General features: G+C 67.6%; 107 protein-coding genes, 2 tRNA genes, 1 pseudogene and 2 riboswitches. Of the genes and pseudogenes, 46 read left to right on the plus strand and 64 right to left on the minus strand.

Annotated elements, in window-relative coordinates:
* Window positions 1-180: 180 nt before the first annotated feature.
* Together BMX93_RS02180 and BMX93_RS02185 are read right to left on the minus strand one after the other, a co-directional pair.
* Window positions 181-960 carry a dioxygenase family protein gene (locus BMX93_RS02180; protein ID WP_091967591.1) on the minus strand — a complete coding sequence of 260 codons (780 nt, stop codon included), beginning with the start codon at window positions 958-960 and terminating at the stop codon, window positions 181-183.
* A gap of 271 nt (window positions 961-1231) precedes the next feature.
* Window positions 1232-1699, minus strand: coding sequence for an HIT family protein (locus BMX93_RS02185; protein ID WP_091967287.1), 468 nt, complete (start codon window positions 1697-1699; stop codon window positions 1232-1234).
* A gap of 268 nt (window positions 1700-1967) precedes the next feature.
* Between BMX93_RS02185 and BMX93_RS02190 the strand changes: the two genes are divergently transcribed.
* Together BMX93_RS02190 and BMX93_RS02195 are read left to right on the plus strand one after the other, a co-directional pair.
* A complete protein-coding gene (locus BMX93_RS02190; RefSeq protein WP_091967289.1) occupies window positions 1968-2765 on the plus strand; it encodes a metallophosphoesterase in 798 nt (265 codons plus the stop codon).
* A 169-nt stretch (window positions 2766-2934) separates the two neighbouring features.
* Window positions 2935-4053 carry an ABC transporter ATP-binding protein gene (locus BMX93_RS02195; RefSeq protein WP_091967291.1) on the plus strand — a complete coding sequence of 373 codons (1119 nt, stop codon included), beginning with the start codon at window positions 2935-2937 and terminating at the stop codon, window positions 4051-4053.
* A 216-nt stretch (window positions 4054-4269) separates the two neighbouring features.
* Here BMX93_RS02195 and BMX93_RS02200 read toward each other — a convergent pair whose 3' ends face one another.
* Window positions 4270-4851: a hypothetical protein gene (locus BMX93_RS02200; RefSeq protein ID WP_091967293.1), complete on the minus strand. Its 582-nt coding sequence runs from the start codon at window positions 4849-4851 to the stop codon at window positions 4270-4272.
* A gap of 49 nt (window positions 4852-4900) precedes the next feature.
* Entirely contained in the window at window positions 4901-6205 is a 1305-nt protein-coding gene (locus BMX93_RS02205) for a MinD/ParA family ATP-binding protein (RefSeq protein ID WP_483878446.1), read from the minus strand.
* A 236-nt stretch (window positions 6206-6441) separates the two neighbouring features.
* On the opposite strand from BMX93_RS02205, the gene BMX93_RS02210 reads away from it, so the two are divergent.
* A complete protein-coding gene (locus tag BMX93_RS02210) occupies window positions 6442-7743 on the plus strand; it encodes a Mur ligase family protein (protein ID WP_177170023.1) in 1302 nt (433 codons plus the stop codon).
* Window positions 7740-8516 carry a type 1 glutamine amidotransferase gene (locus BMX93_RS02215; protein WP_177170033.1) on the plus strand — a complete coding sequence of 259 codons (777 nt, stop codon included), beginning with the start codon at window positions 7740-7742 and terminating at the stop codon, window positions 8514-8516. Before BMX93_RS02210 ends, BMX93_RS02215 begins: the two co-directional genes overlap by 4 nt.
* Window positions 8517-8771: 255 nt before the next feature.
* Here BMX93_RS02215 and BMX93_RS02220 read toward each other — a convergent pair whose 3' ends face one another.
* The 4 genes from BMX93_RS02220 to BMX93_RS02235 all read right to left on the minus strand — a co-directional run bounded on the left by BMX93_RS02220 (window position 8772) and on the right by BMX93_RS02235 (window position 13794).
* Window positions 8772-12746 (minus strand): bacterial Ig-like domain-containing protein, encoded by a 3975-nt coding sequence (locus BMX93_RS02220; protein WP_177170024.1) that lies wholly within the window; start codon window positions 12744-12746, stop codon window positions 8772-8774.
* A 197-nt stretch (window positions 12747-12943) separates the two neighbouring features.
* Window positions 12944-13016: transfer RNA gene (locus BMX93_RS02225), tRNA-Lys, on the minus strand.
* A 60-nt stretch (window positions 13017-13076) separates the two neighbouring features.
* Complete coding sequence (locus BMX93_RS02230) at window positions 13077-13442, minus strand: GroES family chaperonin (protein WP_425438731.1); 366 nt, start codon at window positions 13440-13442, stop codon at window positions 13077-13079.
* Window positions 13435-13794 carry a DUF3618 domain-containing protein gene (locus BMX93_RS02235; RefSeq protein ID WP_218139189.1) on the minus strand — a complete coding sequence of 120 codons (360 nt, stop codon included), beginning with the start codon at window positions 13792-13794 and terminating at the stop codon, window positions 13435-13437. Before BMX93_RS02235 ends, BMX93_RS02230 begins: the two co-directional genes overlap by 8 nt.
* Before the next feature lie 132 nt (window positions 13795-13926).
* Between BMX93_RS02235 and BMX93_RS02240 the strand changes: the two genes are divergently transcribed.
* The 5 genes from BMX93_RS02240 (at window position 13927) to BMX93_RS02260 (ending at window position 18239) form a co-directional block, all read left to right on the plus strand.
* Window positions 13927-14421 (plus strand): peroxiredoxin, encoded by a 495-nt coding sequence (locus BMX93_RS02240; protein ID WP_091967597.1) that lies wholly within the window; start codon window positions 13927-13929, stop codon window positions 14419-14421.
* 11 nt (window positions 14422-14432) lie between these two features.
* Window positions 14433-15434 carry a LacI family DNA-binding transcriptional regulator gene (locus tag BMX93_RS02245; protein WP_091967303.1) on the plus strand — a complete coding sequence of 334 codons (1002 nt, stop codon included), beginning with the start codon at window positions 14433-14435 and terminating at the stop codon, window positions 15432-15434.
* A gap of 309 nt (window positions 15435-15743) precedes the next feature.
* Complete coding sequence (locus BMX93_RS02250) at window positions 15744-16466, plus strand: L-ribulose-5-phosphate 4-epimerase (RefSeq protein WP_091967304.1); 723 nt, start codon at window positions 15744-15746, stop codon at window positions 16464-16466.
* A gap of 24 nt (window positions 16467-16490) precedes the next feature.
* Entirely contained in the window at window positions 16491-18005 is a 1515-nt protein-coding gene (araA, locus tag BMX93_RS02255) for an L-arabinose isomerase (RefSeq protein WP_218139199.1), read from the plus strand.
* 152 nt (window positions 18006-18157) lie between these two features.
* Window positions 18158-18239: transfer RNA gene (locus tag BMX93_RS02260), tRNA-Leu, on the plus strand.
* Between the two features lie 87 nt (window positions 18240-18326).
* Here BMX93_RS02260 and BMX93_RS02265 read toward each other — a convergent pair.
* Window positions 18327-19292, minus strand: coding sequence for a quinone oxidoreductase family protein (locus BMX93_RS02265; RefSeq protein WP_091967307.1), 966 nt, complete (start codon window positions 19290-19292; stop codon window positions 18327-18329).
* Between the two features lie 72 nt (window positions 19293-19364).
* Between BMX93_RS02265 and BMX93_RS02270 the strand changes: the two genes are divergently transcribed.
* The 4 genes from BMX93_RS02270 to BMX93_RS02285 all read left to right on the plus strand — a co-directional run bounded on the left by BMX93_RS02270 (window position 19365) and on the right by BMX93_RS02285 (window position 22005).
* Window positions 19365-19817: a MarR family winged helix-turn-helix transcriptional regulator gene (locus BMX93_RS02270; protein WP_091967309.1), complete on the plus strand. Its 453-nt coding sequence runs from the start codon at window positions 19365-19367 to the stop codon at window positions 19815-19817.
* Between the two features lie 64 nt (window positions 19818-19881).
* Window positions 19882-20706 (plus strand): cobalt-precorrin-6A reductase, encoded by an 825-nt coding sequence (locus tag BMX93_RS02275; protein ID WP_091967311.1) that lies wholly within the window; start codon window positions 19882-19884, stop codon window positions 20704-20706.
* 10 nt (window positions 20707-20716) lie between these two features.
* Window positions 20717-21355 (plus strand): precorrin-6Y C5,15-methyltransferase (decarboxylating) subunit CbiT, encoded by a 639-nt coding sequence (cbiT, locus tag BMX93_RS02280; RefSeq protein WP_091967313.1) that lies wholly within the window; start codon window positions 20717-20719, stop codon window positions 21353-21355.
* Complete coding sequence (locus tag BMX93_RS02285) at window positions 21352-22005, plus strand: precorrin-8X methylmutase (RefSeq protein WP_091967315.1); 654 nt, start codon at window positions 21352-21354, stop codon at window positions 22003-22005. Before cbiT ends, BMX93_RS02285 begins: the two co-directional genes overlap by 4 nt.
* Before the next feature lie 19 nt (window positions 22006-22024).
* Here BMX93_RS02285 and BMX93_RS02290 read toward each other — a convergent pair whose 3' ends face one another.
* From BMX93_RS02290 to cobI, 4 genes are read right to left on the minus strand one after another with little or no spacing between them, the layout of a single operon-like run.
* On the minus strand, window positions 22025-23266 hold the full coding sequence (locus tag BMX93_RS02290; protein ID WP_091967317.1) for a CbiX/SirB N-terminal domain-containing protein: 1242 nt from the start codon (window positions 23264-23266) through the stop codon (window positions 22025-22027).
* Window positions 23259-25709, minus strand: coding sequence for a precorrin-3B C(17)-methyltransferase (gene cobJ / locus BMX93_RS02295; RefSeq protein WP_091967319.1), 2451 nt, complete (start codon window positions 25707-25709; stop codon window positions 23259-23261). Before cobJ ends, BMX93_RS02290 begins: the two co-directional genes overlap by 8 nt.
* A complete protein-coding gene (cobM, locus tag BMX93_RS02300) occupies window positions 25706-26701 on the minus strand; it encodes a precorrin-4 C(11)-methyltransferase (protein ID WP_091967321.1) in 996 nt (331 codons plus the stop codon). The genes cobJ and cobM overlap by 4 nt, the downstream gene beginning before the upstream one ends.
* Window positions 26698-27462: a precorrin-2 C(20)-methyltransferase gene (gene cobI, locus BMX93_RS02305; protein ID WP_091967323.1), complete on the minus strand. Its 765-nt coding sequence runs from the start codon at window positions 27460-27462 to the stop codon at window positions 26698-26700. The genes cobM and cobI overlap by 4 nt, the downstream gene beginning before the upstream one ends.
* 23 nt (window positions 27463-27485) lie before the next feature.
* Window positions 27486-27653, minus strand: a riboswitch (cobalamin riboswitch).
* A gap of 83 nt (window positions 27654-27736) precedes the next feature.
* Window positions 27737-27944: riboswitch (cobalamin riboswitch) on the plus strand.
* A gap of 324 nt (window positions 27945-28268) precedes the next feature.
* On the opposite strand from cobI, the gene mutA reads away from it, so the two are divergent.
* From mutA to meaB, 3 genes are read left to right on the plus strand one after another with little or no spacing between them, the layout of a single operon-like run.
* Window positions 28269-30182: a methylmalonyl-CoA mutase small subunit gene (mutA, locus tag BMX93_RS02310; RefSeq protein WP_091967325.1), complete on the plus strand. Its 1914-nt coding sequence runs from the start codon at window positions 28269-28271 to the stop codon at window positions 30180-30182.
* On the plus strand, window positions 30179-32389 hold the full coding sequence (scpA, locus tag BMX93_RS02315; protein WP_091967327.1) for a methylmalonyl-CoA mutase: 2211 nt from the start codon (window positions 30179-30181) through the stop codon (window positions 32387-32389). Before mutA ends, scpA begins: the two co-directional genes overlap by 4 nt.
* Window positions 32382-33392, plus strand: coding sequence for a methylmalonyl Co-A mutase-associated GTPase MeaB (meaB, locus tag BMX93_RS02320; RefSeq protein ID WP_091967329.1), 1011 nt, complete (start codon window positions 32382-32384; stop codon window positions 33390-33392). The genes scpA and meaB overlap by 8 nt, the downstream gene beginning before the upstream one ends.
* Window positions 33393-33413: 21 nt before the next feature.
* On the opposite strand, the gene BMX93_RS02325 is transcribed toward meaB, so the two are convergent.
* From BMX93_RS02325 to rph, 6 genes and pseudogenes are all read right to left on the minus strand, one after another.
* Window positions 33414-34490, minus strand: coding sequence for a tocopherol cyclase family protein (locus BMX93_RS02325; protein WP_091967330.1), 1077 nt, complete (start codon window positions 34488-34490; stop codon window positions 33414-33416).
* Between the two features lie 172 nt (window positions 34491-34662).
* Entirely contained in the window at window positions 34663-36066 is a 1404-nt protein-coding gene (locus tag BMX93_RS02330) for a DNA polymerase IV (RefSeq protein ID WP_091967332.1), read from the minus strand.
* 5 nt (window positions 36067-36071) lie between these two features.
* Window positions 36072-36593 (minus strand): dihydrofolate reductase, encoded by a 522-nt coding sequence (locus tag BMX93_RS02335; protein ID WP_091967334.1) that lies wholly within the window; start codon window positions 36591-36593, stop codon window positions 36072-36074.
* Between the two features lie 13 nt (window positions 36594-36606).
* Window positions 36607-37419 carry a thymidylate synthase gene (locus BMX93_RS02340; protein WP_091967336.1) on the minus strand — a complete coding sequence of 271 codons (813 nt, stop codon included), beginning with the start codon at window positions 37417-37419 and terminating at the stop codon, window positions 36607-36609.
* Window positions 37420-37644: 225 nt separating this feature from the next.
* Window positions 37645-38247: pseudogene (locus tag BMX93_RS02345) on the minus strand (non-canonical purine NTP pyrophosphatase); the annotation flags it as partial.
* Window positions 38244-39005, minus strand: a complete 762-nt coding sequence (rph, locus tag BMX93_RS02350) for a ribonuclease PH (protein ID WP_425438732.1) — start codon at window positions 39003-39005, stop codon at window positions 38244-38246. The pseudogene BMX93_RS02345 and the gene rph, both read right to left, overlap by 4 nt.
* Before the next feature lie 327 nt (window positions 39006-39332).
* On the opposite strand from rph, the gene BMX93_RS02355 reads away from it, so the two are divergent.
* The 3 genes from BMX93_RS02355 to BMX93_RS02365 are packed head-to-tail and all read left to right on the plus strand — an operon-like array spanning window position 39333 to window position 43419.
* Window positions 39333-40031, plus strand: a complete 699-nt coding sequence (locus tag BMX93_RS02355) for an ATP-binding cassette domain-containing protein (protein ID WP_091967338.1) — start codon at window positions 39333-39335, stop codon at window positions 40029-40031.
* Entirely contained in the window at window positions 40032-42833 is a 2802-nt protein-coding gene (locus tag BMX93_RS02360) for a YhgE/Pip family protein (protein ID WP_091967340.1), read from the plus strand.
* A gap of 10 nt (window positions 42834-42843) precedes the next feature.
* Entirely contained in the window at window positions 42844-43419 is a 576-nt protein-coding gene (locus BMX93_RS02365) for a TetR/AcrR family transcriptional regulator (protein ID WP_091967342.1), read from the plus strand.
* Window positions 43420-43478: 59 nt separating this feature from the next.
* Here BMX93_RS02365 and murI read toward each other — a convergent pair whose 3' ends face one another.
* From murI to clpS, 3 genes are all read right to left on the minus strand, one after another.
* A complete protein-coding gene (gene murI / locus BMX93_RS02370; protein WP_091967344.1) occupies window positions 43479-44291 on the minus strand; it encodes a glutamate racemase in 813 nt (270 codons plus the stop codon).
* Window positions 44292-44376: 85 nt separating this feature from the next.
* Entirely contained in the window at window positions 44377-44982 is a 606-nt protein-coding gene (locus tag BMX93_RS02375; RefSeq protein WP_143052784.1) for a DUF2017 domain-containing protein, read from the minus strand.
* On the minus strand, window positions 44982-45293 hold the full coding sequence (gene clpS, locus BMX93_RS02380; RefSeq protein ID WP_091967348.1) for an ATP-dependent Clp protease adapter ClpS: 312 nt from the start codon (window positions 45291-45293) through the stop codon (window positions 44982-44984). Before clpS ends, BMX93_RS02375 begins: the two co-directional genes overlap by 1 nt.
* An 88-nt stretch (window positions 45294-45381) precedes the next feature.
* On the opposite strand from clpS, the gene BMX93_RS02385 reads away from it, so the two are divergent.
* On the plus strand, window positions 45382-46737 hold the full coding sequence (locus BMX93_RS02385; protein WP_091967350.1) for a nicotinate phosphoribosyltransferase: 1356 nt from the start codon (window positions 45382-45384) through the stop codon (window positions 46735-46737).
* Window position 46738: 1 nt separating this feature from the next.
* On the opposite strand, the gene BMX93_RS02390 is transcribed toward BMX93_RS02385, so the two are convergent.
* Together BMX93_RS02390 and BMX93_RS13500 are read right to left on the minus strand one after the other, a co-directional pair.
* A complete protein-coding gene (locus BMX93_RS02390) occupies window positions 46739-47035 on the minus strand; it encodes a DUF5808 domain-containing protein (protein ID WP_425438736.1) in 297 nt (98 codons plus the stop codon).
* On the minus strand, window positions 46920-47384 hold the full coding sequence (locus BMX93_RS13500) for a DUF1648 domain-containing protein (RefSeq protein ID WP_091967354.1): 465 nt from the start codon (window positions 47382-47384) through the stop codon (window positions 46920-46922). Before BMX93_RS13500 ends, BMX93_RS02390 begins: the two co-directional genes overlap by 116 nt.
* An 87-nt stretch (window positions 47385-47471) precedes the next feature.
* Between BMX93_RS13500 and BMX93_RS02400 the strand changes: the two genes are divergently transcribed.
* Genes BMX93_RS02400 through BMX93_RS02410 form a run of 3 tightly spaced genes read left to right on the plus strand, consistent with a single transcriptional unit; the run spans window position 47472 to window position 51025 of the window.
* Window positions 47472-48476: a 1,4-dihydroxy-2-naphthoyl-CoA synthase gene (locus tag BMX93_RS02400; RefSeq protein WP_091967603.1), complete on the plus strand. Its 1005-nt coding sequence runs from the start codon at window positions 47472-47474 to the stop codon at window positions 48474-48476.
* Window positions 48477-48487: 11 nt separating this feature from the next.
* Window positions 48488-49714 (plus strand): AMP-binding protein, encoded by a 1227-nt coding sequence (locus tag BMX93_RS02405; RefSeq protein ID WP_091967356.1) that lies wholly within the window; start codon window positions 48488-48490, stop codon window positions 49712-49714.
* A 51-nt stretch (window positions 49715-49765) separates the two neighbouring features.
* Window positions 49766-51025, plus strand: coding sequence for an isochorismate synthase (locus BMX93_RS02410; RefSeq protein ID WP_091967607.1), 1260 nt, complete (start codon window positions 49766-49768; stop codon window positions 51023-51025).
* A 35-nt stretch (window positions 51026-51060) separates the two neighbouring features.
* Here the strand turns inward: BMX93_RS02410 and menD are convergent, their stop codons facing one another.
* The 5 genes from menD to BMX93_RS02435 all read right to left on the minus strand — a co-directional run bounded on the left by menD (window position 51061) and on the right by BMX93_RS02435 (window position 58435).
* Window positions 51061-52746 carry a 2-succinyl-5-enolpyruvyl-6-hydroxy-3-cyclohexene-1-carboxylic-acid synthase gene (gene menD / locus BMX93_RS02415; RefSeq protein ID WP_091967358.1) on the minus strand — a complete coding sequence of 562 codons (1686 nt, stop codon included), beginning with the start codon at window positions 52744-52746 and terminating at the stop codon, window positions 51061-51063.
* On the minus strand, window positions 52743-53747 hold the full coding sequence (locus BMX93_RS02420) for an o-succinylbenzoate synthase (protein ID WP_281245631.1): 1005 nt from the start codon (window positions 53745-53747) through the stop codon (window positions 52743-52745). The genes menD and BMX93_RS02420 overlap by 4 nt, the downstream gene beginning before the upstream one ends.
* A 97-nt stretch (window positions 53748-53844) precedes the next feature.
* Window positions 53845-56022, minus strand: coding sequence for a 4-alpha-glucanotransferase (malQ, locus tag BMX93_RS02425; RefSeq protein ID WP_091967360.1), 2178 nt, complete (start codon window positions 56020-56022; stop codon window positions 53845-53847).
* Between the two features lie 66 nt (window positions 56023-56088).
* Window positions 56089-56979 (minus strand): RDD family protein, encoded by an 891-nt coding sequence (locus BMX93_RS02430; protein ID WP_091967362.1) that lies wholly within the window; start codon window positions 56977-56979, stop codon window positions 56089-56091.
* Between the two features lie 34 nt (window positions 56980-57013).
* Entirely contained in the window at window positions 57014-58435 is a 1422-nt protein-coding gene (locus tag BMX93_RS02435) for an MFS transporter (protein ID WP_091967365.1), read from the minus strand.
* A gap of 106 nt (window positions 58436-58541) precedes the next feature.
* Between BMX93_RS02435 and BMX93_RS02440 the strand changes: the two genes are divergently transcribed.
* A complete protein-coding gene (locus BMX93_RS02440; RefSeq protein WP_091967614.1) occupies window positions 58542-58805 on the plus strand; it encodes a DUF3039 domain-containing protein in 264 nt (87 codons plus the stop codon).
* A gap of 33 nt (window positions 58806-58838) precedes the next feature.
* Here BMX93_RS02440 and BMX93_RS02445 read toward each other — a convergent pair whose 3' ends face one another.
* The 5 genes from BMX93_RS02445 to BMX93_RS02465 are packed head-to-tail and all read right to left on the minus strand — an operon-like array spanning window position 58839 to window position 62360.
* Window positions 58839-59846 (minus strand): cation diffusion facilitator family transporter, encoded by a 1008-nt coding sequence (locus BMX93_RS02445; protein WP_091967368.1) that lies wholly within the window; start codon window positions 59844-59846, stop codon window positions 58839-58841.
* The gene (locus BMX93_RS02450) at window positions 59846-60877 is read right to left on the minus strand and encodes an SIS domain-containing protein (protein WP_091967370.1); all 1032 of its coding nucleotides are present in this window, start codon (window positions 60875-60877) and stop codon (window positions 59846-59848) included. The genes BMX93_RS02445 and BMX93_RS02450 overlap by 1 nt, the downstream gene beginning before the upstream one ends.
* Before the next feature lie 8 nt (window positions 60878-60885).
* Complete coding sequence (locus BMX93_RS02455) at window positions 60886-61086, minus strand: Trm112 family protein (RefSeq protein ID WP_091967372.1); 201 nt, start codon at window positions 61084-61086, stop codon at window positions 60886-60888.
* A gap of 27 nt (window positions 61087-61113) precedes the next feature.
* Window positions 61114-61926: an HAD-IIB family hydrolase gene (locus BMX93_RS02460; RefSeq protein ID WP_091967374.1), complete on the minus strand. Its 813-nt coding sequence runs from the start codon at window positions 61924-61926 to the stop codon at window positions 61114-61116.
* Between the two features lie 53 nt (window positions 61927-61979).
* Window positions 61980-62360, minus strand: a complete 381-nt coding sequence (locus BMX93_RS02465) for a DUF3499 domain-containing protein (RefSeq protein ID WP_091967376.1) — start codon at window positions 62358-62360, stop codon at window positions 61980-61982.
* Between the two features lie 70 nt (window positions 62361-62430).
* Here BMX93_RS02465 and BMX93_RS02470 point away from each other — a divergent pair, with 70 nt between their 5' ends.
* The gene (locus tag BMX93_RS02470; protein ID WP_091967378.1) at window positions 62431-62871 is read left to right on the plus strand and encodes a metallopeptidase family protein; all 441 of its coding nucleotides are present in this window, start codon (window positions 62431-62433) and stop codon (window positions 62869-62871) included.
* A gap of 35 nt (window positions 62872-62906) precedes the next feature.
* Here the strand turns inward: BMX93_RS02470 and BMX93_RS02475 are convergent, their stop codons facing one another.
* Window positions 62907-63983, minus strand: coding sequence for a LacI family DNA-binding transcriptional regulator (locus BMX93_RS02475; RefSeq protein WP_091967390.1), 1077 nt, complete (start codon window positions 63981-63983; stop codon window positions 62907-62909).
* A gap of 238 nt (window positions 63984-64221) precedes the next feature.
* Here BMX93_RS02475 and BMX93_RS02480 point away from each other — a divergent pair, with 238 nt between their 5' ends.
* Genes BMX93_RS02480 through BMX93_RS02500 form a run of 5 tightly spaced genes read left to right on the plus strand, consistent with a single transcriptional unit; the run spans window position 64222 to window position 69968 of the window.
* Entirely contained in the window at window positions 64222-65361 is a 1140-nt protein-coding gene (locus tag BMX93_RS02480) for an extracellular solute-binding protein (RefSeq protein ID WP_218139190.1), read from the plus strand.
* Complete coding sequence (locus BMX93_RS02485) at window positions 65358-66341, plus strand: ABC transporter permease (RefSeq protein ID WP_218139191.1); 984 nt, start codon at window positions 65358-65360, stop codon at window positions 66339-66341. The genes BMX93_RS02480 and BMX93_RS02485 overlap by 4 nt, the downstream gene beginning before the upstream one ends.
* Entirely contained in the window at window positions 66338-67243 is a 906-nt protein-coding gene (locus tag BMX93_RS02490; protein WP_218139192.1) for an ABC transporter permease, read from the plus strand. Before BMX93_RS02485 ends, BMX93_RS02490 begins: the two co-directional genes overlap by 4 nt.
* An 11-nt stretch (window positions 67244-67254) precedes the next feature.
* A complete protein-coding gene (locus tag BMX93_RS02495; RefSeq protein WP_218139193.1) occupies window positions 67255-68406 on the plus strand; it encodes an ABC transporter ATP-binding protein in 1152 nt (383 codons plus the stop codon).
* Window positions 68403-69968: an inositol monophosphatase family protein gene (locus BMX93_RS02500; RefSeq protein ID WP_091967398.1), complete on the plus strand. Its 1566-nt coding sequence runs from the start codon at window positions 68403-68405 to the stop codon at window positions 69966-69968. Before BMX93_RS02495 ends, BMX93_RS02500 begins: the two co-directional genes overlap by 4 nt.
* Window positions 69969-70031: 63 nt before the next feature.
* Here BMX93_RS02500 and BMX93_RS02505 read toward each other — a convergent pair whose 3' ends face one another.
* From BMX93_RS02505 to BMX93_RS02515, 3 genes are all read right to left on the minus strand, one after another.
* Window positions 70032-70292: a WhiB family transcriptional regulator gene (locus BMX93_RS02505; protein ID WP_091967399.1), complete on the minus strand. Its 261-nt coding sequence runs from the start codon at window positions 70290-70292 to the stop codon at window positions 70032-70034.
* Between the two features lie 216 nt (window positions 70293-70508).
* Window positions 70509-71432 (minus strand): hypothetical protein, encoded by a 924-nt coding sequence (locus BMX93_RS02510; RefSeq protein ID WP_091967401.1) that lies wholly within the window; start codon window positions 71430-71432, stop codon window positions 70509-70511.
* A 69-nt stretch (window positions 71433-71501) separates the two neighbouring features.
* Window positions 71502-72581 (minus strand): mannose-1-phosphate guanylyltransferase, encoded by a 1080-nt coding sequence (locus BMX93_RS02515; RefSeq protein ID WP_091967620.1) that lies wholly within the window; start codon window positions 72579-72581, stop codon window positions 71502-71504.
* A gap of 79 nt (window positions 72582-72660) precedes the next feature.
* Between BMX93_RS02515 and BMX93_RS02520 the strand changes: the two genes are divergently transcribed.
* Window positions 72661-73905 carry an LCP family protein gene (locus BMX93_RS02520; protein WP_091967403.1) on the plus strand — a complete coding sequence of 415 codons (1245 nt, stop codon included), beginning with the start codon at window positions 72661-72663 and terminating at the stop codon, window positions 73903-73905.
* 82 nt (window positions 73906-73987) lie between these two features.
* On the opposite strand, the gene purE is transcribed toward BMX93_RS02520, so the two are convergent.
* Both purE and BMX93_RS02530 read right to left on the minus strand, forming a co-directional pair.
* Complete coding sequence (gene purE / locus BMX93_RS02525; protein WP_091967623.1) at window positions 73988-74491, minus strand: 5-(carboxyamino)imidazole ribonucleotide mutase; 504 nt, start codon at window positions 74489-74491, stop codon at window positions 73988-73990.
* 128 nt (window positions 74492-74619) lie between these two features.
* Window positions 74620-75780 (minus strand): 5-(carboxyamino)imidazole ribonucleotide synthase, encoded by a 1161-nt coding sequence (locus BMX93_RS02530; protein WP_091967405.1) that lies wholly within the window; start codon window positions 75778-75780, stop codon window positions 74620-74622.
* Between the two features lie 37 nt (window positions 75781-75817).
* On the opposite strand from BMX93_RS02530, the gene BMX93_RS02535 reads away from it, so the two are divergent.
* Window positions 75818-76534, plus strand: coding sequence for a Type 1 glutamine amidotransferase-like domain-containing protein (locus BMX93_RS02535; RefSeq protein ID WP_091967407.1), 717 nt, complete (start codon window positions 75818-75820; stop codon window positions 76532-76534).
* A gap of 84 nt (window positions 76535-76618) precedes the next feature.
* Here BMX93_RS02535 and BMX93_RS02540 read toward each other — a convergent pair whose 3' ends face one another.
* From BMX93_RS02540 to BMX93_RS02555, 4 genes are all read right to left on the minus strand, one after another.
* The gene (locus BMX93_RS02540; RefSeq protein ID WP_091967409.1) at window positions 76619-77215 is read right to left on the minus strand and encodes a TetR/AcrR family transcriptional regulator; all 597 of its coding nucleotides are present in this window, start codon (window positions 77213-77215) and stop codon (window positions 76619-76621) included.
* Between the two features lie 87 nt (window positions 77216-77302).
* A complete protein-coding gene (locus BMX93_RS02545) occupies window positions 77303-77803 on the minus strand; it encodes a PH domain-containing protein (protein WP_091967410.1) in 501 nt (166 codons plus the stop codon).
* A gap of 56 nt (window positions 77804-77859) precedes the next feature.
* On the minus strand, window positions 77860-78648 hold the full coding sequence (locus BMX93_RS02550; RefSeq protein WP_245725682.1) for a biotin--[acetyl-CoA-carboxylase] ligase: 789 nt from the start codon (window positions 78646-78648) through the stop codon (window positions 77860-77862).
* 225 nt (window positions 78649-78873) lie between these two features.
* The gene (locus BMX93_RS02555) at window positions 78874-80214 is read right to left on the minus strand and encodes a threonine/serine exporter family protein (RefSeq protein WP_281245632.1); all 1341 of its coding nucleotides are present in this window, start codon (window positions 80212-80214) and stop codon (window positions 78874-78876) included.
* A 71-nt stretch (window positions 80215-80285) separates the two neighbouring features.
* Between BMX93_RS02555 and BMX93_RS02560 the strand changes: the two genes are divergently transcribed.
* Together BMX93_RS02560 and BMX93_RS02565 are read left to right on the plus strand one after the other, a co-directional pair.
* Complete coding sequence (locus BMX93_RS02560) at window positions 80286-81863, plus strand: acyl-CoA carboxylase subunit beta (RefSeq protein ID WP_091967414.1); 1578 nt, start codon at window positions 80286-80288, stop codon at window positions 81861-81863.
* Window positions 81860-82093, plus strand: coding sequence for an acyl-CoA carboxylase subunit epsilon (locus BMX93_RS02565; protein ID WP_245725683.1), 234 nt, complete (start codon window positions 81860-81862; stop codon window positions 82091-82093). The genes BMX93_RS02560 and BMX93_RS02565 overlap by 4 nt, the downstream gene beginning before the upstream one ends.
* A 187-nt stretch (window positions 82094-82280) precedes the next feature.
* On the opposite strand, the gene BMX93_RS02570 is transcribed toward BMX93_RS02565, so the two are convergent.
* Window positions 82281-83378, minus strand: a complete 1098-nt coding sequence (locus tag BMX93_RS02570) for an MFS transporter (protein WP_091967416.1) — start codon at window positions 83376-83378, stop codon at window positions 82281-82283.
* 336 nt (window positions 83379-83714) lie between these two features.
* Here BMX93_RS02570 and BMX93_RS12645 point away from each other — a divergent pair, with 336 nt between their 5' ends.
* Entirely contained in the window at window positions 83715-83879 is a 165-nt protein-coding gene (locus tag BMX93_RS12645) for a hypothetical protein (RefSeq protein WP_177170022.1), read from the plus strand.
* A 60-nt stretch (window positions 83880-83939) separates the two neighbouring features.
* Complete coding sequence (locus tag BMX93_RS13390) at window positions 83940-84074, plus strand: hypothetical protein (RefSeq protein ID WP_281245633.1); 135 nt, start codon at window positions 83940-83942, stop codon at window positions 84072-84074.
* Window positions 84075-84092: 18 nt separating this feature from the next.
* Here the strand turns inward: BMX93_RS13390 and BMX93_RS02575 are convergent, their stop codons facing one another.
* The 8 genes from BMX93_RS02575 to BMX93_RS12835 all read right to left on the minus strand — a co-directional run bounded on the left by BMX93_RS02575 (window position 84093) and on the right by BMX93_RS12835 (window position 90639).
* Window positions 84093-84674 carry a response regulator gene (locus tag BMX93_RS02575; RefSeq protein ID WP_245725684.1) on the minus strand — a complete coding sequence of 194 codons (582 nt, stop codon included), beginning with the start codon at window positions 84672-84674 and terminating at the stop codon, window positions 84093-84095.
* A complete protein-coding gene (locus BMX93_RS13210; RefSeq protein ID WP_143052788.1) occupies window positions 84601-85860 on the minus strand; it encodes a sensor histidine kinase in 1260 nt (419 codons plus the stop codon). The genes BMX93_RS02575 and BMX93_RS13210 overlap by 74 nt, the downstream gene beginning before the upstream one ends.
* A 96-nt stretch (window positions 85861-85956) precedes the next feature.
* Window positions 85957-86784, minus strand: coding sequence for a hypothetical protein (locus BMX93_RS02585; RefSeq protein WP_091967422.1), 828 nt, complete (start codon window positions 86782-86784; stop codon window positions 85957-85959).
* Window positions 86762-87739, minus strand: a complete 978-nt coding sequence (locus tag BMX93_RS02590) for an ABC transporter ATP-binding protein (protein ID WP_091967424.1) — start codon at window positions 87737-87739, stop codon at window positions 86762-86764. The genes BMX93_RS02585 and BMX93_RS02590 overlap by 23 nt, the downstream gene beginning before the upstream one ends.
* A gap of 4 nt (window positions 87740-87743) precedes the next feature.
* Entirely contained in the window at window positions 87744-88400 is a 657-nt protein-coding gene (locus tag BMX93_RS02595; RefSeq protein ID WP_143052789.1) for a hypothetical protein, read from the minus strand.
* Window positions 88397-89005 (minus strand): ATP-binding cassette domain-containing protein, encoded by a 609-nt coding sequence (locus tag BMX93_RS02600; protein WP_177170027.1) that lies wholly within the window; start codon window positions 89003-89005, stop codon window positions 88397-88399. The genes BMX93_RS02595 and BMX93_RS02600 overlap by 4 nt, the downstream gene beginning before the upstream one ends.
* Window positions 89002-90423: a hypothetical protein gene (locus BMX93_RS12830; protein WP_177170028.1), complete on the minus strand. Its 1422-nt coding sequence runs from the start codon at window positions 90421-90423 to the stop codon at window positions 89002-89004. Before BMX93_RS12830 ends, BMX93_RS02600 begins: the two co-directional genes overlap by 4 nt.
* Window positions 90424-90468: 45 nt before the next feature.
* Window positions 90469-90639, minus strand: a complete 171-nt coding sequence (locus BMX93_RS12835) for a hypothetical protein (protein ID WP_177170029.1) — start codon at window positions 90637-90639, stop codon at window positions 90469-90471.
* Between the two features lie 163 nt (window positions 90640-90802).
* On the opposite strand from BMX93_RS12835, the gene BMX93_RS02605 reads away from it, so the two are divergent.
* The gene (locus BMX93_RS02605) at window positions 90803-91456 is read left to right on the plus strand and encodes a Maf family protein (protein WP_143052790.1); all 654 of its coding nucleotides are present in this window, start codon (window positions 90803-90805) and stop codon (window positions 91454-91456) included.
* An 86-nt stretch (window positions 91457-91542) separates the two neighbouring features.
* Here the strand turns inward: BMX93_RS02605 and BMX93_RS12650 are convergent, their stop codons facing one another.
* Together BMX93_RS12650 and BMX93_RS02615 are read right to left on the minus strand one after the other, a co-directional pair.
* The gene (locus BMX93_RS12650; RefSeq protein ID WP_143052791.1) at window positions 91543-92076 is read right to left on the minus strand and encodes a hypothetical protein; all 534 of its coding nucleotides are present in this window, start codon (window positions 92074-92076) and stop codon (window positions 91543-91545) included.
* 61 nt (window positions 92077-92137) lie between these two features.
* Entirely contained in the window at window positions 92138-93133 is a 996-nt protein-coding gene (locus BMX93_RS02615; protein ID WP_091967432.1) for a magnesium transporter CorA family protein, read from the minus strand.
* A gap of 75 nt (window positions 93134-93208) precedes the next feature.
* On the opposite strand from BMX93_RS02615, the gene BMX93_RS02620 reads away from it, so the two are divergent.
* From BMX93_RS02620 to BMX93_RS02640, 5 genes are all read left to right on the plus strand, one after another.
* On the plus strand, window positions 93209-93715 hold the full coding sequence (locus BMX93_RS02620) for an NUDIX hydrolase (protein WP_091967434.1): 507 nt from the start codon (window positions 93209-93211) through the stop codon (window positions 93713-93715).
* A gap of 62 nt (window positions 93716-93777) precedes the next feature.
* Window positions 93778-94593 carry an Fpg/Nei family DNA glycosylase gene (locus BMX93_RS02625; protein ID WP_091967436.1) on the plus strand — a complete coding sequence of 272 codons (816 nt, stop codon included), beginning with the start codon at window positions 93778-93780 and terminating at the stop codon, window positions 94591-94593.
* Window positions 94594-94658: 65 nt separating this feature from the next.
* Window positions 94659-96437: an acetyl/propionyl/methylcrotonyl-CoA carboxylase subunit alpha gene (locus tag BMX93_RS02630; protein ID WP_425438733.1), complete on the plus strand. Its 1779-nt coding sequence runs from the start codon at window positions 94659-94661 to the stop codon at window positions 96435-96437.
* Between the two features lie 2 nt (window positions 96438-96439).
* Window positions 96440-97024, plus strand: a complete 585-nt coding sequence (locus tag BMX93_RS02635; RefSeq protein WP_245725685.1) for a 2'-5' RNA ligase family protein — start codon at window positions 96440-96442, stop codon at window positions 97022-97024.
* A gap of 646 nt (window positions 97025-97670) precedes the next feature.
* On the plus strand, window positions 97671-97844 hold the full coding sequence (locus BMX93_RS02640; RefSeq protein ID WP_091967449.1) for a zinc transporter permease: 174 nt from the start codon (window positions 97671-97673) through the stop codon (window positions 97842-97844).
* A gap of 457 nt (window positions 97845-98301) precedes the next feature.
* On the opposite strand, the gene BMX93_RS02645 is transcribed toward BMX93_RS02640, so the two are convergent.
* Window positions 98302-99309, minus strand: a complete 1008-nt coding sequence (locus tag BMX93_RS02645; protein WP_091967451.1) for a dihydroorotate dehydrogenase-like protein — start codon at window positions 99307-99309, stop codon at window positions 98302-98304.
* Window positions 99306-102878: a pyruvate:ferredoxin (flavodoxin) oxidoreductase gene (nifJ, locus tag BMX93_RS02650; RefSeq protein WP_425438737.1), complete on the minus strand. Its 3573-nt coding sequence runs from the start codon at window positions 102876-102878 to the stop codon at window positions 99306-99308. The genes BMX93_RS02645 and nifJ overlap by 4 nt, the downstream gene beginning before the upstream one ends.
* Window positions 102879-103116: 238 nt before the next feature.
* On the opposite strand from nifJ, the gene BMX93_RS02655 reads away from it, so the two are divergent.
* Window positions 103117-104829 carry a phospho-sugar mutase gene (locus BMX93_RS02655; protein WP_091967455.1) on the plus strand — a complete coding sequence of 571 codons (1713 nt, stop codon included), beginning with the start codon at window positions 103117-103119 and terminating at the stop codon, window positions 104827-104829.
* A gap of 175 nt (window positions 104830-105004) precedes the next feature.
* Window positions 105005-106045 (plus strand): DUF2207 family protein, encoded by a 1041-nt coding sequence (locus tag BMX93_RS02660; RefSeq protein WP_177170030.1) that lies wholly within the window; start codon window positions 105005-105007, stop codon window positions 106043-106045.
* A 13-nt stretch (window positions 106046-106058) separates the two neighbouring features.
* Here the strand turns inward: BMX93_RS02660 and BMX93_RS02665 are convergent, their stop codons facing one another.
* The 4 genes from BMX93_RS02665 to metG all read right to left on the minus strand — a co-directional run bounded on the left by BMX93_RS02665 (window position 106059) and on the right by metG (window position 111325).
* Window positions 106059-106970: a Sir2 family NAD-dependent protein deacetylase gene (locus BMX93_RS02665; protein ID WP_091967458.1), complete on the minus strand. Its 912-nt coding sequence runs from the start codon at window positions 106968-106970 to the stop codon at window positions 106059-106061.
* A 154-nt stretch (window positions 106971-107124) separates the two neighbouring features.
* A complete protein-coding gene (locus tag BMX93_RS02670) occupies window positions 107125-107802 on the minus strand; it encodes an ABC transporter ATP-binding protein (protein ID WP_091967460.1) in 678 nt (225 codons plus the stop codon).
* Between the two features lies 1 nt (window position 107803).
* The gene (locus tag BMX93_RS02675) at window positions 107804-109285 is read right to left on the minus strand and encodes an ABC transporter permease (RefSeq protein WP_091967462.1); all 1482 of its coding nucleotides are present in this window, start codon (window positions 109283-109285) and stop codon (window positions 107804-107806) included.
* A 243-nt stretch (window positions 109286-109528) separates the two neighbouring features.
* Window positions 109529-111325, minus strand: coding sequence for a methionine--tRNA ligase (gene metG / locus BMX93_RS02680; protein WP_091967464.1), 1797 nt, complete (start codon window positions 111323-111325; stop codon window positions 109529-109531).
* A 107-nt stretch (window positions 111326-111432) separates the two neighbouring features.
* Here metG and BMX93_RS02685 point away from each other — a divergent pair, with 107 nt between their 5' ends.
* A complete protein-coding gene (locus tag BMX93_RS02685; protein WP_091967466.1) occupies window positions 111433-112191 on the plus strand; it encodes an ABC transporter permease in 759 nt (252 codons plus the stop codon).
* 64 nt (window positions 112192-112255) lie between these two features.
* Entirely contained in the window at window positions 112256-113179 is a 924-nt protein-coding gene (locus BMX93_RS02690) for an enoyl-CoA hydratase/isomerase family protein (RefSeq protein WP_091967469.1), read from the plus strand.
* A 26-nt stretch (window positions 113180-113205) separates the two neighbouring features.
* Here BMX93_RS02690 and BMX93_RS02695 read toward each other — a convergent pair whose 3' ends face one another.
* From BMX93_RS02695 to BMX93_RS02705, 3 genes are all read right to left on the minus strand, one after another.
* Window positions 113206-114174, minus strand: a complete 969-nt coding sequence (locus tag BMX93_RS02695; protein ID WP_091967471.1) for a ribonuclease HI family protein — start codon at window positions 114172-114174, stop codon at window positions 113206-113208.
* Window positions 114175-114225: 51 nt separating this feature from the next.
* Entirely contained in the window at window positions 114226-114594 is a 369-nt protein-coding gene (locus BMX93_RS02700) for a cytidine deaminase (RefSeq protein ID WP_245725691.1), read from the minus strand.
* 169 nt (window positions 114595-114763) lie between these two features.
* Entirely contained in the window at window positions 114764-115135 is a 372-nt protein-coding gene (locus BMX93_RS02705; RefSeq protein WP_177170031.1) for a winged helix-turn-helix domain-containing protein, read from the minus strand.
* Window positions 115136-115343 lie beyond the last annotated feature (208 nt).

The following is a 115343-nucleotide window of genomic DNA, read 5'->3' on the forward strand; positions in this document are numbered from 1 at the left end:
CTGCTTGTCCGTGAACACCCGATACCGCGAACCCGTCGACCTCACCCAGCCAGCATCCCGCGCGCCTCACCGAACATATGGGAGACACGCCCTAGCCCCCGGCCTCCGGCCCCCAGCACCCGGCACCCGGCACCCGGCTTCAGAGTCTGATGCCGGCGCAGACGGCACCAGGAATCCGCCTCAGCTGAACTGCCAGCTCCGCTTGGACAGCCCGAACCAGAACCCATCGATCACCGTCCGATTGTCCAGCGAGCCCGAGGCGTCGGCCACGCCGAGGGTAATGAACAGCGGCGCCCAGTGATCCGGCCAGGAGTGTGCCTGGTTGGCAGCCGGGGCCTTCGCCGCATAGTCGAGCAGCGTGTCGACGTCGTGGCGGCGCATCGCCTCGTCTGCCCACTGGTCAAACTCCGAGGACTCTGCCCGGGGCGTCTGCTCGGCGCCTTGCTGCCCGTCGATCCACTTGAGGTTATGGGTCGTGAAGCCCGAACCGAGAATGAGGACGCCTTCCTGGCGCAGCGGCGCGAGCTTGCGCCCCACGGCGAACAGCGTCCGCGGGTCGACGCCGGGCATCGACATCTGCAGCACGGGCACATCGGCCTGAGGGAACATCTCCTTGAGCGGCACATAGGCGCCATGGTCGAGACCGCGCTGCTCATCGCGATGCACCTGGCCACCGAGCAACTGCTCCACGCGCGCTGCGAGCTCGGGCGCCAACGGCGCGTCATAGCGCACCGTGTAGTAGTGCTGGGGAAAGCCCCAGAAATCGTAGGTGAGCGGAACCCTCTGCTCACTGGCACCGAGCGTGATCGGCTTCTCGTCCCAGTGTGCCGAGATCACCAGGATCGCCTTGGGTCGCGGCAGATCAGTGCCCCACTGGGACAATTCGGAAGTCCACAGACGGTCATCGGCAAGCGGTGGCGCACCATGGCTGAGGAACACTACTGGCTGGAGTTCGGTCATGACCACCATCATAGTTTATTCTTCAACTATAAAACAGTCGAATCTCGAACCTGTGACTGAACTTGACGCGCCGAACCCCCCAGTGACGCCGCGACGAGGGGCACCGGCCCCGACCGGTCGGCTCGCGGGCACCAGGCACCGCCGTCGCCGGACTGTCCGCAGCCCTCGGCTGCGTCGCGGCCGACGGGACTGCGTTACCGAGCGGGTGGCACGGGCATCTGTCAGCGCCACCCGCTGACGAATTCATCGCGGATTCCTTCGAGGACCCCCGTCAGCCGCTGGCGGCCAGATTCCGGGCGATCTGCTTGCGCAACTCCAGGTGCACGGCGCTGAACGCGAAACGTGGGTCTGACCACCTGCTCGCCGGATAGAGCCACACCGGCTTGCGCACCAGCTCCGCGGGCTCCCAGTCATAACGGGGCCAGACGTGGGCGTGGAGGAAGGGATCGGAATTCCCCAAGATCTCTATATTCACCCTGCGAAAAGCCTCGTCGTGCTCGCGGCAGGCGTGCTCCACCGCATCCGCTAGCCGCTCCACATCGTCGACATAGCGCAGCCTCTCGGCGCGCGGCAGATCACTGAGCACGCCCACCCCGGCACGGTCGACGAGCGCGAGGCTGTATCCCGGCAGGAACTGCGTGTCGCCCATCACCGCGAAGCTCGTGCTCATCCGCGCCATCACCAGCGGATTCTCCCCTCGGATGGCCGACCCGATCCGATCCTCGCGCCAGTTGTCCACCCGTCGACGCTAACAAGCGCACTCGACCATCGCGGCACCGGCCTGCGCACGCTCGCCTCCGGTGAGCGGGGCGAATGCTGTCTGACATCGTCGCGCCGCACAGCCACTTCACCGAGTGATCACGCACTGTTCCACCCCTCGTCACGCTCCTGAAATCCAGACTTCACATCGTGTCGCGAACGTATCCGGTGGACTGCCGAGCCCATGGCAGGTCAGCTCGAACACAGCTCAGCTCACTCACAAGCTCGTAGCGGAACCAGGGAGACCGATGAGTCTGGAGAGCGCTCAGCCGACCCTCGTACATCTCAGCGACATCCACGCCACCCATCGCAGACTCCTCTACGGAACGGTGGATGGCCTGGCCAGACTGCGAGCGGCCGGCCAACAGCTGCGGGACGCCCGCGTGTCACCCGAGGCCGTCATCATCACCGGCGACCTCGTCGAACGCGGCGAGGAATTGGCCTACCCCGCTGTCGCACAGGCCGTGCGCGAACTCGCCGATACGGTGGACGCCCCGGTGATCACCGCCATCGGGAACCACGACGACCCGGTGGCCGCCCACCAACTGCCCGGCCACGCGGCCGCCCACCACCAGGTGGTGATCGTCAACGGCTTGCGCATTGTGGTGCTCGACTCCCATGCCGGCCTTCTCGGACCCGATCAGCTCGCCTGGCTGAGCACCCAGCTGACCCACCGCGCCGCCCGCGGCACCATTGTGGCTCTGCACCATCCACCACTCGGTTCCCCCCTTCCCGCCTTGGCCAACGCTGGCCTGCGCGACGCAGACAGCCTCCTCGACGTGCTCTGTGGCTCCGACGTGCGGCTCGTCCTCGCCGGGCACTTCCACCACTCGATGTCGGCGGTGGTGCGCGGCATACCCATCTCGGTCGCTTCATCGCTCGCCTACCACCAGGTGATGAACGCCGGCCCTGAGGCAGTGAGCGGGCACGACGAATCGCAGTTCTGCCTCATCCGTCTCCTGCCCCACGGCTTCAACTCCACTGATGTGCACCTCACGAGCCCTGCCCCGCTGTTCTCCACTCCGCTGCCGGCCCCCACCCACTGAGGAAGAACCACGGAAGACATGTCACGACATGCCGATGTTCCGGGAGCCGCTGCCCTCAACGCCGCAGTCCGGCTCAATGACCCCCGGGCTCGCACAGCCCTGGCGAAGGAGCTGGCCATAGCGTGATTGGCCTGGTCACCCGGCGTACTTCCTGAGAAAGGTCATCGGCATGTCATCGGTCACCCTGCACCGGGTATCGCTGCGCTATCCCTCTGGCACGATGGGCCTCCAAGATGTCGACCTGCACGTCGACGACGGAGAATTCCTCGCCCTTGTTGGCCCCTCGGGTTCGGGCAAGACGACCCTGCTCCGTACGGTGGCTGGTTTCCTGGATCCCACTCGGGGCACGCTGAGCCTGGGCGAGCGGATGGTCGCCGGAATCGACCCCTGCGCCCCTTACAGGCGTCTCGTGTCCGTGCCGCCCGAGCAGCGCCAGCTCGGCGTGGTCTTCCAGCAGCATGCGGTCTGGCCGCACTGGAGCGTCGGGCACAATGTCGAGTACCCGCTGCGGGCGGCCCATCTACCGCGCGCCGAACGCCGCCGCCGCATCGAGGAGGCACTCGCGCTGGTGGGCCTGGAAGGCTTCGCGCAACGCGACCCCGCGACCCTGTCAGGTGGGCAGCGCCAGCGCGTCGCGCTGGCCCGCGCGCTGGTCTGCCGGCCGCGCGTCCTACTGCTCGACGAGGCTCTCTCCGCTCTGGACGAGCCGGCGCGCGACCAGCTGCGACGGGAGCTGTACGCGCTGACCCGTGAGCTCGGCCTGACGGTGATCCATGTCACCCATGACCGATCGGAGGCGCTGACCCTGGCCGACCGGGTCGCCGTCATGGACGCTGGGCGCATCGAGCAGGTCGGCAGCCCCGAGCAGCTCGCCGCCTCGCCGGCGACGCCGTTCGTGGCCCAGTTCCTGTCCGACGCGACCCTCGTCGAGGGCACCCTCGGCCCCGCAGGCTTCGCAGGCGCCCATGGATTGCACCTGCCACGATGGGCACAGCTTCCCCGCTCGGGAACCGGCTTCGTGGCAATCCTGCCCGATGCCGTCGAGGTGGACGATGGCCCGCGGACCAATGCCGTGGTGCGCTCCTCTCTGCTCACCGCCCAAGGAAGCGAGGTGGTCCTCGACATGGAAGGACTGATCCTTCGGGCTCGCTGTCGCGGATGGCACCCCACCGCTGGCCAGCGGGTGAGCGTGCGGGTCAGCAGCGCGATCTTCTACCCGGGCGACAGGCCGGCGACATCCCATCCCGCCCGCCTGGGCCGCATACCCGCCGAGACGGTGCGGCCATGACCCGTGCCCTCATGCGTCATGGCCAGACGCCGTGGAACAGCGAGCGGCGTCTCCCCCATGCACACCGACGACCCGCGCGCACCCACGACCCGCTCGATCGACCCGCTCGATCGACCCGCTCGATCGACCCGCTCGATGCGAGCGGCTGGCGCCAGGTGCCCTCCTCGAGGCAGGCTCAGGTCACGTGCGCGCCACAGCCGTGAGCAGATGCTGGGCTCACAGCCACAAGAGCCATCCGGTGACCAAGGCGACCAGGGGCGGGACCGTCGCGCCGTAGATGGCCTGGCGCGGGGTATGCGCGTCGATGAGTACCCTCGCGACGGCCACGACAGGCACCAGCACGAACAGCGGCAAGAACGACGGACCGCCCTCGATCACCAGTGTTGCCACCACCACTCCCAGCAGCCCGGCGTGCGCAGAGACCTTTGTCCAGAAGGTGCCGAGCATGAGGGCGCCCAGTCCTGCCGTCATGGACAGCTGGGCCACGACGAGGCCCTGCGGCGCGCCGATCCCCCAGTAGACCAGCCCGGCTGCCAGTTCCATGCCGATGACGACGAACAGCAGGACGACCCGCTGACCCCGATGTGGCACATTGAAGGATTCGATGATCCCGGCCACTCGCAGGACAACGGCGAGCGCACAGGGGGGCAGCGCACCGAAGACCAGGCTTGCGGCAGCCCATCGCCAGCCGCCCGCGATGAAGCCGATGAGGACCAGCCCGACCGGCACAGTGACCGCCGGATGGAAGAGCAACGAGGTCAGTTGGGCGAAGCCACGGGCGGCTGCGTTCGATGTCATGCGCCCTCCCGATGTGGTCAGTGCAGCGACGGGTGCGATGACGTGTCGCTCACAGGCCTCGCGCCACAGCCGCCCCGGCGCCCAGCCATGCGCGCTGGGTCTGCGGCGCCAGCGCATCGTAGCGAAGCACGCCGCCGACCATCGCCTGGTCGAAGGGGATCGTCACGACCTCCCTGGCCAGCGACTCGAAGCCCTCGACGATACGGCGGATGTCGGCACTCGAGGCCTTGCTGTCGGCCTGCGTGACGATGGCGACGGCGTTCCTGGCCAGCTCGGCCGCGTGCGCATCGCGGGTCTGGAGCGCCTCGAGCAGCAGCGCACCGGCCTCGGCGTGGTCGTCGCGCGTGCTCGTGACGACGACGATCTGGTCGGCGTGATCGATCATCCGTCGCCACATCGGATCGGACTCGTCATTGCCGGAATCGATGAACACCATCCGGTAGTACTTGGTGGCCACGGTGTGGATCGCGTCGACGTCTCCGGGCCCGACGCGCTGCTCCTGCGCCAGGGCCATCGGCTTGCTGCGCAATACATCGAAGCGGTCGCGGACCTGGTGGTGCACGAACTGCTCCAGGTCGGCGGCCTGGGCCTGCGGTCCGAGCAGGTCGTCTATCTCGGGCAACAGGTCGAGCAGGGTCGATTCGTGGGGGCCCTGTTCGGTGCGCCAGCCCAGCGTGCCGCGCGTCTGGTTGTTGTCCCAGGCGAGCACCCCCGAGCCCCCATAGCGGGCAAACACCGCGGACAGCAGCACGGTCGTCGGAGTCTTGCCGGCACCGCCCTTGCCATTGACGATGGCCACCGTGCGCGGGCCGTCCCAGTGCTGGCTGACCGCCTGGACGTCCTCGCGCTCGGACCTCTCCTGTGCACCGGGCGCGAGATGGGTTCCGAAGGTGCGATTGAGGCTGCCCCGCCAACCCTGGGCGGCAGGCTGGTCCACCTCATCCTGGACGAGGAAGGAGCGGCGAGCAGGTCTCGGCTCGGCGTCCTCCTCGGTGCTGGGCTCGTCGGAGAGCTGAGCCGCCCTCGAACGGCGGGGCTGCGAGGCGTCCATTGCGGGCCCGAGTTCCATGTCACGATCACTTCCGTCGATCCGATAATGCTGCTGACCCTGAGGGCTCACCACCAGCAGATGGTACTGCCTGCCGTCCGCGCGGGCCGCGGCGCTGACTTGGGCGATGGCCTGCCTGATGGCCTGCGCCGTCGTCTCGGTGCCCTGCACCGAAGTGCGTCCGTTGATGGTCAAGGTGAGCGTCGAGGACCGGTCGATGAGCGCCAGCTGAACGGCCTCGGTGGACCCGGCCATCTCCCCGGCAGTGCGCCCCGGCCACGCTGTCAGTCGATTCATGTCACTCACGGCAAGCTCCCCCACCCATATTCGGCCATCTCCAGGCACACAACCCAAGACTGTCATGCCGACGATGTGGCCGCCCGTCACCGCCACCACTGTCTTTCGACAGCGTGTCTCTCGACAGCTTGTCTCTCGACAGCGTGTGTCGTGGCAGCGTGTGCCTCCACTGTGCGTCCCAGCCTGGGTGTCCCAGTCCGGCGAGCCCGCAGGAGGCAGACCGGCGTGCTGCCACAATGGGGGCCATGGCTTCGATTCCAGCCGCGCAGGTCCAGCGCGGACGCCCCATCGGTCCCGATCTGCCCCGTCGGGCCTGGCGGGGCGCGGCGATCGGCGCTGGGAACCTGGCGGCATGGGCCTCCAGGGCCAGCGGCCGCGGAAGCGGCGCGTCGATCCGCGGACAGGTGATCACGACGCTGTATCCTCGGGCATTCGCCGAGCTCATCGCCGGCCGGCGGATAGCCGCTGTCTCCGGGACGAATGGGAAGACGACCACCACACACCTGCTCACTGCGGCGCTGCGGTCATCGGTGGCTGACCCGCACGACGTCGTGACCAATGCCGACGGGGCGAATCTGCGCGAGGGAATCGCCTCGGCGCTCTCGCAGCGCATTCACGCCCCCATCGCGGTCCTGGAGACCGACGAGCAGGTGGTGCCCGATCTGGTCCGGTTGGGGCACCCCGAGGTGCTTGTCATGCTGAACTTCAGTCGCGATCAACTGGATCGGCACCACGAGATCAAGTCGCTGGGCAAGAAGTGGCGCGACGCCCTGCAGGCGCTCGGGGAACAGGGCCCGGTCGTTGTCGCGAACCTGCACGACCCGCTGGTGAGCTGGGCCGCCGAGGCGGCGCACACCACCATCTGGGTGGACATGGGCGTCGGGTGGACCCAGGACGCGGCATTGTGCCCGGAGTGCGGCGCCGTGCTGCGCTACGAGCTCTCGGAGGGCTGGTCGTGCCCTGGGTGCGGTCTGGCCCAGCATGCGCCCGACTACGCGGTCGACGCCGAGGGTCTCCGGGGCCCGGAGGGGGCCCACTGGCCCCTGCAGTTGGCAGTGCCCGGCCGTTTCAACCGGGGCAATGCGGCATGCGCGCTGGCTGCCGCCGTGGTCATGGGCGTGCAGCCCACCACGGCATTGCAGGCCATGGCCGGTGTCACGGCACCAGCGGGGCGTTTCTCGATCGGCCACTTCGGCGAGACGAGTGCCCGGCTGCTGCTCGCCAAGAATCCCGCGGGCTGGTCCGAGTCGCTCCTGGTGATGCAATCGGACCCCGTGATCCTCGCCATCGACTCGGCAATTGCCGACGGCACCGACGTGAGCTGGCTGTGGGATGTGGACTACGAGCAGCTCGCTGGGCGCCATGTCGTCTGCACCGGACCGCGCGCCCAGGACCTGGCGGTGAGGCTGTCGTACGCCGGTGTCGGGCACAGCCTGGTGCCCTCCCTCGGCGAGGCGATGCACGCCCACTACGACGGCACGGTCGATGTCTTGGCCACGTATACGGCCTTCCTCACTCTTTGCAAGATGGGCGGAGTCACATGGTGAGCCACAATCCGGTCAGGATCGTTGTCGTGTACCAGAGCCTGCTGGGCATCTACGGCGACCGGGGCAACGCGATGGTGCTGACCCAGCGCCTGAGGCGCCGCGGGATCGACGCGGAGCTGGTCATGGTGGAGCCGGGCTCGCCCGTGCCGACCGACGGCGCGGTCTACCTGCTGGGAGGCGGGGAGGATCTGGCGCAGGTGGCGGCCGTGAACGCGATGCGCGCCGATGGAGGGATCTTCCATGCCCTCGAGGACGGCGCCGTGCTGTTTGCCGTGTGCGCCGGCTACCAGATCGCCGGGAACACCTTCACCGTCGGCGACCATGACGAGGTGATCGAAGGCCTCGGGCTCGTTGACGCCACCACCAGGCGTGGTCCGGTTCGCGCGGTCGGCGAGGTGCTCTCGCACTGGACACGTCCCGACGGCCTCGAGGTGGTGCTCAGCGGGTTCGAGAACCACGGCGGGTATACGACGCTGGGGCCAGCCGCGAGGCCGCTGGCGCGCATCGAGCTTGGAGTGGGCAACTGCGGCGACGGCACGGAAGGCGCGGTGCAGGGCCAGGTGGTGTGCACCTATCCGCACGGCCCGAATCTGGTCCGCAATCCCGCGCTGGCCGACTGGCTCCTCGAGAAGGCGCTCGGGAGGACCCTCGGAGAGCTCCCAGACGAGCAGCTCAACGAGGAACTGCGTGTGCTGCGTGAGCAGCGGATCACCGTGGCTCGCCATTCGAAGAACCTCGCGGAGGACACCCGCTGGCTGGGTGCCCGACGCTGAACCGGCTGGGACCCACGGCATGGCGCAGGCCCGAGCCGACGACATGGCCCGGTTCGGCATGGCGCGGGCCCTGTTCGATGGCACGACTACTGCCCCGGCCACTACTGCGCCTCTGCCGCCATGGTTCTGGGGCGATGGTTCTGGGGCGATGGTTCTGGGGCGATGGTTCTGCCACCACAGTTCCGCCACCGCGGCTGCCACCACATGGGGGTGTCCCGGGCACATGGGCCCAGGACACCCCCCCCTTTCACCCGCTCAGGCGCGGTGCCGCCGGAGCCTGGCCAGGCCAAACACGCCGCCCGCCAGGATGAGCAGCAGCCCGGCCAGCACCGCCGCGCCACTGGCACCGGTATCGGGGAGCAAGCCGCCTCGGGCCTGCGGGGTCTGCGACGCGGACGGTTCGGAGGTGGGGGGTTCGGAGGTGGCCGATGAGGCGCGATCCGTGGAGCCAGCGCCAGCAGAACTCGGCCCGGCAGCGGTCGGCTGACCGGCCGTCGGGGAGACCGTGCCCGGGACAGGTGACGAGGGCGCTGTGCTCGCAGGAGCCGAGGGGCTCTGGGAGGAAGCCATCGCGCTGACAGTCACCTGGAACGAGGCGGTGATCGACCGATCGGCTGCCAGCGCCACCGACCCGGTCGCGGTGCCGGCCTTCGTGAGATCGGGAGCCGTCAGGATGTACTCATCGGGCGACAGTATGCGCGTCGTGCCGTCCTGGAGAGTCGCGGTGACCTCCAGCCCCGAGGGGTCGAAGGAGCCGCCCTGCTCATACTGGGCCTTGGCCGGCGGCTTGGTCACCTGGATCGAGACGACCTTCTCGGCCGTCACGGTGAGCACGAACTCGGCGCTGGCGGTGCTCCCCCCGGCATCTTTCACCGTGAGGCTCACGTGGTGATCCCCCGCGGGGATTCCGGACACGAACGTCAGGGAGTTGGTGGCATCGTCCCAGCCGATCTTGCCATCCGCCGTGTCCCCGGACAGGCTGATCGCCAGCGGGCTGACCCCGGTCAGGGTGAACGGCTCGGAACGTGCGCTGTCATCCTCCCGGATCGTCTGGGTGGACGGGCCATGGATCGACACGGGAGTCGGCACGGTCAGCACAAGGGCTGGGGCCATGTCGGCGCTCGCATGGCTGAGTCCGCCGGTGGCGGCTCCTCGCGTGCTGACGAACCGCAGCTCATTGGTGCTCGAAGTGTCGCCGATCGCGAACAGAATGGACGTCTGCCCGGCGCCGAGTGCTTGCGCGACGAACTTGGTCACGTCGACGCCGATACGGCGCCCGTCGATCGGATCGTTCTGGTGATTTCCGCCACCTTCGGGAACCACGGTCGAGCCGAGCGTGAACGACTCGGACGAGGCGGTGTTGTCCTGGGTGGCGGTGAATTTCGGCATCGACTTCCAGGTCATCGCGGAGACCGGGCAGCTGGTGGCCCCGTTTGTGCAGACCGTGTCGCTCACCGGGGTCACGAGGAGCCGATCCGTCGTATCCGCGGGAACCGACGAGCTCCGGTGGCCGACATAGGTGAGCTCCAGTGTCGCCTGCTTCGGGACTTCACCGGCCGTGAGCTTGCTCAGATCGACCTGCACATAGCTGATTTTCCCGTCGCCGTTTCCGGTGGTGTATTGCTCACCCAGGAGCCCGTGACCGGTGTTGCGGACGATGAGGGTGAGATCGGAGGAATTGTTCACCGATTGGTCACCCGACCATGCGCCGACCCAGGTGTCTGCGGTGACCGGCACGGATTCCGAGGTGGACTCCGAGGAGTCCACCGTGATCTTCACAGCAGTGGTCACCGGACCATAGGCACCGGCCTGGGCCCCCTTGTCCCTCGCCGCGAAGGTCACGGTCGGGTTGGTTCCCACATCGGTGATCGAGGGCTTCCAGCTGAACACGCCGGTGGCCGGATCGAACGAAGCGCCCTGCGGGACGCCGGTTGCGCTGAGCACGACGTCATCGCCATGGTCCGGGTCGGTCGCTGCCACCGTGAACCGCAAGAGGTTGCCGCTCTGTATGCGGGCAGTGCTGAACTGGGGCGAGGTGAAGACAGGAAGCGCATTGGAGATCACGTCATGGCTGGCGCCCTGGGGATCGGTATAGGTGAACGCCATCTCGGACACGCCCGAGGTCGTGAGATTGGCCTGGTTCGTGTAGGCGACGATGCTGGGCCCGTTGGAGAAGTTGTTGAGCACCAGATGGCCGACATTGCTCACCTTGTTGGCCACCGGTGTGGTGAACCCGAGCCCGTCGAGCCGGACGTCGGGAATCGGTGTCTTGGTGATCGTGTAGTCGGCCCCGGAGCCGTTCGGGTTCGGAGCGTATCCCTCGTCCCTCTGCTGGGCGGCCGTGATCGTCTGGGGGGTGCCGTCCCCGCCTGTCACATCCAGCCCGGTGGCGATGCCCGCCGAATCGATGGAGCTGTTCTTGACGCTGATCGACTGGATGCGGGGATAGATGTTGGAGCTGCCCATCACATCGATACCTTTGACGGTCATCCCGGTCGGGTTGAAGTTGTCGAATGAGTAGTTCTTGAGCTGGTAGCCCAGGGACTGGTAGCCGAGCCGGATGCCATTGCCCGCACCGGCCGACCAGCTGAGCTGATTGCTGACCGAGATATCGGCGGAGTCGGCATTGTCCCACTCGTTGGAGTTGTAGCCCACCCGCTTCGAGACCGCCTCATAGGCAGCCACCGCATTGACATAACCTTGCACATCGGCGCTTCCGGTGCCGAGCTGGAAGTGTCGCATGGTATCGGAGTTGGACGGTGTGAAGCCATTGCTGGGGTTGTAGTGCCCCGAGGCGAAGGCATCGTCATTGCCCATCGTGAACACGCCATTCGCGGTGATGTTCTGGCCACTGGCGAAGTCCGTGCCATCCACCCACGGCTGGGCATAAGGTGTCAGGCCCTTGATGTTGTTGAACGTGACGTTCTTGGCAGTATGCGTTTCCCAGTTCCACTGCTTGACATCGCGCACATAGGTGTCGTTGAAGGCGATGTCGTGCGAGTGCACGATCATCACGCCCCCCTGATGCTGGCTGGAGTAGGCGTCATGGAGGTCCCCGCCGGCCTTGTTGGTGTAGTTCGCGACACCGTTCCCGTCGAACATCCCCCGGCCGTCGATCTCGATATTGCTGGATCCCCAGATGCCGATGGCTGGTTCCATGGCCTCCGTATTGGCCTGCACCCGGTTTTGCAGAAGAGCGCCCTCGTCGGTGTAGATCTTGAGCTTTCCACCCTTGAGCTTGCTCCCGTCGAACCCGGTGATCTCCAGACCCGACCACACATAGCTGCCGGCTGGGAAGTAGAGCGTATTGAGTGTCCCGGGATTGTCAGCGATGGCCTTGAGTGCTGCGCTGAGCGCATAGCTCACGTCATTGCTCGCCATCTGGCGCTCATCCGGATAGTGGACATTCGAGGTACCGGCGGCGACGATCTTTCCGGCTGCCGTCTGCTGGTTGGCCGGGATCGGGCTTCCTGCCACTGTCTGACCTGCCACCGAGCTCTTCTGCGACGCCACGGCGAGTTGTGCCGTCGAGTTCGGGTGCTTCGCGAGGTATTCCTTGGCGAATTCTTGGAAATTGAGTACGCCGGTGGCGGTGTTGACCCCTGAGCCGTCGGGGGCGGATGTCGTGTCGAGTTTGGTCGCCGGATCCTCTGCAGGATCGTTGATGATCGCCAGATAGGGCCGGGCGGATATGTCGGTCACACCTCCATTGACCGAGACCAGGGCGTAGTTCAGATTCGCAACCGCCGACATCTGGAACGTGATGGTGTGTCTGTCGGCACTCACCGAGATCGCGCTCGCGGGGTAATAGCGAGTCGGATAGACACTGACGGTGTCCACTGCGACAGTGGGCAGCGTCACGGTGATGACTGGAGTGCGCGATGTGGACGAGAATCGGGCAATATCGGCGTTGTGGCCGCCCTTCGTGTACTGAACCGCAGTAACGGGCGTTCCGTTGGCGGAGACCGTGTACTTGGCCGAGGCCACATCCGGACTCTGCGATATCGCCCCAGAGATCACATCGGGGCCAACCCCGCTTGGCGCATAGCTGTGAATCGCGCCGTTGTCCTCGGCGACCGCGGGACGTGCTGCCACGAATGAGGTTGAGCCGAGCATCATGGCCCCTACGGCGATGCCCGAGATCACCCGGCGCAGCCGCTGCGCCCGTGAGCCGGCACGCACTCCGGTTGCGCCGCCTGGATTCGGCCGGATACCTCTGAGATACGCCATCGTCATCCCCCGCTCGCACGACCCACCGACATGGTGTGGCCTCGACGGTGCGCGTCCGTGCACACCGGTGGTTACGATAACATCGTCGTGCGCAGAGCCGTCAAGGGTTCCTGGATACGAACGCAATTCGCCGAAACGCGATACACCTGAACGCGATTTGGGGGGCACTCAGTGAGTGCCCCCCAAATCCTTCGCAGTGCGCCGCCAGGGACTCGAACCCTGAACCCGCTGATTAAGAGTCAGCTGCTCTGCCAGTTGAGCTAGCAGCGCGTGCGTCAAAGAACTATAGACCCGCTCACCGACCAGACCAAATCCAGGCTTCCGCTCGCCTCACAGGTACAGCCCGGCCGAGCCCTCGCCCACCTGCTCGTCCGCGACACCGTGCAGATCGCGCTCGCGCAGCAGCACATAGACCTTCGAGCGCACCTCGACCTCCGCACGATCCGCTGGATCGAACAGCACACGTTCACCGGCATGGACCGAGCGGACGCTGGGTCCGACCGCCACGACGCGTCCCCATGCCAGCCGATGGGCAATCTGCACCGTGGCGGGAATGAGGATGCCGCCTTCGCTGCGGCGATCTCCCCTGTCATCGTCCATTGCCACGAGCACCCGCTCGTGAAGCATCCGGATGGGAGGTGCCGGCTCCGTGACCGGAGGGTTGGCCGCAGGACCCGAGTCCGGCAGCTCAGCCACGGGCGACCCTGGATCCCACCGCGCGCCCGATACCGCGGATCGACACGACGACGAGCACCACTCCGACCGCGGCGAGCACACCCGTGCCGATCCGGTCCCAGCGCGGACCGCCCTCGTCGACGACGGTGGCCTTCACCTTCTCCTTGCCGTCCTCGATCCGCTGCTTGACGGCTGCCACCGCGTGCCTCTTCAGGGCAGTGGGATGAACCTCGGAGACCAGGCCCTCGACGTTGGCACTGAGCTTGTCTCGATTCGATGCGATCCGCGCGCGGAGACGATCGATGTCTGAGTCGTTCTTGGCCACAAGGTCCTCCCGTTGCTGAGGGTCGTCACCTGCGGATAACCGCGTCACGATGACGTCTGATCGGTGGACCCAGCCTATTCCCCCCGAACCCCCTGGGACGACCGAGACTCCCGGCCCGGGCCTGCTCATCGTAGGGGGACATCGCCGCAGGCCAGCCGGGCATTGGCCTAGTGTGTGGTCATGAACCAGTTGTCCGACGGCAGTACCGCCCCCGAATTCGCCTTGCCGGATGCCGAGGGCAAGATCACCCGACTGGCCGATTACCCTTGCCAGACTGTCATCGTCTACTTCTATCCTGCCGCGATGACGCCCGGTTGCACTGTTCAAGCCATCGACTTCTCGGCCTCGCTCGACGATTTCGAGAAGGCCGGATTCGAGATCATTGGCATCTCGCCGGACACGACCGAGGCTCTGCGGACGTTCATCTCGAAGAAGAAGTTGAGGATCACCCTGCTGGCCGATCCCCAGCGCACGACCATCGATGCCTACGGAGTCTGGGGGACGAAGGTGCTCTACGGCAAGGAGATCGCCGGGCTCATTCGCTCGACCTTCATCATCGACGTCGACGAGCGCGGCCGAGGCACCGTGCGGGAGGCGCACTACAATGTGCGCGCCACCGGCCATGTCGAGCGGCTGCGCCGCGAACTCGGTATCCCGGCAGCTGCCATCTCCTGAGCGGGGCTGCCATGAAGGACGCCGTGCATCGGCCCTCGATGGCCGATGTGGCAGCGCGGGCTGGAGTTTCCCACCAGACCGTGTCCAGGGTTCTCAACGATCCCGGCAGCGTCGCCCCGGCCACCCGCAAGCGAGTTGAGAGCGCGATCGCCGAGTTGCACTATCGGCGGAATCTGGCGGCGAGAGCCCTTGCCGGACGCCACGCGCGAGTGATCGGTGTGCTGAGCGACATGGGCCCCTGGTTCGGGCCGACCCAGTCCCTGGTGGCGATCGAAAGGGGGGCGCGCGCGATGGGCTATCTCACCGTGGCCGGCGTGCTCACCGACGCCGCCGACCTGGGGACGACCGTCCGGCAGTTCCTCGATCTCGGCGTCGAAGGGGCCATCGTCATCGCCCACGACCGGCCCACCCTGGGTGCCGCCCGTATGCTCTCCGGTCAGCTTCCGGTCTGCCTGGTGTGCGCCGACGGTCAACACGCGGACACGGCCCAGGTGGTCATCGACCAGTACGGCGCGGCGCGGGCAGCCACACGCCATCTCCTCGACTCGGGCCGCCGACACATCGCGCACCTCGCCGGACCCATCGACTGGTTCGACGCGGCCCGCCGTGAGCAGGGCTGGCGCGACGAACTCAGCGACGCGGGCCTCGACCACATCGTGCGCGCAGCGGGCTGGCGGGCCGTCGAAGGCTATCGAGCCACCCAATCACTGCTCGCCTCGGGCACCCGCTTCGACGCCGTCTTCGCGGCCAACGACATGGTGGCGCTCGGAGCGATCCGGGCTGCCAACGCGGTGGGCCTGCGGGTCCCCGAGGACATCGCCATCGCCGGCTTCGACGACGTCGAGGGTGCCGACCAGTTCCTACCGCCATTGACGAGCGTCCGCCAGCCCTTTCCTGAGCTCGGCCTGGCCGCGGTCGGACAGCTCGGCAGGCTGCTCGCCGGGCAGGCAACCGAACCGGTCGTGCTGCGGCCCGAGCTGGTGATCAGGACTTCCAGCGCCTCGCCACGCTGAGTCCGGGGCCAGGTCACGGCTCGCCGTGGTGCTGGCAGGCACACTGCTCGCGAGTGGCTCGACCGATGCCGGCCCGAAGGGCCGATTGCCGGATGGGGCCCGAAGGGCCGATTGTCGGGTGGGGCCCGAAGGGCCGAACGGATTGACGGGAGTGTTCCAGGGTTGGACAATGATATCGATGTGAGCGCTCACATCGAGTGGGGCCGGCTAAGGCGCCGCACCCATCGCGGCCGCTGTCGAGGTCAGGGGCCGATATCCGGCGGTCAGCTGCCCCGTGCCGGGGTACCGGAGCCGAACTGAGGAGGATGGATGTCCGAGATCGTTCTAGCTGATCTGCCCGAGGACGTGCAGGCAGACGTCGCACGAACCCGCCAGGTGGTGAGTGATCTGCACGCCGAGCTACCCCGCTGGGGTGTTGTGGTGTGGACAGCCGGCAACGTCTCGCAGCGAGTGCGCTGCGCGGAACAGATCGGCCAGGATCTCCTGGTCATCAAGCCCTCCGGCGTGCGCTACGACCAGCTCGGCCCCGAGAAGATGGTCGTGTGCACCCTGGACGGCACGAAGATCGTCGATGGCACCTCCGACAAGCTCAGCCCCTCCTCCGATACCGCGGCCCACGCCTATGTCTATGCGCACATGCCAGAGGTCGGCGGGGTCGTGCACACCCATTCCAGCTATGCAACCGCATGGGCGGCGCTGCGCAGGCCGATTCCCTGCGTGCTCACCATGATGGCCGACGAGTTCGGGGGCGAGATCCCGGTAGGACCCTTTGCCCTCATTGGGGACGACTCCATCGGCCGGGGCATCGTCGAGACGCTGCGCAATTCCAACAGCCCGGCCGTGCTGATGGCCAATCATGGCCCCTTCACGATCGGTGGCGATGCCGAGGCGGCCGTGAAGGCTGCCGTGATGTGCGAAGAGGTTGCCCGCACCATTCACCTGGCCTACCAGGCCGGTACCCCCGTACCGCTCGATCCCGAAGCGGTGACGCGGCTCAATGACCGTTACCAGCACGTCTACGGCCAGCACTGACATTCGTCTGGGACGAAGGAGACAATTGTGAAGAACGCCTATGACGGCGCAAAGATCTGGTTCCTCACCGGTTCGCAGGATCTCTACGGCCCCGATGTACTCGATCAGGTGGCCCAGCAGTCCCAGCAGGTGGCGGGACTGCTCGACGAGTCGGAGGAGATCCCGGTTCCGATCGTGTGGAAGCCGGTGCTCAAGGAGCGCGATTCCATCCGCCGTGCATTCCTCGATGCCAATTCCGATGATTCCTGCGTCGGTGTCATCGCGTGGATGCACACCTTCAGCCCGGCCAAGATGTGGATCCTTGGGCTCGACGAGCTGCACAAGCCCCTCTTGCAGTTGCACACGCAGGCGAATATCGCGCTGCCGTGGTCGACCATCGATATGGATTTCATGAATCTCAACCAGGCCGCGCACGGCGACCGGGAGTTCGGCTATATCGTCTCGCGCCTGGATGTGCCTCGCGCGATCGTCGTAGGTCATGCCAGCCAGCAGCCGGTGCGCCACAAGGTGGGGGTCTGGGCCCGCGCCGCGGTGGGCTGGCACGACCTGCATCAGCTGCGAGTCTGCCGCTTCGGGGACAACATGCGCAATGTCGCCGTCACCGAGGGGGACAAGACCGAGGTGGAGCACAAGCTCGGTGTGTCGACGAACACCTGGCCCATCAATGAGCTGGCCGAGGCGATCGCCGCCGTCGACGAGAAGCGCATCGACCCGCTCATCGACGAGTACATCGAGCGCTACGAGGTGGCCCCCGAGTTGCTGCCCGGCGCCCCCCGTCATGAGTCCCTGCGCTATGGCGCACGCCAGGAACTCGCGATGCGCGATTTCCTGGAAGCCGGTGATTTCGGGGCATTCACCACCAATTTCGAGGATCTCGGTGCGCTGCGCCAGCTTCCCGGGCTGGCCGTGCAGCGGCTGACCGCCGACGGCTACGGTTTCGGAGCCGAGGGTGACTGGAAGACCGCCATCCTCGTACGGCTGGCCAAGGTGATGGGCCAGGGCCTGCCCGGTGGCGCCTCGCTCATGGAGGACTACACCTACGAGTTGACGCCCGGCAAGGAGAAGATCCTCGGCGCGCACATGCTCGAGGTCTGCCCCAGCCTCACCACCTCCACGCCCCGCCTGGAGATCCATCCGCTGGGTATCGGCGCACGGGAGGATCCGGTTCGCCTGGTCTTCTCAGCCGACAAGGGCCCGGCCGTCGTCGTGGCCCTCAGCGACATGCGCGACCGGCTGCGGTTGACCGCCAATGTGGTATCGGTCGTCGGCCCCGATGAGCCACTGCCCAAGCTGCCGGTCGCGAGTGCGGTGTGGTCGCCCGAGCCGGACCTGGCCACCTCGGCCACCTGCTGGCTGACCGCAGGAGCCGCCCATCACACCGTGATGAGCACGGGCGCCGGCCTGGAGCACTTCGAGGCCCTGGCAGACATCGCGCGCATCGAGCTGGCTGTAATCGATGCCTCGACGACGGCCCGGGAGTTCGCCCAGACCCTGCGCACCAATGCGGTCTATCACAAGCTGGCCGACGGGGTGCGCTGACCAGCGGTGATGGATCGATCGGGGGGTGCGGCGTGACGGCACTCACCCCCCGACAAGGGGCGCGCGGGTCTCGCACCCGCGCGCCCCTTGCGCAATGGCATGTCGTTCGCTCGGCGGTCCGCCGCTGTTGCATCGCTAGACTGATCGCGCTCGCCGGAGTGGTGGAATTGGCAGACACGCAGGATTTAGGTTCCTGTGCCGTGAGGCGTGAGGGTTCGAGTCCCTTCTCCGGCACGCTCGTCGCTCCCCCCTGGTGGGACAGCCGCCCAGTGGCTGTCAGTCGCTGCGCACTCCCGAGATCCACCGAATGACATCGGGGAATCAGGGCATCAGCACAGTGCGAACACCCGGCTGAGGCTGCTCGGCCCACACTGCGTGCACCTCCTCGAGCGGGGCAACCCTGGTTTCCACGGCGATGCGTCCGGCATTGATCGCCTCGACCAGACTGGGAAGCTCGGCGAGGTACTCCCGAGGCCCGATCGACCCCTGCCCGCTGCCGATGAGCCTCAGGTGGGCAGAGCGCAGTGCCGCCGAGGGCAGCACGATGTCAGGCCCCGCGACCGACCCGATCTCGATCCAGTCGAGGGGCCGGCTTCGGTCGGTCCGTGCCCTGAGCAGCGCGGGGATGGCACGCCCGCTCGGTGCGCCCCACAGATAGTCGAGTACGACGTCGGCGTCAGCCGCGGCGCCGGCAAGGGCACTGGCCGTGGCATCGAGATCCTCGGTGAGACGGACCCTTACGTCCGCGCCCAGTGACGCGAGCCTGGCGAGACGTCTCGGATCTCTGCCGGCGGCCACCACCGAGCCAGCTCCGAGCAATTTCGCAATGCGCACCGCCATCGTGCCCGCGCTGCCGGTGGCCCCCAGAACGAGCACCGCCGCGCCTGGCGTCAGCGTGATGCGCCGACGCAGCGCAACCCATGACGACATGGCGGGGTTCATCGCAGCTGCGATGCGCACAACGTCGCTGCCCTCGGGCAATGCAATGGTCCGCCGCGGATCGACGACGGCTCGGGTGGCCATCGAGCCGAACCGGTCGTCATCCAGCGCGAAGTAGACGAGAGCCCCATCGGCGCGACGACCCACACCGTCGATGCCCGGGATCTGGGGCAGGCGCCCAGAACTCGTGTAATGGGCGCCGCGTGCTCCCGAGCGGACGCGCGGATGCAGTCCCGCAGCGAGCACCTCGACGAGTTCCTCACCGGCCCGCGGTTCGGGAATCTCGATGGGCCGATAGCTCGCAGGCTCGGCGAAATCGCTGACGACAGCTGCTTGGATCTGGATCATGGGAGCTCCTCATTGGTTCGTATTGCGTACTACTTTAGTACGTAATACGAACTACCTTGCTAGGCTGGGGACATGGCAGAAGCCGAACTCTCCCCCGCCGACGCGCTCGCTCAGCTCTCCTTCCTGGTCCATGCCCGCATCGAGGCGCACTCGGGCGCCCGAGGACTGTCTGTCACGCAGATCCGCATGCTCGGCATCCTGCGCGACCGCACTCCGCTCATCGGGGAGCTGGGCGCGCGACTGGGACTCGACAAGTCGAGCATCAGCGGGCTCGTCGGCCGTGCCGCCCGGCGCGGGCTCGTGGAGCGCGTCCCCTCGGCGCAGGACCGGCGTGCCATCCACGTGCAGCTCACCGACGCCGGCAGGGCTCTCGCATCGAGCGTGCAGGCCGATGTCGAGGCTGACGTCGACACCATCCTTGCCCCGCTGGGAACACGGGAAGCAGCCCTGCTCGTCCATCTCGCAAGCCTGCTGCTCGCCGCTCAACCCGAGCCGGGCACACCCGGCACATTGGGCACCGGCTGAGCGTCCACCCGCCGCGCAGCGCTGGCGAGACATCGGGAAGAGATGATGCCGCACGCCCCTCGCCATGAACAGCTCACCACGCGATGACGGGGCGAGCGTCATTGTCCCGCTCGCTCCCAGCGAGTTGACTGGGCTCATGGACGTGCTCATCCTTGGTGGCTCCTCCCTGGGACGCGCCTTGGCCGCCGCGCTGGCCGAAGCGGGATTGGACGTGACGACATCTCTGGCTGGGCGCACGAAGACACCGAGGGCCCTGCCGGGTGAGGTTCGCATCGGCGGCTTCGGTGGAGCCGAAGCCCTGTCGGCCTGGCTGGGTGAGCAGCACCCGGGCTGCGTCGTCAATGCCGTGCACAGCTTTGCGACCGCCATCTCCGAGCACGCCAGCACCGCCTGTGCAGCCACCGGAACCCCGCTTGCCCGGCTGGTGTCCCCGAGCTGGCACGAGCTGGCCTCCAGCGAGCAGTGGATCTGGGTTCCCGATCACGATGCCGCTGCAGCGGCCGTGCGCACCCTGCCAGATCCCGTGCTGCTCACCGTCGGACGCCAGGCCACTGCGCACTACCTGGGCCTGGGCACCCGCGACATCACCCATCGGGTGATCGACGCCCCAGCCCAGCAGCTGCCCGACAGCTGGCGGCTGCTCAGGGCGCGCGGCCCCTACACCCTGGCCGGGGAACGCGAGCTCATGGACGCCCCGGGCCATCGGATCGCCACCCTCGTCACCAAGGACTCCGGAGGCATTCGGCCCGATCCGAAGATCCAGCTGGCCCAGCAGCTCGGAGCCCATGTCGTCATCGTCGAGCGCCCGCCCCAGACCAGTCAGGTACCGGTTCTCGGGGATGTCGACTCCGCGGTGCACTGGATCCAGGAAACCCTTGGCAGCCGATAGGCTGGCAGGCGTGAGTGCCGATCCCGATGCGAGCCTGCTCGGTCGGACACCGGGGCTGGACGAGGCGCACTACGAACACGACGGCCTCATCACCAAGCACGCCGTGCGGGCCGTCGTACTTGCCGCCCTGCGTCCCCTCCCCGGACAGCTGCTGTGGGATCTGGGAGCCGGTGCCGGCTCGGTGGGGATCGAGTGGTGCCGGACGGACCCGCGGTGCCGTGCGTTCGGCGTGGAGTCCAGGCCCGGGCGCGCCGCACGGGCCCGGATCAACGCGGCGCGACTCACGCTACCCGGTCAGCTCGAGGTGGTGGACGGCACGCTCGACGAGGTCATCGAGAGCCTGCCCAGACCGGATGCGATATTCATCGGGGGCGGGCTCACCGAGGAGCTCGCACAACGCTGCCTGGCGTTGCTGGGCGCCAAAGACAGGCTGGTGGCGACCGCAGTGACTCTGGAGGCCGAGCTCGTGCTGAGCCACCTGCACATGCACTGCGGCGGTGAGCTCCTGCGCATCTCGGTCGAGACCGCCGACCGGATCGGGCCCTTGCACGGCTGGGCGCCGGCACGCACGATCACGCTGTGGGCCGTTGCGGCCGGGTCAGGGGACACGCCGGCCGGCGCCCCCACCACGACATTGAGGGGACGATGATGGCGGACTATCTCAACAACGGAGCGGACATCTACCGGGAATCATTCCGGATCATCCGTGCCGAATCCGAGCTGGCGCGCTTCCCCGCCGACCTCGAGCCCGTGGTCGTCCGGATGATCCACGCCGCCGCCGATCCCGCCATCGCGCCCGACATCGCCTACACGGATTCGATCGTGGACTCCTGCCACCGCGCCCTGGCGGGCGGGGCAGCCATCCTGTGCGACTCGTCGATGGTCGCCACCGGTATCATCCGCTCGCGCCTGCCGCGCGACAACGAGGTGGTCTGCCACATCAAAGAACCCCGGCTGGCGGCACTCGCCGCGCAGCTCGATGTGACGAAGACCTGCGCAGCAGTCGACCTATGGGCGCAGGAGGGACTGCTCGATGGATCCGTGGTCGCTATCGGCAATGCCCCGACCGCCCTCCTGCACCTGCTGGAGGTGGCGCACGCCAGCGGCGCCCGTCCGGCCGGCGTGATCGGCATCCCGGTGGGCTTCGTGGGCGCCGCGGAGAGCAAGCAGGCCCTCGTGGACGACGATCTGGGACTCGACTATCTCACCTTGCTGGGCCGGCGGGGCGGATCGGCGATCACCGTGGCGGCAGTGAACGCGATCGCCTCGCGGGCCGAACTGACCAATGAGCACATCTGAGGCTCCCCCGCAGCCAGGCTCAGCTCTGGAGCAGGCGCAAGAGCTCGTCGCGAATCCGCACGCTGCGCCGGGGGTCACGGTTACCCACCACGGCCACGGTGAGGCCGCCACCGGCCTGCGTGGCGGGGGTGAAGGCGCTGCCGGCAACCGCCTTGTCGCAGCGCACGCAGAAGATGTGTGACGCCTCAGCGGCCTGCGCGATCTCCTCGTTGACCTGCGGATCGTTCGAGGCCGCCAGCACATACCAGGCCCCCGCGACATCTCGGGGGCTCGCGGCCCGTTGCTGCCAGTCGACGAGCCCCTGCTGTGCCAGCTGCGCGACGCGGATTCCAGCACTGGGAGCCACCACCCGCACCTGGGCACCAGCCGCCAGCAGTTTGGGGATGCGCCGCTCCGCGATGCGCCCCGCCCCGACCACGAGCACATCGCGGCCCTGCAGGCGCAGCCCGCTGAGATAGACCGGCGCCCCTTGGCCTTCGCCCACCGTGCCGAGCTGTTCTCGGTACCGGTCGATGAGGATCTCGGCGATCTCGCCGGCGGGCCCGAGAACCTCGGCGACGCGGACCTGAACACCGGGATGCGACGCGGACCAGGCCGCCACCTGCTCGTGGAGCCAGGTGCGAAGGCGACCGGCGAACAGGAAGTTCGGCGCCACGAGGATCTGCTGGGCGCCGGAATCGGCGGCTGCGGTGAGGCTCTGAGGCACGCTCGGGCGCACCACCTGGATGAAACTGGGCAGCACCTGCTCCAGCCCCATCTCCTCCCAGACCTGGCGGCTCAGCCGGTAGTGGTTCGAGTTGGCATCGGTGTCCAGTGCCCCGCGTCCCACCAGTACGACGCTCGTGTCGGCGGCGCGCCAGGCCGGACCGTCATCGGGTTCAAGGGCCCGCGCGATGCGCCGTTCCAGCACTGTGCGCACTCTCGGGTCGGGCAGCAGCGGACCCGCATAGGCCACCCGGTGCTCGCCCCGGCCGCGCTCGACCGCACCGGGAATATCGCGGCGGATATGGCCCCCGGTGTTGAGCAGGAGCGGCACGACCACCGCTTCGGGCCCATCCGGCCCGGGATCCGGCGCCCGGTCGAGCACCTGTGCCAGCGCCGTGGCGATGTCCGGCTCGACGATCTCGACGAAGCCGAGTGCCACATGGACACCGGGCAGGGCCCCGGCCACCTTTTCGACCAGCGCGCGGCATTGCGCCAGGCCCTGCGCGTCGCGGGTGCCATGTCCAGCGATGACGAGGGGCGTTCTCGGCTCAGGCATGGTCGGCCTCCTGTTCCTGCCCGTGACCGGACATCCAGTGGTAATCGCGCGGTGTGACGAGCAATGTGCGTCCGCCACCGCTCGTGACGAACTTTGTCGTCGAGGAGCCCACGACGACAAGGGTGTTCATGTCGACTGAGGCGGGCTCGAAGGTGCCGAGAGTGCTCAGCTGGACACTCTGGCGGGCCCGCTCGGCCTGGGCGACTGCCGCGACCGGCGTCCCGGGACCGCGATAGTGCGCAATGATCGCCAGCGCATCGGGCAGATGATGCCGACGGGTTCGCGAACGCGGGTTGTACAAGGTGATGACGAAGTCGCCTCGTGCGGCCGCCCGAACCCGCTCGAGGATGACATCCCAGTCGGTGTGCAGATCGGACAGGCTGATCGTGGCATGGTCGTGGCCCAGCGGCGCGCCGAGGATGGCCGACACGGCCAGCTCGGCAGTGATTCCGGGGATGATGTCGACATCCACTCCCTCGGTGCCCATCTCGAGAGTGGGGCTCGCCATGGCATAGATGGCCGGATCCCCGCCACAGACGAAGGCCACGTCGAGCCCCTTGCGGGCCGCGTCGATGGCTGCCTGGGTGCGCTGCTCCTCGGTGCCCATCTTGGTGGCCAGCACCTCGGCATGGGGACTGACCAGATCGCGGATCTGGTGCACATAGGGTCCGTAGCCCACGACGAGGTTCGCGCGCCGGATGGCGCGCTCGGCGCGCGGGCTCAACAGATCACGGGAGCCCGGGCCGAGACCGACGACGTGGAGTCGCCCGCGCGCCGGGATGCGTCCGATGGCGCAGGTGGCCTGAGCAGACTTGCGCTTGGCGACGACAAGCTCGGCCCCGCTGGCCAGCACGCTCGCCTCGGCCACCGATGCGGTCCCCACCTGCGCCTTGACCAACGACGAAGGCGTCGGCACCGATTGCGCGTCGAGCAGCTCGGCAGGAAATGTGCGATAGTCGACGCCGAGCTGCCTCGCCAGTCGGATCAGGCCCCGCTCACCGGCCTTCACATCGGCGCTGACCAGCTGCGCCACCGAGCCCAACGCCAGGTGGTGCTCGGCCAGAGTCGTCTCGAGCAGTTCCCGCAATGCGTCCGTCTCGGTGCCCTTGTTGCATCCCATCCCCACCACCAGGCTCGGTGGATGGAGCACCACGGTAGGCAGAGTTCCGCTGTGCGGATCGGCCACCTCGTCGGTGACACGGATCTTGGCCACAGGTCTGGCAGAATCGGGCGCGACATTTGCGGGCAGCGGGGGTAGGGGCCACAGTCGCTGCCTGTCGAGTTGCACCGGCTCACCCTCCAGAATCGCCGAGGTGACGGCGCCGACATCACCATCGAAGGCCCAGCCGAGCTGATCGAGGGCCGGGACACCCAGCGAGTCGGTGGCGGTGGAGACCACGGCGGTGGCCCCCAGCGCCTCGCCGATGCGCCTGGCGAGTTCGTTGGCCCCTCCGACATGGCCGCCGACAAGAGGGATCGCGAAGTGGCCGGCCCCATCGACGACGACCACGCCCGGATCGGTCATCTTGTCCGCGAGCAGCGGCGCAATGAGCCGCGTTGTGGCACCGAGCGCGAGATGGGAGACGATGAGGTCACATTCGTGCCAGGCGGCCACCAGTCCGCGAGCTGCCGGTCCGTCATAGCGCCTCGAGGCGATGCCGAGCGCTGCGTCGATATGGTCGGCGGCGGCCCTGGCGCGAGTCGAATTCACCACCTGGCCGACGATGGGTTCCCGGTCCGTGCCGTCGGGGGCGACGTCGGTGCCCGGCTGGCGCTCGCCTGGTCCTCGCGTCCACGGCTCGCCCGCCAGTTCGGGGACCTGTCCGATGGCCTGAGGCGAATCGGGCCGGTGGTCCAGCACGAGCACGACATGGGGATCGCGAACATCTCTTTCGTCCAGGGCGGCCGCCTCGTGGGTACTCAGCACGCGGACGCGCTCGCCGGCCTCGCCCAGTTGCTCGGCCACGACGAACCACTTCTGGCGATCGGCAAGCCCCCGGACGAGCTGCACGATACCGCGATCCGGCGCGGTGAGCACCGCAACTTTTGGATGACTACGGCAGATGCGCACTGCGGTGTCGATTCCCCGCGAGTGCGCATTGACCACCTGGGCGTCGTCCCAGGGCAGCGCGACGGCCGCGAACGCGGCCTGGATCGAGCTGGGGGCCGCGATGACCTCGCACTGCAGGCCGCTGCGCCGCAAGCTGCGCACGATGCCGAAGTACAGCGGATCGCCGCTGGCCACGACCACCGCCCGTCCTTGCGCCCCCACAGAGCTCAGCGCCTCGATCGCCGGGGCGAGCGGCCCCAGCTCGATGCGCCGGTCCTGCCCGACGCCGAGTGCCTCGAGCTGGCGGTGCCCGCCGACGACGATGTCCGCCTGGGCCACGTCGGCGCGCAGTTCCTCGCTGACTTGGCCGAGGTATCCGTGGACGCGAATCATTGCTTGTCTCCTGGCTGAACTTCTGGGGTGCCCGCGACAGCCCCGTCCGAATGCCGGCCGGTCACCGGCTGGCCGGCGCGCTGGGACACCGTCTCGGGCACTCCCAGCGGGGCCGCGACCGCCGGATCCGCGTCGCGATACTCGTGGCGGAATCCGGGGTGATAAAGATGACTGCGGGTGCCGGTCGGTCCGGCGCCCACGGCGGGGCCGACGAGGACGATCGTGTGCTTCCACAGCTTGTGGGCGCGCATCGTCGCGGACAGCTGGGCCAGCGGGCAGCGCAGCACCATTTCCTCGGGCCAGCTCACCGCATAGCCGACGACGCAGGGCGTCTGAGGCGGGTAGCCCCCGGCGAGCAGGGCGTCCTGGAGGGCCTTGTTGCGCGCCGCCGAGAGATAGATGGCCATCGTGGCTCCGTGGGAGGCGAACGAGGCGATCGTCTCCCCCGGCGGCATCGGGGTGCGACCGCCCTCCAGCCGGGTGATCGTAAGGGACTGGCTCACCTGCGGCACCGTGAGCTCCGCCCCGACGCGGGCAGCCGCCGCGGAGAACGCCGAGACGCCCGGCACCACCTGCACCGCCAGACCCAGCCGCTCGCACAGATCGCGCTGCTCGGCGATTGCCCCGTACAGCGAGGGGTCACCGGTGTGCACGCGGGCCACGAGCAGGCCCTCGTCGCGTGCCCGCGTATAGACGGGCACCAGCGCCTCCAGCGGCGCGGACGCGGAGTCGATGACCTCGGCCTCGGCTCGGCGTTCGGCAATCACCTCGGGGCTGACGAGGCTCGATGCCCAGACGATGATGTCGGCAGCGGCGATCACTCGGGCGCCGCGCAGCGTGATGAGATCACCGGCCCCGGGGCCAGCACCCACGAACACCACCGACCCCTGCCCGGCTCCCACGGCGGGCGCCGGGACGACCTCGCCAGGAGCTGCGTCGGCGAGATCGTCCCCGACGCGGGCCTCGGGAGTGACCGACTGCTTCCCACTCATATCCGCCCTCCGGTGCTGGTCCGCGCTGGCGTCGACAAGACGGTGGAGAAATAGGGCAGGGTCTGGTGCGCGTCCACCTCGGCGAGGGTGACGATCTGCTGACCGGGCAGGGAGACATCGGTGCCGATGACTGCGCTTCGACCACGTCGGCGCAACTCATCGAGCACCCCCGGCAGGGTGCGTCCCCCCTTGTAGACAGTCACCGTGTCGACGACGTCGAGCACCTCGCCAAGCCGCTGCGCACCCACCGTGGCCGGGACGAGCGCCAGGATCTCACGCCCCTCGACGAGCGGCCAGCCGCTCGTGGCGGCCAGCGCCTGCATGGCGGTGATGCCTGGCACCAATTCGAAGACCACGTCCGTCAGCTCGCGCGCCACACCCGAGCGCAGATAGCTGAAGGTGGAATACACGGTCGGATCGCCGATGGTGGCGAATACGACGGTGCGCGCCCCCCTGCCGAATGCATCGACGGCAGCCCGGACGCTGGCCCGCCAGCTCTCGGCACGTTTGGGCCCGACCCCGTGACGCTCCGACATGGAGAAGGGGATGCGTTCGATGCGCCGCGCCGCGCCCGGGCAGGCCTCCTCGACGATCCGCTCGGCCCGGCCCGGCCCGTCCGCAGAGCCCTCGGTGGCCGGCACGAGGATCACCTCGGCCGAGTTGAGCAGATTCACCGCCTTGACGGTGAGCAGCTGCGGGTCGCCGGGGCCAACCCCCACTCCCACCAGCCGCCTCGTGTGCTGCGCGTGTTCGTCTGCCATCCGGTCTCCTCAGGTACCTCGCCCAATGTCGCCTCGCGAAGGGCGAGTATCTGGCTGACAGGACCTTTGGCTCGCGAGCGCGCAGCTCACCTCAGGTGCCTGTTCACAGTGGCGGGACCGCGCCGGAATACCAGCTGGGCTGGGCACCGGACTTCCTCGTCTCCTTCGCTGCCCCAGTCTGGCACGTCTTGCCGACAGCCCGGCAGCCGTGCCCATCCGCGGCCGGTGCCGCAGGCACACGGGGGAGGGTGAGGATCGGGCGAGAGACCTGCTGTGTATCCTTGATCGCGTTGGTACGACCATCGCCGATGGGCGTCGAAAGAGGGAATTCGGTGTGATTCCGGAGCTGTCCCGCAGCGGTAAATGGGAACGACATCACGTTTCGGCACTGGGCATTTCGCCTGGGAAGCCGTGGTGGAGGAAAACGGGAAGATTCTCGCCTGCCCATGAGCCCGAACACCTGCCAACTGCGACGACGCGAGCCGCCGTATCCACCCCGCGGAGGGTCGTCAACGTCGGAAGCGCATGGATGATGCCGAAGATCGCGATGAAGAAGTCCGGCCGGCAGGCCGGGCGCGCCGACTGGCGGGTGCTGCGGCATCGGCCAGCCTCGTGCCCGCAGGCCTGTGGTGAGTTTCGCAGCTGGTTTCACGGGCACCGTCCGATGGCTACGAGGCCATACGGGGCGTCCACCAACCCTCCGTCTCGGTTCGCCGATGCGGTGGGTCCAGGAACGGCCGGCGGCCAGTTCGTGGTGTCGTGGAGTATCGGCACGGCACCTTGACCCTTCCAGGAGCAGGAGTCGCATGAGCAAGACTGAAACCGAGGGCACTGTGGCCGCCGACGCGGCCACAGACGTCCCCACGAAGCTCAGTCTCGCCGGAGATTTTCCCCCGGCGACCGAGGAGCAGTGGGAGATCGAGGTTCAGAAGGTTCTCAACCGAGGACGCCCACCAGAAAAGCAGCTCACCTTCGAGCAGTGCCTGGCGCGCCTCACGAAGAAGACGATCGACGGCATCAGCATCCGCCCGATGTACCGGCGCCAGGATGCGCCGCAGACACTGGGCTACCCCGGAATCGTTCCGTTCACCCGGGGCACGACGGTACGCAATGGCGACATCGACTCCTGGGATGTCCGCGCCCTCCACGAGGACCCCGATCCCGAATTCACCCGCAAGGCAGTCCTCACCGATCTGGAGCGCGGCGTCACGTCGATCTGGCTGCGCGTCGGATCCGATGCCGTCAAGCCCGAGGACGTGGCCGGCGCACTGTCCGATGTGCTGCTCGAGATGACCAAGGTCGAGGTCTCCAGCCGGGAGGACCAGCAGGGGGCTGCCGAGGCCCTGCTCGGCGTCTACGAGAAGTCCGGTAAGCCGGCCGACGAGCTGCAGCTGAACCTTGGCATCGACCCGATCGGCCTGGCGGCCCTGCAGGGCACCACACCTGATCTGTCGACCCTGTCGACGTGGGTGAAGAGACTCGAGGGCTATGCCAAGTCGCGGGCCATCATGGTCGACGGCACCATCTACCACAATGCGGGGGCCGGGGACGTCGCCGAGCTGGCGTGGAGCCTCGCCACCGGTATCGAGTACGTACGCGCCCTCCTCGACCAGGGCATCGGCGCCGACGAGGCCTTCGACGCCATGAACTTCCGAGTGAGCGCCACCCACGACCAGTTCCTCACGATCGCCCGGCTGCGCGCCCTGCGCACCTGCTGGTCGCGCATCGGCGAGGTCTTCGGGGTCAGCCCCGACAAGCGCGGCGCCCGGCAGGTTGCCGTCACGAGCTGGCGCGAGCTAACTCGCCAGGACCCCTATGTGAACATCCTGCGCGGCACGATCGCCACCTTCTCGGCGGCGATCGGCGGGGCGGAGGCCGTCACGACGCTGCCGTTCTGCTCGGCGCTTGGCCTGCCCACCGACGACTTCGCCCGCCGGATCGCACGCAATACCGGCATCATCCTGTCCGAAGAGGTGAACATCGGGCGCGTCAACGACACCGCCGGAGGCTCCTTCTACGTGGAGTCGCTCACCAAGAGCCTGGCCGAGGCGGCCTGGGCCGAACTGCAGAGCGTCGAGGGCCTGGGCGGCATGGCCGCTGCCCTCACCGGCTCCCACGTGACCGACACCCTCGCGGCATGCAATGAGGAGCGCGCCACGCGGCTTGCCACCCGCAAGCAGCCCATCACGGCCGTCAGCGAATTCCCCATGATCGGTTCGCGCAGCGTGGAGACCAAGCCATTCCCCCCCGCCCCGGCACGCAATGGACTCGAGTGGCACCGCGACGCGGAGGTCTTCGAGTCACTGGTGGACCGCAGCAAGACACTCGAGGGCCCCAAGGTCTTCCTCGCCTGTCTCGGCAGCCGACGCGACTTCGGTGCCCGCGAGGGCTTCTCTGCCCCGGTGTGGCACATCGCGGGGCTCGAGACCCCCGAATCCGAGGGCGGCACGACCGAAGAGATCGTGGCAGCCTTCAGACAGTCGGGGGCCGTCGTGGCCGACCTGTGCTCGTCCGCCAAGGTGTACGCGCAACAGGGCCTGGACGTGGCCCGAGCGCTGAAACAGGCCGGAGCGAAGGCCGTCTATCTCTCCGGCGCCTACAAGGAGCTCGGCGAGGGTGCGGATCAGGCTGAGGACGTCTTCGCCGGCCGCATATTCCTTGGTATGAACGTCGTGGACGTCCTGTCCACCGTGTTGGATCTGATGGGAGCTGCGGAATGAGCACTCTGCCTCGTTTCGATTCGATCGCACTGGGCGAAACCCCAGTGCCCCCCGACGCCGCGAAGGCGTTCGAGGAGCTGGCCGCCAAGGCCGGCAGCCATGAGGAGTGGACGACCCCCGAGCAGATCCCGGTGGGCACGCTGTACAACGAGGACGTCTATTCCGACGTCGACTGGCTGGACACCTTCGCCGGTATTCCGCCGTTCGTGCACGGCCCCTATGCCACGATGTATGCCTTCCGCCCCTGGACGATCCGCCAGTACGCAGGCTTCTCGACGGCCAAGGAGTCCAACGCCTTCTACCGGCGCAACCTCGCCGCCGGCCAGAAGGGCCTGTCGGTCGCCTTCGACCTGCCCACCCACCGCGGCTACGACTCGGACAATCCCCGGGTGCCCGGCGACGTCGGCATGGCCGGCGTGGCCATCGACTCCATCTACGACATGCGCGAGCTGTTCGCCGGCATCCCGCTGGACCAGATGAGCGTCTCGATGACCATGAACGGCGCGGTGCTGCCGATCCTGGCGCTCTATGTGGTGACGGCCGAGGAGCAGGGTGCCAAGCCCGAGCAGCTCGCCGGGACGATCCAGAACGACATCCTCAAGGAGTTCATGGTTCGTAACACCTACATCTATCCGCCGCAGCCGAGCATGAAGATCATCTCGGACATCTTCGCCTACACCAGTGCGAACATGCCGAAGTGGAACTCCATCTCGATCTCCGGCTATCACATGCAGGAGGCCGGCGCGACGGCCGACATCGAGATGGCCTACACGCTGGCCGACGGCGTCGACTACATCCGCGCCGGCGAGTCGGTGGGCCTCAAGGTGGACCAGTTCGCGCCGCGGCTGTCGTTCTTCTGGGCGATCGGCACGAACTTCTTCATGGAAGTCGCCAAGATGCGCGCCGCCCGCATGCTGTGGGCCAAGCTCGTCAAGCAATTCGATCCGAAGAACCCCAAGTCGATGAGCCTGCGTACCCATTCGCAGACCTCCGGCTGGTCGCTCACCGCCCAGGACGTGTACAACAACGTGATCCGCACCTGCGTGGAGGCCATGGCCGCCACCCAGGGCCACACGCAATCGCTGCACACGAACTCGCTGGACGAGGCCATCGCCCTGCCGACCGACTTCTCGGCGCGGATCGCCCGTAACACCCAGCTGTTCCTTCAGCAGGAGTCGGGCACCACGCGCGTCATCGATCCGTGGAGCGGCTCGGCCTACGTCGAGAAGCTCACCTTGGAACTGGCCCGCAAGGCATGGGGACACATCCAGGAGGTCGAGCACGCCGGTGGAATGGCGAAGGCCATCGAAGCGGGCATCCCCAAGCTGCGCATCGAGGAGGCTGCGGCCCGCACCCAGGCCCGGATCGATTCAGGCCGTCAGCCGCTCATCGGCGTCAACAAGTACCGTCTCGATCACGAGGACCCCCTCGAGGTCCTCAAGGTCGACAACACCCAGGTGCTTGCCGAGCAGAAGGCAAAGCTGGTCAAGCTGCGAGCTGAGCGCGACGAGCAGGCCACCCAGGCCGCCTTGGAGCGGCTCACCTGGGCTGCCGCCAATCCAGATCCCACCGATCCAGATCGTAATCTGCTGAAACTGTGCATCGACGCAGGTCGGGCCATGGCCTCGGTGGGCGAGATGAGCGATGCCTTGGAGAAGGTCTACGGTCGCTACACTGCGCAGATCCGCACCATCAGCGGTGTGTACGCCAAGGAAGTGAGGTCCTCCCCAGTGGTTGACGAGGCACGCGCTCTGGTGGACAAGTTCGAGCAGGCCGAGGGTCGTCGCCCCCGTATCCTGCTCGCGAAGATGGGCCAGGACGGCCATGACCGTGGCCAGAAGGTGATTGCCACGGCCTTCGCCGATCTCGGCTTCGACGTCGATGTGGGCCCGCTGTTCCAGACGCCGCAGGAGACGGCCCGCCAGGCCATTGAGGGTGACGTGCACGTGGTCGGCGTCTCCTCCCTGGCCGCCGGCCACCTCACGCTCGTCCCGGCGCTGCGCAAGGAGCTGGACAAGCTGGGGCGCCCCGACATCCTCATCGTCGTCGGCGGCGTCATCCCCGAGCAGGACTTCCAGGCGCTGCGCGACGCCGGCGCGATGGACATCTACCCGCCGGGAACAGTGATCCCCGATTCCGCGGTCCGGCTGCTCAAGGAATTGCTGAGGCACGAGAACGTGGCAGGGGCAGGCGTCGCGGATGCCTAGACGCGTTGACGTCCCTGCGCTGGCCGGCCAGGTCATGGCCGGCCAGCGCGCGGGCATCGCGCAGGCCATCACGCTCGTCGAGTCCTCGCTGCCCGCTCACCGTCCGCTGGCCCGCGAGCTCCTCTCCCGTCTGCTGCCGCATTCCGGCAATGCGGTAAGGGTCGGGCTGACGGGAGTACCAGGGGCGGGGAAATCCACGTTCATCGACGCGATGGGCTGCCGGCTCATCGAGCGGGGTCACAAAGTGGCGGTGCTGGCCGTCGACCCCTCGAGCACCCGGACCGGGGGATCGATCCTCGGCGACCGGACCCGAATGGGCAAGCTCGCCGAGAGCGACGACGCCTATATCCGGCCGTCCCCCTCGGGCGGCCATCTCGGTGGGGTAGCGCGCGCCACTCGCGAGGCCATGGTCATCATGGAAGCCGCCGGATACGACACGATCATCGTCGAGACGGTGGGCGTGGGCCAGTCCGAGGTTGCGGTGGCGGGGATGGTCGACACCTTCCTGCTGCTGTCACTGAGCGGGGCCGGGGATCAATTGCAGGGCATCAAGCGAGGCATCCTCGAGCTCGCCGACGTCATCGCGGTGAACAAGGCCGACGGCGACAACGCCGCCGAAGCCCGCATCACCGCCCGTGACCTGTCGATTGCAATGCGGCTCATGAACGACGAATCCAGCGGGCGGCGCACACCGGTACTCACCTGCAGCGCGCTCACCCACACCGGGCTCGACGAGGTCTGGCAGGCCGTCCTCGACCATCGGGCCTGGGTCGAGTCGACCATCGGCCTGACCAGACGCCGCGCCGACCAGCAGGTGGACTGGCTGTGGGCCCAAATCGAGGGAACCGTAGTGGACTCACTGCGCTCGACCCCGGAGCTGGTAAGCCTTGGCCGACGCCTTGAATCGGAGGTGGAATCGTCCTCGGTCAGTGCTCTGGAGGCCTCCTCGGAGTTCCTGGCGGCCTATGCGAAGGCCGTGCCCGGCTTCGGCTGGGGTGACTGAGCCACCGCCATCGACTGGCCGCTACCCGACGCCCGAACTGCGGGCCCGGGTGGTGGCCAGCGCGCCTGCCCGCTCCAGGCCGCCGTGTTCGAGTCCGGCCAGCTGCGAGCGCCCCTGCCAGACCACGCGTCCGTGGCGACGCACCCGGACACTCAGCTCGCCGGCCAGCTGCTCGATCGCGCCGGGCACGGCACGCCGAGATCCGGACGGCCCATCGGTGCCAGGTGGACCCGCGACGAGCGGCACCGGCAGCACCAGGGCGTCGTTCAGCGGCGCGTGACCGCGGACCGACACCGACCAGCCCGCGCGCCGTCCCTCCAGGACCCACTCCTCGTCGCTGACCCGGGCCTTCACAGCGGAGCTCACCGGGTTCCCCCACCGTAGGACGCGCCCGCCCGGCAGCCGGACGACGAGACCGGTGACCTCAGTGCGCGCGGGACCGGCAACCACCTGACCGCCAGCGAAGGCGACGCAGGCGTCCGGCTGCCTGAAACCCTGGGCCTGCCCCCACCACCAGGAGTCGGGGAAACCCGCCCGGCCCCAGTTCTTCTCCCCGTACACCAGTGCCGCGTCACATCTCGTGCGATGGTCCCCCACCACCAGGGACCCAGCGACCCGCCCGCCAAGCAGCCAGGGATGCCAGTACTGGTTGAGTCCGGGAATCACCTGGAACCAGCTCGAGCCCCCGAAGGGCCGCCCACTGGGCCAACGCGACAGCGCGGACAGCTGCACATCGATCCTGGCGTCGGCGCCGAGATCGACCACAAGGCGCCCCTCGCTCCCCCAGAATGTGATCCCCTGCCCCGCCGCTCTCACGCCGAGCCCGGTAGGATCCGCGTGAGCCTCGGGGAGAATCGCCTGGCGCCAAAAACCCGCGGAATCACCGACCCCGGCAAGCGCCCAGCATCCGGTCCGGTCCGTCTGCACGCCGATGAGCGCGATGACGACCCGGCGGCTGACCGGGTCGGTGATTCGCCAGTAATAGCCCTCCATGGCCACACCATGAGCCCGCTCGGGATGTCCGAAGGGCAGATCCGCGCCGAGGGCACGGTATCCGAGATCGAAACGGCCGGCTGATCGAGCGCGAGAAGAGGTCATGTGCGCGATCCTGCCATGCCAGCGCGCTTCGCGGGCCCGCCATCTGGACCTGCACATATACCTACCGGGCGGGAGCGCCGGATTCACGACATCGCCCGATCGTCCGGACCCGCGAGGGCCGCCCGATCGTCGGGACCCGCGAGAGCTGCCGGCGCCCGGGCACCGGCGCTGCTCAGTCCTGTGGGGCAACGCCCGATGTCCTTCGCCACCCCGGCCCGTGCTGCGATCCGGCCGGATCGGCGCTGCGGGCCCACGCCATGGCGGCGATCTCGGCTCGGTGCAGCCCCGGGTCGTCCGCTGACAGCGAGCGCACCGGGCCGACACCGCTGCCACGGCTCTCGAAGCGCACTGTCACGACACCATGGCCCGAGCCCCAGACCCACCCCCGGCCCCATCTGTCGTGCTCAACATCGATCCCTGCCGGATAGAGCTCGCTGCCACGCCGGTTGCCAGGCATTACCGAACGCGTCTCGTGGACACTCACCGGTCGGGCAGCGGACTCGTCCGCCGGGGCGAACAACTCCTCCTGGGCGGCCTGCACCAGATTCGCCACGCCCAGTCCAACGAGGCGCACGCCGGTGCGCAGATCCACGCCGCTGACCAGGCTCTGTGCCAGGGCCGCGATGCGTTCGGGCGAGTCGGTGGCACCAGAGAGGGTGCGCGAGCGTGAGATCGTCGTGAAATCGGCGGAGCGCACCTTGAGGGTCACTGTCCGGGCGAAGAGCCCCGCATCGGCCAACCTCTCGGCCACCAGCTCGGCGTCGCGAGCCACCACGGCGCTCACCTGGGAGGCCTCGGTCAGGTCGGTCGCAAAGGTGTCCTCCACCGAGATCGACTTCGCCTCGCCGCGGGGCCCGACCGGGCGATCGTCGCGTCCGAATGCCAGGGCGTGCAGGCCCTCCCCCACGCTGTGTCCCAGTTCACGCACCAGCTCGTGCTCACGGGCGCTGCGCAGTTCGGCCACGGTGTGCAGACCCAGGCGGTTCAGCTTGTCGGCCGTGGCCGGGCCGATGCCGGGGATCGCCCGCACGGGCAGCGGCGCCAGGAAATCGAGTTCCTCGCCTGGGGGCACGATCCGAGAGCCGTTGGGCTTGGCGGCCTCGCTCGCCAGCTTCGCGATGAGCTTGCTCGATCCCACTCCCACCGAGGCGTGCAGGCCCTCGGTGCGGCGGGTGATCTCGGCACGCAGCCACGAGACCAGGGCGTTCAGCGATTCGGCGTCCAGCGGGTGGCCGCCCGCTGCGAGGTCGACGAAGGCCTCGTCGATGCTCAACGGCTCGACGAGCGGGCTGAGTTCGCCCAGCAAGGCCATGACGATGCCGCTCGACTGCCGATAGGCCGCGAAGCGTGGCGTCAGATAGGCCGCGTGCGGTGCAAGACGGCGCGCCCGCGAGGTGCTCATGGCCGAGTGGACGCCGAAGGCCCGAGCCTCATAGCTCGCGGTGGCCACCACACCGCGCGTCCCCACGCCGCCGACGATCACCGGCTTGCCGCGCAGCGAGGGCTTGTCCCGCTGCTCGACGGAGGCGAAGAAGGCGTCCAGGTCCAGGTGCAACACGCTCGCGGTGCCGCGCATGGCTCTCAGCCTCCGGGGAGGGGCCTGGCGGGCTCGCGACGGGCATAGCCGACGAAGTCGAAGCGCATGCCCGGCTCCCGGAAGGTCTCGCGCCACTGCTGTGGGTCGATGGCGGGGAACAGCACCCCACCCTCGGCGCTGCGGTGCACCGCGGTGATGTCCAGGGCACCGATCCACGGCCAGGCGGCGCGATAGACACTCCCGCCACCGATCACGAAAACCGTCTCGTCGAGTGTCGAGGCCAGCGCCAGCGCGCCCTCGACGCTGCCGACCGCCAGGCCACGCGAGCCCTCCGGCTGCTCCAGGGGCCAGCGAACCAGCTCCGGATGGTGGCTCACGACAATGCTCGTGCGTCCGGGCAGCAGACCCATCGCGTCATGGGTCGTGCGGCCCACGACGAGAGGGTGACCCATGGTCAGCCTCTTGAACCGCTGCCAGTCCTCGCGGAACTTGAACGGCTGGTCGCGTCCGTCGCCGATGACTCCGTTGGCGGCGACCACGGCGATCGCGATCACGGTTGTGCTCATCCCCACCTACCCCTCAGACTGCGACCGGTGCCTTGATGGCCGGCCAGGGGTCATATCCCTCCACCGTGATGTCGCCCAGCTCGAACCCGTCGATCGTTGTCACCTCGGGGTTGAGATGGATTCTCGGCAGCGCCCGGGGCGTGCGGGACAGTTGCTCGCGTACCTGGTCGACATGAGTGTGGTAGATGTGCGCGTCACCGAGGGTGTGCACGAAGTCGCCGACTCGCAGCCCGCAGACCTGGGCCACCATATGGGTGAGCAGCGCATAGCTCGCGATATTGAACGGCACGCCGAGGAACAGATCGGCACTGCGCTGGTAAAGCCCGCAGCTCAGCGTGCCCGGCTGGCCCTCGGTGCCGGGAGTGACATAGAATTGGAAGAGCAGGTGACACGGCGGCAACGCCATCTGCGAGACCTCGGCGACATTCCATGCCGAGACGACCAGTCGGCGCGAGTCCGGATTCGTCCGGATCTGCTCGATCACCTGCCCCAGCTGATCGATGTGCCCGCCGCGGTAGTCGGGCCAGCTGCGCCACTGGTGTCCGTAGACCGGTCCCAGATCCCCGTTGGCGTCAGCCCACTCGTCCCAGATGTGGATCTCGTGCTCGTGGAGCCAGCCGATGTTCGTGTCGCCGCGCAGGAACCACAGGAGCTCCCCGAAGACCGCACGGGTGTACAGCTTCTTCGTCGTGACCAGGGGGAAGCCATCGGCGAGGTGGAATCGCAGCTGGTGGCCGAAGATGCTGCGCGTGCCGGTTCCGGTGCGGTCGGGCTTGTCGACGCCATCGGCCATGACATGGGAAAGCAGATCAAGGTACTGCTGCATCGCTCAGGGCTCCAGTGGTGTGATCCCGCTCGAGGGTTCGGCGGGGCGGGGCTGCGGACGGGCCGGGTCGGTTGCCGGGCGCGTGCGGGGGATGGCCGGGATGGACGCCGTCCACTCGCTGGCGGGCAGGGTGGTCTCGGGCCCCTCGTGGTCGGCGCCGGGAAGATCGAGGTCTTCCTCGCTGAGGCCCTCGGGCAGTGGCAGGCCGAGCTGGCGGGCCAGGATGGGCAGCATGGCCCGTACCGAACGGCCACGATGGCTGATGGCGTCCTTCTCCTCGGCTGTCATCTCGGCAGTGGTGCGCAGCCGACCGTCGGCGTCGGGAACCTGGTCGTCGGGCACGAAGATCGGGTCATAGCCGAAGCCATGCGAGCCCTTGGGGCGTGTCGTGAGGTGGCCGGTCATCACACCGCGGGTGGTGAACTCCCGACCGTCGGGCATGACCAGCGCCATGACCGAGACGAACTGAGCCTGACGCCGGCCTCGCGGCACGTCCTCGACCTGGCGCAGGACGAGCTCCAGGTTGGCGATGTCCTCCTCCTCGGGGCCGTTCCAGCGGGAGCTGCGCACCCCGGGCATGTGGCCCAGCGCATCGACGCAGATCCCGGAATCATCGGCCAGCGAGGGCAGCCCACTGTGGATCATGCCCTGCCTGGCCTTGATGAGGGCATTGCCAGCAAAGGTCCATTCGGTCTCGTCTGGCTCTGGATAGGGCTCGATGTCCTTGAGACAGATGACATCGACATCCATGTCGTACTCGTCGATGATGCGACGCAGCTCGGTGAGCTTCTTGCCGTTTCCGGTGGCCAGCAGCACACGCGGTGTCATGAGTGGGCCCTCCCATCGGGGGACTTGAGCGCCTCCTGCTGCAACGCGGCCAGGTCTCGGCATCCTGCCTCACCAAGATCAAGCAGCTCGTTGAGCAGTGCGCGGTTGAAGGGATCACCTTCGGCAGTACCCTGCACCTCGACGAGATCACCGGTGCCAGTGCAGACGATGTTCATGTCCACGTCGGCGGTGCTGTCCTCGTCATAGGCGAGGTCGAGCATCGGGACGCCGTGCACGACACCCGCCGAGATCGCTGCGACCGAACCGGTCAGCGGTTCGCCGGCCAGCAGCTTGCGCTCGCGCAACCACGCCACGGCGTCGTGCAGCGCCACATAGGCCCCGGTGATGGACGCCGTACGGGTGCCGCCGTCTGCCTGGAGCACATCGCAGTCGATGATGATGGTGTTCTCGCCCAGCGCCCGGTAGTCGATCACCGCGCGCAGACTGCGCCCGACGAGCCGGCTGATCTCGTGGGTGCGACCGCTCACCCTGCCCTTGCGCGATTCCCGGTCGTTGCGGGTGTTGGTGGCGCGCGGCAGCATCTCGTACTCGCTGGTCACCCAGCCCAGACCCGAGCCCTTGCGCCAGCGCGGCACACCCTCGCTCACCGATGCGGCGACGAGCACCCGGGTGCGGCCGAATTCGATGAGGCAGGAACCCTCGGCGTGGTCGAGCCAGTGGCGGGCGATGGTGACCGGACGCATCCGGTCCAGCGCCCGTCCGTCGCTTCGGGTCACGGAAGAAATGGTGTCAGACACACCCACCAACCTACCGTCGAGCCCTCTGCCCGGCCAACGAGAGTCCGGCGAGATCGGGCGGCCCGACTCACTGCCGCGCCGCTGGCTCACATGGCCGGGAGACCGCGCAGCTGATGGACCGCGCAGCTGGTGGACTGCACAGCCACTCAACCGGGCGTCCTGCCAGGGGCCCCACGGCGGATCACCCCAGCGTGACGGATGCGGCGGCATGACGGATGCAGCAGCGATTGGCGCTGTCAGGCGGGACTGGGGTCTCGCCTCGATTGGAATTTGGTCTGACCGGTCAGTATGGTTTGGGTGTTCGGGTCGACGAAACAGGAGTACGCGATGACCGAGTTCGCCATCGAGGCGCAGGACCTCCAGCTGCGGAGCAAGCGCGGAATGGTCTACGGGCCACTCGACTGGGCGCTGGAACGTGGTCAGCTTGGGGTGGTGAGCGGGCCTCCCGACAGCGGGAAGTCGACGCTCATGCTCACCTTCACGGGCCGCATGAAGCCCTCCGAGCCCTCGAAGCTGCGGGTGCTCGGTTCCTGGCTGCCCGGCGATGCCCGCCGGGTTCAGCAGCTCAGCTCCGTAATGGGGGTCGGCGGCCTGGACGATCTCGACGACGTCGTCACAGTGCGCGCCACCGTGCGCGAGCGGCTCGCCTGGCTTGCGCCCTGGTACCGCGTCGTGCGCAACCCCTCCGACGAGCAGATCACCCAGCTGTGCGCGCCGGCGTTCGGACAGCTGCCCATCCCTTCGGGGTCGACCCGCATCTACAAGCTGTCCGAGTCGTCCAATCTGCTGCTGCGCATCGCCCTGGCGCTCGCCAGCAAGCCCGAACTCATCGCCGTCGACGCGGTCGACCAGCTGCACGACGTGGCCGAGCGCGCGGTGCTGTGGCGTCGCCTGGACGCCATCGCGGCCAGCGGCATCACCGTCGTTGCCTCCACCACCGGCATCGAGGGCCTCGACACGATCGACTGGACCACCCCGCCCACCCACCTTGACCTCGGCCTCACCGACGCCGCGAAGGAGTCCTGAATGTTCGCATGGACATCACACGGAACAGAGCTGAAGAGGTTCTTCCGTCAGCCCATCACGCTCGGCGCCATCGCCGTGCTGCTCCTCATCCCGCTGCTCTACGGAGCCATGTACGTCTGGGCCTTCTGGAGCCCCACCGATCGGCTGCAGGATCTGCCTGTCGCTCTCGTCAACGACGACGTACCGACGACGATGAACGGCCAGCCGCTGGCCGCCGGCAGCTCGGTCGTCGACCAGCTCGTCGACAAGAAGCCGCTCGGCTGGCACCAGGTCAACGCCCAGGAGGCCGCCGAGGGCGTGAAATCGGGCAAGTACTACTTCTCGGTGACGATCCCGGCCACCTTCTCCAGCGACATCGCCTCGCTCGCCGGCCCTGACCCCACGGCTGCAGAGATCCAGGTGAAGTACAACGACTCCAATTCCTTCCTGGCCGGCGAGCTGGGCAGCACCGCCATGGTCCAGATTCGCGACGTGGTCTCCCAACAGATCGGCGAGCAGGCCACGAAGACCCTCGTTGTGGGGCTGAGCAGCGCCCGCAGCGGCCTCTCGGACGCCTCCGACGGGGCCTTCGTCCTCCAGAACGGCATCAAGACCGCCAAGGACGGCTCCCAGCAGCTGAGCGTCGGCGCCAGTCAGCTCGACGAGGGCGCCGCAGCACTGCATGCCGGCGCCGGACAGCTCGCCGCCGGCACCTCGCGTGCCGCGGATCAGGTGTCCGGTCTGCCCTCCGGCGTCTCCACCTTGAATTCCGGTGCCCAGCAGCTGTCCGATGGCCTGGGCCAGCTGCAGGCGCAGACCCCGGCACTGCTCGCCGGCGTCCAGTCGCTGGCCGCCGGCGCCTCCCAGGCCGCCGCCGGAAACGCCGAGGTCAACGCCGCCCAGCAGGACTATGTGAACGGGGTGCAGCGAGCAGCCGAGGGTTCCCAGCAGGTGTCAGGGGGCCTGAACACCCTGGACTCCCAGTTCGCCACTTTGGCCGGCGGAGCGTCCACCTTCGCCCAGGGAGCCGCCAGCTACTCCACCGGCGCCGGCAACTTCGCCACCGGGGCAGGCAATTTCGCCAACGGAGCCCAGGAATGGCAGTCCGGTGCGAGCAAGTGGCTGGGCCAGGCCCAGGGCATCACTTCGACCATGTCCTCTGGAGCCTCCGCGCTGGCCGACAAGACCGGCAAGGACTCCCAGTTCTACCGGGCTGCCAGCGCGGTCGCGTCCGGCACCGGTGAGCTTCCCGGCCAGTTGAACCAGATCGACCAAGCCATACAAGCGGCCCGCACGGATATCACCGATGGCAATACGGCCCAAGCAGATCAGGAACTCAAGAAGGCACAGGACCTCACCAACCAACAGGCCCAGGAAAAGGCCAGCAATCTTGCGGGCGGCGCAGCGCAGGTGCGCGATGCCATCTACTCCGACACCAAGCCGGCCGACCCACAGTCCACGACGATCAACGCAGCCGCCAGCCAGTTGCACGATGGCGCGTCCGAGCTCGCGAGCGAAGCCGGCCCACACAGCGAACTGGGCACCGGCCTAGGCCAGCTGTCCGACAGCCAGCAAGCCCTGGCGGCCGGTGCCCAGCAGCTGAGCGAACCGGCCACGCAGCTGTCCGCCGGTTCCGGCCAGCTCACCGAGGGTGTCACGCAGCTCAGTTCCGCCAAAACCCAGATCGATGCACTGAGCACCGGCGCGCAACAGCTGTCGGAGGCCTTCACGAACAATGACCCCCACCAGGGGCTGGTCGCGGGAGCCAAGACGATCCAGGCCGGCACCCAGCGCCTCGCCGACGGCTCCTCGACGCTGTCCACGGGAGCCTCCCAGCTGTCCGGCGGCGCAGCTCGACTCGGCAGCGGTATCGATGCGCTCGCCACCGGAGGAAAGCAGGTGGCGGCCGGTACCGGCCAGCTCGACGCGCAGGTGCCGACCCTGGTCAGCGGTGTCCAGCAGCTCAACGACGGTGCCCAGCAGATCGCCAGCTCCACCCAGGCCCTCAAGGACGGCACGGCAGCACTGTCCGGCAAGGCCCCCGAGCTGACCAAGGGCCTCGACCAGGCCCAGGCGGGCAGCGGAACGCTTGGCGAGAAGCTCAAGTCGGGCAGTTCCCAGATCCCCCACGACTCCGCGGACACCCAGCAGCAGCGCGCAACGGCGATCAGCTCGCCCGTCCAGCTGGCGACCAGCTATCTGCACAAGGTGGCCTCGTGGGGTGAATTCTTCGCCCCCTTCTTCATCGGCCTGGGACTGTGGGTCGGCGCGCTCATCAGCTGGCTGCTGCTGCGTCCGCTCCAGTCGCGTGCCCTGATGACCTCGGTCAATGGTTTCCGGATGGCGTGGGGGTCGCTGAACTCGGCGCTGGCCCTGGCCGCCGGGCAGGTGCTCATCATGCTCTCGGTGATGCACTTCGCCATCGGCCTCGATGCCCACAACTGGCCGGCCACGATCCTGTTCGCCTTCCTCGTCGCCGCCGCCTTCTTCGCGCTGCAGCAGATGCTCCAGATCGCCTTCGGCTCGGCAGTCGGCAAGGTCATCATCATCTCCGTCCTCATGCTGCAACTGGCCTCGGCCGGCGGCACCTATCCGATCCAGACCGAGCCCGGCTTCTTCCAGGTGGTGAGCCGGTGGATGCCAATGACCTATGTCGTCAACGGGCTGCGCGAGGCGATCACCGGCGGAATCGGGCCGGCGTTCTGGACAGCCGTCATCGTGCTGGCCGCCATCTTCGCGGTCTCGCTCGCGGTGTCGTCCATCCTGGCCGCGCGCAAGCGGATGTGGAGCCTGTCGCGCCTCCACCCGGCGCTTTCGCTTTAGGCTTGGTGGAATGACGGCACGCGGCGCAATCGGGACACGGCGCAGTGGCACACGAGAGGCCATCCTTGCGGCGGCAACCCATCTGTTCGCCACCCGCGGCGTCTCGACCACCTCGGTGGACGAGATCGCCGCGGCGGCCGGCATCGCCAAGGGCAGCATCTACTACAACTTCGGCTCCAAGTCCGGGCTGGTCGAGGCGCTCATGGCCGAGCAGACCGTGCGAGTGGCCGAGGCGATCCGGGTGGCAACGGAAGGCCTGGCCGCAGATGCGCTGACCCGCGCGGTGGTGCGTACCCTGCTTCACGAGGTGCACGACCACCCCGACGCTGCGCGCGTGCTCGTCTCGGAGGTCTTCCGCACCGAGCGCTCCTGGCGCGAGTCGGTGTCCACCTGGCGCAACGCCATGATGGGCCCACTCACCCGCGACAGGGGCGGCGCGGTCACTCCCATTGACCGTATCGCTGCTGCCGCCGTCATCGGGGCAACCCTGACCGCCGGACTGGAATGGCTCGTCTTCCACCCCGAACTGAGCTTTGACCAGGTGTGCAGCGAGGTCATCAGCGCGCTGGGCCTGGATCAGGGGTGATGCCCGAAGCCTGCTGCCCGGACCGGCGGGCAGGTCTCGCGGCTGCCTTCCGGCCGGGATCAGCCCAGGCTGACTTGGCGCACCTCGCGTACGAATCCGCCCATGAGGCGTTGTCCCAGACCCTTGAAGAGGGAGGGGTCGCCGGTGGTGAGGAAGTCACGGTGCACCTCGTCGGGCTCCGGGATGTCGCCGCGCAGCAGGTCCTCGCGGGTGAGCATCGCGAAGGTGGCCCGGGCCGACTCGTCGGAGCTGGACACCAGCGTCACCGAATCCCCCATGACATAGCTGATGACGCCGGACAGCAGCGGGTAGTGCGTGCAGCCAAGGATCAGCGTGTCGACATCGGCCTCCTTGAGCGTGCTGAGATAGCCCTCCGCAAGACCCAGGACCGTGGGCCCAGTGGTGATCCCGGACTCGACCAGTTCGACGAACCGAGGACAGACCTGGGTGAACAGCGTCACGGGGGACGCTGCGAGCGCGTCATTGTAAGACCGGGAGGCGGCCGTCCCGTGAGTACAGATGACGCCGATCCGATGATTGCGGGTGATCTTCGCGGCCTTGAGGGCGGCGGGCAGGATGACCTCGATGATCGGCAGGTCGTAGCGCTCCCGGGCATCCCGCAAGGCCGCCGAGGACGCGGTATTGCAGGCGATGACGAGGGCCTTCACTCCCCGGGCGACAAGCTCGTCGAGGCATTGCAGCGCGAAGCTGCGCACCTCGGCGATCGGGCGCGGACCATAGGGTGCCCTCGCGGTATCACCCAGATAGACGATGTCCTCGTGGGGCAGCAGGTCGACGACGGCACGCGCCACGGTGAGCCCGCCGAACCCTGAATCGAAGATGCCGATGGGTGCATTCACGTCTGGGCTCACCCGAGCGAGTCTAGGGCGCCCGAGCCAGACGCCGAAAACGCCGGCGCCACTCACCCTGCCCTCGGGCCCGAGAGACCGGGGCCCTTCAGATGAGGCAGTCGAGCAGGGACTCCTGCACCCAGCCGAGCCATTCGTAGATGGAGAAGACCGTGGTGCGCGGATCGGCGTCGGGCAACTCGGCGAGCTCGTCCTGGTCGACCGAGGAGGTGATGCCCAGCCGCACCGACAGGGCCAGACGCAACGCCGTGAGCGTCTTGAGCCAGTCCTCCACATGCTCGTCCGAGACGACGCACCGCCGGTCGCGCCCAACCTGGTTGAGGTCGGCGATCACCACGACCGCGGAATTGAGCTTCGCGTCGCGCTGTTCGGCCTGGCTGAAGCGCCGGAACTCCGCCGCGGCAGCCGGATCGTCGCGGTAGGCGTCGGGGAAGAGCCGGCGCAGCACCGGATCGACGCCCTCGTCACTGCAGAAATCGCCCTCCACAGGATCGGTGAACTCTCGCTCGAGCTCACCGAGGATGTCCGCATCGCTGTCGCCGCTGCCCGCCGTGAGCGCCCCCGAGCCCACCGGGGGCATGGCCTCGCTGGTGAGCAGCTCCACCAGCTGCTGGGCCAGGCCCGCCAGGATCGTCAGCTCGGCGTCCTCGAGGGTGCAGGTGAGCTCGCCATGGCGACGGCGGAAGGCGTGCATCACTGTGCCCGGCCGACCGTCGCCCACAGCCCGAAGCCCTGCATCGCGTTCACATCGCGTTCCATGGCTTCTCGCATCCCGCTGCTCACCACTGCCTTGCCTTCCATGTGCACCTGCATCATGAGACGCTCGGCGCGTTCGCGCGAGTAATGGAAATAGCTGCAGAACACGTGGGTGACGTAGCTCATGAGATTCACGGGGTCGTCCCAGACGATCGTCACCCAGGGATTCGCGTCCAGGGTCGCCTCATCGGGCAGTTCGGCAACGGCGGTATCGCCCCCCGGAGCGGTCAATGGAGGGATGTCCGACATGGCTCCATTTTCACGCACCGCCCAAAACTCCAGACATCGGGTGGCCGGGCGCGATCCCGAGTGTGTGATCGGCCCTAGGGTGACTGTCATGACCAGCACCGCGCTGTTGACCGATATGTATGAGCTCACGATGGTCAGGGCCGCCCTGCACTCGGGCACGGCATCCCGCCACGTCCTGTTCGAGCTGTTCCCGCGACGCCTGCCCACCGGGCGCGGATACGGCGTGGTGGCGGGCACCGGACGCATGCTCGAGGCCTTGCGAGACTTCCGCTTCGGCGACGCCGAGATCGACTACCTCCTGAAAGCCCAGGTGGCCGACGACGCGCTCGCCGAGTTCCTGTCCGGCTTCCGCTTCGGCGGCGACATGGTCGGCTACCCCGAAGGTGAGCTCTACTTCGGGGGATCGCCGCTGCTCCAGGTCGAGGGCAGCTTCGCCGAGGTCGTCGTCCTCGAGACTGCGCTGCTGTCGATCTACAACCACGACTCGGCGATCGCCTCGGCCGCCAGCCGAATGACGATGGCAGCCGAGGGCCGTCCCATCCTGGAATTCGGGGCCCGGCGCACCCACGAGGAGTCCGCCGTGGCCGCGGCCAGGGCCGCCTATATCGCCGGCTTCGGAGCCACCTCCGACCTGGAGGCAGGCCGGCGTTTCGGGCTGCCGGTGAGCGGCACCGCCGCCCATGCCTTCGTGATGCTCTTCGACACCGAGGAGGAGGCCTTCAAGGCACAGCTGGACTGGCTGGGCGAGGACACCACCCTGCTCGTCGACACCTACGACGTCGAGCAGGCGATCCGCACCGCGGTACGACTGACCGACGGCAAGCTGGGCGGGGTCCGGATCGATTCGGGCGATCTGAGCACCGAGGTGCGCCAGGTGAGGGCCCAGCTCGACGCGCTGGGAGCCACCCAGACCCGCATCATCGTCACCAACGACCTGGACGAGTACCAGATCGCCGCATTGCGGGCGGCCCCGGTGGACGGCTTCGGGGTGGGCACCGCTCTGGTGACCGGCTCGGGCCACCCGACCTGCGGATTCGTCTACAAGATGGTGGCCAAGGCATCCTCGGATGAGCCCGGCGCCCCTATGCATGCCGTCGCTAAGAAGTCCGCGAACAAGAACACGATCGGGGGACGCAAGTTCGCGCTGCGCCGCATCGACGAGCGGGGCATCGCCCAGGCGGAGGTGATCGGTGTCGACCTCGCACCGCGGGCCGATTCCAACGACCGCTCATTGCTCACCGATCTGGTGAAGGGCGGCCAGATCGTCGGTGACGAGCCGATCCAGGTGGCCCGGGAACGTCACGAGCGGGTCCGCGCAGAGCTGCCGATGAACGGACGTCATCTGGCCAATGCCGAGCCGGCAATTCCGACTCTCATCCTCGACGAGGCCGGGCGCCCCACTGACAACGTGTACCAGGTGGGGCCGGCCCCGACGAATCTGTGAGTCAGCCGATGAGCAGGCCCCAGGCCACGGTCACGAGCAGCACGACCCCGGTCGCCACCATGAAGGCCATTCCTGCCGGATGCCCAAGGTTGACGGTGTAGCCGATCCCGTTGCGCTTGGGCACCAGCCACGAGGCGTTGGCGGTGTTGTAGTGGAACAGCCCGAGCTTCCAGGACGCGTCCTCATCGGGAGAGTCCGGCCCCGCGAGGCCACGCTTCTCGCGGGCACCGCGCTGAGCGTTCGCCACCGCCACAACTGCCCACACCACCGGGACGAGCGACCGTGCGCTCAGGGCGATGACCGCCACCGCAAGCGTCAGAACGGCACCCCCACACTGGCACAGCGAGTACCGCGCCCCACGATCTCTCGACCCAGCGGTCAACGCGTCCGCTGTCATCCCAGTGTCGCGGATAGGGATCGGGCAGATGCGAATAGTTCGCCGCGACGAGGATGAGCGACGCCACCGATATGAGCAGGGCGGTGGCGTGCACGGCCCACAACGGCCGGTGCCGCCGCACCCGAAGTCGGGGCCGCGGGCGAGCCCACGCCCCCTCGGCCGGCTCGGAACTGGCGGGCGAACCGGTGCGCAAGAACTCAATGACCCAGGCATCGGTGAGGCTGGGCCGATCCCGGTCCTCGGAGCTCATGCGCCGTCCAATGACGAACGCCGGATGGCACCACCCGAGAAGACAGCGGCCCCGGCCGGACCCTTTCCGGGTGGTAACTTCGCGGCCATGAGCTTCCTGCCGCAGGTCTCCGATACCTTCGATTCCAGCCGGTGGCGCACTGTCGTGCCCGAGGACAGCCCCCTGACCGAGACCACCTATCACCGGCTCGTCTCCCGCGGCGACGCCGACGGCACACCAGCCGGCACCGATCTGCCCGTGGTGAGGATCGCCATCGACCGTCCGCTCGTGAGGAACGCCTTCGGCCCGCACACCGTCGACGAGCTCTACCGCTGCCTCGACGACGCCCGCTGCACTCCCGATGTCGCGGCCATCCTGCTCACCGGCAACGGCCCATCCCCCAAGGACGGCGGCTACAGCTTCTGCTCGGGGGGCGACCAGCGCGCCCGAGGAGCCCAGGGCTACCGCTACGCGCAGGCCGACAAACCCTCGAGCGAGCACGGCTGGGACCCGGCGCAGCTGAGCTCGGCACGCCGCGCCCGCCTCGACCAGGGTCGCCGGTCCAGGCTGCACATCCTCGAGGTGCAACGCCTCATGCGCTCCACCCCCAAGCCGATCATCGCCGTGGTGCCGGGCTGGGCCACCGGCGGCGGGCACTCCCTCATGGTGGTCGCCGATCTCGCGATCGCCAGCAAGGAACATGCCGTCTTCAAGCAGGTGGACGCCAATGTCAGCTCCTTCGATGCAGGCTATGGCTCCGCTCTGCTGGCCCGCCAGGTCGGCGACAAGCGGGCACGCGAGATCTTCTTCCTCGCCGACAGCTACGACGCCGAGCAGGCCGAGGCCTGGGGCGTCATCAACAAGGCCGTGCCTCACGCCGAGCTGGAGACGAGCGCCATCGCCTGGGGCCTCACCATCGCCGGCAAGTCACCCCAGTCGATCAGGATGCTCAAGTACGCCTTCAACATGGTCGACGACGGTCTCGCAGGGCAACAGGCCTTCGCCGGCGAGGCCACCCGGCTCGGCTACATGACCGAGGAAGCCCAGGAAGGACGCGACGCCTTCCTCGAGCACCGGGCACCCGACTGGTCGAGCTTCCCCTACTACTTCTGAGCAGCACACCGATGAATCCCCAGATCTTCCAGATCCTTCCGGTGCGCCGCGAAGCGAGCGATCTCGGCAGCTTGGCCAGGGCACTGGCGCAGGTCTTCGACGGTACCGCGGACCGGATCCTCGTCCCCGCCGATCCCGGCGAAGACCCTGAGGCGCTGCGCGCCGATCTGACAGCCCGGGTGCGCCGGCTGCCCGAGGACGTCCGGATCGTCGTTCGCACCTCCGGCTCGACGACCGGACACGGCCGTCTCGTGGGGCTGGCCGCCCACCAGCTACGAGCCTCTGCCGAAGCTACTGCGCAACGCCTGGGCGGGCAGGGCCAGTGGGTGCTCGCGCTGCCGCCCCATCACATCGCAGGACTGCAGGTGGTGGCACGCTCGGTTCTCGCCGGCCGCGAACCGGTGCCCACCCAGGGCCGCTTCAGCCCCGCCGAGCTCGCCCGCGCACTGGACCGCGCACTGCGCGCTGAGCCCACCAGGCGGGTCCACCTCTCACTGGTGCCGACCCAGCTGGCCGATGCACTGCGCGATCCCGCCGCAACGAGGGCCCTTGCCCGGGCAGCCAGCGTCCTCGTGGGCGGAGACGCCACCGGGGCACGACTGGCCGAACAGGCCCGCAGCGCGGGCATCGCGCTACGGCGCAGCTACGGCATGAGCGAGACCTGCGGCGGGTGCGTCTACGACGGACGGCCCCTGCGCGGAGTACACATCCGGCTCGGCACCACTCGCGACAGCCTCGACACCAGTGGCCGGATCTGGCTGGGCGGCCCGATGGTGATGAGCGGCTATCTGGACGGTGAGCTCGGGGTGACCAGGCAGGGCACCGTCCGCTGGATCGCCACCCAGGACTGGGGGCAGCTGCGAGACGGCCAGCTGGTGGTGGGCGGGCGCCTCGACGACGTCATCGTGACCGGGGGCCTCAAGGTGAGTGCGGCGGACGTGCGCGAGGCCGCGCTCGCCACCGGGATGGTGCGCGAGGCGGCAGTTGTGGGACTGCCGAACGAACGGTGGGGCCATCTCGTCGCCGCGGTGCTCGTCGCCGACAGTCCATGGCAGCCGGGCTCGGCGCGCATGCTGCGCGACGCGATCGGCCGACGGATCGGCCGGGCCCGTGCTCCCCGAGTAGTGGTGGTACTCGACGCACTGCCCCGGCTGGCATCCGGGAAAACCGATCGGGTCGCCGCGCGAAGGCTCGCCGAGGAGGCGCTGCGAGACGGCACGGCCTTCTCCATTGATTGAAGCCGAAATGACCTGACGGGCTGCCTAGACTGGACCGACGTGTGCTCCTGCGTGACTGACGCGGCGGATCCGGCCGCCCTGCGCCGACGCGCCCTTCCAGGTGCCGACGCGCTCACCCCTCTCGACGGAAGCGACTGGTTGGCCCGGGTCCTGGAGCTCGTACCACACCGGATTGGGCGCCCCTATATATGGCTCGCGCCGCACGGAGGACCGGCCATGGTCGGCTGGGGCACAGCGGCATCCTTCAGCGCCAGCGGCCCCCGCCCGGCGAGTACCGCCTGGCAGCAGTTCCGCGACTGGTCGCGAAAGCTCGACTCAGATCCCCTGGCATTCGGCTCGTTCCCCTTCGACCCCGCCGCGCCAGGCCGTCTCGTGGTGCCTGCCGTGACGATCGTGCGCACCGCGCAGGGTCGGCGAAGCGAGATCATCTGTGCACCGCAGACCGATCTGCTCGCCATCATCGAGGCGGGCCGGCAAAGCACCCTGATGCGCGATCCGGCCGCACCTCGGCTGCGTGAGGTGGACTGTGCGGATGCCCGGCGCAGCTGGACGAGTGCCGTGAGCGCCACGACCACAGTGCTGGCCGATCGGACGGCGGGGATCGAGAAGGTCGTGCTCAGCCGGGCAGTGGACGTCGTGGCAGACCGCCCGCTCGACGAACTGCGGATTGCCCGCTGGCTGGGCGAACACCACCGGGACTGCTGGACCTTTTCGCACGAGGGCCTCATCGGTGCAACCCCTGAGCTGCTCGTCGAGGTGAGCGAGGCCATCTTCCGCTGCCGCATCCTCGCCGGGACACGCACCCCGGCATGGGAGGGCGAGCTGCTGGACGATCCCAAGGAACGCCACGAGCACGAGCTGTCAGTGGATTCGGTGACGGCCAGGCTTGAGGAGGCAGGCCTGAACGATCCGCACCTGGACGGACCCTTCCTGCTGCGGCTGCCCAATGTCACCCACCTGGCCACCGACATCACCGCGTCCCTCGACCCGGCCGTGAGTTCAGCCCACATCACCGATGTCCTCTTTCCCACCGCAGCCATCTGCGGAACCCCGCGCTCGGCGGCGTTCGAGCAGATCCGGCGCGTGGAGAGCATCGACCGCGGGCGCTTCTCGGGGCCGGTGGGCTGGACTGCCACCGACGGATCGGGACAGTGGGGCCTGGCGCTGCGCTGCGCCCAGCTCTCGCCCGATTCCCGTGCCGCCCGGATCTTCGCCGGCGCCGGTATCCTGGCGAGTTCCGAGCCGGACAACGAATGGCACGAGACGCAGGCGAAGATGGCCCCGATGCGCCAGGCCCTGCACCACGGCTAGCAGATGCCCGCGCAGATCGCTGCAGACCCAGCGGATCAGCCACGCGGCGTGAGAGGAACCTCCAGATAGCTCCTGCCGTGGATCGGCTCTCGCAACGCGGCCTCCAACTCCTCCCCGACCACCACACGACGGTAGTCCGCCCCGATCGAGCGAGCCAGGCCGGCCAGGTCGAACAGCTGCGGCGTGCGGAAGAAGCGGCGGAACAGCTCCGGCTCGGCACCGGCATGTTCGAGGCCGGCGAAGATGGCACCACCCCCGTCGGCCAGCACCACCACCTGGACATCGGGTTCCAGCTCGGCCTCGCCCCGCAGCATTCCCATCGCATCGTGGATCGCGGTGAGATCCCCGATCACCACCCGCACGGGACGGCCCAGACCAGCCCATACCCCGGTTGCGGTGGCCACCGTCCCGTCGATCCCGGCCAGGCCACGGTTCGCAATGACCATGGGAGCATCTCTGCCCGGCACAGCCCACCGGTCGAACGCCCTGATCGGCTCGGACGCGCCGATGACCAGCGAGGGGGCGTCCTGCGCGCAATGGGCCGTCCAGATGCTGGCGCAGGCCGCCTCCTTCAGGCTCGGCTCCCGGTATCTGTCCGGCCGGCTTTCCGACTGCCAGGCGTCGAGCCAACCTGACGGCGCCGCACCGCTCACCACCAGCGGACCGCGGAACACCTGCGCCAGACCTGAGACATCGGTCCAGCGTGCCCGATCGACCACCGCCACGATGCGCGGCCCACGATCTGCCAGCAAGGCGCTGACCGGCCTCGACAAGGTGGGATGCCCATAGACGAGAACGCCCTCGAGCTCCTCGGACAGCGGTCCCCGCACGCATCGCTGGTAATCGGTGAGCGCATTCGGCCCGAAACGCGCGCCCGAAGAGGGTTCCGCCAGCAGCGGCCACCCACCGTCGAGCGCCACCTGTTGGGCGAGTGGCCCCGCCGCATCCCCGGCCACGACGACCGTGCGCGGCGGCATCTCGATTTGCGCCGGCATCTCGATCCGGTGCGCCCCCGCGCTTGCCGGGATGTGCGGAGTTCCCGTGGGCCACGCTTGCTGTGGCCCACCACCATCCGGGCGCCACGGCAAGCGTGGCCCACCACCATCCGGGCGCCACGGCAAGCGTGGCGCCAGGGGCTCGCGGAAGCAGACATTGATCTGCACCGGCCCCGGATCGCTACCCAGTTCACCGGTTCCGGCCCTCACTGCCCGGCTCACCAGTCCGTCCAGCCGCTCGTCTGGGGGGAAATCGGCCGGCACGTCCTCCACTCGCCTCATGATGGGCCCGAACAGGCCGAGCTGGCGCGTGGTCTGGTTGGCGCCGGTACCCCACATCTCGTGAGGGCGATCGGCGGTACAGGCGATCACCGGCAGCCCGGCGCTGTCCGCCTCGCACAAGGCCGGATGAAGATTCGCCACCGCAGTACCCGAGGTGGCGACGACCACCACCGGAGTTGGCTGGCCGCTCACCGCGGTGGCCTTGGCGATGCCGAGCGCCATGAAGGCCGCAGCACGCTCGTCCAGACGGACGTGCACGCGTACCAGGCCCGCCTGCTCGGCACTGTGGAGCGCGTAGCCCAGCGGAGCATCCCGCGAACCCGGGCAATAGACCACCTGGCGGACACCGCTGCCCGCGAGGGCCACCACCAGGCGCCGCGCCAGCAGCGCGGACGCCACCTCCCCGACTTCGCCCCCGGGGCTCGTGGCAGACTCGGCGCTCATTGGAGGCGCAGGCACATGAGTTCGAGGCGATGGGCCCAGCGCCAGCACAGCTCCACCGCAACATCCTGGCCGACCGGGACGTCAACGCCGACGCGCCGCACCGCAACGCAGCCGTCATCGGGAGCCAGCGGCCGATCGGTCACATCGGAGGCGAACAGCTCGACGGTGGCCAGCCCACAGGCATGATCGAGCCTCGGCAGTGCCGCCGCCAGCTGGGCCCCCACGGACAGCCCGACCGAGGTCTCCAACGCCGAGGAGACCACAACCGGCAGCTTCGCGCGAGCCACCACATCCAGCGCCCGTCGCAGTCCCCCGAGCGGCTGCGCCTTGATGACGAGCAGGTCGGCGGCTCCCGCCGCCGCCACCGCCAGGGGATCACTGGCCCGGCGCACCGACTCGTCCGCCGCCACCGGAACATCGACGGCCCGACGCACCTGCGCCAAGCCCTCCACCTGCCCGGTGGGCTGCTCGACATATTCCAGCCCCTGGGCAGCTGCATCCAGCTCGCGGATCGCCTCGATCGCCTGCTCCACGGACCAGGCCCCATTCGCGTCGACCCTGATCCGCCCAGACTCACCGAGGGCAGCACGTACCGCTTCCACCCGGGCACAGTCGTCGCGCAATGCGCTGTGTGGATCGGCCACCTTCACCTTTGCCGTGCGACAACCCCCGCTGTCCTGGACCAGGGCGGCGGCCGTCTGGGGCGAGACAACGGGAATCGTCACATTCACCGGAATACGGCCGCGCACCACCGCCGGCGGCTGCTCGCACGCCGCCTCGATGGCGGCGCGTAGCCATTCGACCGATTCATCGGGCCCATAGTCCCAGAAGGGTGAGCACTCGCCCCAGCCGGCCGGGCCGTGCAGGAGAAGTCCGTCGCGCACCGAGATACGGCGGAAACGATGGCGCATCTCGATGCGGTAGACCAGCAGCCGGTCGATGCCGCGGATCTGCAGGCATGGCGGCAGTTGGATCTCGCTGAGGCTCGCCCGCTCACTCACCCGGCAATCGTAGCCATGGCTCTCGTCCGCACCGTCCATGCCCCGTCCGTCATCCGTGGGCTCGGTCCGGACGACCACGCGCCCCCGCCAGCCGTGATCATGTGGCGCTCGAACGGATCGCCTCGTCGCTTCGCCAGGGACTGGGCACGGTGCTGAACCCGTTCATCACCGCGGACAATCGCATCGGGCGCTCCATCCGGTAGATGTCCTCGAGCGTGAGCGGCTGTCCATCGGCTCCGCACAAGGGCACGCGCCAGTTCGGGTACTCGTCGACGGTACCGGGCTGGTTCTGGATGCGGGTGTCACCGACCGCATCGACGAGCGTCACGCTGAGCACCCGCGACGGGGTCCAGGTGAGCAGCCGGTACAGCGCCAGCACATTCGCCTCGACCGGATCCTCCACCCGATCGTCGATGGCCCCGCGCTGGCACAGATAGTCCCACCAGCGACGCAGCTGCTCCCCGGCGATGCGTTCTTCGTCCTCGAGACTCTCGGTGAGCAGCCCCAGCTTGGCCCGCAACTTCACATGCGCCTTCGTGAGGTAGCCGGCCGTGGGGGGCAGGTCGTGGGTGTTCACCGAGGCCAGGCAGTATTCGCGCCAGTTCTCCGGAGGAATCGGGTTGCCCGCATCGTCCTCCTCGAACCACAGCACGGAGGTGCCGAGGATGCCGCGCTCGGCGAGATAGCGGCGGGTCCACGGCTCGACGGTGCCCAGATCCTCCCCGATGATCACGGCCTGGGCCCGATAGGCCTCCAGAGCCAGGATGCCGACGAGTGCCTCGTGGTCATAGCGCACATAGGTGCCCTCCCGGGGCCCCGAGCCTTCGGGAACCCACCACAGGCGGAACATCCCGATGATGTGATCGATGCGCACACCCCCGGCGTGCTCCAACACATTGCGCACCATGGTGCGGAAGGGGGCATAGCCGAGGTCTTCGAGCCGATCCGGGCGCCAGGGCGGCTGGCCCCAGTCCTGCCCCAGCTGGTTGTAGGCATCCGGTGGTGCCCCCACGCTCATGGCGTCCGCATAGACGTCGCGCATCGCCCAGGCGTCCGAACCGGCGGCGCTCACCCCGACAGCCAGGTCGGTGATGACGCCTACCGGCATCCCGGCGTCCTTGGCCGACTGCTGAGCGTCGCTGGCCTGGGAAGCGGCGATCCACTGCAGCCACTCCTGGAAGTCCACCTCGTCGCGGTGCTCGTCGTGGAAGCGGTCGACCTGGGGAGAGCTGGGGCGCTGCAAGGGCGCATCCCACAGCCGCCAGTCCGGGCCGTGGTACTCGCACAGCACGGCCCAGGTGGCGAAGTCGCGCAGCGTGCGTCCCTCCCGGCGCCGGAAGGCATCGAAGATCATCTGTCGCGAATCCGTCCGCCGGGCGGCCCAGATGATGCGAAGCGCCTTGCGCTTGTACTCCCAGCACAGGTCACGTGCGATGATCTTCTCCCCGGCCAGGCGATCCCTCAGCTGCTCGCGCAGCTCGGCGATGCGCGCCCGGCTGTGCTCGTCGAGGGTGGCGTATTCCATGATCGTCTCGGGGCGGATGTACAGCGGGTTGACGAACAATCGGCTGCTCGGCAGATAGGGCGAGGGCTCCATCGGCGGAGCCGGCTGGGCGGCGTGCATCGGGTTGACGAGCACATAGCCGGCGTACTGCTGCGAGGCCGACCAGGCAGCCAGCGCCCCCAGATCGACGAAGTCCCCCACCCCCCATGAACCGGCGCTGCGCACGCTGTACAGCTGCGCCGAATAGCCCCAGATCCGTCGCTCGCCCATCGACTGGGGGAAGCCGAGGAAGGCCGGTGAGACGATGAGCGTGGCCCGGGCCTCGCGATCGTCCGAGCTGGCCTGCAGGCGGTGGTAGCCGAGTGGAAGATCGCCGGGAATCTCGAAGGTGGCCTCGCCGATCAGCTCCTCGCCGATCTGGCGTGGCGGGGCGAAGTTGTCCACCTGTGTCGCCTCGGCCGAACCACCCTCCTCCAGCCTGATGCTCAGCCGGGCGGGATGCCCATCGGCGACGTGCAGATTGACGCGTACCGGCTGGCCCTGGCGGGTCACGACCACCGGTGGCAGCAGGCGACGCCATGGCTTGTCGCGCTGGTCACGCAGGGCCTGCTCGGCGGCGCCGGGGGCCGACACGTCGATCCCGAGGGCGGCGAGCACGCTGACCACGGTCTTCTCGCTCACCTGAACCTGGCGACCCTTCCAGTCCCAGAACTCGGTGGCGATGCCGAACAGTTCGGCGAGTTCGTTCAGTGCAGGGTCACCCAGGGCCATGGCCACACCCTAGGACACCCGGCGGCCCATTCCGTGACGAGTTCGCCGGCACCGGACACGGCCCGGTCATGGCCGCACGGAGATCACCTGGGTCCGGGCCAGCAGATCGTGCAGTGCCTGGCGACGCGGGTTGAACAGCGGCCACAGGCCGTTGGCTGCAGTGAGCACGAAGCCCAGCGTGCTCAGCTGGGAGAACAGAGAGAAGACCTGGCAGAACAGCCACCCGGCGTTGCGCAGCAGGCTCGTGGACCAGCGCAGCCCGAAGCGTTCGCGTCCGTGTCCGGCCCGCACGACGCGCAGGCCCATGAGCAGCTGGCCGATGGTGGCGGCCTTGAATCGCATCATGAGGGTTGCATAGCAGAACTGGGCGACCAGCAGCGCCACGTTGTAGACGATCCACAAGGTGGTGATGCCATATCTGGGATCGGCCGGGGAGAGCGGAATATCGGTATTGCCGGCGCTCACCGCGGTCAGCACATCGGCCTCCCAGGCCTCAATGCCCGCCACGAGCCGTTGTCCGAAGAGCATCAGCGCGAAAACCTGCACGACAGTGAGGAGCAGATAGTCCACGATGAGCGCCGCGAGCCTGGACCACCAGCCAGCCAGCCGGACGCCGTCGTCGGTGGTGGGGCCACCACCCGTGGCGAAGCCCGCCTGCGTGCGGTAGGGCATCGGTCTGGCATCGAATCCGGCGGCGTACCTGCCCGGGCGCTCAAGGGAATCGGTACCCGGGTATCCGCCCGGGGCCATCGGGCCCGCCGCAGCCGGTGGTCTGTCGGCCGCGGTCCTCGAGGGGGGCACCCTGGTGTTGCGTGTCCACCGCTGCCCGTCCCAGTAACGCTCGAGTCGGGCGTCGGCCGGGTCGGGATACCAGCCCATCGGGGGCAGCTGGGGGTCGCCGGGCTGGAGCCGGGACTCGTCGTCTCGTCGTTGCGGTCCACCGGGATAATCGCTCACGGTTCACAGCATGCCATGCCGCTCATCCGCTCGTTCACGGCGCCGATCGTGCCGGGGGCGTGTCGTGGACCGGCCCGATACGGATGGCAACCAGCAGGCACAAGCCCGCGGCGAGGGTGGGGACGAGATAGACCACACCGAAGACGGTGCTCCAGGCGTGTCCGGTGTGTAGAGCCGCATAGACCGACCCGGCAATGCCGATCACGAGAGAGTTGCCCAGGCCCTCGCAGACCTGCAGGGACGAGGTCCATCTGCCCAGTTCGGCTGGCCTGCTCAGCGTCATCACGGCCAGCGAGGTACTCGCGACGGTAAGCCCCATCCCGAATCCTGCCAGCCCATAGGAGCTGAGGATGAGCCCCACCGGCAGCCGCGGCCAGACCGCGCAGGCCAGCATGAGGGCTATGCCCACCGCTGTGGAGCCCGCACCGGCAATGACGATCTGGTCACGGCGCAGTGCCAGCCAGGGCCTGGCCTGCAGCCACGATCCGAGGGACCAGCCCACCGAGCCGATGCTGAGCATGAAACCCACCTGACGCAAGCTGAGCCCGTGCGCCTGGGTAAGCAGCAACAGCAGATAGGTCTCGGCCGTCATGAACGCGCCGGTGGCCAGCCCCCGCGACGCCACCACGGACGGCAGACCCGGTGCGGCACGTAGGAATCCTCTCGGCATGATCGCCGGAACAGCCACGCCCAGCGCCACGATGCCGGCGATGCCAACCCCGATGGCCACCAGATCGAGCCGATGACCGGCATACTGGACCAGCGCGGCCCCCAGGGCGGCGGCACCGGCAGCCCAGATCGGGGTCTGTCTGCCGCGTGCGAAGGGCGGGGCTGCACCCTCCGACGGATCGCCCGCGGCATACCGGATGCTCTCGGCGCGCCAGAACCGGTACATCGGGCGCCATCCCACCACCAGGCCTGCCGCAAGCACTGGCAGCAGCCCCCAGAACACCCAGTGCCAGCCGATGTGCTCGGTGATGAAGGCAGCGACCGGCGGCCCGACGAAACTGGGCAGCACCCAGCAGAACGAGAAGACAGCCATCAACCGGGGACGCTGCTCGTCGCTGAAGGCACGCCCGACGAGCACCATGAGTGCGACATTGAGCGCGCCACCGCCCAGTCCCTGGACGGCTCGCATGGCGAGCAGCAGGTCCATGCTGCTCGCGGCGCCAGCGCCGAACAGGCCGACCGCGAAGAGGACGAAACCTGCGGCCAGCGGAGGGATGACGCCGATCCGATCACAGGCACGTCCGGCCAGCACGATACCGAGCACCTGCGAGGTGGTGAAAATGGTGAACGCCCAGTCGTACAGATCCAGCCGTCCGAACTGGCTGGCTGCCGTGGGCATGGCGGTGAGCGTGCCGTAGGACTCGAAAGCAACTGCCAAGACACCGATGAGAATGGCGGCGACCAGACCCCGGCCGGGCTCTCTCGTGGCGGCGTCGTCGAAGGTCACGGCGAACCATCAAACCATGGCCCGTGCAGGGAGCACCAGCCTGCCCTTCGGATGAACGTGACGCCTGCACAGTGAATGCCATGCGAGTCGTGACACCATGGGTGACATGAGTCAGCTGGCACCAGGATCACAGACAACCGTCAAGGAGCGCACCCAGCCCGTCTACGAGGACGGGGACGAAGAGCGTTTCAGCCATTTCGTGCCGAAGGGCAAGCTCATGGAGGCCATGGTCAACGGCACTCCAGTGGTTGCGTTGTGCGGCAAGGTGTGGGTGCCCAGCAGGAACCCCGAGAACTTCCCGGTCTGCCCCACCTGCAAGGAGATCTGGGAGCAGATGAGCCCGGGCAAGGACAAGGGCCCGGACCGCTGAGCGGGGGCCGGCTCGCCGCAAGGCAGCAGTTGGTCAGTTGCCGGACCCGATCCCGCGGGCGGCCCGATAGACGGCGCGCCTGATGTCGGGCTCGAGATAGACATAGGTGCACATCGGCTCGGCCTCGCGGATATTGCGTTCCGCCGCATCGATGACCGCCGAGACATAGCCGGCGCTCTGCGTGGGGGCAACGGCGATCTTCGCAGCCACCAGCACCTGCTCTGGTCCGACATGCACGGTCTTCATGTGGATCACTGCCTCGATCCCGGGCGTGCTGGTCAGCGCGGCAGCGATCACACCCGCCATCTGGGGGGTGGCCGACTCGCCCAGCAGCAGGCTTTGCATCTCAACGCCCAGCAGCACGGCCACGGCGATGAGCAGCAGGCCGATCATCCCGGCGCCGAGCGCATCGAATAGCCCGTTTCCGGTCAGCAGGGTCAGCCCCACCCCAAGCAGCGCGAAGACCAGGCCCGCCAGCGCGGCAGAATCCTCCAGCAACACCACGGGCAATTCGGGGGCCCGCGACTCGTGGACGAACTGCGCGATGCTCAGCTGTTCACGAGCCGAATGCGTCTCCCGAAGGGCCGTGCGCAGGCTCACCGACTCGGCAACCAGGCTCAGCCCGAGGACGACCAGCGGGACCCACCACCACGACGAGGCCAGCAGCTCGTCGGGCTCGCCGCGCAGGACCTCGGCGATCTTGAGACCGGTCTCGTACAGGGCGAACAGGCCTCCGACGCTGAACAGGATGATGGAGACCAGAAAGGCGTTGATGTAGCGCTGACGGCCGAATCCGAAGGGGTGCACGGAGTTGGGACCGCGCTTGGCGCTGCGTCCGCCCAGGAGCAGCAGGACCTCGTTGCCGGTGTCCGCGAAGGAGTGGATCGCCTCGGACAGCATGGAACTCGCCCCGGTGAGCAGCCAGGCCAGGAACTTCGTGAGCGCGATTGCCAGATTGGCCGCCAGTGCGGCGACGGTCGCCCTGGTGGCTCCCCTCGTGGGGTGGGCGGACCGGTGGCTGCGTGCCTTCCCGGGCGCCATCAGATCTGCTGGCCGGGTGTGCCACCGCGCCGTGACCCGATGCGCAGATAGGCAGCGCCGTACAGGCCCTTCTGGAGGAGCGCGACATAGCGATCGACGTCGCTGCCCTGTCCGGCGTCGAGCGCGCAGATCCGCACGTCGTGGGCCTGTGCGGTCTCGAGCAGGGTCTGGCGCTCCACGGCCATCTCGGGGCTGTCTCCCATGTCGTTGAGCACCAGCAGCACCGGGCGCAGCGAGGCCTGGTGCTCGGTGGGGTCGGCGAAGGGATCGCGGGGACCGGTCGCCTCGATGACGGGCAGCAGTTCCTCGCTTCCCACGGCGAGTGCTGCCAGGCCGGTGGCGCGCCGCAATGCCTCGGCGACTCGCCGACTGGCGCGGGCCGCGAGCACGGATCCGCCCCAGACCAGCGGAAGCGCATCCGCCAGCCCGAGAGCCAGGTCTTTGGCGGCATTCGTGGACAGGTCACGATAGGGGCTGGACTCCTCGGCCACCATGTCGGCCACCTCGGCGGTGTCGGAGGGGACGACATCGGGTCCCAGCTCGACTTCGTGCAGCACTGACATGAGGGCTATCGCCGCAGCGAGGGGGTCGCCGGTCGCGGTCGGGACCCGCAGCGTCGAGGTGCCCTCAGCGGCCGCCCACACCGGGGAATCCTCGGGTGTCGCGACGAGCAGGGCGGCGCCCCGGCGGGCTGCCTCGTAGGTGGCCGACACGAGGGCCGCATCGGAGCCGTCACGCGAGGCGAGCACGACGACCAGGTCGAGAGCTCCCACCCACGCCGGCAGCCCGGCGAAGGGCCACGCGACGAACGGTACCGGGCAGCAAGGCTCGAGGACTGCCCTCACCAGGCGGGCCTCCTGGCCGACGATGATGACGCCGCGAGGACGTCGGCCGGCCTCGAAGTCCGGTTTACCGAGGATCTGTGCCTCGAGTCGGATGCGCGCGCCGGCACCGGCCAGGAAGCGCAGCGAATCGTCGGCCTCCGCCAGGATCTGCGGGTCGTCGAGCGCCGCGTCGTCGAAGTCATTCATGACCGATCTCAGCCCCTGTGCGCATGGCGGGCCTGGTCGACCAGCAGGACCGGGATCTGATCGCGCACCGGATAGGCCAGCCCACACGCGGTGTTGGTGCATGCCAGCTCGGATCGTTCATAGTCGACCGCAAGCTTCGCGTGACAGCTCGGGCATGCCGCGATGTCGAGAAAGCCGGCCGACAGATCGAGTTCGGATGTTCTTGCCACGGTGCGTCTCCTTGTGTGCGGCGGTGTTCAGGCGGACAGCAGATCGCAGGCGGGCCTTCCCCCTGCACGCAGTTCCGTGATGACCCCCGCCAGGAACTCCAGTGTCTCTCGTGGCCCGCTCACCGCATGGCAGGGCACGCCCAGCGCGCGCACCGGATAGTCGTTCCCGCCGGGCTCGAGCCGGTCCCCCACGAAGAGCATCTCGTCCAGACCGATGCCCGTCTGTTCTGCGAGCTGGGCCATGCCATATCCCTTGTCGATTCCGCGGCGGGTGATGTCGATGGAGGTGGAACCGCCGGCCCTCACTTCGAGTCCGGGCAGCTCGGCCGCGACGGCTGAGCGGAGCGCCTCACGCTTCTCGCCGGCGGGATCCCAGTTCCTCTTCGATGCCACGTCGGCGTGCTGGCCGAGTGCCGAATAGGTCACCTGACTGCCACGATCCTCGATACGATCGCCGCGGACCAGCGCGTCCGGCTCCCACAGATGAAGGGCCTTGGCGTGACGGGTCAGGGCCGTGATCGCCCGTTCGCGCTCGTCCACTGTGAGATCACGGGCATAGAGCTCGCGCCAGGCCCCGTCGATGTGGCGCAGATAGCGCGTTCCGCAGGTGGGCATGAGGTGCAACTGCGTGAGATCGGCCTCAGCGGGGAGCCGGTCGAGCAGCTGCTCGCGGAACTGGCCGAACTGGCCGCCGGAAATGACGCAGACCGGTCGCAATGTCAGCAGATCGGTGAGCGTCCGGCTCATCGCCGGTGGCAACGGTGACTTCGATGGCGCCAGGGTGTCGTCCAGGTCGAAGGCGATGAGCGCCGGGAATCGGTCGCGGCAGCTGTTCTCCATGCAGGCCAGACTAGTGCACCGAGCCCCTCAGGCCGGTGTCCACCGGGGTCCGCTCACCGCTGCGTACCCCGCCCCCGATCGGTGATGACGCGCAGATGTCCGCGGTGGGCCAGCTCCACCACAGTGCTCTCGTCGGGGCTGTCGGAGCGCACGGGCGCCTGGCCGAAGCCGATCTCGCGCACAGCATCGGCAAGGGCCAGCAGATCGTCCTCGTCGGGGGCGGGCGGTTGCGCGCTGGCATCGGTGAGGCGGATGATCTCCCAACCGCGTGGCGCGCTCGTGGACTGCGCATGGGCACTGCACAAGTCGTAGCTGCCCGGCTCGGCCGCGGTCGCCAACGGGCCGACCACGGCAGTGGAATCCGCGTAGGCGAAAGTCAGGGTGGCAACAGCTCTCTCATTGCACCCGTTCCTGGAACAGCGCCTGTCCTTCACGGCTCACAGGCTAGTCCAACGCCAGGCCCCCGCACCGGCCGACTCGCCACAGCGCGCCTACGCTGGGAACATGCGTACCCGTGACCGCCACGGGCGTGGCCTGCGCGGGCCACTCGCCCTGCCCAATCCCCTCACGACACGGCCCGTCGCGGTGCCCCAGCAGCCACGCGGCCTGGCCTATTTCCTGCTGTGCGTGCAGGATGCGGTGTCCGAGGTGGCAACACACTGCCCCGATGTCATCGACGAGATCGACATCGGGGTCGACGAGGTGCCCGATGCTCGCACGCTGTGGAACGACATCGGCGAATATGACGCGGTGCCTCTGGCTGCCGCCGTCGAAGCGGTGGGCGAGCAGCATCCACGGGTGGTCATCTACCGTCGCCCGCTCGAGCGGCGCGCGGCGGACCGGGAGGATCTCCACGAACTCGTCCACGAGACCCTGGTGGATCAGCTCGTCGCTCTCACCGGGCGCAGTGTCGACGAGATTGACCCGGACCAGGGAGAGGACTAGGAACAGCGTCCAGCCCTTCGACAGTGGACGGCGAATCAAGAGTCAGGCGCTGAGTCAATCGCGGGCGGGGCCATGACCACGCTGTTGCCGGCCAGTACAACACCCCTGAGACAGATGTGTTCAACGGGGACCTCGGGGTCGTCGATCTTCCCGAGGAGGAGCTCCATGGCTCTCAGCGCCATCTGCGCCACTGGTTGCTGAAAGGTTGTCAGCCCGATCCAGGCGGAGTCGAGCGGTGGCATGCCATCGAAACCGCTCACCGAGACTTCTCCCGGAACGGCCACACCGTGCGCTTCCAACGCACCGGCCACCTCTACGGCCCGCAAATCGGTCGGGCACATGACAGCCGTGAGCTCTCGCTGCGAATCCGCGGCCTGGCGAGCCGTGTCATCGGGTCTGCCGCGCTCGAGCAGTTCACGAACGATCTCGCCGGCGCCGCGCTCGAGGGGCGCGACAACCTCGACCACCGTGACGCCGCGCTGACGCAGCCGCGCCGCCATCGCCATGGAGCGATCATTCTGGGTGAGAGCGCTGCTGCGAGGAACGATGAGGACACCGACGACACGGTGCCCCAGATCGGCGAGGTGGTCGGCCATTCTCAGACCACCGTCAGCCTCGTCGCAGTAGACGCTGGCAAGGTGGGGATGCAGCTCCGGACGCCCGACGACCACGGTTGGCACCCGAAGGGCGAACTCCGCAATGTCATCAGCAGGAAGCAGTCCGCTGCACACCACAAGACCATCGACGCGCAGTGAGATCAGGGCGGCCAGTGCGGCCTTCTCATTCGCGACTCGCCCCACACCGGTGGTCGTGAGAACCCTGTACCCCGATTCGAGTGCCTGTTCCTCGACGACCGCCCGGATCTGGGCGTACAGCGGTGACACCGTGTCCCTGACGACCATGCCGATAGTGCGGGTCCGTCCCCGCACCAGACCGCGGGCCATCGCGTTCGCCACATAGCCGAGCTGGCGGGCCGCGAGCTCAACTCGGATCCTTGTCGACTCCGAATAGGGACCGGTGCCGGCCAGCACCCGCGCCGCCGCCGACTTCGACACTCCGGCCTGCTCTGCGACGTCGACGATCGTCGGTTGGACGGGGCGACAGGCTGACATGGCTGGAGCTTATGACGAAGATCGAAAGCTGTCGTCTGCCGGACACCTTGCCGGCCCTCCGCCAGCGTCCAGATGCCCCCGCACAGCCAGCTGTTCGCCAACCGTTCAACTGACTGACCCCTCAGCTACGCCGCTGCCTCACTTCATGGGTTCACGATGACGTTGTGGGAACGCTCCCATACGATGAATTCCGCGACCGCAGGAGGACACCACAGTGAAAACTCACTCAATCGCTCGCTTGGTCATTGCCACCTCACTCGTGCTCGCCACGGGCGGCCTGGCCGGCTGCGCACAGAGTTCCTCAGCCGCCCCCTCGGCGACCACTACCGGCGACACCGCACTCACTGTCTTCATCAGCGGCGACACCAATGTCCAAGCTCTCTGGGACAAGGCACTGATCCCCGCCTTCGAGAAGACCAATCCCAGGATCTCCGTGACCACCACGATCGACCTGCACGGCGAACACGACGCCCAGACGCAGGCCAATCTGGCTGCCGCCACGAAGCAGGACAAGACCGTCCCTTACGATCTCATCGATGCGGGCTTCGTCCCCACCGTGGGAAAGACCGGACTACTCCTGCCTGCTGACGAGAGCTCGATCCCCAATCTGAAATCGGTCCCCGAAGCGACCCGTGCCCAGGGTGGTTCCGGTGGTATCCCCTACCGAGCATCGAGCGTGTTGCTCGCCTATGATTCGACGAAGGTCACCGCGCCTCCCCGCACCCTCGACGCACTTCTCGATTGGATCAGGGCAAACCCGGGCGAGTTTGCCTACAATTCCCCGTCAACCGGCGGCTCCGGCGGCTCCTTCGTCACCACGGTGCTGTCCAAGTACCTGAGCGCTGCACAGCAGCAGACCATGGCGACCAGTTACGACAAGTCGCTTGAAAGCAGCTGGGACCAGGGTTTCCAGACCCTTCACGATCTTGGCCAGTACATGTACCAGAAAGGTGTTTACCCCAACGGCAATGCCCAGGTGCTTCAGTTGCTGGAGAGCGGGCAGATCTCGATGGCACCGGTGTGGAGCGACCAGTTCATCACTGCGCAGAATTCTGGAGCCATGCCCAAGACAGTGAAGTATTTGCAGATATCCAATCCATCATTCACCGGTTCCGCCTCATTCCTAGGGATTCCCAAGACAGAGTCGGATGCCAAGAAAGATGCCGTCTATAAGCTGGCTGATTTCGTTCTCTCGACGCAGGGGCAAGAAATCGTGGCAGACGCCGTTTCAGGATATCCGGTAGTTCCTCTCAACACTCTTCCGCAGAGCGTGGCGGACAAATTCAGCGCCGCCAATCCGTCAGCACTACGGTTGTCCTTCTCCTCCCAGTTCACCTCGGACATGAATGCCGAGTGGAGCGCAAAGGTTCCGAAGTGAGTGAAACAACTGAGCTCGGCACCCAGGTCGGCAGAGTCTCGGACGACTCCTCCACAGATCCAGTCCCTGCCCCAGTCAAAATCGATACCCCGACCAAACGAGCAGATCATCGCCGGCACACAGCCACCGGAATGGTATTGGTGGCTGCTCCCACCGCCGTCGTGCTCGTTTTTGTCGCATTTCCAGTTTTCAATGCCCTGCTCTTCAGTCTCGGTTTCACAGGCGGGATTAATTCGACACTTGCCGAAATCGGTCAAGACATCATCTCGACTCCCTCATTCGCCGTCTTCGAGAACTTGTTTCACGACTCGATGTACATGCGCGACCTGGGTGCAACGCTGATCGTCACCTTCGCCTCCACGGTTTTGACTATCGGTGCCGCCTGCGTGATTTCAATCATTCTGCGGCTCTATGGGGGCTATTTGGGCAAGTTGCTCAGTATTCTGGCGGTTGTCCCCCTGTTCGTGCCGGTGGTGATTGCCAGCTGGGCCATCCTCACCTTCTACGACGGCACTGGGTTCCTGCGCAGCGTCGCCGCCAGTCTGGGGTTCAGTGCCCCAACCTGGGGATTCACCCTCACCGCAGTCACCATCGGCAGCGTGTGGACAAGCCTCCCCTTCGCGGTCCTCCTCATTGCCGGGGCGATGCAGGGAATCCCCGATGCCCTGCTGGAGGCAGCGCACGATGCCGGAGCAGGGAATTGGCAGGCAATCTGGCATGTTCTCTTGCCACTCGCGAAAATCCCTCTGACGATCGCGTCGACTTTCACGTTCATCGGAGTGCTTGGCTCGTTCACCGTTCCGTACTTCACGGGACCGAATTCACCCACCATGCTAGGCGTTGACCTGTCCCGCTATTTCACCGCGTTCAATCGTCCACAGCAGTCAACGGCGCAAGCGTTCGTCGTCTTCGCCTTTGCATCGGTCGCCGCAGGGCTCTATCTGTGGGCCACCATGCACTCGAATGAGCAGACATCGTGAAGGGGAAGCCAGTAGAAACCAATGATCTCCGGGCGCTCGGCGAGACGCACCAAGACACCCACGGAATCATCAGGGGGAGCCGCAGACTTCATCACCATCCATGGCACGTTGTCATTCTGGTCTGGGGAGTAGCTATTATTCTCGCATTCTTCATTCTTGGGCCTCTTTGCTGGCTCAGTCTCCATGCCTTCGCCAGCAATTGGACCTATCCCCATCTACTGCCCGAGGGATGGACGTTCCACTGGTGGACGGTCGTCTTCTCAGACCCTGGCCTGGGCGTCGCCATCCACAATTCGCTGGTCTTCGCACCACTGACTGTTGCGATCTCGGCAGTCATCTGCCTGCCTGCCGCCTATTCTTTGAGTCGCATCCCGTTCCCTGGCCGGCGAGTGGTGCTGGTTGGCCTGTTCGCAACCAACGCCTTCCCGAAAATGGGATTGTTCGTCACGATGTCCACCTTGTTCACCGCGCTGAATCTCATGAACACTGTGACCGGCATTCTCATCGTGCACCTGCTCGGCACGATCGTCTTCATGACCTGGCTGCCAGCCGCGGCATTCAGTGCCGTCCCTCGCAACCTGGAAGAAGCCGCTCGCGATTCCGGAGCCGGCTGGTGGCGCACATTCCTCACCGTCACCCTGCCCATCGCCTGGCCGGGAATCCTGGTAGCACTCGTGATGTGCTTCCTGGCATCCTTCGATGAATCACAGGGCACATATCTGGTCGGTGCACCCACCTACATGACCATGCCGACCGAGATGTACTCGCTCGTGCTCAACTCACCTCGCCAGGTGGCAGCTGTTTTTTCCATCATCCTCACGATTCCCTCGGTGGTGCTCATGACATTGGCGCGACGCCACATCATGGGTGGTCGGCTCGCCGATGGTTTCCAGATCAGATAGGAGCCCCGCCCATGACAATGGCCCCCGTATCAACAACTTCAGCCAGCATTTCCAACACTGCAGGCGCCACCCCTGGTCTCGAACTGCGCAGCCTCTACAAAAGTCTCGGCGGGCACTCCGTGGTTGCAGGGGTTGAGCTGAGCGTCGCCACGGGCGAGTTCCTGTCATTACTGGGGCCCTCAGGCTGCGGCAAGACGACAACCTTGCGGATGATCGCCGGATTCCTCACTCCCGACCGAGGACAGGTGATCATGGCTGGCCGTGAGGTCACCGGCGATCCCCCCGCGCGTCGACCGAGCGCCATGGTTTTCCAGAACTACGCTCTGTGGCCCCATATGACCGTCGCCCAGAATGTCGCATTCCCCCTTCGCGCACACCACGTCCCTAAAGCCGAGATTTCCCCCCGCGTCGGCGAAGCCCTCGAACTCGTGGGACTGTCACGACTCGCTGCGTCGAAACCGTCCAAGATTTCGGGTGGCGAGCAGCAACGCGTCGCCTTGGCTCGGGCATTGGTCCAGCGGCCCGACATCCTCCTTCTCGACGAACCGATGTCGAACCTCGATGCGAAACTGCGTGTCGAGGTTCGCGACGAGATCCGCCACATCCAGCAAGTTCTCGCCATCACGACAATGCTGGTCACCCATGATCAGGACGAGGCGCTGAGCGTTTCCGACCGGATCGCCGTCATGCACGATGGCCGCCTCGAACAGGTGGCGACGCCGCAGCGGCTCTACACCGCCCCAGCCACCGAGTTCATTGCCTCGTTCGTCGGCACTACGACGGTCGTCGGTGACTCCTTCCGCCCAGCGATCACTGCCAGCGCGCTGCAGGAAAGTGGCCACCGAGGCCTACCTCGCGCCGATGATGTCCTCATCGCCCGACCGGAATCGGTCATTCTCACCAGCCCCGAGGAACCTGGAGCTGTGTGTGCCCATGTCGTTCTCGTGCACATGCGGGGCCATTTCACCGAGGTCGTCGTCCGGGCACCGAAGGGCGATGAGTTGCATGCCTTCTGCACCGGGCACTCCTGGCACATCGGTGACCGGGTCGGTGTCGTCATCGACCAGTTGCTGACCTACCGCTCCTCAAAACTACTGTCCGAACCCGCTACGCACACACCGATGCCCGCCACCGGCGGGAACAGGGAGAGCCTCACCGCATGAACGAACTGAACACCAAGACCACCCCCAGGCCCCGCCTCGTTGCACACCGAGGCGCCTCCCAACTGCGCCCGGAGAACACGCTGGCTGCCCTCGTCGAAGCCGCTCGCCTCCGAGCGGACATGATCGAGGTGGACGTGCGACTGACTGCTGACAAGATACCGGTGCTGCTCCACGACCCCACCCTCGAAAGGCTGTGGAATCACCCGCACGCGGTGAGCAAGACGAGCTGGCAGATGGTTTCCACACTGCGCCACGAGAGTGAGAAGATCCCCGCTCTGGCCGATGCGTTGCGCGCCCTGGCCGGCAGCGGTTGCACGCTGCTCATCGACCTGGACGAGGAAGAGTGTGCTTCGGTGGCCTGCGAGCAGGTCCTTTCGCTGGGATTCGAAACGCCAGTGGAGTGGTGCGGCACCCAACCAGCGATGGCCCGGGTGCGTGCGCTGGACCCCTCGGCCCGGATCTGGTGCCCGTGGGCGCGGCTGGACGTTCCCACCTTCGGTGATCTGGGAGCGTTGCGCCCGACCACGCTCAATGTGGACGCCGCCTTCCTCACCCCAGAGATCGTTGCCGCCGCCCATGCACTGCACCTGCAGGTGGCGTGCTGGACGCTCGACGAGCCGCAAGCGGCGCGCTGGGCGGCGCAGCTGGGGGTCGACTCGATCACCACCAACGCTTTGCCTCTGCTCCAGCGCGTGCTCTGGGACCAGGACACCCGCGAGGAGCTGGCGGCGGGTACGCGCGCCGCGCCGGAACCCGACGAGGACGAGGTCGCTGAGCAGGCCATTGTTCTCGCGCGCCGGATCGCCACCGAAGTCATGGCATTCACCCGCCAGCAGCAGATTGGCGTGGTGGCGCGCAAGGCACATGGAGCAGATCTCGTCACCGATGTCGACCGGGCCATCGAAAGGGAGGTGCGTCGCGTCGTGCGCCAGCACTTTCCCGAGCACGGCTTCCACGGCGAGGAATATGGCACAGCACCAGGGAATGCCTACACCTGGCACCTCGACCCAGTCGATGGCACGACCAACCTTGTCAACAAAGTTCCGTGGACCAGCATGTCGCTGTGTCTGGAGCACGAGGGCACGCCCCTGGTGGGGGTGGTGGCGGACCCGTGGCGGCAGGAGACCTTCGAGGCTCGTCATGGTCACGGTGCCCGATGCGACGGTCACGCCATGCGCGCCGGAGCTGCGCAAGGGTGTACGTCATTGGCGGGCACAACGGTGGGCACCGAGCTGGATGCGCATCGTCCCTGGCAGGGCATGATCACATTCATGACCTCGCTCGCCGATCGAATGTGCACGATGCGCATCATGGGTTCGGGCACACTGACCTTGGCCCAGGTTGCGGCTGGCCGCAGCGCCGGGGCATGTGTGTCGGGCTTCCACGCGATCGATCACGGCGCGGCCGTGCTGCTCGTGCACGAGGCCGGCGGCGTGGTGGCGACTCCGTCCGGCCCCATCTCCGGGTTCCCGGAGCACGCAGAGCCGGTGCTCGTTTCGGCGCCGGAGGTGTTCTCCGAGCTGTTCGAGCTGTGGCATACTTCGCTCGCAACGGCCCAGTGACGTTCCCCCGCGGCTGGCTGGGTGGACACAGTGGATAGCAGCGCCCAGACGTCAGATGTCTGGTCAGCTGGCCCGGCGGCGCAGTCTGCGGCGTTCCCGCTCGGACAGGCCTCCCCAGATGCCGAACCGCTCATCGTGCTCGAGGGCGTATTCGAGGCATTCCCCGCGGACGGGACATGCCTGGCAGACCTTCTTGGCCTCGCGGGTCGAGCCGCCCTTCTCCGGAAAGAAGGCCTCGGGATCGGTCTGGGCGCACAATGCCCGCTCCTGCCATTCGAGAGCGGCTTCCTCGTCCGATGCCGTCAGCGACAAGAGTTCCTCCATGACACTTCCTCTCGGCCGGATCGTCTCGACCGACCCCGAAACGGCGCTTCCCGAAACCGGTGACACAGCTGGTCGTCCCGGTAAACGCTGCCCGGACGAATCACAAGAGTGAAACTACATGACTGTCACCACGAGCGGGCCCGGCCGAACAGATCCGGGGGAAGATGCGACTCAGGTCTCACCTCGCAACCACTCGTGCGAAACTGGGCGGCGAGCTCAGAAGGACTCCGGTGCCGGGTCCTCGGGTGGCAGGGGCGTCCACTGCGGGGGATTCCCCGCGCCCGACGTCCCCCTGCTCGGGGTGTGCCCGGCGAGGTCGGGGGATGCCTCGGCCCCCGCCGCGCCGGCCTGCCCGGACGCCGGGGCGGGGGGCTGCACCCCTGCGGCCCGCTCGGCGGCACTGGCCCATGGCCTGTGCACCCTGATGGGCCCGCTCGCCGGATCCGAGAGATCCTGCCCCAGGGCCTTGATACTGGGCTGCTGTCCTCGCACCCAGCTCTGCGCGACAGCGCTCGGGTCGGGGCCCGAAGTGCCGGTGGGTGGGGCACCATCGGCTGGACCGGCCGGCGCGCCGCGCGCCGCATCCCGCGCCCTGCTCCACACCTCTGCGATGGCCTGCTCGGGTGGCCAGAGAGGCTCACTGCCCGCCGCCGCGGAGCCGCCCTGCTCGACTGCGGATCGGCCCGCAGCAGGCGAGGCTGCGTCGTCTGCCGCCCTGGCCAGCGCCGCGAGGCGCCACAGCACTGCAGCAATGACGCCCTTGCACAGCACTTCCATGAATCCGCCGATGGCCTCGAGCACCCGCACCACGACAGATCCTCCCGCAGCAACTCCTACGACGAGCAGGAAGAGGTCGTAGGCAGTGACCACGCTTACCACTGCGGCGGCGCTGCGGGTCACCCACTTGACACGCCGCACAGGCGGGCTGATGAGCACGCAGCACAGCACAATGCCCAGATCGAGAAGGACCCAGACGAGCCCCACTGAGTTCCCGGTGACGCGGGCGGCGGCTGCCAGGCCGAGACCATCGTGGGCCATGCTCCACCCGAAGCGAATGAGATCCAGGACGACATAGAGCGCAGTCACCGCCACCAGGAGCCATGCTGCTGGCTCGCGCGTCCTGCGCAGCAGTTCACTCATCGGGACCCACCTCCTTGCAGACCGGCGCCGTGCCCGCCGATTCGCCGGCGCGGTCGCCGCCCGCAACGATTATGCCAACGCCGGATCGACCTCGCGCGCCACGCTCGCCGCGAGGGCCTTGACCTGCTGCGATGCGCTGAGCGGGCAGACCAGGGTGGCCGTGGCGGTGCGCACTGCCACCATCTCGTGCAGGCCCGATACGGCCAGCACCGATCCGTCGGTCTCGGCATTGATGAGTAGGCAGCCGGTGGTGTCTGCAGCCACCACCTGCCCCTGACGGGCATTCCCTGCGTCGTCATGGGGCAATTCCGAGTACAGACTGGCGAAGCTGCCCACGTCGGCCCAGCGCGCGCTCAGCGAGACACCAACCACATGTGCGCTGCCCTGCCCACGGCTCACCGGTTCCACGACCGCGAAGTCGACGGAGATCTTCTCGAGATCGGGATAGATCCGCGCGATCTCCTCGGGATGAGCGGCCAGCCGCACGACGGCGCGGTGGGTGCGGGGCTTGAGCTCCCGAAGTTGTTCGAGCAAGGTGGACGCGCGCCAGACGAACATCCCGGAGTTCCACCAGTAATCGCCGCTGTCCAGGTACTCCTGGGCGAGCAGCGCATCCGGCTTCTCACGGAACTGCAGAACCTGGCACACTCCCTCGAAGCCCGGCACGGCAGGGCCCTTGTGGAGATAGCCGTAGCCGGTGTGGGCACTGGTGGGCACGACTCCGAAGGTGACCAGGGCGCTCGGGTCGGTCTGCGCCACCTCGAATGCCACGCCCAGACGCTGCTGGAAGGTCGCGACCGGCTCGATGAGCTGATCGGCGGTCACCATCGCGACGATGGCCTGCGGATCGCGGGCCGCGAGAACGGCCGCCGGCCAGGCCACAGCATTGAGCGAATCACGGCCCACCGGCTCGCCCAGCAGGTTCTCCGGCGACATCTCCGGCAATTGCTCCGAAACCAGCTGCGCATAGGAGGCACCGGTGCAGACCAGCACATTGTCGGCGCCCACGACTGGGGCAACTCTTTCGAAGGCCAATCGCAGAAGGCTCTTGCCAGAAATGAGACGGAGCAATTGCTTCGGTACGCCCTGCCGACTCAAAGGCCACAGTCGCGTCCCCGAGCCTCCGGCCATGATCACTGCATATCTCACGGGCACACAGTATCGGTTTCCCTGTTCGCGTCCAGTCCGCTGACCCGCCAGGACAGCTCCAACCGGTACCGTAGGCGCCATGGCCGATCCGAGTGACGAACAGCGCCGCCGCGCGGACCTCGAATGGCTCTACGGCGGTCGCGACGACAGCCCCGCGCCGCCCAGTCCCGGGCGAGTCACCAATATCTCGAACACGGCCGATATCGAGCGCCGCGAGCGTGAGTACCTCGCCCGGGCGGCCGCCCGACGGCAGGCATCGGGTCAGCGCCCCCTGTCGCCACCGTCCATCCGGGAGCCACCCGCCGAGCCGCCACGCTCCGCGCGGCCGGCACGCACTGTGCCGGTGATGCCGAAACGCCGCCATCGCGTACGACGCACTGTCCTCACGATCCTGGTCCTGCTCCTGGCCTGGCTCGCGTACACCGTGGCAGTGCCCATCAAGGCCTGGTCGCAGATGCCCCAGGTGAACTGGGTGCCCAGCGGCGCCCGACCGGCCTCCCAGCCCGGAACGGCGATCCTGCTCGTCGGCAGCGACTCCCGCAGCGATATGACCCAGGCGGACAAGGACGCGCTGGGCACCGGCGACGCCGACGGCGGGCGGACCGATACGATCATGATCCTGTACGTGCCCCCGCAAGGAAAGTCCGTACTCATCAGCGTGCCCCGTGATTCCTATGTGAACATCCCCGGATATGGCAAGGAAAAAATCAACGCGGCATACGCCTATGGTGGTCCACAGTTGCTCGTGCAGACCGTGGAGAATGTCACCGGCCTGCGCATCGACGGGTACTTGGAAATCGGGTTCGACGGATTCGCGAATGTCGTCAATGCGGTCAATGGAATCAATGTCTGTCTCGATTCACCGATGGACGATCCATTGGCCAATATCAATCTGCCGGCCGGCTGCCAGACCCTCGACGGCGCCAAGGCACTGGGCTATGTACGTCACCGCCACGGCGATCCGGAGGGCGACCTGGGACGCGCGAAGCGCCAGCGCGAGGTGGTGGCAAAGGTGGCGAACAAGCTGAAGTCGCCCGCCACCGTGATCAACCCGCTGCGCTGGTGGGAGGTGAACATGGCGCTGTCCGGGGCCTTCACACGCGGCGAGGGATCCGGGCCCGCAGAGCTCATTGCGCTTGCCAGGGGCATGCTCTCGGTGGCCTCCGGCAATGGCTACACGGTGCAGGTCCCGGTAGCCGACCCAGCCGGCTGGTCGGACGACGGCACCCAGTCGGTGGTCATCCTCGACTCGGCGAAGGCGCAGGCAATGTTCTCCGCGCTCGCCAAAGGTGACACCAGCACGATGGGCCAGTACGCGAGCTGAACCGAGCGCACCGCGAGCCGTGCAACCGCGCAGTGTTCAGCCGCGCTGTGCCCAAACCGCGCAGTGTTCAGCCGCGCAGTCTTCAGCCGAGCCTGGCCCGCACGGCCGCGCCTTTGTCCAGGGCACTGTGCCGGAGCTGGTCCTGGAAGTCGAGCATCTTGGCGCTCAGCGCGGGGTCGCCGCTGGCAAGAATGCGCACCGCGAGCAGCCCGGCATTGCGAGCGTTGCCGATCGCGACGGTGGCGACCGGTACGCCCGAGGGCATCTGCACGATGGACAGCAGTGAATCGAGTCCCTCGAGATTCTTCAGCGGCACCGGAACGCCGATCACCGGCAGCGGGGTGAGGGCCGCGAGCATTCCGGGCAGATGCGCGGCTCCGCCAGCACCGGCGATGATGACGCGCAGACCTCGGGTGTGCGCCTCGCGTCCGTAGCGCACCATCTCTTCGGGCATCCGGTGCGCGGAGACCACATCGGCCTCGAATCCGACCCCGAATTCCGAGAGCGCATCGGCTGCCGACTCCATGGTGGGCCAGTCCGAATCCGATCCCATGACAATGCCCACCTGGGCCTGGTTTGTGCTCATTGCTCCCCCGTCGACGTTGTGAGTATTCAGTTCCGGCGTGTTCTGCCCCATGGCCGGTTCAGCCGGCCAGACCCATGAGGACCGACGGCCGGTTCACCCGGCCAGACCCATGAGGCCCGATGGCCGGTTTACCCGGCCAGACCCATGAGATATGCCGCCGCGGCGCGGGCGCGCCCCTGCACATCGGCGAGATCGTCGCCATAGGTGGTGACATGGCCGACCTTGCGTCCGGGCCGTATCGACTTTCCGTAGAACTGCACCTTGAGCCCGCCGTCGCGTCCCACGGTGGCCAGTTCGGCGGTGAGATCGTCGCGGCTGCCACCCAGCACATTGCGCATGGTGCACCAGGGCTGGCGTGCCGAGGGGTCGCCGAGCGGCAGACCCGCCACGGCGCGCAGGTGGTTCTCGAACTGGCTCGTCACCGCCCCGTCGATCGACCAGTGGCCGGTGTTGTGCGGGCGCATCGCCAGTTCGTTGACGACCACCTCACCATCGCGCCGCTCCATGAGTTCCACCGCCAGCAGGCCCACCACTCCCAGCTCGGCCGCGATCCGGCGCCCCAGGCGCTGGATCTGGGCGGCCCGGGCTGGATCGAGACCGGGGGCGGGGGTGGTGGTCTCCACGCAGATGCCGTGTTCCTGCACCGTCTCGCTGACCGGGTAGCTGACGCACTCGCCGTGGGGATTGCGGGCCACGATGACCGAGAGCTCGCGGGCGAAGTCGACGAACTCCTCGCCGACGATCTCGACCTTCTCCCCGGCGCTCTCCTCGAGGCTCTGGGCGAACGGCTCTTCGCACTGCTCGGCTCCCTCGATCTTCCAGACCCCGTGCCCGTCGTAGCCACCGCGCGACTCTTTCGCAATGAGCGGCCAGCCGATCTCCTCCCCGAGGGCACGCAATGCCTCCGCATCGCGGCACACCCGCCAGCGCGGCGCAGGAAGTCCCAGTTCACCGGCCAGCCGGGCGCGCATGAGGGCCTTGTCCTGGGCGTGGACGAGGGCAGCCGGGCCGGGGCGCACCGACAGCCCGGCAGCTTCGAGCTTGGTCAGCAAGCTGGTGGGGACGTGCTCGTGGTCGAAGGTGAGGACGTCGATGCCAGCCGCGAAGTCCGTGACGACCTGCGGATCTGTGTAGTCCCCCACCGTCACCTCGTGGACCACCCGTGCCGCGCTCACCTCGGGCCCTTCGGCAAGCAGCTTGATCTCCAGGTCGAGCCCGATGGACGCCTCGTACAGCATCCTGGCCAGCTGTCCGCCCCCGATGATCCCAATGGTGTGCGCCGAATTCACGGTCCAAACCTAGCGGGGCCTGTGAGAACATGACGCCATGAGCACTCACATCGTGGCGATGGGCGGCGGCGGCTTCTCGATGGCAAGGAACGGCGCTCCGACGAGCCTGGACCGCTACATCCTGGATCTGTCGGACGCCCGCTCGCCGCTGGTGTGCTTCGTGCCCACCGCCTCGGCGGATTCGGCGCCCTACATCAACCGTTTCCTCATGGCCTATTCGGGGCTTGGCGTACGGACGATGGTGCTCACCCTGTGGCAGGGCGCCGCCGAGTCGGTCAAGCGCCTGCCCGACGCCGATGTGTTCGTCGTGGGCGGAGGGAATACCGTCAACCTGCTGGCGCTGTGGGACACCCATGGCGTCTCGTCGATATTCAAGCGGTTGGCGAAGGATCACAGCCGCAACGTCGTCTTCTCCGGCCTGTCGGCCGGGGCGGCCTGCTGGTTCGAGGGCTGCCTGACCGACGCCTTCGGTGACATGCGGGGCTGGCGCGGCGGGCTGGGGCTGCTGGGCGGCAGCTTCTGTCCCCATCTGGACGGTGAGGACCGTGGCGCCACCTATACCCAGGCCGTTGCCTCCGGCGTCATCCCCGGCGGCTATGCCGTGGACGACGGCGCAGCGCTGCACTTCATCGATGGGACGCTCACCAAGGTGGTTGCGGAGCGCGAGGGACCGGGCGTGCTGCACGTCCTGCCCAGCAACGAACCCTCCTCGAGCGGCGTGCTGAGCGAGACTCTTCCGGTCGACGTGCTCTGAGCCAGTGACCTGCGCGCCGGTGACCACCGCGCGACCAACGAGTCGCTCGGCGGTTCACGCGGCTGGCGGCTCATCCTGGGCCGGTCAATCGGCCGATTGTTCACCCAGGGTCGCGATGAGCGCCCGCACCACCGCGTCGAGCGTCGCCTGCGCCTCGTCCAGTTGAGCGCCCGCCTCCACCTCGTGCATGGACGCGTAGAGCACGCCGGCGGTCATCTCGGCGGCCACTGTGGCCTTGGTGGGGGCTAGGGGTGTCCAGGCCTCGACAAGTACGCCCGACAAGCTGTGATGGGCGTGGTCGACGGTGCGCGAGGTGTTCGGGTCCAGGCGGTGCTTGCTGATCCGCATGAGCCAGCCATGTCCGGCACGCGTCGCCTGCTCGAGGTTCGCATGCGCCCAGGCGAGGATCTGCTCGCGGGGGTCATCCGTGGAATCCATGCTGTATTGGACCGCCGCGAACCATTCCGGCATATAGCGTTCGACGACCAGGCCTCGCAGATCGTCCACGCTGTCCACATATCGGTAGATGGAATTGCGCGCCACACCCGCCCGCGCGCTCACCGAAGCGGCTGTCAGGCCGTCGGGTCCCTCATCGCGCAGCACGGCCTCGGCTGCGTCCACGAGTGACGCCAGCATCCGTTCGTGGTGCTCGCGGACCGTGGGCGCGTTGATCTTGGGCATGCACAACACCTCCGAGAACCCCGACACAGTGACTGCGGCATCTCCCAACGCTACCCCGGACCCCTCCCAGCGCTGCAGGGGGTGGGGTCAGCTTGTTGCATAGCTGGCGTAGATGAGCTCGGCGAGAACGTTCTGCACGTCGGCTACCTCGGGGACGCCCGGCAGCTCCAGCGGCTGCTCGGAGCTCGTGACCAGCCGGATCGTGCCGCACCCGCAGAGCCGATCGAGCAGGCTGCGACGAAAGGCCACATCGCTGATCCGGTTGAGCGGTAGATCGTGGCCGCTGCGGTGCACCAGCCCGGTCCTCAGCATGATCCGACGGGTGGTGATCGTGTAGCTCGTGGTCAACCAGCGCAGCGCCGGGGACAGCACGAAGATCACGACGCACACAAGGAAGATCGCCGCCAGCCCGATCCGCACCCATGACACCGCACTTCCCCAGTTGCGCGGCACCTGCCCGATGACGATGCCGAAACCGGCCGCGAGAAGGATGAGCATGAACGCCGGGCCCATGAGCACCCGGGGGTGGGAGCGCAAGCGCACCACCAGCTGCTCGTCCGGTCCCAGCCCGCCGCGTAAATGCCGCATGCCACCATTGTGGCAGTCACCGACCGATGCCTGCAGTGACGCTACGCCCAACCGGCTCAGCGCAGGTGCACCACATCGCCGGCACTGTGGGCCTCAACCTGCCCGCCGCGCTCAATGAGGATGGCCCCCGTGGGGTCGACACCTACCGCATGGCCGGTGAGCACGCCGGCGGCGGCACGCTGCACGTCGACATGCAGGTTCACCTGACGCCCGATCGTGTCGCACGCTGCCTCGTACTCCGCGCGCAGCTCACCTCGGTCCTGCCACAGCCCGAACCAGCGCTGCAAGCTAGCGAGCACCTCGGCGAGCACCGCCGTCTTGTCGTGCGGCAGGCCAGCGAGCAATAACGATCCGGCGGTCGGCACCGGCAACTCGCACTCATCCATGCAGACATTGAGCCCCCAGCCCAGCACGGCCAGGTCCCCGGCTCGCTCGCACAGGATGCCGCAGACCTTGCGCCCGTCCACGAGCACATCGTTGGGCCACTTGAGGGTGACCCGGCCGGCTCCCGCGTGCGTGTAGCGTTCCACCCCCTCGCGCACCGCCAGGCCCACCAGAAGGCTGAGCCAGCCCCACATCGGGGGAGCAGGCCGGGGCGCCACCACGGCGGAGCAGGCCACCGAGGTCCCTGGCGTGTCGCGCCACTCGCGCGCGAACCGCCCCCGGCCCTCGGCCTGGTGCTCGCTGAGTACCACAAGACCGGCGTCGCCGCCTGCCTTGATGAGGGCGGCAGCATCCTGGTTGGTCGATCCGGTCGATGCCCGCCATCGGATCGGGCCCCAGCAGCTGCCCGGTCCCAGCAGCGCGGTGAGTTCATCGACGGACAGGGGCGCAGTGGTCGGCACGCCCTTCACTGTATTGCCGCGGGGACGCTACGCGTCTGCGTGGCCAGCGTCTGCGTGGCCACAGGCGAAGCCCGGTCCCAGAAGCCACGGGCGAAGCCCGGTCCCAAAAGCCACGGGCGAAGCCCGGTCCCAAAAGCCACGGGCGAAGCCCGGTCCCAAAAGCCACGGGCGAAGCCCGGTCCCAGAAGCCACGGGCTTTGTCCTTGCCATTTCGCAGCGGCGCGCTCAGCCGATGAGGGTGCTGCCCTCCTCGGTTCGGAAGGCGTGCGGGCTGGGGCGCCAGCGCATGATCGTCCAACCCGGGTCCGTGCACATCCGGGCCGCTGCCAGTCCGGACGCCAGGGCGAGCACGCCGATGAGGGCGTCCATGCCGAAGGTGATCGCCTGGGTGGTGTTGCTCGCGTTGAACCAGTACAGCGTGCGATACATCGCAGCACCCGGCACCATGATCACCGAACCCGGGACCGACAAGGTGATGCGCGGCAGCGTGTTGTGGTTGGCGAAGGCGAAGGCGAGCAGGCCGGTGATGAGGCCGCCGATGAAACTGCCGGCCGCATCCGGCACGCCGGCTGCGGACAGCGCGAAGCGGGTGAGATTGGCAAGCGTCCCGGCCAGCGCCGCCCGCCAGATCATCGCCGGTGTGGAATTGAACATCACTGCGAAACCACAGATACCGATGAAGGTGCTCACAGCGATGGCGATCCACCACCACACGCCGGTGATCTGATAGCCAGGCGGCAACGGCTCCAGCCCGAATACCAGGCAGATCGCCCACGCACCGGCCCCGGCCGACAAGACGATCGCCATCGCATAGAAGGCTCGCGGCAGGCCGGCACCGAAGTCGAGCCGGGCGATATCGAGGACGGCGGTCATCATGGGAAATCCGGGAACGAGGAACAAGATGGCCGCCACATAACCGGTTCCGTCGACATTGTGCAGCGGAAGCCATGGCTGGGCGCGGCACAGCACGGAGACGATGAGGTAGACCAGGCTGGACACTGCCCCGGCGATGGCCGCCACTCCGAACTGGTTCGCCTCACGGCGCGCGAGCGTACGGCGCACGGCCTGTCCGCTGGCCGAGGCGATGAGCACCACGAGTGCTTCCTCGATGCTGAACCGATTGAGCACAGCGAACGCGGCGCACGCCATCCCGGCCGAGAGCACATTGAGCCAGGCAGGCCAGATCGATTTCACGTGACGAGAGATGTGATCGAGACGGCTCTCCAGGAAGAAGGCGTCGCAGCCGTTCGGCATATTCCTCGACAAGGTCTCGAGCGCCTCGATGCGCCGGGCATCCACGGCCACCCGCGGAACTTCGCGGACGACGGTGCGGAAGTTGTCGCCCATATGCGTGGTCGTGATGATCTCGGTGAGCGAAACGGCAGCATCGTGGCGGTCCATGCCCAGGGCCATCGCGGCCCTCGCCATCGCGTGCTTCACCCGATAGGCACCAGTGCCCGCGCTGAGCAGCATCGAGCCGAGCCGCACGACCGCCTCCGTCCGGTCCACGAAGTCCGGGTTGTCCCAGCCATTGGTCCTCGCACCGTCGCTCTCGTCCCCGCTCACAGCGACCATTGTGCCCACCAGGGCCGCCGCGTTGCCCGGGGCTGTCCATCGCGGCCGCTAAGGTTTCGTGCATGGCGACGAACATCCACACCACTGCCGGGAAGCTCGCCGATCTCGGTGAGCGGATCGACTCGGCGGTGCATGCGGCCTCTGCGTCCAGCGTCGAGAAGCAGCATGCCCGCGGCAAGATGACAGCCAGGGAGCGCATTCTCGCGTTGCTGGACGAGGGCACCTTCACCGAGATGGACGAGTTCAGCCGACACCGCAGCCACGCCTTCGGGATGGAGAACAACCGCCCGTATGGCGACGGCGTGATCATCGGGGTGGGGGCAATCCACGAGCGCCCGGTGTGCGTGTTCAGCGAGGACGTCGGCATCTTCGGTGGCTCGCTGGGGCAGGCGCACGGTGAGAAGATCTGCAAGATCATCGACTTCGCCACGAAGACCGGCGTCCCCCTCATCGGCATGAATGAGGGCGGCGGCGCCCGCATCCAGGAGGGCGTGGCCTCGCTGGCGATGTATGGCGAGATCTTCCGCCGCAACACCATGGCCAGCGGCGTGATCCCGCAGATCAGCATCATCATGGGCGCGGCTGCCGGCGGGCACGTGTACTCCCCGGCCCTCACCGACTTCGTCGTCATGGTCGACCAGACGAGCCAGATGTTCATCACCGGACCCGACGTGATCAAGACCGTCACCGGCGAGGACGTCACCATGGAGGAGCTGGGCGGTGGACGCACCCACAATGCGATCGCCGGCAACGCCCACTACCTGGCCGCCGACGAGGCCGATGCCATCGAGTACGCCCGCGACCTCATCAGCTATCTGCCGCAGAACAATCTCGAGGACGCCCCGGTCTACGAGTTCCCCGACGACATCGATGTGCCGATCACCGATCACGACCGCACTCTCGACACGCTCATGCCGGATTCCCCCTCGCAGGCCTATGACATGCGCGAGGTGATCCGAACCGTCCTCGACGACGACGAATTCCTCGAGGTCATGGCCCTCTACGCCGGCAATGTGATCTGCGGTTTCGGGCGCGTCGAGGGCCGCAGCATCGGCATCGTGGCGAATCAGCCGCTCCAGTATGCGGGCTGTCTGGACATCAAGGCGAGCGAGAAGGCGGCGCGCTTCGTGCGCACCTGCGATGCCTTCAACATCCCGATCCTCTCATTCGTCGACGTGCCGGGATTCCTACCCGGTGTGGAGCAGGAGCACAACGGGATCATTCATCGGGGCGCCAAGCTCATCTATGCCTACTGCGAGGCGACAGTGCCGAAGATGACGGTTGTCACCCGCAAGGCCTATGGCGGGGCCTATATCGTCATGGGTTCCAAGCATCTGGGGGCCGATATCAACCTGGCCTGGCCCACCGCCCAGATCGCGGTGATGGGCGCCGATGGGGCGGTGAGCATCCTGCACCGCAAACGGATCGCCGCAGCCGCCGATCCCGAGGCGGAGCGTCGCCGGCTCATCGAGGAATACGACGCCCAGATGTCCAATCCCTATGTCGCGGCGGAGCGGGGCTACTTCGACCAGGTGATCTACCCGCACGAGACACGCTCCCAGGTGATCCGCTTCCTGCGTCTGCTGCGCACCAAGCGCGAATCGCTGCCGCCCAAGAAGCATGGGAACATCCCGCTGTGAGTGCACGCAGCGAGGGTCAGTCACCGGTCTTCCCGCTCCAGGTGACCAAGGGAGAACCCACCGACGAGGAGCTGGGGGCGCTGAGCGTGGTACTGAGCGCGATGCTCGCGCCCGCCCCTGCCAGGGAGAACGTGGACCGCACCCAGCTCAGCGGCTGGAAATCCTACTGGCGCACGATCCGCCAGCCGCTGATGCACGGCCGGGAGGCCTGGGGGTCGAGCCTGCGCTGAGTTGTTCAATTCTCGTGCTTCTGGTGGGCACCACAGCGGCCATGAAATGGAAGTACAATTCAGTGGGAATCGGAATTCCCCCTTGGTCGGAGCTGTGAGGTTGTTATCGCGTTATGCGGAGTGGGAATACCAGATTTCCGTGAACAAGAGGACATCTGTGCGAACCTCATGGGTCGTGCTCGGTTCGTCAGGCTTCGGCGGGGGTCCTGCTGGCCCCCAGCCGCGCCTGGCGCAGTGGTGCGCAGGCCAGCAGGGGCACGGTTCCGGCGAGCCCGAGGATTGCGCAGCACCCGAGCGCGAGGGGGGTGCCCCAGCGCTGAGTCAGCGTACCGAGCAGCAGATTGGTGACCACGGCGGGCATCATCTGGGCCATCACGAGCACAGACGCGAACCGGGACTGCAGCTTGGCGGGAGTGAGCAGGACGAACAGCGGCGACAGGTGCCCGCTGAAGACCATGAGCCCGGCGCCCAGAAGGAACGCGGCACCACCCACCGCCCACGACGAGGGCAGCACAGCCATCGCAGCGACAGCGAAGCAGGCAAGGCCCACACCGGCCACCAAGGCCACTTGGGCCCGGTGGAGTGGACCGAAGATGGCCAGAGCGGCACTGACGAGCACTGTCCCGGCCGTGGACGCCATGACGATCGCGCCGGTGGCGCCCGCCGACCAGGCGCGGGAGCGGGCCAGCAATGGCACGAGCAGATTCGTCACCGGAAGCAATCCTCCCGCAACCAGGACAAGCGATGCCACCAACGCCCTGCCGCTGCGATGGCGGCGCAGGGCCGACAGCCCCTCGCGCAACTGGGTGAGGGTGTTTCCCGTTGAGGGGTTCCCGGTCAGCTCATGTCTGGGATGCAACCGCACGAGCACGCCGATCACGAGCAGGAAGGTGACGATGTCGAAGACGATGGGAGCGGGCAGGCCACCCCAGGCGATGAGCAGGCCACCCAGGCCCGGGCCGGCCAAGGTCGCGACGGTACCCAGGGTGCTGCTCACCGACATCGCACGGGGCACATCTTCAGGCTCGACGAACTGACGAATGAAGACGAGCTCGGACGGTGAACGGAAACCATCGATCACCGCGGCAATCACGGCATAGCCCACCAGCAGGGCTACCAGCGGCACGCCCAGACGCCACGCCCAGACGCCACGCACCGAGGAAACAGCCCAGGGCCAGCACCGACACGACAAGGGTGCCGATGAGCAGACGCCGCTGACCCGTCCGATCCCCAGCGACACCACCAAACAGCAGACTGACGACCATGATCGCGCTGGACAGGGCACTCACCGCCCCGGCGAAAACCCCGCCGAATCCCGAGCTCGTCCAGCTCAACGTGAAGTTCCACACGTAATCACCCAATTGCGACAATCCCGCCGCACACAACCACACAACGATCGTCCCGGTGACCCACGAGCTTCTCTGCTTCTTCAGTTCAGTCATGTCATCCCACTATGAGCCGCCTTTATGGCGAGTATCGATAGACAGGGCCTGAGCGATGATTCGCAGAATCCGGCTCTCGGACTACTCGCGCGAGAATGCTACATCAAATCGCCCCGGCTCCGGAAACGAGTCTGATCCCACAGAGAATTGAGGATCCTGGCAGCTTCGGCAGAGGGGGCATGAAGAGCGACCCGCTCTACCGAGCCCGCCGGACCCTGCTCGCCGAAGCCCGGCTACTCACCGAGATCCAAAAGCTCGCCCGCACCCTCACACAGCGCGCCACCGAGGTGTTCAGCTATGTCGACTGGCCCAGCGCCCGCACATTCTTTTGGCGGCTCTACTGAGTACAATCGCAGGTGGCGTCAGCGGGGGTGTTCCCTACTCGACCGGTCAAGGAGCCAACCATGCGGACTATTGCCGCCGCAGTCATCGTCTCGATCATCTTCGCCGTCACGCCCGCGGTGCCGGGGCCCCATTCTGCGAACCCCGATTCGATCAGCGCCGCCATGTGCCGGATGTTCCCCGTTCTGTGCCGCTGAAACCGGACGCCACCCGGATCAGATTGCGCCGCTGCGGAACGCCCAGGTCACCATTCCCACCCGGTCGGCGCAGTCCAGCTTCGTGAGGATCGCGGAGATGTGGGTTTTCACCGTTGCCTCGGAAACTCCCAGGCGCGCTGCGATCTGGCGATTCGTGAGCGACTCGACCACCAGGCACAGCACATCCATTTCCTTTGCGGTGAGCGGGTTCGGAGACTTTTCGTGCAGCACCGAGCCCGCCACCGAAGTCAGGGCACTTGTCGCGCTCGGCGAGAAGACGCCATTCCCAGCGCGCGCTGCTCGGATCGCGTCAGCGATCCGCTCCGGCGCCTCGTCCTTGGTGAGGAAACCGATCGCGCCGGCGTCCAGCGCTTCTGCGAGGAAGCCCGCCGCTTCGAAGGTGGTCAGCATGATCACCGGCGGTTTCGGACGCACCGCCTGCAACAGCCGGCACGCCGGGATGCCCCCCAGCACCGGCATCTGGACGTCGAGCAGCAGCACGTCCACCTGATCATCAGGGTTGCCGTCAGTCAGCCTGTCGACCGCCTGCTGCCCGTCCCTCACCGCCCAGCGCAGGTCCAGGTCGTCGAAACGAGACATGATCGCGCCGAGTGCCCGACGCGCGAGCGCGTCGTCGTCGGCCAGTCCAATCCGGGTCATCACGCTCACTTTCGGTCATCTCCCCGCCCTCGGCGTTGCCCCATCTGGGGATTCGGACCACCGCCATCCACTGACCGGCGTCGCACTGGGTTGTGATCGTGCCGCCGACCTGCGCAAGCCTCTCCCTGAGCCCCTCCAGCCCCGTGCCCGAGGTGGGCAGATCCGGGTTGGCTGGCCTGATCCGGTTGGAAACTATCAGGTTCAGCCGGTCACGGTTCGCGTTCAGCGTCACGCTCACGGGACCTGCCGAATCGCCGTGACGGACGGCGTTGGCGCCCAGTTCGCGCAGCGCGGCGGTCAGCACCGAGATCGCGGCGCGGGATGCGTCTGGTTCGAGTTCGACCTTCGCGTCCAGCGTGAATCCACACGAGACGAGCATCCCGCGCGTCCGCAGCCACTGCGCGGTCAGATCAGCCGGAGCAGCGGACGCGGTTGGCTTCGTCCTCAACAGACCGATCACTTGGCGCAATTCGACCAGCGTTGTGCGTGCCTCTTCGCGTATTCCCTCGACCTGTTGCCTGGTCTGGGTGGACAGATCGGTCCGGGCCAGCAACTCTGCGGCCGAAAGCACCACATGGGAGATGGAACCGGCCACCACATCGTGCATGTCACGGGCCAGCCCGATCCTCTCCGCCTCCCCGCGCGCGACTTCGAGTTCGAGACGAAGCGACGACTGGATTGCCACCACCCTCACCATGGCCCCCGACATCCATGCAGCAAAGAACAACGCGCCGACGATGGCGCCGCCAAGAAGGTACTCGGTGCTCCAGATCACCGCACCGGCAATGGCCAGAACCAGCATCGTGAACCGGAGCCAAGGCCGTGACTCGACGGCCACGTCGAACAGGCCGATCAGCAAGACGAAGACTGCCAGGCCCGGCGTCTCCACCGGAACCAGCAGAGAGACAGCGAACAGAACACCGACGCCCAACCACGCGGGCGGCAACCATGTCGCCACAAAGGCGCAGGCGATCGCGGCCAGGTCGAGCCACAGACCCCAGCCTGCTACTCCGGTCGCGATCGCCGCGATTCCCGCCAGCACTGCACCGACGACGAGAACAGCGGTCCGCACCGGCTTCCAGCGCGCCAACAGGAGCGGGAACCACTCCGTCGTCGGTATGGGCACGTCTTCACTCCGTGGTTTGTGCGATCAATGGGATCTCCCCATCAGTATCCGCCCTTCTCGCGCCACCCACTATTTCGGGTTCGCGAATACCTGTGTCTAGGTGATGTCGCGGCGATACAGAGCAAAAGACCCAATGATGAGGGCTCCGGCCGCCCAGACCGTCAGCGTGGCGACGTCGCTCCAAGCGGACGCCGTCATTGAGTTCTGCAGCGGGTCGAACATCGCATTGGCCGCTGCCATCGGGAGCAACCGAGCCACCGACGCGAGGCCGGGGCTGCCCAGGCCAAAGCCTCCGGCGATCACCGGCAGCACCAGGATCAGACCGAACAGCATGAGATAGCCGTCGATGGCGCGTCGCGCGATGGCCCCGATCCCCAACCCGAGCAGGGCCAGCAGCACCGCTGCCGGGACGCCACCGAGAACCACCCTCAGCGCCTCCGCCGAGGTCTCCGGGGCGGCTGAGGTACCGAGCGCGAGCCCCGTCAGAGCACCGGCGACCGCACCGGCGGAGAGCGCAACGGCCACCGCCACCTGCAGCGCGATCTTCGCGACGAGGACCGGCCACCGGCTTGGCACCCACATGAACAGCGACCTCGCCACGGCAGTCCCGCCGTCTCCCGATATCGAGGCCAGCCCGGACAGCGCGGCCAGGTGCGGGATCAGGGCGAATCCGGTGGAGACCGCGGCCACGCTCTTGCCGCCCGCCAGGTCCAGTTTCGTCGAGATCCCGGCGGTCACGCTCAGCCATGCGCCACCCGTGCTCACCACGATCGCAACACCCAGGAGCATCCATGTGAACAGCGACCTGGTCAGCCGAACTCGTTCATAGGCCAGCGCACCGGTCAGCGCGGACGCTGCGCTGCGGACGCTCCTTCGCGGACCGGAGCTCGTGAGGTCGGGTTCAGTTGTTGGCTGGTTGCGCATGGCTGATTCCTGGAGCAGATGTATGGATATCCAGCAGGGCCCGCCGCGGGGACGACGGGACTACCCGCTCGGCGGCGAGTTCGCTGTCGATGAAGTCGAGGTACACATCCTCGAGTGCTGCGAGCTCGGTGTGCAGTTCCCACAGCTGCGCCTGGTGCTCGAAGGCGAGTCGACCCACTTGGTCACCCGACAGTCCCACCACCACCAGCCGCCCCGGCTCGTTGACGATCCGTCCGCCCGCCCGCTGAATCGCCGGGCCGAGCCGATCCGCGTCTGGCGTCCTGACAACTGTCCGCTGATCCGTTCCGATGAGGAACTTGGCAATCGGCCGGTGGGTGACGATCCGTCCGTTGAGGATGACCGCGACATCGTCGGCGATGTCCTGCACCTCTCTCATCTGATGCGACGAGAGCAGAACGACAGCACCGGCTTCGGCATAGTGGCGCAACAGCCGGCGCAGCCACCGCATCCCCTGTGGGTCCAGCCCGTTGGCGGGCTCGTCGAGCATCAGGTTGGCGGGGTTGGCCAGGATCGCCATGGCGATGCCCAGACGCTGCCGCATTCCCAGGGAGAGTTCCCGTCCGCGCCTGTCCCGGAACCCGTCCAGGCCGCACTCCTCGACGACCTCGGTGACCCGTGAACGGCTCAGGCCGTGGGTAGCACCGAGGTAGCGGAGGTGTTCGTGCACCCGCCACCGTGGGTGGATGGCAGGCGGGTCGAGCAGTCCGCCCAGCATCGAAGCCGGATGCTCCCACGACCCTATCGGACGGCCGTCCACGAGCGCGGTGCCCGCAGTGGGGCGATCCAGTCCCGCGATCAGGCGCATTGTCGAACTTTTGCCCGCCCCGTTCGGGCCGAGGAAGGCCGTCACCCGGCCTCCGGCGACTTTCAGGTATGCGTCGTCAACGACCCGACGCTGTCCCCGGACCTTGACCAGGCCGACCGTCTCGATCATCTCCTCACCGGGCGATCAACAGCAGTGCGGTGTTGAGTGCGACCGCGACGCCAACGAAAAGAGCCAGCCGCACCGGCTGAACCCGCAACGCCGCCCGGGCGAGGCCTGAGTAGATCAAGATGCTCACCACGCCGAACCCCACCCGCAGCGACACATTGGTCAGGGTCGTCATGCCCTGTGTCCCGGCGGTCAGCTGTATCACCGCCACGGTGACCAGGAACGGGAGTTGTCCGACCAGCACCCAGAACCAGCTCAACCCGAGCCCAGGCCGCCGCACCCGGGCGATGGCGGCCAGCAACACCGCCAGGACGAATGCCTGGAGCAGCGAGAAAAGGACGGCCCACGCACCCGAGGCCACCCGCAGCACGGTCAACTGGACCTGTGGGGACGCGAATGGCGAATCCGTGCCCAGTCGCAACGACTTCTCCTCCAGCGTCGAACCGGTCGCGGCGATTGTCAGCGCGGCCAGGAAGAGCGCCAGGATGGCGACGTAGACTTTGCGCATCCTGGTGAGCCGCGGGGCCTGTTCTGTGTCAAGTTCCATTGCGGGGGTCTCCGTCGTGGTGGTGTTAATTGAGCTGTTCATTTCGATAGCTTGATGCGGTGTCACTGTCGGCACGTGCGGCAAGCGGGGCTTCGGCCAGGTGATCGGCCCTTTCATCGGGCACCTCCGCTCACCCGCGGGCTAAGGTCGACCGTCGACCCAGGGAACAGCGTGAGGTCAGCCTCGGCCCAGTCGCTGACCTCGTGGGTTGCCAGGAGCACCGTGGACCGACGGCCCGCGCGCATCAACTCCGCTCGCGCGATTGCGGAAGCGGCGGCGTCCAGGCCGTTCAGGGGCTCATCGAGCAGCAGGACGTCGACGTCCGGCAAGGTCAGGGCCAGAGCCAGCACGCACCGCTGGCGCTGCCCCAGCGACAGCTCGCGGACGCACACGGACAACATCCCCGGGTCAATCAGTCCGGACGACACAGCGCCCCCAGCACCGAGCTCGAGCTCCATCAGAGCGAGGTACTCAGCGACCGTCAGCGAGTCGAGGCTCAGGAAGTCGGTGTCGAGATAGACGAGTCGCCACAGCGTCCGCGCCTTCCTCAGACTGTTGTTCGCGCTGGGCAGGAGACCACCCAGCAGCTTCAACAGGGTCGTCTTGCCCACGCCATTGCTACCGCGCAGGGCGATCACGCCGCGCTCGGGCAGTTCCACCGACAGACCGGCGAAGACGACATGGTCTCCGTAGGAGAAATCGAGACCGGAGATCGAGATCACTGCATCAGCTCCACTCGTGTCGCGGACAGGCCGTTGAGCCAGCCGGGGGTGTCCAGATGGGCCAGTATGGCGAGGAGCGCTGCCGTGCCGGCCAGGAGTGCCGAGACGGACGCAACGGAGGTGACATTGCTGAACTGGAAGGGCGTGTTGAAGCCGACGACGCCGACGGCCGTCACCGCCACCGCGAAACAGCCCGCGGACGCCAAGCCACTGCGCGAGGTCAGGCCTATCTCGTCGAGCCTGCCGGCGGGCAGCACCACGGTTTTGCGTTGGACCACCACGACGTCACCGACCACCTCGACCGCGAACAGCGTCGCCAGTAGCAGCCCGGTTGCCGGTGCACCGGCCATCAGCAACTGAAAAGCGGCCACCGCCATGGTGGGGGCCAGAAGCAGCACGGCGTTCAGGGCGTACCACCGAAGGACGCGGCCACCGGCACCCGCGACGTCTCGCAGCAGGAAGAGCCCGTAGCCACGCGCTTCCGGGGACAGGTACCGGGCCAGCCGGGTGCGCAGCAGGAGTGCGGCGATGAAGCTCGTCAGCAGAGGCACCGCGGGGACGAAATCCGTGCGTCCAACGGTTTCGAGGACGAACTGGACGGCCCAGCTCGTGGCGACCGCGGTCATCACGATCGACGCGGCCTGACGATCCATCCGCGTGGACCTGGGTGCCAGTCGGCGGCGCCCCAGCCAGTGCGCGGCGAGCATCGTGGACGCGCCGACGACGGCCGTACAGGCCGCGGCTGCAAGGACCGCCCAGCCATGGCTGGGCACGATTGAGGGCCACCTGTGCCCGGGAGTGTGCAACAGCCGCTCCGTGGCGTGAATGAGCATGGCGATTCCGGCCAGGACCGCGGGCAGCCAGGGGGTGCGGCCGGTCCGTGTGGCCGATCGGCCGGCGGCGCGCAGCGGCGGGATGACAATGGCCAGCAGTACCGCCAGCACTAGCCACGCTCCGCTCGGGGTCGCCAGGCGCGCTGCCTGTGCGCCAATCACGATAAGGATCGGGTAGTCGGGAGCCGAGAGCCCGATGACCAGACCGGTGGCGCGTGACCCGCCACTTGAGAGCAGTTGGCGATGGCGTCCGAGCAGCCGCACGGTATGCGAGCGAGCCGAGAGCACCGCTGCCAAACCGACGCCGATCAGCAGGGTCGGCCACCAGGCTGCGAAGGCGGAGGAGATGAGAGGCAGCCTCCTCGCCGGATCGACCAACGCTCCGGCGAGGCAGCTGAGACAGGCGCTGACCCACGAGGCGGCGACAAGCGCCCGTCGGCCACGAGCGCCGACAGATATACCGGCCACGCCGAGTGCGGAGGCCAGACGGGTGGCGAGCACCCGGGACTGCTGGGTGGCGCCCCAACGAACTCCGGAGGGAAGCGCAGTGCGCATCAGGGCTGTGAGCATGCTGGCTGTGCGCATCGTGCGTGCCTTTCGGAGTTCGTCGGGGTCAGGGATGGGTGCTGGTCACCAGGCGACGAACTGCTTCAGCGCCCACCTTTTCGCCAATCCGAAGATGGTGCCGGCCAAGGCGGTGCCGAGACCGAAGGAGGCGACGATCGAGGCGGCGAGCGCCGCCCATGAGATCGCAGTGATGCCGGCCGCCCCGGGTGTCGAGTTGTTTCTTTCGCCGGTCATTAGTCTGTCCGGCGGCGCGGGTTGCCGCCTCGGCCACTCGGATCATCCGATCGGCGGACCCGAGCGGCCGCGGCGCGTGGAGAGTCCCGGCGAACGGCAGCGGCGAGAGCGGTGCGCCCGCGTTCGGCCGGGCCTGCTGCTGGGCGGAACTTATGATGTGGGAATGCAGCTGGTTCTCGCGTCCTCCTCACCGGCCCGGCTCACAACCCTGCGGGCGGCCGGCCTGAGCCCGGTTGCCGCGAGCCCGGCCATCGACGAGACGGCGGCGACGGGCGAGAGCGTCGAACATCTCACCAGGCGGCTGGCGACGGCGAAGTGCCATTCGGTGATCGAACGACTGAGTGCCGAAGGGACGCTGAGCGAGCCCGCAGTGGTGGTTGCCTGCGACACGCTGCTGGAGATCGAGGGCCACATCTACGGCAAGCCCGGCACCCCCGAAGCTGCCATCGTCCGCTGGTACCGGATGCGTGGCCGCGAGGGCGTGATCCACACCGGTCACCACATCGCCGTACTGCGCGGCGGTCAGCGCGACGAAGCGACGAGAGTGGCCTCGACGGTCGTGGGCTTCGCCGACCTCACCGACGCCGAGATCGCCTCCTATGTGGCCACCGGAGAACCGCAGAATGTGGCCGGCGGATTCACGATCGACGGCTGGGGCGGACCCTTCGTCACCGGAGTCATCGGCGATCCGCACAATGTGGTGGGCATTTCGCTGCCGCTGGTGCGCCAGATGCTTCTCGACCTGGGGGTCGGCTGGTTCGATCTGGTCCACGACACGGCCCGGACCGAGGAACATCCCCGGGCCGCTCGGCGCTGAACCGGCGCCCAGAGGCACCCGGTGACCACAGACCGATTCACCGGACAGGGCACCGCGCCGGCACAAGACGATTCATTCCGACACGCTCACTGGGCAAGGCGACGCAGCGTAAGTCCAGCCAGCGCATCGGACATGGTGAACGCACCCTGCCAGCCCGGCGCCTCGAAGATGAGCGAGTCGGCGCTGCGCGCGGTGACCGTATAGCCCAAGGCCGGCAGGCTGGCGTTCAGATAGTCCAGAAGCCCCTGGCCCTGAGCCGCTGGCACGACAAGGGTGACGACATTGGACTGGTCGACGCGGTCGCGCAGGTCGAGTCCGGCGGGCACCGTGAATCCGGCCGGCCCGTGCATAAACCCGAGTGAGGACAGCGTCACACCGGGCATCGGGGTGGACGGCCTGCTCGACGTATTCGGGGGCGGAGTCTGGGCCGCAGAACGGGTCGCCATGCCCTGGGGCGTGTTCGGCTCCGCGCAGGAGCTTGCTGTCAGGAGCATTGTCACGAGGGCCATCGCCGCTGCGAGCTCCCGTGCCAGTCGCCGGGCATACCGCCCTGGCCCGGTCCGCTCGGGCCGCCGTCGGGAAGCTGAGGGCTTGGGGCCACCGGCCTGGGCTACTGACACGACGCCAGCCTAAGTGAGGGCGCCAAGGATCCATGGGCGCCGGTCCCCCGGGCCCCGGCGATCAGATCCAGTCCTTCGACTTGAACACGCCGTACAAGACAGCGACGCAGACCGCGATTAGGCCGGTCGACACCCAGACGCCTGTGGAGGTCCCGAATCCGAGGAAGGGCACGTTCTGGCCAAACCAGCCAGTGATGAAGGTGGGCACGGCGATGATGGCAGCCCAGCCGGACAATTGCTTCATCACGACATTCATCCGGGTATCGGCCAGCGAGATGTTCGTCTCGTAGATACTCGATACCAGATCGCGCAGCGACTCGGTCCACTCGCTCTCGCGCTGCACGTGATCGTGGAGATCCTCGTAGTAGCCGCGCAGCGGCATCACCCACTCCGAAAGGTCAACGCTGCCGCGGATGACCGAGGCCACCACCTCGCGCATCGGAAGGCAGATGCGCCGCACTTCCACGAGCTCGCGACGCAGCTGGTAGGTGAGGCGCTGCACGGTACGGGTATTCGCCTCCTCCTCGAAGAGCAGGTCCTCCAGCTCCTCCATGCTGTCGTCCAGCCTCTCGATCACCTCGAAGTGCCCGTCCACGACGGTGTCGAGCAGGCCATGCAGCAGGCCGGGAGTGCCCATCTCGACGAGCCGGGGATTGGTTTCCCAGCGCCGCACCACCTGGCCCATGTCCCAGTCGGGGTCCGTCCGCACCGTGATGAGCGCATTCGGCAGCGCGAACGCAGAGATCTTCGCTGCCCTGATACGCGACTGGAAGTCCGCGCCGGCAACGAGCCGCAGGGCGTGGACGAGGATGAACCAGTGGCTTTCGTGGCGTACCGCCTTGGCCCTTTCGCGAGGTGCCAGGGCGTCCTCGACGGAGTGCAGGTCGAAGCCCAGTTCGCGGGCCAGCTCGGTGAGCTGACGCGGCTGGGGCTTGAGGAAGTCCAACCAGACCAGGTTGGCCCCGTCGGCGATACGTTCGGACAGCTGGTCCAGCGGGAATCCCTGCTCCACGAGCCTGCCGTCACGCCAGACGCAGTTCTGCACTGTCGCCATCATCGGCCTCCATCACTGCGGGCCCACAAGAGCCCGCATCTAGAATCGGCGGTGCCCTGCCTATCCCATGGAGGTTCCATGACGACACCCGAGTTCATCGTGAACCTACGCCGCCGTATCGGCCATGAGCCACTGTGGCTGCTCGGCTGCTCGACGGTGGTGCTGCGCGAGACGCACACCGGCCCCCAGGTGCTGCTCGGCAGGCGCGCCGACAACGGCAACTGGACGACCATCGACGGAATCGTCGAGCCGCTCGAGCCCCCCGAGAAAGCGGCCGCGCGGGAGTGCCTGGAAGAGACCGGGCTGCGCGTGAGGATCGACCGGCTCGTGATGGTGGGCGTCACCGGCCCGATCCGTTATCCGAATGGAGATGTCTGCTCCTTCGTCGACCATGTCTTCCGCGCGCACTGCGCACCGGGCAGCACGGACGAGGCGGGCACCGGCGACGGCGAGAACTCCGCAGTGGGCTGGTTCGAGCCCACGGCACTGCCCGAGGCGATCACGCCGGTCTCTCGTCGCCGGATCGAGACGGCGCTCGCCGACGCCCCCGACGTTGTGCTGGCCGGACGCTACGAGCAGGTCTGAGACCGCCCGAACTCCGCTGGCGCATCGGGACAGCTGCCTGTTGCGCTCCTAGACTGGCGATCATGCCCGAAGGTCACGTGCTCCACCGACTCGCCCAACGCATCGGGGAGCTGTTCGACGGGCATCCCGTTCAGGTCAGTTCACCCCAAGGACGTTTCTCGGAATCGGCTGCGCTGGTGGACGGCTCGACGCTGCGCAACGCCGAGGCCTGGGGCAAGCATCTGTTCATCGACTTCGATGCACCGATCCCCACCGAGGTCCTGCACATCCACCTCGGGCTCATCGGCAGTCTTGGTATCGCCCCTACTGCCCCGGCGATCGGCCAGGTGCGGGTGCGGATCTGCGATGGGCAGTGGGCCGCCGATCTGCGGGGCCCCCAGCTGTGCCGCCTCATCACTGTCGAGCAGAAGGCCCTCGCCACCCAGAAGTTGGGCGCCGATCCGCTGCGCGCCGACGCGGATCCCGAACGAACCTGGCAGCGCGTCCACCGCTCAGCGCGGCCGATCGCGGCCCTGCTCATGGACCAGTCGATGTTCGCTGGCGTGGGCAACATCTATCGGGCCGAGGTGCTGTTCCGCAATCACATCGACCCGCACTGCCCGGGCCGCCAGCTGCATCGGGAGAGCTTCGAGGCGATCTGGGCGGATCTCGTGGCGCTCATGGCCATTGGAGTGCGCGACGGACGCATCGACACGGTTCGTCCCGAGCACAGCCCCGAAGCCATGCACCGTCCGCCACGGGTCGACGCCCACGGCGGAGAGGTCTATGTGTACCGCCGCGAGGGCCAGCCCTGCCTCGTGTGCGGTGCCCCCGTCCGCCATGAGGTGCTGTCGGGACGCCAGTTGTTCTGGTGCGCGCCCTGCCAACGGCAGCACTGAGCGAGGCCCGGTTGTCCTAGACTCACCACAGCAGTGCCGTCCTATGTCCTGAGGAGGAACCAGTGGTGAGTTCCGCACCCACCCGCACCATCTCGAAGGTGTTGGTCGCCAACCGCGGTGAGATCGCTGTGCGTGTCATCCGTGCAGCGAGGGACGCCGGCCTGGCGAGCGTGGCTGTCTATGCGGACTCCGACTCGTCCTCGCTGTTCGTGGAGCTGGCCGACGAGGCGTTCGCGCTCAACGGTTCGACCCCGGCCGAGACCTATCTCGACATCGACAAGATCATCGGCGCCGCGCACCGCAGCGGCGCCGATGCAGTGCACCCCGGCTACGGCTTCCTCTCGGAGAACGCTAGTTTCGCCCAGGCCGTCATCGATGCCGGGCTGGTGTGGATCGGCCCCCCGCCGGCCGCCATCGAGAAACTGGGCGACAAGGTGACTGCCCGTCACATCGCCCAGAAGGTGGGCGCACCTCAGGTGCCGGGTACCCCCGATCCGGTGAGCGATGCCGCCGAGATCGTCGAGTTCGCGAACACCAACGGCCTGCCGGTGGCCATCAAGGCGGCCTTCGGTGGCGGCGGGCGCGGCCTCAAGGTGGCCCGCACCGTCGAGGAGATCCCCAGCCTGTATGCCTCGGCGGTGCGCGAGGCCGTCACCGCCTTCGGACGCGGCGAGTGCTTCGTGGAGCGCTATCTCGACAAACCACGCCATGTCGAGACCCAATGCCTGGCCGATGAGTACGGCACGGTGGTGGTGGTGTCCACTCGCGACTGCTCGCTGCAGAGGCGTCACCAGAAGCTCGTGGAGGAGGCTCCGGCGCCCTTTCTCAGCGCCGAGCAGGTGGACCGGCTCTACTCCTCGTCGAAGGCGATCCTCAAGGAGGCCGGCTATGTGGGGGCCGGGACCTGCGAGTTCCTGGTCGGCCAGGACGGCACCATCAGTTTCCTCGAGGTCAACACCCGCCTCCAGGTGGAGCATCCGGTCACCGAAGAGGTGAGCGGCATTGATCTGGTGCGCGAGCAGTTCCGGATCGCCTGCGGCGGACGCCTGGACTACCCCGATCCGCCCTCGGTCGGCCATTCCTTCGAGTTCAGGATCAACGCCGAGGACCCGGGACGCAATTTCATGCCCGCTCCGGGCACGCTCACGAGGTTCCGCCCGCCGTGCGGTCCGGGAGTGCGGGTCGATGAGGGCTACAAGCGCGGGATGAGCGTCCCTGGGGCCTTCGATTCGCTGGTGGCGAAGCTCGTGGTGAGCGGTCCCGACCGGCACACTGCGCTGGAACGTGCCCGGCGCGCGCTGGCCGAGTTCGTCCTGGAGGGCATGCCCACCGTCATCCCCTTCGACAAGGCGATCGTCGAGGAGCCAGCCTTCACCGCATCCGACGGCGTCTTCGGCGTATTCACCGACTGGATCGAGACAGAGTTCGACAACCACATCGAGCCCTATGCCGGCGAACTCGGCGTGGTCGAGGAGGCAGCGGAACGCCAGAGCGTCGTCGTGGAGGTCAATGGGCGTCGTCTCGAGGTGAAGCTGCCGGCCGGGCTCCAGGCGGGAGCCCCACGAGCTCCCAAGCTGCGCCGCCCGACCAAACGCGGGCGAGGTGGCGGCAAAGTCACCGAGGTCAGCGGAGATGCGCTCACCTCACCGATGCAGGGCACGATCGTGAAGGCCTCGGTCGCCCAGGGCCAGCATGTCGATGAGGGTGAGACCGTCGTAGTGCTGGAGGCGATGAAGATGGAACAGCCCATCGCAGCCCACCGCTCCGGGATCGTGCACGAACTCGTCGAGGCCGGCACCCCGGTGGCCAGCGGCGATGTGCTGTGCAGGATCACAGACTCCTGAGTGTGACCCGGCAGACCGATCATCCGTGCATCGAGGGGTCGTCCCGGGCAGTCGGCCGGTACGGGAGCCCCGAGAGCTGGCGCGGCCATGCGGTGCTCGAGATCCCGGTGCCCCAGCTGGAGCCCTTCGTCCGGGCTCGCACGGCCTTCTACGATCCGGGATTCGTCAGCGCCGATCCGCGCTTCTGCCATGCGCACATCACGCTGCTGGCGCCGTTCGACGAATTGCCGGAGCGCGATGCCGTGGCGAGAGCCATCGCATCGATGCGCGCCTTCGATTTCCGGCTGGCTGACTTCGATGTCTTTTCCGGCGGCATGATCTACCTGAGACCCCAGCCCCTCAGCCCGTTCCGGCAGGCAACGGCGTCGCTCCTCGCCGCATTCCCGCAGGTCGTTCCCTATGGCGGGCCCGACCCGGTGCCCCATCTCAGCCTCGATGTGCTGTCGGCAACTGTCAGCCCGGCCTCGACGCGACGTCAGGTGGGTGACCTGGTGCCGGCACGCTGCCAGGCCGAATCAGTGGACCTGTGCTGGTACGAGTCAGGGGCCTGTCGGCTCGTCGAGCGCTGGCAGCTGTCAGCGGACTGAGCGAGGAGCGCTCCAGGCGGCGATCACGTCACAAGACTGGGCTCCACGGGACACCCATGTCGCTGGACGGGACGGGACGCACACGGCACTGGACGCGACGTGTCTCAGCGGCACGGGACACACAGTCGTCAAACCCCGGCATCACGTCACGTAGTTCGGCTGCGCTTCCTCTCCAGTGCCACTTCGCGGCCGCTCCACAACCAGAATCGGGCACCACAGCCCGGGCAACCCGAATAGTGACAGACCCTCCGCGTGGTGCCCACTTTTGGTTCGGCAGTGACGGCGTGATCGCGGTCAACGAGGGTCCGCCGCCTGCATCGGGGACCTGCCGGACTCGGGCTCTCGAGCCAGCACGTCCCAGGGGTGCGCCGCCTGCACCGAGGACCTGCCGGGACAGGACCCCAGCCAGTCCTCGTCACAATTCACCAGAACACTGATATGAGAGTGGATTTCATTTCCATTAACACAGTCAATTCTGACCCCACCTGGAATTGAAAGTCGAGACGCTGTTGATTTTCATTCGCAGTTCAATTCATGCGCACTGCTGCGAATCATTCTGATTATCATTCACATATTTGAATTCCTGGATATGGCGTGCAATCCTTTCATCAGCGGAAAAGCAGCAACAACAACACAGGAGATTTTCATGGCTGATGACACGAACAAGACCACCGAGCACCACCTCGCCGAGCACACTCTGGCCCAGCACACCCATGGTGAGGGCTGTGGCCACGAGGTAGTGCAGCACGGTGATCACGTGGACTACATCCACGGGGGTCACCGCCACGCTCTCGACGGAGACCACTACGACGAGCACTGAGACCCGGCTCCAGGTGTCGTTCGGCCGCTGACAGGGCCGATCCGCACACCCAGCAAACATATGGCGAGATGGCGAGGCGCCTGCCCCTGGATACACATTCCAGGGTCGGCGCCTCGCCATTTCTGTCCCAGTTCACCTTCCGGGGCGCACCAGCCCAGCGCTCTCCTTCCGGGGCTCACCTGCCCAGAAGATGGCTTGAGGCCAGTCCACAACCAAAAACGGGCACCACAGTCCGCCCAATCCGAATAGTGACAGACCCGGTCTGTGACGCCCACTTCCGGCGCGATCTCACCACGCTGCACAGAAATGCCGACCCCTGCTCGGCCCGAGCCCGAATGACGCCCACTTCCGGCACCATCTCGCGACGCCACGCCACCGCACCGTGCCACAGCTGAGCGGCCGAACAGTTGCAGACCCACAGTGCATGAGCCAGGAGGACGTGCGTCGGGCTAGCCGCTCAGGCCCAACTGTTGAGCACCTTCATGTACTGCGCCCGCTCGAAAGCGTGCGGGTCGTCCACCGAGGAGGCGTCCATGGCGCCCCGCAGCTCATCGACCGACTCGTAGTCGTGCTCGACGAGCCAACCCTTGAGCTCGGCGAGCATGCTCGTCAGGGCACCGGCTCCGCCATCGAGCAGCGCCGAGGCGGTATAGGCGACCTGGCCGCCGACGATCAAGGATTTCACGACGTCCTCGCCGGTATGCACCCCGCCGGTCACGGCGAACTCCAGTTCGGGCTGCTGGGCGGACAAGATGCCCACCCAGCGCAGGCGCATGGGCAGTTCCGCCGAGGTGGACAACGCCAGGGTCGGCACCACCGACAGCGAGTCGAGATCGAGGTCGGGCCCGTAGAAGCGGTTGAACAGCACCAGCGCGTCAGCGCCGGCGTTGCGTGCCCGCACCGCGAAGTGAGGCAGCGAGCTGAGGAATTCCGAGATCTTCACCGCCAGCTGCCGTTCACCGATGACACGCTTGACGCTCGCGATGACGCGCAGATAGCCCACCTCGACGTCCTCGGGAGACCGGCCTGGCTCGACCGGCAGATCGTACAGGTTCAGCTCCATGGCGTCGGCGCCGGCCTCGACCAGCTGCGCCGCATATCGGGCCCAGTCGCCGGGCTGGGAGCCGTTGACCGAGGCGATCACCGGAATACCGAGCGCCTTCTTCGCCTCCGCGACGAGCCGAAGATGCGCATCAGCTCCCGTGTTGAGCTGCTCGACCTCCGCCAGCGGCGCCGAGGCGAATTCCGCGAATTCATCCCCGGTCTCCAGCACCATGGCAGTTTCGAGCTCTTCGGCCTCCACCTCCTCGGCGAACAGGCTCGGCAGCACAACCGCGGATGCACCGGCAGCTTCGAGGGACTTCAGTCCCTCAATGGTGCGGTTCAGCGGGTTGGAGGAGGCGATGATCGGGCCACTCAGCTGAAGGCCGAGGTAGCTGGTGGACAGATCCGGGTTGGCGCTCATGAATCTTTCCCTTCGTCGGTCTGCTCGGTCGTGTTCGGCTCGTCGTGATCGCTGGGAAGTGCCCTGTGCAGCCCGGCGAGCTGGCTGTACAGACGCCAGCGCTCGTCGGCGTCGCCCTGCAGGAGCTTGCCCAGTTCCTCGGCGCGCTTCGGGTTGCTGCGCATGAGCATCCCGAACCGTGCCTCTGCGGCCATGTAGTCCGAGACGCGCCCGCTCGGCGCCTTGTAGTCGAGATGCAGGGGAACCGCGTCCTCGTCCGCGCTCGGGCGGAACCGGTAGAGCGGCCAGTAGCCGGTCTGTACGGCCTGCTCCTGATGACTCATGGAGGTGGCCATGGTGATGCCGTGCGAGATGCAGGTGCTGTAGGCGATGATGAGGCTCGGGCCCTGCCAGGCCTGGGCCTCGAGCATGGCGCGGACCACCTGCTGGGGATTGGCGCCCATCGCCACCGAGGCCACGTAGACATTCCCGTAGGATTCGGCGATCATCCCAAGGTCCTTCTTCGGGCTGGCCTTGCCCTTGGCCGCGAACTTCGCCGCAGCCCCCCTCGGGGTGGCCTTGGACGCCTGGCCGCCGGTGTTCGAGTAGACCTCGGTGTCGAGTACCAAGACATTGACATTGCGTCCCGATGCCAGTACATGGTCCAGGCCACCCGAGCCGATGTCGTAGGCCCAGCCATCGCCACCGACGATCCACACGGTCTTGTCGACGAGCTCGTCGGCCAGTGTGGCCAGCCGCAGTGCCTCGCTCTCGTGGCGCCCGGCGAGAGCCGATTTGAGCTGCTCCACCCGCGCCCGCTGGTCGGCGATGCCCTGCTCGTCTCCCTGGTCGGCCCCCAGCAGACCCTGCACCAGTTCCGGATCCAGGCCCGGCAGCGCGGCGACCAGCCTGCGGGCTTCCGCGTTCTGCTGCTCCCAGGCGAGCCGGATACCCAGGCCGAACTCGGCGTTGTCCTCGAACAGCGAGTTGCTCCAGGCCGGCCCGCGACCGTCCGCATTCGTCGTATAGGACGAGGTGGGCAGATTGCCGCCGTAGATCGACGAGCAGCCGGTGGCATTCGCGATGATCATCCGGTCGCCGAACAGCTGGGTGAGGGTGCGCACATAGGGTGTCTCGCCGCAGCCCGAGCAGGCCAGCGAGAACTCGAAGAGCGGCTGCAGCTGCGCTGCCCCCTTGACCTGGTCGTGGCGCACCGCGGTGCGGTCCACCTCGGGCAGGTCGAGGAAGTAGTCGAAGTTCTGCCGCTCGACATCGAGGTGCTCGAGGCGGGGCTCCATGTTGATGGCCTTGTGCTTGACCTCCCGCTTGGAGCGCGCGGGGCAGACGTCCACGCAGATCCCACAGCCTGTGCAGTCGTCCGGCGCGACCTGGACGATGTACTGGTGATCGGTCAGCGTCCGGTCGCGGTAATTCTTCGTCTGGAATCCCGCCGGGGCGTCCGCCAGGGTGTCCTGAGGCACCGCCTTGACGCGAATTGCGGCATGGGGGCAGGAGATGGCGCACTTGCCGCAGTCGATGCACAGGCTCGGATCCCAGATCGGGATCTCCTGGGCGATGCCGCGCTTCTCGTACTTGCTCGTGCCCACCGGCCAGGTGCCGTCCACCGGGAAGGCGCTCACCGGCAGGAGATCGCCCTCACCGCGCAGCATGATCTCGGTGACCCGCTTGGCGAACTCGGGAGCAGTATCGGGCAGGCCTGCCATCCGGTTGACCGCACTGGTGGCTGCCGTGGGGACCGCGATGTGGTGCAGGGAATCGATGGCCGCGTCGACGGCGGCGAAGTTGCGCTCCACCACTACGCGGCCCCGCTTGCCGTAGGTCTTCTCGATGCTGGCCTTGATTCGGGGAATCGCCTCCTGCTGGGCCACCACCCCCGAAAGATAGAAGTAGCAGGGCTGCATGACGGTATTGATCCGCTGGCCCAGGCCGCTCTTGCGGGCGATCGTGGCGGCATCGATCACCCACAGGTCGAGCTTGCGGTCGATGATGATCTGCTGCACCTCGACCGGCAGGTGCGCCCAGCTGTCGGCTCCGTAGGGGGAATTGATGAGTACCGTGGCCCCGGCCTTGGCGAGGTCGAGGGTGGGCATCTTGTCGAGCAACTCGAACTGGTGGACGGCGACGAAGTCGGCCTCCTCGAGTAGATAGGCCGCATCGATGGGGGCATCGCCGAAGCGCAAGTGGCTGACCGTGGTCGCCCCGGACTTTCGGGAGTCGTAGACGAAATAGCCTTGCGCGTAGCGTCCGGGCTCACCCGCGATGATCTTCACCGAGTTCTTCGACGCGCCGACGGTGCCATCGGAGCCGAGCCCGAAGAATATGGCCGAGAGGCCATTGTCTGCCGGGCGGAAGCCGGTGTCGACCGGCAGCGAGAGGTGGGTGACGTCATCGACGATGCCCACTGTGAATCGCGAGCGCGGGGTGGGCGAGGCGAGGTCGTCGTAGACGGCCTTGGCCATGGCCGGGGTGAACTCCTTGGAGCCGATGCCGTAGCGTCCCCCGGTGACCACGGGCAGTCCGGCCTCGAAGTGGTCCGCGTGTTCGACCAGGGCCATGAGCGTGTCGGCGAACAGCGGCTCGCCGTTGCTGCCGGGCTCCTTGGTGCGATCGAGGACGGCCACACGGCGCACCGTGGGCGGGAGCGCGGCGACGAGCTGCTCGGCAGGGAAGGGTCGGTAGAGCCTCACCTGGAGGACGCCAATCCGCTGGCCTGAGGAATTGAGGGCATCGACGACCTGGCGCAGCGTGCCGCCGGCCGAGCCCATCACCACGACCACCCGATCCGCATCAGGAGCCCCGTAGTAGTCGGCCAGGTGGTACTGGCGTCCACTGCGTGCAGCGAGCTCGTCCATGAGCTGGGCGACGATGCCGGGCACGGCGTCGTAGTAGGCGTTGACCGCCTCGCGCCCCTGGAAATAGACATCGGGGTTCTGGGTGGTGCCTCTCAGCACCGGCCGATCAGGGCTCAACCCCCGCTGGCGCTGCGCCTGGACGTCCTCCTCGCGCACCAGCGCCGCCAGGTCCTCGCGAGCCAGCGTGGTGATGGTGTTCACCTCATGGCTGGTGCGGAATCCGTCGAAGAAGTGCAGGAAGGGAACCCGGCTGCGCAAGGTGGCGGCATGGCTGATCGCCGCGAAATCGTGGGCCTCCTGCACTGACGAGGCGCACAGCATCGCCCAGCCGGTCTGGCGCACCGCCATCACATCGGAGTGATCGCCGAAAATCGAGAGTCCCTGGGTGGCGATCGCGCGGGCCGCCACGTGAATGACCGCCGGGGTCAGCTCGCCGGCGATCTTGTACATATTGGGGATCATGAGCAAGAGGCCCTGTGAGGCCGTGAAACTCGTACCGAGCACGCCCTTGGTGACGGCGCCGTGCAGGGCCCCGGCCGCGCCGCCCTCGGACTGCATCTCGATGACCTCGGGGACCGCGCCCCACAAATTGGTCCTACCAGCAGCGGCCCACTGGTCACAGCTCTCGGCCATCGCCGAACTGGGCGTGATGGGGTAGATCGCGATGACCTCGCTGAGTAGGTGCGCAACTCGCGCCGCAGCCTCGTTGCCATCCATCGTCTCGCGGTGGTCGGTGTCCGGGTTCAGCGGGCGAACGGCTTTCCGGTCGGTGCTTTCGATCTGAACAGTCGATGTCATGGACGCCTCCTTCGGTTGGGGCCTTTTCTACCCCGCGAATCCGGGGCCGAGAACCCTGCCCACATGCCGATTCGCCATTGATCCCGAAGACACTACGCTGCTACGCGGACGGGGACGCGCGCGGGCGCCCGCGCGCGCGAATGAATAGAGAACGGACATGCACATCGCCACCGATGACCAGGGGCTGCAGGCATTGCTCTGCGCAGCAGAACACTGGCTGGCCGAGGATCCCGATGACGTGACGAGGCGGCACGTGCGCACGCAGATGCGCGCCGCTCGAGGCGGGCAGCAGGAAGCAGTCGACGAGCTGGCCGACGAGTTCCGCGGGCCGCTGGCTTTCGGGACGGCAGGCCTGCGGGCAGCCCTGGGACCCGGTCCGGCTCGGATGAACCGAGTGGTGGTCTGCCGGGCCGCGGCCGGAATCGCCGAGTGGCTGCATGGGCGCGGCGAGACCGGCCGGCCGGTGATCATCGGCCACGACGCCCGGCACGGTTCGGCCCGCTTCGCGCTGGACTCGGCACAGGTTCTCGCCGCGTCCGGCTTCGAGGTGCACCTCGTCGAGCAGGCGGCACCCACCCCGCTCATAGCCTTCGGTGTGCGCCATCTGGGTGCCTGTGCCGGAATCGTCGTCACCGCCTCGCACAATCCGGCCGGCGACAACGGGTACAAGGTCTACGACGCATCCGGTTCGCAGATCATCCCTCCGAGCGACGAGCAGATCGCGGCATGCATCGCGCACGCCAGCGAGCTGCCACTGGCACGACTGAGGCGCAGCGATTCCTGGACCCCGGCCGGCCCTGCGCTGTTCGACGCCTATCTGCACCGGATCTCCTCTCTGCTGGCCGACAAGGACCCCCGCGAGGTGCGCTGGGTGCACACGGCCATGCACGGCGTGGGTGCCTCAGTCCTGCGGCGCGCGGCGCGGGTGACGGGCCTGCCGGAGCCGGTGGAGGTCCCCGAGCAGGAACAGCCCGATCCGGACTTCCCGACCCTGCCCTTCCCCAACCCGGAGGAGCCCGGCGCGATGGCCCTGGCGATAGCCCTCGCGCAGCGCACCGGTGCCGACGTGGCCATCGCCACCGACCCGGATGCCGACCGGTGTGCCGTCGCGATCCCCGAGCGCCAAGGCTGGCGCCAGCTGACGGGCAACGAGCTGGGCGCTCTGCTGGCCGATGACGCGATGCGCCGCGGGCAACCCGGTGTGCTGGCCCGCTCGGTGGTCTCGGGCAGCCAGATCGATGCCATCGCCGCTGCCCACGACCGTGAGCTGGTGATCACCCCCACCGGCTTCAAGTGGATCGGCCGGGTACCGAGGCTGGCATTCGGCTACGAGGAGGCCATCGGTTACTGCTGCGATCCCGCCCAGGTGGCCGACAAGGATGGCATCAGCGCCTCGGTGATCGTCTTGCGCCTGGCCGCCGAGCTGAAGGCCGAAGGGCAGCAGCTGTGCGATCGGCTCGACGAGATCGATGAGAGATATGGGGTGCACATCACCAGCCAGCTCGCCTGGCGCGTCGCTGACAGGCGGCTCATCGACGACACCATGAACTCGCTGCGGCGCACGCCGTGGAGCGAACTGGCCTCCGGTCCGGTCGGGATGCGTGATCTGCTGGGCGGCGGTGACGGGCTGTCCGGCATCAACGCTCTCGAGTTCACCCGAACCGGGCTGCGGGTCTTCGTGCGGCCCTCAGGGACCGAGGCCAAGCTCAAGTGCTATCTGGAGGTCGAAGTGCCGCCAGCCGTCAGCGAAGTTCTCGAGGAGCGTCGCGCCGAGGGCCGGCGGACGATGACGGCGCTGCGTTCGCAAGTCCAGGCCCTCATCGGCCTGCCACCGGATGGTGCCGGTGCCATGGACACCGCCAATCAGTGACGGTGCCAGGGGCACCGCTGGTCAGTGCCGGTGCCATGGACACCGCCAATCAGTGACGGTGCCACAGGCACCGCTGGTCAGTGCCGGTGCCACAGGCACCGCTGGTCAGTGCCGGTGCCACAGGCACCGCTGGTCAGTGCCGGCGCCAGGGGCACCGGTGATGAATGATGGTGCCATGGGCACCGCCGACCTCATCGCCGCGACGGTCATCACGGCAGCCGCCATCCTCGGCTGCATCGTGACCGTCGCCTGGAAGGGTCGTGACGCGCGTCCGGCACACATCGCCCCTGGGCCAGCGGGCCCGCCACCGCCGGGACACGCCGGTGGCGGCCGCCGGGTGGTGCGCGACACGGCCCCGCCGGGCGTGCGGCCCGGCCAGCTGGGAATGCTGCTCGACGCCCGGGCCGAGACGAATCACCTGGTCGCCACGATCATCGATCTCGCAGTGCGAGGCTGCCTCACCGTGGCTCACGAGGAGGACGGGTCGTGGACGCTGCGGCGCACCGACACCACCCCACCCGATCTCCTGGTCTACGAGCGCACGCTGCTCAAGAAGCTGTTCCCCACCGTCCAGGGCCGCCGGCGGCGCACCACGAGCACACTGCAGATCACCCTCACCAAGGGCGGTTTCACGACCGCCCGCGAAGCGCTCGCTCGCCAGGTGGGCGAGATGGGCTTTTTCCGGATCCCTCCGCAGAGGGCCCGGCGCCAGATGCGCCGGGCCGGTGCGGCGATCAGCATTGGCGGGGTGCTCATCGCGCTGCCGCTCATTGCCCTGACCGGTGAGCTGCTCACCGCCGTCGCCGTGGTGCTGGCAGGCCTGGCCGTCATTGCGAGCGCCCCCCTCATGCCGGCCCGCACACAGCTGGGGAGCACGATTCGCCAACAGGCCGAGGACTTCCGGGCCTTCCTGGCGGCTGCAGATCCAGAGCTCATCGACTGGCGGCGCCATCCGCGCGCCTTCAGCGAGTTCCTGGCGTGGACAGTCGTCTTCGGCTTGAGCCCCACCTGGACGCGGCTCTTCCAGCGACTCACCGACGAGGGCCGGCTGACGCCCAAGACCCCCTGGTATCTGCCTGTCAAGGAGTCCTTCTGGCATCGCGAGGGGCATATCGAGGCGCTCGGCGAGCTGGTGAGCGAGTTGTCCGCCGCTATCGAGATGGCAGACCGCCACGAGGAGGCCACCCCCGATGACGCTGCGGTGCAGCGCTGGTGAGCCGGTAGCGAGGCTAGTGGACCGCCGGATCGACCAGCGCGGGCAGCAGAGCGGCGGTGTCACCATCCAGGCGCACCGTGGCGAGTTCGTCTGCCCTGGTCGCACCGTGATTGATGATGATGATCGGCACGCCCCGGTGGGCCATCCGGCGCACGAACCGCAGGCCTGACATCACGGTGAGGCTCGATCCGGCGACGACGATGACACTGGCGGCCTCGCACCATGCGAAGGCGGCCGCCACCCGCGGCTTGGGGACCGTCTCGCCGAAGAAGACCACATCGGGCTTGAGCAGCCCGCCGCAGTGGAAGCAATCGGGCACTGTGAAGCCCTGCCAGTCCTCCACCTCGGCGTCCGCGTCGGGGCGAAGCTCCGCGGGTCCCAGCCGGTCGTTCACGGCAACTGCGGGATTGAGTTCGGCGAGGCGCTGCTGGAGATGGGCCCGGGCTTCCACGCGTTGACAGCGCAGGCAGACGACGTCGGCGCTGCGCCCGTGCAGGGTGATGAGCTGGCGGGTCCCGGCGGCCTCGTGCAGTCCGTCCACGTTCTGGGTGATGACGCCCAGCAGGACACCGGGTCGAGCCCGCCGCTCCCAGCGGGCCAGGGCCCGGTGTCCTTCATTCGGCTTGGCCTGCGACAGCTTCCACCAGCCCTGGTAGTTGCGCGCCCAGTAGCGCTGACGGGCGAGCGGATCGGAGACGAAGTCCTGGTAGAGCATCGGTGTGGCGCGGATCGATCCGGGGCCGCGGTAGTCGGGCACACCGGAGCCGGTGCTGAGCCCGGCCCCGGTGAGCACGACCGCGTCGCCGACCGATTTGAGCAGTTCGGTGGCCTCCTGCACGGAGCCTCGCAGATTCCTCGAGGGCTGCCAGCCGCTCGTGGCGCGACGGACGTGGCTTCGTATCCCCATGCGGGCCCCAGAACTCATGGCTCAAGGCTAGACACCCCACCGCAGCTCCTCGGGCAAGCTGTGGCCGCCCTCTGCCTGGACCAGCCGTGGCCGGCCACCCCCCTCTGGGCGAGCCTCAGCCGGCCACCCCCTCTGGGCGGGCCTCAGCCGGCCACCCCCCTCTGGGCGGGCCTCAGCCGGCCGCCATTGTCTCGTGCAGCGTGCCATGCTCGATCCGCAGTCGGCGTTGCGCCCCCTCGGCGACCCGCGGATCGTGGGTGACCATGACGACAGTGAGCGAATCGGCCCGCCAGCGCTCGAGGAGCAGCTCGAGGATCTCATCGCGGGTACCGACGTCGAGATTGCCGGTCGGTTCGTCGGCAAGCAGCACCCTCGGCTTCTTGACCAGTGCCCGGGCGATCGCCACGCGTTGCTGCTGGCCCCCCGACAGCTCGCTGGGCAGGTGATCGGCACGATCGGCCATGTTCACGCTCTCCAGGGCCTTCATCGCCCGCTCGCGCCGTTCGGCGGCAGACACGTGCAGAGGCACAAGAGCGGTCTCCACATTCTCCTGGGCCGAGAGGGTCGCGATGAGGTTGAAATTCTGGAAGACGATGCCGATCCGCTCGGCGCGTACCTTGGTGAGCTGGCGCTCCCCAGCCCTCGCGAGCTGGACATCGCCCAGCTCCACATCGCCACTGCTCGGCACGTCGAGTGCCCCGAGCATCTGCAGCAGAGTCGACTTGCCGCCGCCGGTGGGTCCCTCGATGGCGACGAGCTGGCCATCGGGGATCGTCAGGTTCACGTGGTCCAGGGCGGTCACCGGGTGGCGCCCCGAATAGGTCTTCGTCACATTCGTCAGGGTGTACATCTCACTCCACGCTCCTCAGTGCCGCCGCGGGACGCAGCCGGGCCGCACGCCAGCCGCCGATGATGCCGGCGACAAGGCCGCCGATGAGAGCCGCTGCCAGCCCGATAATGATCGTCTCAGCGCTCACTGGATTGTGCAGGACGACATTGACGGCCGTGCTGGCTCGCTCGAGGGCGCCTCCGCCCCCGCCGCTGGGGGCTCCCCCCGGAACAGTTCCGCCGCTCTCGCCACGCGAACGGCCGCGCACCGAGAAGCCGCCTGTCGATCCCGACAGCGTGATCCCCAGCTTGTTGAGCACGAGGATGGCGATCAGTCCCAAGACGACGCCACTGATCGCGCCGACCGCCGCACGCAGTAACGACTCGACGGCCACCTGACCGACCACCCGCGGGTTCGACCAGCCGATGGACTTCAGCGTGCCGAAGTCACGGGTGCGCTGATTGACGCCCGAGACGGTGAACAGGATCGCCAGACCGAAGGCCACCGCCAGCACTCCGTAGGACAACCACCTGCCGAGTGAGCCGACCAGGGTTGCTGCCGAGGACAGCGATCCGGTCACGCTCTCGGCCAGCGTCTTGTCGGTGGACACGGTGGCCGAGGGCAGCGCCTTCCCGATGGCTGTCGCCACCGAATCGACCTGGCCGGAGTTCGCCGCCTGGACGTAGATCTCGTTGATCTGGCCGGTCAGGCCGGCAAGCTTCTGGGCGGTGTCCAGCGGCAGGAAGACATCGGAGACGGTGCTCGACGTGGAATCGACGATGCCGACCACCTTCACGTTCGCACCACCGACCGAGATCGTCTGGTTGAGGGCGATGTTGTTGGTCTTCGCATAGGTGGACGAGACGAGCGCGACATCCTGGCCAGAATCGCCGCTTGCCAGCGTGCGTCCGGAGGTAACCGTCAGAGTGGACAGCGGGCCAAGGGTGGATCCCGGGGTCACGCCGGTGACGGTGGTGCTGTTGAGATTGAACTGGCCCCCGCCGAAGCGGTGCCGCTCCTTGTCACTCGTGCCCGAGCCTGTGGCCGGGCTGCTGGGTGCGGGGCTGGCACCGGAGGTTCCCTCGGCTCCGATCTGGCCGTGGAAGGTGGTCTGTTCCAAGACGAGTGCCGAGACGGCATTCGAGACGCCATTCACATGCTGGGTGGTGCCCAGCGCGCTGTCGGCAAAGGTCTGGTTCTCACGACTGGCGCGAAGAACGGTGCTTGACACCGAGGTGTTTCCCTGGGCGTCGCTGTTGCCGGAGCCCTGTCCGAACCCGAAGCTCTGCTGGGCGGACGCCGAGGTGCTGGGGCGCTGTGTGACGGTGATATCGGTACCGACTCCGTAGACGGCCGCCAGCACCTGCGACTGGGCCTTGCTGACTCCCGACGAGACCGAATTGACGACCATCAGCAGGGCAACGGCGATGGCGAGTCCGACGGCGACCACGATGGTTTGCTTGTGCCGTCGGCTGAGCTCGCGGCGAGCGTAGGTCATGAGCATGACGCACGGCTCCTCTCTCTTGACAACGTCATGCTCTCGGAGCCGGTTGTGGAGGAACTGCCAGGGTGCTGTGGCACTGCTGTGGTGCGTGCGCGCCGTGGCCTTCACAGCTCGGTGACAGGCGGCATGCCTGGACGGCCGGTGCCATGCAGGTCTGCGCACGACGGCGTTGCCCTCGAGAGTGGCCGAGGTCGAGCGAGCCATCTCGGCCGGGCTGCCCCAGCCCGGCCATTCGTGGCCGGGTCAGCCGATTGGGGCCCACTGCGGCCCCGTCTCGCCCAGCTTCTCGTCCAGCTTGCCGAACAGCGGCACCGGCTTGCTCAGCGGCGTCCCGGGCACCACCTGACGCGACCGCCACACCGCCTGCTCGTGGGCATAGTCGCCCATGAGCACCGGGTAGCTCGTCGCCTCCTCACCCTCGCCCTCGCTCACCTGGCGAATCTGTGGCTGGGCAGCCCACACGCCCTGCCCGCCGAGCATCTCGAAGACCTTCTGCGCCGAATGCGGCAGGAAGGGCGTAAGAAGGGTGTTCGTGTCGCAGACCACCTGGAGGGCGGTGTTGAGCACGGTGTCCCGGCGTTGCGGGTCGCCCTTGAGCTTCCAGGGTTCCTGGCCGCTGAGATACTGGTTCGCCAGTGCGGCAACGCGCATCGCCTCGGTGATGGCAGCGCGGAATTTGCACTGCTCCAGCAGCTCGCCGACGGTCTGGAAGGCCCGCCGTGAGGCGGCCAGCAGGTCCTCGTCGGCCTGGGTGAGCTCGTGGGCTGGCGGGATGGCGCCGTTGTTCTTGAAGGCCATGGACACGGACCGGTTGACCAGATTGCCCCACTCATTGGCCAGTTCGTTGTTGTTCCGGCGGACGAACTCGTCCCAGGTGAAGTCGGTGTCGCGGTTCTCCGGTCCGGCAACAGCGATGTAGTAGCGCAGCGCGTCGGGGCCGAACTCGCGCAGGAAGTCACCGACGTAGATGACCACACCGTGGCTCGTGTCGACCTTGGAACCCTTCATGGTGAGGAACTCCGAGCTGACCACCTCGGTGGGCAGGTCGAGAGTGCCCAGCCACTCGCTCGGACGCCCGCCGCGGCTTCCCTTCCCATTGATGCCGAGCAGCATGGACGGCCAGATCACCGAGTGGAAGACGATGTTGTCCTTGCCCATGAAGTAGTAGCTGCGGGCATCGGGATCCTGCCACCAGGCCTTCCAGGCATCCGGATCGCCGGTACGCGCCGCCCACTCGATGCTTGCCGACAGATAGCCGATCACCGCATCGAACCAGACGTAGATCCGCTTCATGTCCTCGTGCTCCCAGCCCTCGACCGGGATCGGGATGCCCCAGTCGAGGTCGCGGGTGATGGCGCGGGGCTTGAGTTCCTTGGCGAAGTTGTAGCTGAAGTTCAAGACATTGGGGCGCCAGTCGTGGCGCGAGTCGAGCCAGGCCATGAGCTGCTCGGCCAGTGCGGGCAGATCGAGGAAGAAGTGGGTTGTTTCGACGAACTGCGGCACCTCGCCGTCGATGCGGCTGTGCGGGTTGATGAGGTCGGTCGGGTCGAGCTGGTTGCCGCAGTTGTCGCATTGGTCGCCGCGCGCGGCGGTGAACCCGCAGATCGGGCAGGTGCCCTCGACATAGCGGTCGGCCAGGGTGCGCCCGGTGCTCGGCGAGAGCGCCCCCAGCTGAGTCTGCTTGATGACATATCCGTTCTCGTAGAGGGTACGGAAGACCTCCTGGGTGACGGCCTCGTGGTTGCGGGTCGTCGTGCGGGTGTACAGATCGTAGGACAGCCCCAGACCTTGCAGGTCGTGGACGATGACCTCGTGGTACTTGTCTGCGGTCTGCTGGGGGGTGAGCCCCTCGGCTTCGGCCTTCACCTGGATCGCGGTGCCATGCTCGTCGGACCCCGAGACGAGCAGGACCTCGTTGCCCGCCATTCGCATGTATCTCGCGAAGACGTCGGAGGGAACCCCGAATCCGGAGACATGACCGATGTGACGAGGGCCGTTGGCATAGGGCCAGGCGGCCGTCGCGAGAATGTGGGCGCACATGAGCCACAGGATAGCGGTGGGCGGGAACCGGCCGTGATCGTGCTGGGGAGCGAGCGCCAGGTACGGGAGCGGCCGGGCACGGGAGCCCTCCGCGAGATGATGGCCCCGTGACGATCTCGCCGAGTTGGCAGCTGGCCGTAGCCCTCGCGGCCCTGGTGGCGCTGGGGATGGTGGCCTCGGGGCTGGGCCGAATGGGGCTGGCGCGCGCAGTGGGCTGGGCCAGTGCCCGGGCGACGGTGCAGCTGTTCGGCATCTCGTTCATCGTCGTGCTGTGCATCGGCAGGTGGTGGAGCAGCGCCCTGTTTCTGCTGGCGATGTTCGCGGTCGCCGTGCGCACCACCACCGCACGGGTGGGCGTGCGGAGGGCCTGGCCCTGGTCGGCATCGAGCATCGCCGCAGGTGTGCTGCCGGTGCTCGCCGCCGTCTTCTGCAGCGGCGCCGCGCCCGTCAACGGCTATGCCCTGCTGCCGATCGGCAGCATCATGATCGGCAATATGATGAGCGTCCACACGCTCAACGGACGCCGGGCCTTTCCCGCGCTGCGCGATGGCCTGCCGAGCTACGAGGCGGCGTTGTCCGTGGGGCTCCAGCGCGGCGAAGCGATCGGGTTGGTGCTCGCGCCGGTCCGCAAGGAGGCAGTGCTCCCCGAGGTCGACTCGGTGCGCACCTCGGGTCTGGTCACCCTGCCCGGGGCCTTCATCGGCGTCCTGCTGGGCGGCGGCACTGCAGTGCAGGCCGGTGCCTCCCAGCTGCTCGTGCTCTTCGGGATCTTGTCGGGCCAGATCGTCACCGTGGTGACGATGAACGCGCTCATCAGGGCTGCACTGCTGCTGCCCGATGAGCTGCATGAGCGGCTCATCGGCTGAGCCACTGAGGGCCGGGCACCCGCACTCCGGGATAGGGTCGAACCGACGTCGAAAGGCAGAGACGATGACCGACACCGTGGAATTCCATGTCCAAGACGGCGTGGGACACATCATTCTTCGCCGGCCCGAGGCCCTCAATGCACTGACTCCGGACATGATCTGGCAGATCAGCGCCCGGCTCACGGCGTGGCGCACCGATGACGAGGTGGCTTCGCTGGACATCAGCGGCGAGGGCAGGGCCTATTGCGCCGGCGCCGATGTGCGCTGGATGCGCACCGTGATCCTCGAGGAGGGGCTCAATGCTGCCCTCCACTTCCTCGACGACGAGTATGCGATGGACCGGCTCGTCGCCGAGTTCGGCAAGCCGGTGACGACCCACCTGCACGGGGTGAGCATGGGAGGCGGCCTTGGTCTGGGCATGCACGGATCTCGGCGGATCGCCGCCGCGGATCTGGCGCTGGCCATGCCGGAAACCCAGATCGGGCTGTGGCCGGACGTGGGTATGCTCTACGAGTTCTCCCGGCTGCCCGGCGAGACCGGAACCTGGCTGGCGATGACCGGGACGACCATCGACGCGCCCACTGCGCTCGCGCTCGGGCTGGTCGATGAGGTCCAGGGCGTCGATGCGCCCCCCGAGTTCGACCGGACCTGGATCGACGAGTGCTTCTGTGGGGACGATCCCGCCGCCATCATCGCCCGGCTGGAGGCCAGCCAGGACAACCGGGCGCGCGGCGCCGCTGCCCTCATTCGTTCGCGCTCCCCCCTGTCGGTGGTGATCACCCTCGCCGCCATCCGGCGGGCGGCGCGGCTGGTGAGCGTGGGCGCGGTGCTGCGCCAGGATTCGGCGATCGCGCACGCGATCCTTGCGGACTGCGATGTCGTCGAGGGGGTGCGCGCGCAGCTGGTGGACAAGGATCGGGACCCGCACTGGTCGCTCGGCCGGCTCGAGGACGTGGATCCGAGCTGGGCGCGCGAGGTCGTCGCCTGAGCCGCGCCCGGCCCGCTGGCCGGCGCTCAGGCCGGCTGCGGGGTTCCCTGGCAGAACAGCAGCCGCCAACGGGGCCGGCCCAGCGAATCGTCGCGCACCCACACCGAGCTGCGCAGGCTTGTGCCCGATGGCGAGGTGGCCCGCCAGCGCAACAGCAGGGCGTCGGGTCCGAGCCGGGCACTTCCGAGCACCTCGAGGCGGGTGGAGCCGCCCAGCGGCTCGATCTGTGCCATCAGCCTGTTGCGCGTCCAGATGCGTCCGCTGGACCCGTATTCGACGAACTCGGGGTGGAGCAGGACGCGCAGTCTGGCGGCATTGCTCCGCACGGCGTCGGTGAGCAGCTCGCGTTCGGCGGCCACCACTGCGGCCAGATCTGCGTCCTCGGGTCTCGGCTCGCCACTGCCAGGAGCGCCAGCGCGGTCCGCATCGTCGAACAGCCCGGGCTGTGCATCCGAGGCGATCTGCGGGACGGCGCCGGCCACCGGCCCGATGCCCCGCTCATCCCCGGCGGTGCCGGCGCGAGCTGCACTCCGGGGACGATAGCCGGGACCCGGGTCGGGCTCGTCCCCGCGCTGGAAGGCCAGAGCCGCGCCGTGGGCCCTGCTGTCGGCCGCCTCATTGAGCCGGTGTCCGGCATGGCCCTTGACCCACTCGAAGGTGACTGAGCGGCCCTGCATCGCGTCGTCGATGGCCTTCATGAGCTCGACATTGCCGACGGGCTTTCCGTCGCGCTTGACCCAGCCCTTGCGTTTCCAGGCCGCCATCCACGTGGTCACCGCATTGATCACATACTGCGAGTCGCACAGGATGTGCAGGGGCTCGCCGGGGTCGACGGCGGTGGAGCGCAGCAGGTCGAGCACGGCCATCAACTCGCCCATGTTGTTCGTGCCGTGCGGCCATCCTCCGCTCGCCCAATGGTCGTCGTCGATGTACCAGGCCCAGCCTGCCGGACCCGGGTTGGACAGGGAGGAACCATCGGCTGCTGCTGTGATCACCGGCTCATTGTGCCCGACCGCGCCGACAGCTGCTGCGCGCGGCGCGAGCGCTCACACTCGGCGCCGGCCCAGCTCGAAGGCACCCGGCAGGAGACTGCTCATCGCGAGCGGACCTTTGGGAGAATCGACCAGGCACTGCGGTCCGCCCATCTCGAACAGGATCTGGCGGCAGCGTCCACAGGGGGTGACGAGGCCCTCGGGCCCCAGGCACGACACCGCCACGAGCCGCCCGCCACCACCGGCAACCAGAGAACTGACCATTCCGCACTCGGCGCACAGCGTGAGCCCGTAGCTGGCGTTCTCGACGTTGACGCCCACCACGATCCGTCCGTCGTCCACGAGGCCGGCCGCGCCCACCGGGAACTGCGAGTATGGCGCATGGGCCCGGGAACGCACCTCCAGCGCCGCGCCGCGCAGCATCTGCCAGTCGATCCCGCCGGCCTTCCCGTCGTGGGCATCGGCCGGACATCCCCGGTGATCCGAACCATCTGCCGCCATGTGCTGCCCTCCCCGAGCTCGTGAGCATCGGCGCACCGGGAGGTGCGTCCCGCTCCCGGGCTCAAGTGTGGCGCACTGTGGTGGCTGAGGCTCAGGCGGCCCTCACCTGGACATCGGCATGCCGGTCGAAGCGATAGCCGATGCCTCGTACTGTGTGCACGATGTCCTCGAACTCGCCGAGTTTCACGCGCAGCCGACGGATGTGCACATCGATCGTGCGGGGATTGGGTCGGGGCTCGGGCTCACCGGCCCACAGCGTGTCCAGCAGCTCGGCGCGGGGAACGGTCTCTCCCTCGTTCTCGATGAGGTGAGTGAGCAGCCGGAACTCCTTGTTGGTGAGATTGATCGGGCGTGCGCCAATCGACACCTGGTGGCGGCCCAGATCGACGACCACCTTCGCCAGTTCCTTGCTGGGGGCTCGTGCCTCCAGCAGATCGGGATCGTGAAGGACCAGACGGACCACATCGATGTCACGCCCGCCCGTCCCGCACGGAACGACGGCTGCCGTCGCGTGGGTCTGGATCTGCGGGACCAGTTCCGCAGCGGTCTGGCGTCAGCCTCAGGGCGCTGGCGCAGATCCTGCGTCAGCGCCCTGAGGCTGACGCCAGACCTGGCCGCCTCGGCTTCGTCGATACCGATGTAGAGGGCGAATCCGCGCGCCTCCACGCGAT

It is taken from the genome of Propionibacterium cyclohexanicum (genome assembly GCF_900111365.1).
Lineage (GTDB): Bacteria > Actinomycetota > Actinomycetes > Propionibacteriales > Propionibacteriaceae > Propionibacterium > Propionibacterium cyclohexanicum.

Coding starts and splice junctions, on each gene's coding strand:
- BMX93_RS02540 (WP_091967409.1), bottom strand. CDS start 77,215: ATGCCCAAGATCAACGCGCCCACGGTCCGCGAGCACCACGAACGGATG.
- BMX93_RS02240 (WP_091967597.1), top strand. CDS start 13,927: ATGAACCAGTTGTCCGACGGCAGTACCGCCCCCGAATTCGCCTTGCCG.
- BMX93_RS02475 (WP_091967390.1), bottom strand. CDS start 63,983: ATGTCAGCCTGTCGCCCCGTCCAACCGACGATCGTCGACGTCGCAGAG.
- BMX93_RS02285 (WP_091967315.1), top strand. CDS start 21,352: ATGATGGCGGACTATCTCAACAACGGAGCGGACATCTACCGGGAATCA.
- BMX93_RS02470 (WP_091967378.1), top strand. CDS start 62,431: ATGCGTACCCGTGACCGCCACGGGCGTGGCCTGCGCGGGCCACTCGCC.
- BMX93_RS02335 (WP_091967334.1), bottom strand. CDS start 36,593: ATGAGCACAACCGTGATCGCGATCGCCGTGGTCGCCGCCAACGGAGTC.
- BMX93_RS02615 (WP_091967432.1), bottom strand. CDS start 93,133: ATGATGGCGACAGTGCAGAACTGCGTCTGGCGTGACGGCAGGCTCGTG.
- BMX93_RS02400 (WP_091967603.1), top strand. CDS start 47,472: ATGAGCTTCCTGCCGCAGGTCTCCGATACCTTCGATTCCAGCCGGTGG.
- BMX93_RS02670 (WP_091967460.1), bottom strand. CDS start 107,802: ATGTACACCCTGACGAATGTGACGAAGACCTATTCGGGGCGCCACCCG.
- BMX93_RS02495 (WP_218139193.1), top strand. CDS start 67,255: ATGACAATGGCCCCCGTATCAACAACTTCAGCCAGCATTTCCAACACT.
- BMX93_RS02620 (WP_091967434.1), top strand. CDS start 93,209: ATGACGACACCCGAGTTCATCGTGAACCTACGCCGCCGTATCGGCCAT.
- BMX93_RS02585 (WP_091967422.1), bottom strand. CDS start 86,784: ATGCGCAACCAGCCAACAACTGAACCCGACCTCACGAGCTCCGGTCCG.
- clpS (WP_091967348.1), bottom strand. CDS start 45,293: ATGTCGGACATCCCTCCATTGACCGCTCCGGGGGGCGATACCGCCGTT.
- cobJ (WP_091967319.1), bottom strand. CDS start 25,709: ATGATTCGCGTCCACGGATACCTCGGCCAAGTCAGCGAGGAACTGCGC.
- BMX93_RS02195 (WP_091967291.1), top strand. CDS start 2,935: ATGTCATCGGTCACCCTGCACCGGGTATCGCTGCGCTATCCCTCTGGC.
- scpA (WP_091967327.1), top strand. CDS start 30,179: ATGAGCACTCTGCCTCGTTTCGATTCGATCGCACTGGGCGAAACCCCA.
- malQ (WP_091967360.1), bottom strand. CDS start 56,022: ATGGCCCTGGGTGACCCTGCACTGAACGAACTCGCCGAACTGTTCGGC.
- BMX93_RS02275 (WP_091967311.1), top strand. CDS start 19,882: ATGAACAGCTCACCACGCGATGACGGGGCGAGCGTCATTGTCCCGCTC.
- cobI (WP_091967323.1), bottom strand. CDS start 27,462: ATGGCAGACGAACACGCGCAGCACACGAGGCGGCTGGTGGGAGTGGGG.
- BMX93_RS02645 (WP_091967451.1), bottom strand. CDS start 99,309: ATGAGCGCCAACCCGGATCTGTCCACCAGCTACCTCGGCCTTCAGCTG.
- BMX93_RS02575 (WP_245725684.1), bottom strand. CDS start 84,674: ATGTCTCGTTTCGACGACCTGGACCTGCGCTGGGCGGTGAGGGACGGG.
- meaB (WP_091967329.1), top strand. CDS start 32,382: ATGCCTAGACGCGTTGACGTCCCTGCGCTGGCCGGCCAGGTCATGGCC.
- BMX93_RS02535 (WP_091967407.1), top strand. CDS start 75,818: ATGAGCACTCACATCGTGGCGATGGGCGGCGGCGGCTTCTCGATGGCA.
- BMX93_RS12645 (WP_177170022.1), top strand. CDS start 83,715: ATGAAGAGCGACCCGCTCTACCGAGCCCGCCGGACCCTGCTCGCCGAA.
- BMX93_RS02500 (WP_091967398.1), top strand. CDS start 68,403: ATGAACGAACTGAACACCAAGACCACCCCCAGGCCCCGCCTCGTTGCA.
- BMX93_RS02665 (WP_091967458.1), bottom strand. CDS start 106,970: ATGAGTTCTGGGGCCCGCATGGGGATACGAAGCCACGTCCGTCGCGCC.
- BMX93_RS02265 (WP_091967307.1), bottom strand. CDS start 19,292: ATGATCCAGATCCAAGCAGCTGTCGTCAGCGATTTCGCCGAGCCTGCG.
- BMX93_RS02250 (WP_091967304.1), top strand. CDS start 15,744: ATGTCCGAGATCGTTCTAGCTGATCTGCCCGAGGACGTGCAGGCAGAC.
- menD (WP_091967358.1), bottom strand. CDS start 52,746: ATGAGCGCCGAGTCTGCCACGAGCCCCGGGGGCGAAGTCGGGGAGGTG.
- BMX93_RS02365 (WP_091967342.1), top strand. CDS start 42,844: ATGACGGCACGCGGCGCAATCGGGACACGGCGCAGTGGCACACGAGAG.
- BMX93_RS02340 (WP_091967336.1), bottom strand. CDS start 37,419: ATGCAGCAGTACCTTGATCTGCTTTCCCATGTCATGGCCGATGGCGTC.
- mutA (WP_091967325.1), top strand. CDS start 28,269: ATGAGCAAGACTGAAACCGAGGGCACTGTGGCCGCCGACGCGGCCACA.
- BMX93_RS02270 (WP_091967309.1), top strand. CDS start 19,365: ATGGCAGAAGCCGAACTCTCCCCCGCCGACGCGCTCGCTCAGCTCTCC.
- BMX93_RS02405 (WP_091967356.1), top strand. CDS start 48,488: ATGAATCCCCAGATCTTCCAGATCCTTCCGGTGCGCCGCGAAGCGAGC.
- BMX93_RS12830 (WP_177170028.1), bottom strand. CDS start 90,423: ATGCGCACAGCCAGCATGCTCACAGCCCTGATGCGCACTGCGCTTCCC.
- BMX93_RS02700 (WP_245725691.1), bottom strand. CDS start 114,594: ATGCTGCGCGGCGCGGCGCTGGAGGTGCGTTCCCGGGCCCATGCGCCA.
- BMX93_RS02440 (WP_091967614.1), top strand. CDS start 58,542: ATGAGTCAGCTGGCACCAGGATCACAGACAACCGTCAAGGAGCGCACC.
- BMX93_RS02360 (WP_091967340.1), top strand. CDS start 40,032: ATGTTCGCATGGACATCACACGGAACAGAGCTGAAGAGGTTCTTCCGT.
- BMX93_RS13500 (WP_091967354.1), bottom strand. CDS start 47,384: ATGAGCTCCGAGGACCGGGATCGGCCCAGCCTCACCGATGCCTGGGTC.
- BMX93_RS02210 (WP_177170023.1), top strand. CDS start 6,442: ATGGCTTCGATTCCAGCCGCGCAGGTCCAGCGCGGACGCCCCATCGGT.
- cobM (WP_091967321.1), bottom strand. CDS start 26,701: ATGAGTGGGAAGCAGTCGGTCACTCCCGAGGCCCGCGTCGGGGACGAT.
- BMX93_RS02385 (WP_091967350.1), top strand. CDS start 45,382: ATGACCAGCACCGCGCTGTTGACCGATATGTATGAGCTCACGATGGTC.
- BMX93_RS02290 (WP_091967317.1), bottom strand. CDS start 23,266: ATGCCTGAGCCGAGAACGCCCCTCGTCATCGCTGGACATGGCACCCGC.
- BMX93_RS02510 (WP_091967401.1), bottom strand. CDS start 71,432: ATGAGTGAACTGCTGCGCAGGACGCGCGAGCCAGCAGCATGGCTCCTG.
- BMX93_RS12835 (WP_177170029.1), bottom strand. CDS start 90,639: ATGACCGGCGAAAGAAACAACTCGACACCCGGGGCGGCCGGCATCACT.
- BMX93_RS02520 (WP_091967403.1), top strand. CDS start 72,661: ATGGCCGATCCGAGTGACGAACAGCGCCGCCGCGCGGACCTCGAATGG.
- BMX93_RS02190 (WP_091967289.1), top strand. CDS start 1,968: ATGAGTCTGGAGAGCGCTCAGCCGACCCTCGTACATCTCAGCGACATC.
- BMX93_RS02625 (WP_091967436.1), top strand. CDS start 93,778: ATGCCCGAAGGTCACGTGCTCCACCGACTCGCCCAACGCATCGGGGAG.
- BMX93_RS02450 (WP_091967370.1), bottom strand. CDS start 60,877: ATGAATGACTTCGACGACGCGGCGCTCGACGACCCGCAGATCCTGGCG.
- BMX93_RS02675 (WP_091967462.1), bottom strand. CDS start 109,285: ATGCTCATGACCTACGCTCGCCGCGAGCTCAGCCGACGGCACAAGCAA.
- BMX93_RS02605 (WP_143052790.1), top strand. CDS start 90,803: ATGCAGCTGGTTCTCGCGTCCTCCTCACCGGCCCGGCTCACAACCCTG.
- BMX93_RS02180 (WP_091967591.1), bottom strand. CDS start 960: ATGACCGAACTCCAGCCAGTAGTGTTCCTCAGCCATGGTGCGCCACCG.
- BMX93_RS02595 (WP_143052789.1), bottom strand. CDS start 88,400: ATGAAAGGGCCGATCACCTGGCCGAAGCCCCGCTTGCCGCACGTGCCG.
- BMX93_RS02330 (WP_091967332.1), bottom strand. CDS start 36,066: ATGCGCGGCACCGCGAGCGTGTTGCACCTGGACCTGGACGCCTTCTTC.
- BMX93_RS02545 (WP_091967410.1), bottom strand. CDS start 77,803: ATGCGGCATTTACGCGGCGGGCTGGGACCGGACGAGCAGCTGGTGGTG.
- BMX93_RS02560 (WP_091967414.1), top strand. CDS start 80,286: ATGGCGACGAACATCCACACCACTGCCGGGAAGCTCGCCGATCTCGGT.
- BMX93_RS02200 (WP_091967293.1), bottom strand. CDS start 4,851: ATGACATCGAACGCAGCCGCCCGTGGCTTCGCCCAACTGACCTCGTTG.
- BMX93_RS02220 (WP_177170024.1), bottom strand. CDS start 12,746: ATGGCGTATCTCAGAGGTATCCGGCCGAATCCAGGCGGCGCAACCGGA.
- BMX93_RS02590 (WP_091967424.1), bottom strand. CDS start 87,739: ATGATCGAGACGGTCGGCCTGGTCAAGGTCCGGGGACAGCGTCGGGTC.
- purE (WP_091967623.1), bottom strand. CDS start 74,491: ATGAGCACAAACCAGGCCCAGGTGGGCATTGTCATGGGATCGGATTCG.
- BMX93_RS13390 (WP_281245633.1), top strand. CDS start 83,940: ATGCGGACTATTGCCGCCGCAGTCATCGTCTCGATCATCTTCGCCGTC.
- BMX93_RS02245 (WP_091967303.1), top strand. CDS start 14,433: ATGAAGGACGCCGTGCATCGGCCCTCGATGGCCGATGTGGCAGCGCGG.
- BMX93_RS02355 (WP_091967338.1), top strand. CDS start 39,333: ATGACCGAGTTCGCCATCGAGGCGCAGGACCTCCAGCTGCGGAGCAAG.
- BMX93_RS02655 (WP_091967455.1), top strand. CDS start 103,117: ATGCACATCGCCACCGATGACCAGGGGCTGCAGGCATTGCTCTGCGCA.
- BMX93_RS02325 (WP_091967330.1), bottom strand. CDS start 34,490: ATGACCTCTTCTCGCGCTCGATCAGCCGGCCGTTTCGATCTCGGATAC.
- BMX93_RS02375 (WP_143052784.1), bottom strand. CDS start 44,982: ATGCACGCCTTCCGCCGTCGCCATGGCGAGCTCACCTGCACCCTCGAG.
- BMX93_RS02445 (WP_091967368.1), bottom strand. CDS start 59,846: ATGGCGCCCGGGAAGGCACGCAGCCACCGGTCCGCCCACCCCACGAGG.
- nifJ (WP_425438737.1), bottom strand. CDS start 102,878: ATGGATGGCAACGAGGCTGCGGCGCGAGTTGCGCACCTACTCAGCGAG.
- metG (WP_091967464.1), bottom strand. CDS start 111,325: ATGTGCGCCCACATTCTCGCGACGGCCGCCTGGCCCTATGCCAACGGC.
- BMX93_RS02690 (WP_091967469.1), top strand. CDS start 112,256: ATGACCGACACCGTGGAATTCCATGTCCAAGACGGCGTGGGACACATC.
- BMX93_RS02660 (WP_177170030.1), top strand. CDS start 105,005: ATGGGCACCGCCGACCTCATCGCCGCGACGGTCATCACGGCAGCCGCC.
- BMX93_RS02640 (WP_091967449.1), top strand. CDS start 97,671: ATGGCTGATGACACGAACAAGACCACCGAGCACCACCTCGCCGAGCAC.
- BMX93_RS02505 (WP_091967399.1), bottom strand. CDS start 70,292: ATGGAGGAACTCTTGTCGCTGACGGCATCGGACGAGGAAGCCGCTCTC.
- BMX93_RS02460 (WP_091967374.1), bottom strand. CDS start 61,926: ATGGAGAACAGCTGCCGCGACCGATTCCCGGCGCTCATCGCCTTCGAC.